The sequence below is a fragment of the Flavobacterium alkalisoli genome (assembly GCF_008000935.1).
Taxonomy (GTDB): domain Bacteria; phylum Bacteroidota; class Bacteroidia; order Flavobacteriales; family Flavobacteriaceae; genus Flavobacterium; species Flavobacterium alkalisoli.
The window spans coordinates 1325595-1440937 of sequence record NZ_CP042831.1 but is presented as its reverse complement, the minus strand read 5'-3'; the positions used below and the strand labels follow the sequence as shown (position 1 = coordinate 1440937).

Below are 115343 nucleotides of genomic sequence, written 5' to 3'. Positions count from 1 at the left end.
TAGGATACAAAGACATGATCTTTGTTGATGCTACGGCGCGTAACGACTGGTCTTCTACACTACCTGCACAATACAACTCATTCTTCTACCCATCGGTTAACACGAGCTTTGTATTATCGGAAATGTTTAACATGCCAAAAGCAATTGATTACTTAAAATACAGATTCTCTTATGCTCAGGTAGGTAACGACACAGATCCTTATAAAACACAAAAATATTATGGCAATAGTGATTTCCCAAGCTCGGCAATAGCACCTACAAGATTACATAACGATCATTTCAAGCCGGAAATTACTACAAGTTTCGAAACAGGTTTTGAGCTATTTATGCTTAACAAGCGCCTAACCCTTGACGCTACTGTTTATGAAAGTAACACTAAAAACCAGATTATTAACGTACCCCTTGATTACAGCACCGGATTTAACAGTGCAGTACTTAATGCAGGTAAGGTTAGAAACCGTGGTATAGAAATTATTTTAGGAGGCAAGATAGTTGACAATCCTAAATTTAAATGGCAGTCTACACTTAACTGGTCTCAAAACTGGAACAAGGTACTTTCGTTAGCAGAAGGTATTCAGGATCAGCAGGTAATTGGCGAAGGTGGAACAGCTTCTATAATTGCAAGAGTTGGTGGTACTACCACAGCAATCTACGGTTACGGATTTGTAAGATCTCCAGACGGGCAGATTGTTTATGACAATGCAGGTTTACCGGCTTACCCGGAAGAGATTCAGTACATAGGTGATGCAAGCCCTGAGTGGAAAGCAGGTTTAACTAACGTGTTTACTGTAGGTAACTTTACAGCCAGCGTTACTGTAGACGGTCAGTATGGTGGTATTATCTACTCACAAACACACCACAAATCTATGGAGCAGGGTAAACTAACCTCAACTTACTACGGAAGGGAAGATGGCTTCATAGTAGGTGAAGGTGTTGTACAAAATGCAGACGGAAGCTACTCTCCTAACACAACTCAGGCATTAACGCCAGACTGGTATGCACGTTACTACAGAAGAGCTAACATTGAGTCTAACTCATTTGATGCTTCATGGTTAAAATTAAGAGAAGTGAGCCTTGCTTACAACTTCCCTAAATCACTTATCAAAAACACCGGACTTAGTTCAGTACAGTTATCAGTATTCGGTAGAGACTTAGCAACTATTTCAGATTTTCCAATCTACGATCCTGAAACGGCAGCATTAAACGGAAGCTCATTATTACCGGGTATAGAAATGGGACAAATGCCATCTCCGGCTACATATGGCTTTAACTTAAAAGTGAATTTTTAATTTGATATGAAAATGAAAAAGATACAAATTTTAGCAGCAGGCCTTTCCTTACTTTTAATGAGTACTGCCTGTACAAGCGACTTTGAAGACGTAAACGAGAACCCTAACCTTATTGCAGAAATAAGCCCGGGCACTCTTTTAAACCCTATTATATACGGAATGTCAAGCCATTATGCGCTTCGCAGTTCTGATGTTACATTCAACCTGATGCAGGTAACAGTTCCTTTCCCTAGTGTTTCGGGAGGATTACACCGCTATGATGTTAGCCCTAACATAGGGAACTCTTCGTGGAGTAACTCATACAAATGGCTGGCTAACATAAGAGAAATGCGCATCGCAGCTGAAAAGACTGAAGATGAAAACTACATGGCTATTGCACTTACATTAAATGCATGGGTATACTCTAACCTTACCGACGTATTTGGACCTGTGCCAATGACTGAGGCTGTAAGAGCTGAAGAAGGTATCCTTTATCCTAAATATGATACGCAGGAGATGATTTATGAAACCATCCTTGCCGATCTTGAGGCTGCTAACGAGATGTACAACCTTGAGGAAGACATGGCTTATGCTCCGGATATCCTTTTCAACAACGATATCCTTAAATGGAAAAAGTTTACTAACTCACTACGTATGAGATTACTTTTAAGAATCTCTAACCGTACAGAGACTAATGCTTTCCAACAGCTTACAGCAATGATTAATAACCCTGAGCAATACCCTGTTTTTGAAACTAATGCAGAGTCGGCTATACTACAGGTTACAGGAGTTGGTGCAAACGTATCACCTTGGGGAAGACCACAGGATTTCAGACTTAACGTTAAGATGGCTTCTTTCTTTATTGACAACCTTAATAATTTTGAAGACCCAAGAAGACCGCTTATCGCTACAACAGGTACCGATCTTGACAATAACAACATTGGTTATATAGGTATACCTAGTGGCTATGCAGGAGCTGATTCTCAGTTTGAGTACAATGCCTCTACCCTACAGATAACTCCGGTTACTAACCCAATGCAGATTTTTATCCTTCCTTACTCTGAAGTAGAGTTTATAAAGGCTGAAATGGCACAAAGAGGTTATACAAGTGATGCACAGCTACACTATGAGAAAGGTGTAAAAGCAGCGATAGAACAACTTAAAGGAACAATGCCGGCAACTTATTTTGATAATGTTGCGGTACAGTACGATGGTACTTTAGAGCAGATAATGCTTCAAAAATACTACTCACTATACTTTGTAGATTATCAACAGTGGTTTGAATACAGAAGAACAGGCTTACCTCAGCTTCCTACAACATCGGCTATGCTTAACAATGCAGTAATGCCATCAAGATTTACATACCCAACCGATCAGCAACTGTACAACCTGTCTAACTATCAGGATGCAGTACAAATGATTGGTGACGACGATATCAACACCAAAGTTTGGTGGGATAATTAATAGATTCTAGCTAAAAAATGAAAAAACACATTGTTACTACAGGTATGCTGCTTTTTGCAGCATACCTATCTGCTCAAACCGTAAAAGGCGTAGTATATGAAGATGCTAACGGAAATGGGAAGAAAGACAAAAAAGAAGCAGGCATAGCAAACGTAGCCATAACTAACGGCCGCGATGTGGTGCTTACAAATAAAAACGGAGAGTATCAACTGGCCTTAAGTAATGACGATATTGTTTCGGTTATAAAACCTGCAGGATATAATGTCCCTGTAAATGCAGACAATCTGCCTCAGTTCTTTTATATCCATAAACCGGAAGGTTCTCCAAAAACAGAATTTGCAGGAGTTCAGCCAACAGGAAAATTACCTAAATCGGTAGATTTTGGCCTTACTAAAGCGCAGGAAAAGGAAACTTTTACAGCTCTTATTTTTGGCGACCCTCAGCCTTACAACCTTGAAGAGGTAGATTATTATGCAAGAGGTGTGGTAGCCGAAGTGATAAACTCTAAAAATGTTTCGTTCGGTTTAAGTATGGGAGACCTTGTAGGTAACGACCTTAGCCTTTTTAACCCTTATATACAGGCAACAAAAAAAGCAGGATTACCCTGGTACAACCTGTTAGGAAACCATGACCTTAACTTTGATGTTGAAAAGGATGAAATGGCTGATGAAACTTATGAAGCTCATTTTGGACCTGCCAACTATGCTTTTAACTATGGTAAAGTACACTTTATAGTACTGGATAATGTTATGTATCCGGACCCAAGGGATTCTAAAGGTTATTGGGGTGGCTTTAGAGAAGACCAGTTTCAGTTTATTGAGAACGACCTGAAACTTGTACCTAAAGACCATCTTATTGTATTAGCTTTCCATATCCCGATAAGCGAGCCGGATGCTCTTGATGACTCTTTCCGTGATGAAGACCGTAACAGGCTTTTCAAAGCATTAAAAGATTTCCCATATACCCTATCGCTTTCTGCCCATACCCATTTACAGCGTCAGGACTTTTTCAATAAAGGTGAAGGCGGATGGTTACAGGAAAAACCACACCACCATTATAATGTGGGTACAACATCGGGCGACTGGTATTCGGGCAAACTGGACGAAAAAGGCATTCCAATCTCTGTTATGAGGGATGGTACACCAAAAGGATATGCTTTTATTCACTTTAACGGAAACCAGTACACTATTGATTACAAAGCTGCCGGAAAACCTAAAGAGCACCAAATGGAGGTTTTTGCCCCTAAAGTAGTGGCAAAAGGTAAAAGAACCAAAGCGGGTGTTTTTGTAAACTTCTTTATGGGAAGTAAAAATGACAAGCTGGAATACCGTGTGGATGGCGGAGAGTGGAAACATATGGAGTACACCGAAACAGCCGACCCAAGTTATGTAGAGCTTGTTTATGAATGGGACCTTGCCGAAGAGCTTATGCCGGGACGACGTTCATCTGATCCGGTTGCGAGTACACACGTTTGGAGAGGAAACATTCCTGCTAACCTTGAGGCAGGAGAACATAAAATTGAAATTAAGGCCACCGATATGTTTGGCCAGATACATACAGCCGTAAAAAGCTACAGAATTGAAATGCCAAAATAATTATGAAACATCTTAAAGCATATTTAGCTATTACCCTTGCAGCAGGTATGATTGCCTGTAAAAGCGACAAGAAAACCGAAGAAGCTACTGAAACCGAAACTGCAAAAATTGAAGTTCAGGGACATAGGGGCGACCGTGGAAATTTCCCGGAAAACACTATTCCTGCTTTTTTAAGCGCAGTAAAAAAAGGTGCTGATGTACTGGAACTTGATGTGGTAATATCTAAAGACGGTAAAGTTGTGGTTTCTCACGAACCATTTATGTCATCTGTATATGTTACAACTCCTAAGGGCGATTCTATCACTAAGGAAAACGAGCGCAGTTATAACCTGCACCTGATGATGTATGACAGTATCAAAAAATTTGATACCGGTTCTAAAGGCAATAAAAACTTTCCGGAGCAGCAAAAGATGAATACTTATAAGCCATTGCTTTCCGAAATGATAGATACTGTGGAAAGCTATATTAAGGCTAACAATCTAAAACCTGTACGCTACAATATCGAAATAAAATCGGATGCAAAGGAATATGGCAACAGCCAACCACAACCTTCTGATTTTGTTGATATGGTAATGCAGGTTGTTAACGAGAAAGGTATAGCGGAAAGAATAAACATTCAGTCGTTTGACCCAACTCCGTTAAACATATTAAGAAAAAAGTATCCTCAAATAACCATTGCTTTTCTTACCGGAGAGCCGGGCATAGACAAAAACCTGTCGCAGCTGGATTTTGTCCCTGAAATTTACAGCCCGCATTATAATCTGGTAAACAAAGCTTTTACCGATTCTATAAAAGGAAAAAACATGCGCCTTATCCCATGGACAGTTAATAACCCTGAAGATATAGATCGTATGATTGAGCTTAAAGTAAACGGTATTATTACCGATTATCCGGAAAGAGTACTTAACAAGTTATAAAAATCGTTTCGTTGTGTTTAATTCAAAAAAACCCTCAAAGGCAGCCGCCGGAGAGGGTTTTTTCATTTTTATCGCTTAGTTGATTATGGCAGGTTAGCCACTATTTCTTCTACAGTTGCTCTTTCCCTGTAATTAGGGTTAAAGTGTTTGTAAACTATCTTCCCTCCTTTGTCAATAATAAATGTGGCTGGCACCGGCAATACAGCCTCACCTGTTGCGTTAGTTTGCGCTACAGATGCGTCAAGTTTTTCTTTAATCATTTCCTGATAGGTTTCGGTAACCTTAAAGTCAACATCAAAAGCCTTCATTATGCTGCCGTCAACATCAGAGATGGTCATAAAGTCCGTTTTGGTTTCTTCCTTGGTTTTGGCAACATTATCATAAGTTTCAGGAGTAATAATTACAAGCTTAGCCCCTTTAGCCTCAATTTCTTTTGCTTTTTGGGCAAACTCACCTAAATGCCTTACACATACAGGACACCAGTATGCCCTGTAAAACAACACCACTACAGGTTGATCTTTATACAAATCCTGCAACGCTATATTTTTCTTATCGGCAGTTGTCATGTTTATCTGCGGAGCCATATCTCCCACATTAAGCCCTTTTGGCAAATCGGAAGTATCCATACCAAAATCGGCATAAGCAATAGTATCTTTTACTTCTGCTGTCTGTTCGGTTGCCATCGGCTCATCAGTAGCTGCCTCTTTATTCTCTTTTTTACAGGCCACAACTGCACTAAGCAGCATAAAGCCGGCTAAAACTTTTTTCATTTGTATTGTTTTAAGATTGTACAATTGGTAAACTTAATCATTTTAATACTGTACGGCATGTTTTTAACACTATCAAAATAGTATATCAAAAACACAGTAAATCAAAAATCAACAAATGTTTTAGTTTTCATAAAACACATGGCGTCCCGCCCGAAAATCCTTAATTTTATAGCTTTTTACAATCACCCTATGAACGAACTTCACTTTGAAACCAGTCCGTATTTATTGCAGCACGCAAACAACCCCATTCACTGGAAAGCATGGAACGAACATGCACTGGCAAAAGCAAAGGATGAAAACAAGCTTATAATACTAAGCGTTGGATATTCTGCCTGCCACTGGTGTCATGTTATGGAACACGAAAGTTTTGAAGATAAGGAAGTGGCAAAGGTGATGAACGATCATTTTGTTTCCATAAAAGTAGATCGTGAAGAAAGGCCCGATGTAGATGCCATTTACATGAAAGCTGTGCAGATTATGACCGGCCAGGGTGGCTGGCCTATGAATGTAGTACTTTTACCCGATGGCAGGCCTGTTTGGGGAGGTACCTACTTTAGAAAAGAAAACTGGATTGCCTCTTTAGAACAATTACACCAACTTTACACCAATGACCCTGACAGGGTAACCGAATATGCCGGAAAATTACTAGAAGGGCTCAATGTAATAGGATTGGTGAATGTAAACGATAGCGGCTCCTTGCCCGAGCCTAACAACATTCGCCCGTTGGTTGAAAAATGGTCTAAAAGTTTCGATTGGGATTTTGGAGGTTATGCAAGGGCACCAAAATTCATGATGCCTAATAACTATCTATTCCTACAGCGTTATGGGTATCAGGCAAAATCGCAAGACCTGTTAGAATTTACCGACCTTACCCTTACAAGAATGGCTTACGGAGGTTTGTTTGACACGGTAGACGGAGGTTTTTCAAGATATTCGGTAGACATAAAATGGCATGTTCCCCATTTTGAAAAAATGCTGTATGACAACGGGCAACTGATGACTTTGTATGCTGAGGCCTACAAACGAACCAAAAACCCGCTATACAAAGAAGTAATAGAAAAAACCCATCACTTTATTAAAAAGGAACTTACCGATGCTAACGGTGCATTTTACAGTGCTCTTGACGCTGACAGCCCGGATATATTAGGCCATAAAGAAGAAGGTGCATTTTATGTTTGGGAAAAAGATGAATTAAAAGACATTTTGCGAGAAGACTTTGATGCTTTTGCCAAAGTATTTAACATAAACGAATTTGGTTTTTGGGAAAACGGAAAGTTTGTACTTATACAAATCGAGTCGGCAGAGAAACTGGCTCAGGAGCTTAACCTCTCAATAGAAGAATTCAGAGAAAAGAAGAAATCTTGGGAACAGCTGTTATATTCCGAAAGGGAGAAAAGGGTAAAACCCGGGCTGGATGACAAAACTCTTACCTCATGGAATGCCATTATGCTAAAGGGTTATGCCGATGCTTACAAAGCACTGGGCAAAGAGGAATATCTTGATGCCGCACGCAAAAATGCATTGTTTATTGCCGAACACCTTTGGCATGCCGACGGGCATTTGTGGCGCACCTATAAGGAAGGCAAAGCCAAGATAAAAGGATTCCTTGAAGACTATGCCCACACAGCACAGGCCTTTATTACTTATTATGAAGCTACATTGGATGAAAAATGGCTGCTTTATGCCAAACAGATTACTGATTACACACTGGAAAATTTCTATGACGAACAAAAGCAGTTTTTTGCCTACACCTCATTTAAGGAAGAAAAACTGGTAGCCCCACATTATGAAACCGAAGACAATGTAATACCAGCATCAAACTCGGTTATGGCAAATGTGCTTTATAAACTGAGCTTACTGTTTGACAATGGCTATTATGAAAAAGTTGCCCTACAGATGTTATATCATATAATACCTAATATGGACTACCCTTCTGCATTTTCAAACTGGCTTAATTTATGGATGGACTTATCTGCAGATAATAAAGAACTCGCAGTTTGCGGATCTGATGCCGTACAGGATATAAAAAATATAAACAGCGAATACCTGCCACATGTAATAACAGCAGGTTGTTTTGCCTCAAGCGAGATTCCTTTCCTCAAAAATCGCTTTGATAAAGAAAAGTCTCTGTTTTATATTTGTAAAAACAAAACCTGCGACCTGCCGCAAACATCAGCAAACGAAACATTAAATAACTTAAAATTATAATTTACTATGAAGGATTTTGAAGGATATTTTGACTGGTTTATAAATGTAGTATTACTTTATACACCTAAAGTCCTCGCAGCAATTGGTATTCTAATAGCTGGTATAGTTGGCATTAAACTTATAAAATTGTTGATTACCAGAATAATGAAAAAAAGAGAAATGGACCCTACTGCGGTTAAATTTCTTTTAGACATCCTTACGTGGGTGTTAAATATTATGCTCTTTGTAATTGTTATAGGCCAACTTGGGGTAGAGACATCTTCTTTTGTTGCAATACTGGGTGCTGCAGGTTTAGCTATAGGTTTATCATTGCAGGGATCACTTTCTAATTTTGCAGGCGGATTACTGATAATTATATTTAAACCTTTTAGAGCAGGAGATTATATCGAAGCACAAGGCGAAGGAGGGACCGTTAATGAAATACAGATTTTTGCAACAAAACTTACTACACCAAGCAACCAGGTAATTTATATTCCTAACGGGGCACTTTCTAATGGTAATATCCGAAACTTCTCTAAAGAACTTACCCGTCGTGGCGAAATAATAGTTGGTGCCGGCTACGGCAGTAACATGAAACATGTAAAAGACGTGTTAGCAAAAATAGTTGCCGATGAACCAAAGATATTAGACGAACCTGCTCCAATAATAAGGATTAAAGGATTAGCTGATAATTCCGTGAATTTTCAGTTATTAGTATGGGCAACCAACGATAATTACTGGCAAATGCTTTCTGACGTACAGGAAAATGTTAAAATACAATTTGATGCAGAAGGTATTGAAATACCTTTCCCTCAGCGAGATATAGTTATCAGAAATCTTGATAAAAAAAATCTGCCTTCTTAGATAATATATCGCAAATTATAACGTTAAAAAAACGCAGTATTAATAAAACGGCACATTGTTTGCCGTTTTATCTATTCTTAGAAAACAATATTGCATACTTTTGAACGCAATAAAAAAACTATTAAAATGAAATTAACTAAATTACTTGTAATCCCCGTATTATTTGCCACTGCTGCATTATCGGCGCAGCAGACTACTTACAACTACAGCGATGGACAGATTGGCGCTATTTACAGCAAAAAAGCTGCGAGCCAGCCTGCACAGGGCTCTCAATATTATAATGAGAAGTTTTTACCTGCAAAAGTTGATGATGCAAACGAAGTAAGCATGGTAAGATATAATGCTTATAGTGATGAAATTGAAGTTCAGGTTAACGATGAAATATTAGTTCTTCAACCTAAAGACAATCAAACCATAAAACTTTCAGGAGATAAAGGTATTTACAAATACGTTCAGTTTACAAACAAAGAGAATGTAAGCTCACAACGTTACCTTATACCGGTAAGTGAAAATGCAAAAGTAAATATCTACAAAAAGGAAAACATTTACCTACAGCCAGAAGAGCATCCTACTTCCGGATACGGTAGTTACAAAGCTCCTATGTACAAGAAAAAGGATCTTGAATACTACATTCAGCTAAACAATGGTGATATTGTTTATATGTCTACTAAAAAGAAAGATGTAGCAACTATTATTCCTGGTAAAGAAAAAGAAATCAAAGCCTTTATCAAAGAAAACAAAATAGATACTGAGGAAGACGAAGACCTAAAAACACTAGGGGCTTACCTAAACAGTCTGTTATAAAATAATTATTTGTTAACAATAAAGTCTTTCAAATAGAAAGGCTCGAAATAAGCGACATCAACAATGTCGCTTTTTTTGTACTTATCATTTGCTATAGCACACATTTGTTTAGCTGAAGGAAATAATATATCATCATGATAAACAAATTTATCATCGCTTAAGACCTCTTTACATTTAGCAGCTCCGTCACCTATTAAATGTAGTCTACCCTCCAGCTCACTAAAAGATTCAGGAGTTATTATCTCGGCTTTGGTTTCCCTTAGTTTGGAATAGTCACTACCAAAAACAGCAGTATAGGCTTCCATTCTTCGGGCATCAATTAAAGGCAGTATGTACTCCCCTTCAGCTACAACACTATTTCTTGCAAGTACTTCCATGGTATCAATGGCAATCAAGGGAATATTGAGAGCATAGCAAAGCCCTTTAGCAGCCGAAACTCCTATACGAAGCCCTGTATAAGAACCTGGCCCTTTACTAACGGCTATAGCATGCAAATCGTTTAGGCTACACCCTGCTTCTTCAATACACTCTCCAATAAAGATATGCAGCTTTTCTGCATGTAGATAACCATCAGCTGCTATTTCTCTTACAGCTGTTATTTCACCATTAAGTGAAAGCGCTACCGAACAATTTCTGGTAGCTGTTTCAATATTAAGTATCAAAGCCATTAACTTATCCTGATATTATTTTTTAGGTTTTGATTTTACTTTGTCTCCCGGGTTAAGTTCTTTAGACACCAATGTATAAGGCCCAGTAATAACTTCCTCTCCTTTTTTAAGACCTTTTACCACCTCTATATTAGTATCATCCTGTATACCTGTTGTAATAGGCCTTAAAACTGCTTTACCTCCTTCATTCACAAATACACATTCAAAACGCTCATCCAGCTTTCCTGTTTTTTGTTCCTTCTCTTTACGCTCCAACTCTTCAAGAACATCTTTTTTAGCAGAAGTTGTATCTGTTTTAATTACCACCGCACTAATAGGCACTGCCATTATATTTTCTTTGCGTTCAGTAATAATTTCAACTGTAGCAGTCATTCCCGGCCTAAATGGCGAGTAGTTAGACGGCTTACCTTTAGTCATATCTTCATACGACTCTTTAAGTATCCTTACCTTAACTTTGAAATTAGTAACCTGATCGGCCGTAAGCTCACTGCTTGCCGAATTTGATATACTTGTCACTACACCTTTAAATTCTCTTTTAAGGTAAGCATCAACTTCTATTTTGGCCTCGTCACCTATTTCAACTTTTACAATATCATTTTCATTAACATCAACCTCTACCTCCATATTGTTAAGGTTGGCCACCCTTAAAATTTCGGTACCGGCCATTTGCTGTGTACCCACAACTCGCTCTCCCAGTTCGGCGTCCAGCTTAGAGATTGTACCGTCAACCGGAGAATAAATGGTTGTCCTGTTAAGGTTATCACGCGCCTCACTTACAGTAGCACCTGCACTCTGTACATTAAAATAGGCCGATTGCTTGCTGGCAACAGCTACCTCATAAGCAGAAACAATCTTATCCCACTCCGACTTAGAGATTACACCTTTATTAAATAGTGCCTGATTCCTGTCGTAGTTTGCTTTAGCTTCCTTAAGCTGTGCTTCTGCCTGGCTCAACCCAGCCTTAGCTGTAGAAAGTGCCGCAGCGCTTCTGCTAACTCCGGACTCATATAAGTCAGGATTAATCCTTACCAGCAAGTCACCTTTTTTAATAGGTTGACCCTCTTTTATAGGAAGCTCAATAATTTCTCCCGATACTTCCGATGATATTTTAACTTCTATTTCAGGTTGTACTTTTCCGGTAGCCGAAACTGTTTCGGTAAGTGTTATCTGGCTTACTTTTTCGGTTTCAACCTCTTTACCTTCATCGTTATTACCTATCGTACCCGATTTTTTAAGCACAACAAGCAGCCCGACAATAAAAACAATTCCTCCTAATAAATAATATAGCGTTTTTTTAGACATAGTTTTAGTTTTGAGTAATTGGTATCCCGAAATAGAAATCTAATATTTTAATTTTAAAGATATAATCATATTTAGCCCTAAGCACTTCGCTTTGTGCATTAACCGAAAGTGTTTGTGCCTGGTTTAGGTCGAAAATATTTATAAGTCCTACCTCATAACGCTCCTTGGCATATTCTAAGGCCTGTGATCTTGCCTCTGCCGCTGAAACAGCCGCTTCATAAGCTTTTTGTGCCCCCTGTACATCAGTATAGGCAGTATATACATTACGCTGAAGGTCCAGTTCCTGTCTTTCGTAAGCTATTTTAGATCTCTCTAATGCTATTTTAGATTTTCTTAAATTGTTTCTCGTAGCAAACCCATTAAATATAGGGATGTTTAACTGAAATCCGAAAGAGTGACCTTTGTTATCCCAAAACTGATTCCAAAATGGCGGAGGCGTAATACTTACCACCTGACCGTTTTCAAAAGAAGAATAATCGGCATAGGTTACCCTGGTGTTCAAATTATAAAAACCGGTAAGTGTAGGCTGGTAAGCGGCTCTTGCAATTTTCACATCCTGTTCAGCGATTTCAAGATTAGCTTTAGCGATTTTTATCTCTGTACGAAGGTCTCTTGCCTTGTTATAAACCTCCATTGGAGTATTAAGCATCACCTCGGGCTCGCCCAAATCATATTCCTCATCGGCAATATCAAATTTCCAGAACTCCTCAAGCTGTAGTAACTGCGCAAGGCTTAGCTTGGAAATCAACAACTGGTTTTCCGACTGAATAACCTTTTGCCTGTCGGCAGCTACGGTTGCCTGAATATCTAAAAGATCACCTCTTGGCACCATGCCACCATCAACCAGGTCTTCAGTACGCTCTGCCTGATCAAGGTCTACCTGCAGCTGTTCCTTTTGCACTTTAAGGTTCTCTTTATTAAAAAGCACCTCTAAAAAAGCATTAGCAACATTAAGTGACACATCTTCCTGCATTTTAACCAACTGGTACTGGCTCGCTACAAGAGCCATTTTTTGCCTGCGGTATTGCTTTTGATTTTGAAGCCCTTTATACAAATCTACCCCCGCACTCAATCCTGCATTGGTAAACTGCGTAGTTTGCTGCTCTAAGATTCCGGTAATACTTTGTGTTAAACCTATATTCCAAAAATGGCTTGCATTGGCATTTACGTTAGGTAAAAAATTCCCGTAAGCATCACTCTTATTCACTTCGGCAAGCTGGGCATCCAGCTCAGCCTCCCTGATGGATATGTTATGCTGAAGTGCATAATTTACACACTCTTCTAAAGTCCACTTTTTCTCCTGAGCTTTAGAAGTTAAGGCTGAAAACAATAGGATTAATAATAAGGCTGTTCTAAAGTTGGTTTTCATCGGCGTAAATAATACGGGTTTTACAAAGGTATTTATTTTCTGCAAAGAAAATAACCTTATTCACTATAGTTTTAGTCGATTAAGAACGTAAAAAGTTACAATTTTAGCATTAATTTTGCGCTAAAATTTTCAACAAACCATGAAAAAGTTGTTTGCCTTAAGCACATTGGTAATTATATTGTCGGGATGTTCCACCGCTAAGCGTATTGAAGCCTTAAAACCCGAACCCTCTACAAACACTCCTGCTGTTTACCAAACAACTACTTCGTTTGTAAACATGCCGGTAACCATATCGGTTAGCGATATAGAAAACCAGCTAAACAAATTCTTTACCGGACTTATTTATGAAGACAACAACATAAATGATGATGACATAACCCTTAAAATATGGAAAACCGCCCCTATTAAGTTTACCGAACAAAAAGGCAGACTACAATCTATCTTACCCATAAAAATAAGCGCAAAGGTAAAATACGGCACAACAGCACTGGGTGTATCACTTAAAGATGTAAGGGATTTTGACCTAAATGCCATTGTAACCCTCGACAGCAAAGTAGGCCTTAAGAACTGGAAACTATCAACAGTTACAACACTGGAAAGCCTTAAATGGCAGGAAAGCCCCACCACTACAATCGCAGGACAAAAAGTAGCCATTACCTATCTTATAAACCCTGCGGTAAAACTGTTTAAATCGAAAATAGAACAGATGCTGGATGATGCCATTGCCAATACTACCGATTTTAAACCACAGGTATTGGATGCGCTTCAAAAAATAAGCACTCCATTCCTATCTAACGAACAGTATGAAGCATGGTTTATGCTTACTCCCGTTGAGTTATATGTAACCGATGCCGTATTATCAAAAAAACAAATTACAATGGACATGGGGCTTAAATGTACCATGCAAACCATAATAGGTCAAAAACCCGTAAGCACTTTTAAAAAGGATAATGTAGTACTAAAGGCAGTAAGCAAAATGCCGGATAAGATTAATGTAGTGGTTGCCGGTATATCTACCTATGAGAATGCCTCAAAAATAATGACCAAGAACTTTCAGGGACAGGAATTTGGTTCCGGCAGCAGAAAAGTCCTTGTAAATAAAGTTGACCTTTGGCATAAGGATGGCAAAATGATAATAGCCCTTAATATGTCGGGCAGTATTAACGGTACTGTTTACCTGTCAGGGTACCCTAGCTACAATGCCACTACAAAAGAAATTTATTTTGACAAGCTGGATTATGTACTCGACACAAAAAGCGTACTAATGAAAACCGCCAACTGGCTTGCAGAAGGTACAGTACTAAGAAAAATACAGGAAAACTGCCGTTATAGTATAACAGAAAATCTGGAAGAGGGTAAAAAGAGCCTTAGTCCTTACCTAAACAACTACTCCCCTATGACAGGAATATTTGTAAACGGCAACTTAAATGATTTTGAGTTCGACAAGATCGAACTCACCGACAATGCCATAATAGCCTTTATAAAAACTTCGGGTAAGATGGATATAAAAATAGACGGCCTTAAGTAGCCGTCTATTTTTATATTATTCTGTAGTATTTGTTGTTTTCTTTTTTCTTAACCGGTAAACCGCATAACCTACAAGACCAACCAACAGGTACGGAAAAATCATTAAGTATACAATTCCGTCATTCACTGCTTCCGGCTTAATTCCTCCGTCACTGCTCTCGAGCGATGCCCTGCACATAGCACACTGTGCATTTGCCTGCACTGACAGCAGCAGAGCAAAAAACACAATCCCGAAATTTATAACTCTCTTACTCATCAAACATCTTTTTAGTAGTTATAATAAGGCGATATCATAAGATACACTATAACTCCTGTAACAGCTACATAAAGCCATAACGGGTAAGTAATGCGCGCTAACTTTTTATGTCTGTAAAAACTCTTTGAAAGCGCCCTTACATAAGTAAGCAATACCAATGGTATTATTATTATGGAAAGCGCAATATGAAACAGTAATATGAACAGGTAAATGTATCTTGAAAAACCAACCTTATTCTGTTCTGAAAGTTCCAGCACACCATTATGGTTAAAGTCACCAAATACTGTAGAATCAGCCGTCATATGATAAGCCACATACATAGCCAGAAACAGGCATGAAAGGGTAATAGCAAACTTCATAAGATTTTCATGAAGTTTCAGCTTACCTCTTCTTACCGCCATAACCGCCGTAATTAAAACTACTGCCGTAAGCCCATTGATTCCCGCATATATAGGAGGTAAAAAATAAAGAGGCTCTACATCAAAACCTAAATCTTTAAGCTTAATCCCAAAAAGGATTGCTACAACCACCGGAATGGCAACAGACAGGACAATAATCCAAACCCTGTATTTCTTCTCAATGCTTTCTGATGTTACTGTCTCCATATTATTCTTCTAATAATTTTTCAATATCCTCTTTAATCTCTTTTACACCAGTTTCTGCAGTCCCGTCATAATACATTATAGGATTACCGTATTGGTCTTTCCTGCAACGGATATTACCTTCCTTATCCACAAGTGCAAAAAGCCCCGAATGTTCAAATCCACCCGGTGCATTCTTGTTTTGGCCTGCATAAACATTAAAACCTGTATTGGCCAGATTATAAATATAGTCTCTGTCTCCGGTTAAAAAATGCCAATTGTAATGTTTTACCCCTAATGCTTCGGCATGTTTTTTTAAAACCTCAGTAGTATCATATTCCGGATTAATAGTTATAGAAGCAATACCAAACTCTGGATTACCATAAAACTTATCCTGCAGTTTAAGCATATTCTGATTCATAACAGGACAAATGGTAGGGCAGGTAGAGAAGAAGAACTCAACAACATATACCTTGCCCTTATAATCCTTATCGGTAATCTTTTTGTTGTCCTGATCTGTAAGTTCAAAAGACGGCACCGGACCAACCTCAAACAAATCTGACCTTTTAAAACGGTTGCCTATTTCTTTTACGGCCCATATACCAAAAACCAGGACTATAAATGATATACCTATATATGAATATTTATTTTTCATTGTAATTAGATTTTTCTCTTCACTCCTTTACCCTCATTTCTCTTTAGGGCAAGCCTATATTCTCTTAAAAGGATTTTTACATCATCGGTCATTTCATTATGAAGCTCGGAAGCCGAAAAAGTATTGTATCCGTCTATCATATCCTTGCCTTTTCCTTTCTTACCTTCACCATTACGTCCCCTAAGGTCTCTTTTTTTATCTATGATATAAACATAAAATGAACCTAAATCGGCATCAAGGGGCTGAGCTGTTTGTAATGAGCTATGAAATGATGCTATCTGTTCCGGATCTGCAAACAAAAATTTCCATTTAGAAAGATCGCTCATAACCTTCAGGTCACTTATTACCTTTTCAACCTGCTCATCGCTGCCTTTAGGAACAAGCATTACCATTTGAAAATCATCAAACTCTTCGTACTTGTTTGCAATTTTCTGGTTAAGATTAAAAAGGCTTTCTTTTCTTTTAAGTATATCACTCCCCGGAAAGCCAACAATCGAAATTTTGTTTTCAAGTAAAACAGGCTCACCGCTTAATGATGTTCCCGCGGGAAGCTCATCCACATTTTTTACCAGTACAGATAAATAAAGTGAATTATGCTTAACCATTGAAAAATAAATGTAGGCAGTAATAGGAAGTATAAGCAGACTTATAAGGACAATCTTTTTTTTCATATCAGGAAGTTTCCGGGTACAAAATTAAAAAAAGGCGGTTGAAAAACCGCCTTTTTTATAGTTAATATGTGTATTAGAAGATCCATTTATATTGAGATCCCTTGAACACATCAAATACATAATTACCTTCTATAAGTAAGATGAACACTAAATAGATAATTAAAAATACCAGTGGGGCTACAATAGACCATCTTAGGTTCGCCTTCTCTCCTTCAAGGTGCATGAAGGCCCACATGATATAATAAGCTTTTGCTACAGTTAGTATTATAAATATCCAGTTCAATAAATGCATATTGAAAAGGTCTGTTTTATATAAGAAATCCGGTTTTGCAATACCTAATGCAACCTCTACAACAGTGATTACAGACAGTAAACCAAAAACAAACCAAATTCTTTTTGTATTAGATTCGTGAGTATGTGCCATGATAATTATACTTTTTTACTATTAAACAAGATAGAAGAATGTAAATACAAACACCCAAACTAAGTCTACAAAGTGCCAGTAAAGACCTACTTTCTCAACCATCTCATAACTTCTTCTCTTCTCATAAGTACCTAAAATAACATTAAGGAAGATAAGAACATTAATCATTACCCCAGAGAATACGTGGAAACCGTGGGAAACCTGTAATAAAGAAGAAGAAATCAGCAAAAAGTTTATGACCGTATTCGTTTCTTTCCAGGTTAGCACCTTCAACCACAATTTGAGCGTCTTTCATTCTTACTAAAGACTCCTCTCTTGAAAGTACAGTTTTATGTTTATCCTTAATCATTTCAGTTCTCACTAAAATTTCAGGATGAGCTTCAAAACCTTTAACAACTTCATCTAAACTAACAGATGGTAAATCAGACGACTCTTCAAACCAAATACCATTGCTTCTGGTATTGTTAACTCTGTCTGTTTCTAAATGAGCCGCAAAATCAGCAAGCTTAACTCTTTCATAGCTACCGTCTTCTACTTTAGTTACAAACTGAAGTATAGCACCACCTTTAGTCTCTATAGCTCCGTACTCACCTTTAATGAAGTTTTTCCACTCCCAAGCCTGAGAACCAAGGAATATAAAACCACCTACAATTGTAAGAAGCATGTAAACAGCAACTTTAGTCTTTTTCATTTGATGACCTGCATCAACTGCCAGCACCATAGTTACTGAAGAGAAAATTAGGATAAATGTCATGAATGCCACATAGTACATCGGCGCATCAACACCGTGCATAAAAGGGAAGTGATTAAACACTTCGTCGGCTATTGGCCATGTTTCAATAAATTTAAATCTTGAAAAACCGTACGCCGCAAGGAATCCTGAGAAAGTTAAAGCATCTGATACGATGAAAAACCACATCATCATCTTGCCATAACTCGCACCCATAGGCTCATTACCGCCGTCCCATGTCTTACCTGTAGTAGCTGTTGAAGTAACTGTCGCTGCCATAAAAGTTAGTTAATTATAAAAAGTTTCCAAATTTACATTTTTTTTCATTAATAGAAATATAAAAACAAAAACAAGTAAATCCACAAAATATCCAAAAAGTGCCAAAACATCGCACCTAACTCTATACCAAGGGTTTGAGAGGGATTGTATTTTTGTTTAAAATGATTATAAATTACCACTAAAAGCACAATAAGCCCCGCAAAAAGGTGAACTAAATGCACTATAGTAACTATATAAACAAAAGAGGTAGTCACCGTACTCTCACTTCCGGTAAAAAAATACCCGCTTTCTATTATTTCCTGAAAACCGTTAAACTGGCAAAAAACAAAGGCAACGCCCAGCGCCAGTGTAGCCAGCAATAACATCCCGGCAGTTTTATTATCACCTTTTTTTACAAAGGTTTTAGCAAAATGAAAAGTAAAGCTGCTTATCACTATAACAACAGTGCTTATTATAAACGCATCCGGAAGTTTAAATGTATTTAGCCAATCCGGCCTTGAAGCACTAACCACATAAGCACTGGTTAAACCGGCAAAAGTCATAAACATGCTTATCATTGCAAACCAAAGAAGCATTTTTTTAGACCTAGCATTTCTTAGCTCATGCTCCTGAAGTGACATTTTCTCTACCATAATCATTATCGGATAAATTTATCTAGTACATATATAACCTGTAAAAGCGAAATATATGATACACTAACCAACATTAGTTTTCGGGCAGCAGGCCCATCCATTTTATTATAAAGCTTAACAGCATAAACCAGCATCCATATACCTACCAGCAACACAACAACAGCAGACACATAACTTAATTTAAGCTCGCCTGTCAATCCTGTTACCGGAAGCAGCGAAGCCAGTATTAGCCAAATTGTATAAAGTATGGTATATAAAGCCGTCTTCTTATCTTTTTTACGGGTAGGCAACATAAAGAAACCTGCCTTTTTATAATCGTCATACAAAAACCAGCCAATAGCCCAAAAGTGAGGGAACTGCCAAAAGAACTGAATCATAAAAAGTGTACCCGCCTCAATTCCAAAATTATTTGTTGCAGCAACCCATCCTAACATGAACGGTATGGCACCGGGAAAAGCACCAACAAAAACTGCAAGCGGGGTTTTGGTTTTTAACGGAGTGTAAATACTGGTATAAAGAAAAATTGATATAGCTCCAAACATTGCTGTTTTTGGATTAATGCTATACAAAATAGCTATACCCGCAACCGTTAAGGCACAACCTACATAAAAAGCATTTTTTACTGAAATCTTTCCGGATGGAACAGGCCTGTTTTTAGTCCTGTCCATAAGGGAGTCCAGATCTTTTTCTATAATCTGGTTAAAAACATTAGAAGCGCCTACCATACAGTAACCACCTATACCAAGCAACATAAAAGTAACCCAACTAAACGGATACTCATCAGAAACACCTAATAAATATCCTGCCATAGAAGAAAAAACTACACTTATTGCGAGCCTCGCCTTAGTAATTGCTGTAAAGTCTGCAAATAAGGTCTTAACTGAAACTGTTTTTTCTGAAGCGTCCAAAGTAATTTTCATTGTTATCAAAAACTGGCGCAAAGATACTTGAAAAACCAATAAACATCAAAAAAAAAGTCCTGAGTATTAATAACTCAGGACTTTTAACTTATCAATTGAAAAATTTATACGCTAATTATGAAAAACAACTGATATATATGACCCCATATCTACCCAAGAAGCATAAGTTTGACATGGAGCATCGTTACATTGAGATATACATTGACTACATGGAGCATAATTATAATAACCATTACCATTAGTAAATGTATAACATACATTATTATCAGACACAAAAGCTCCACATGCACATTTTAAAGGATCATATCTAACATATTCCCATTGCGCCAGTCCATACATACCTGTAGCCTGTGCATTTGTATATGTAGTACCACCTAGCTGCCACATATTAGAAGGCGCACTATTAAAACTGTTTAAAGAAACTGAAGTACCAGCCAAAAGAGTTAAGGTAGTACTAACTTTAGTAGCACAACCTGGCATCTGACTTCCGGTAGCCTCAATATAAATACTCGCCGAAATACTTGTCATGTTCTGTATGTAGATTGGTTTTTGAGCATAACCTATTAAACTCAAAAGCAGAAGCAATGTTAAAAATATCTTTTTCATAAGTATTACCTAATTAAATTGTTTTTGACTTTCTTTTAAATAAATATCCATTGCATATTTCACAATATCTGCATCATTAGAACACAGTTTGTCTAATTCCGTTTGCGAAATACCAGTAGCATAAATAAGAGCGCGGGCTTCATCAATAAGTAAGCTTACGTTACGGTTTATTGACTCTTCTTTACTCAAAGAAAAATCATGTGGTAATTTTGCAGAAACCAAAATAGCTTCTCTAAATGCTTTTAATTCTAAAGATACATCTGCAGCATCTTCTGCATAAGCTACAGATTCTTCTTTTTCACAGGAAGTTAGCATAGCTGCCCCCCCCATTAAGACACCTGTCATTAAAAGTAACGACAGCTTTAAATGAATTTTCTTCATATTAATAATTTTTTAGTTAGATACTTAAATCTAACCAAAAAAAATTAACGTTAAAAAAAATCAAATTAATTAAACATTTACACAGCAAAATGTTAAAAAGAACAAAATACCTATTTTTTTTCATACCCAACGCAACCTTTTCATATAAACATGCATCTATATAGATATACGACTGAACAGTTTCTCACAGTCTGTATGAAAAGGAAAATTGGGAAAATTTGCTATGAAAAAAGAAGGCCTTCTATAACGGAAGGCTTTTTTTTATTTCTTAAACCGGAAAATACATAAGGTATTAAAACAAATAATCCCGCTTTAGCGGGATTATAATTATTCTTTATTTCTATTTAGTTGCCATATTACAAGAGTCCCTAAAAATGCACCCAATGTATTAGCAGCTATATCAGAAAAGTCAAAACTTCTTGTAAGAGTAAAAAACTTTTGAAATATTTCTATAAGCACTCCGTAAAAAACAGCACCAAGAAAAACGTAAAGCCTTAATTTCCTCTTATTGTTAAGATGCTTTAAAGAAATATTCCATAAAAGCACCAGCACAAAATAAAAAGTAAAATGAACTATCTTGTCTTTATAAGGTATCGGAAATCTTTCAAAACTACTAAAAGTATTAGCAGTAATAAGGCAGAATACTGCAATAAGCAACATCCACAAAACCGCACCCCAAAGAGCTTTATTATGCGCCAATTAACTCTTTATATTGTTCGCTATCCAGCAGTTCACTTACCTCGTCCATGTTAGCGATTTTTACTTTAATCATCCAACCGTCGCCATAAGCATCAGTATTTACTGTTTCAGGAGCCGTTTCAAGAGCTTCATTAAACTCAACAATTTCACCTGATAAAGGTAAAAACAGGTCAGATACTGTTTTAACAGCTTCAACTGTACCAAAAACTTCATCTTTATCAAGAGTCTGGTCTAGGGTCTCAACTTCTACATAAACAATATCACCAAGTTCTTTTTGAGCAAAATCTGTAATACCTACAGTAGCTACGTCACCTTCTATTTTAACCCACTCGTGGTCTTTTGTGTACTTTAAATTTGCCGGAATATTCATGTTCGTTTATATTTTTAGCAAATGTATGCCTTATAAAAATAATTATAAAATGTTTTTTTATTAATTTCCAAAATTATACCTAAGCGTAAATCCTGAACGTATGTTTGTTAACGGATAAGCTGTAGATATTACCGCCTTAGAGAATGAATGGTCATAATAGAATATTGCCGTAAGGTTTTTGCTGAAAGAATAATCGGCAGTAAACTTAAACGACCATATATTTTGCCCACCACCAAGCTGATTGTTATCATAATCAAGATAACGCACTATCGTCTCATTCTTTCTTAAAGTAAAGTCTCCCTTAAGGTTTATATCACTCTTAATAACATTCGTAGGATTATCTGCAAGGCTCGAAGTTATGGTTACATCCTTAATACGGTAACCTAAACCTAAGGTATATTCATTACCCCTAACCTCTGTAAGCAAACTGTTATCAAAACTCATGTTAAGCGTACGGTCTTTTTTAATCTCGGCAAGTATTTTAATAGAGTTTTTCATCTCCATATCAATACGGATAAGAGGATTAAACTGCTCACTAAGGTTAACATTAGATATAATAATCTGGTTAGCAAAATCACCATTAGCATCAACAGGCGTATTTGCATAATCTAAATTAGTACGGTAAGAGTTAATATTATACCTGGCAATATAGCCATGCTGTAATGAGAAACGCTTAAACCTTTCTTTAAAATATTTATAACGCATTAACCCTGTATATTTAACAATCCAGTTTGGCAGCGGAACATCCCTAAACGGACTGGTTTTAATATCTGCCGCATCTTTACCTGAATAAGCTGAAAGGAACGACGGCAATAATACTGCCTGAGTATTTTTACCAAAGCCTACAGGATAACCGGCATTAGCCGCACTGTAATCACTTCCGGCGTTAATGTCTTCACCCGGCACATTATATCTTGGAATACCTGCTGAACCATAAAAATCTTCAGCAAGCCTGTTGGCTATTATAAGCCTGTTTTCACGCATTTGGTCAAATGCTTCCGATCCGTTTACATCACTCCTGCTAAATGCCGTTTTAATAAGGATAGTAGTCATCTGCATATTACCCATATTATATGGCGATTCAGGTGTGTATACAGGACTTCCGCTAGTTTGATCTACAAAATACTGTTCAGAACTGTTTCTTGAATAAGATCGGTCGGCATTAAGGTCTATATTCAAATCAGGGAAAAGACTGATAGCAGCTGTCATTCTAAGCACCTCTGTTCTTGTCCTGGTAAAGTTTTGGTTATAATCCCTATAAGTGGTAAGGTTACCATCTGCACCCATTTGAGCAGCAATATTACCCTGCCCTCCAAATATATAATCAATACCCGGCTTACTTGTTCCAAAGAAACCAATACCCTGCGTATAACCCGGTAACAATGTACCTTCATTTTGCCTATAGTCAACACCAATATTTTTCACACTTGTCACAACACCTATAAGCCCGTTTACAAACATATTACCATCACTGGCAGGTTTCTCGTTACTGGTGATTTTCTGACCCGGTTTTGGCGCCTGAGGCTTAGCATTCTTGGCAGGCTTTTTCTTGGTTAAACCTATATACTTATAAAAATCATCCATAGCAAAAACGGTGTTCAGCTTATGCTCACTGGAGTTTTGAATGGTATTACCTAAGTCATACGTTATATTCTCATCAGGAGGAGTATAATAACGTAATGCATCGTTAGAACGCTGCCAGTTGAAATTAGACGTATAGGTATAAGTCGACTTAATAAAAGAAAACGTTGGTATCTTATTAATAGGAATATCGTAGTTCATGGTTAACTGCTGCATATGGGTATTAGCAGTACCCGGATCCCAGAAACCATCCCAAACAGTTAGCTCATCTATAGGCGCGCCATCTTCATCAAGATAGTTTCTTACAATATTACTTGTTGCTGCTCTATAATTAAATTTAAGTCCTTTAGAAAGAATATAATTAAAACCATACTGATAGTCAAAGAAATAGTTTCTTCTGTACAACGGATTAATAGGAATACCTTCAACATCCACGTTCCTGAACTCCTGCCTGTTAAACTGCCTTAATATGTTAGTACTGAAAGATATGTTTGACGGAACATAATTAAAATTGAAATCCTGTAATATTTTCCAATATCTGCTTTTGCTCATCATCTTGTTTTTAGCAAAAGGCTCAACAGGTTTAGCGCTGAAAGAATAATTATAGTCTGCCGAAGTTCTCACCCTTTGATCAAGCATGTTTTCAATCTCATAATCATGATGATCTATCTGGTTATAAGAATAAGATAATGTTATATTTTCAGGATCATAAATATGCGGTTTCTGTTCCGGAGACCTTTCTTTTTTAACCCCTATAAAGTTAATACTCTTAGTTTTTGTATAGTCAATAGCCCTGTTTCGTATATTGTCTTTTTCCTCCTGTGTCTCTGCCAGATCAATCATCTGATCCAACTTAACATCCTGCTGGTATGGGTCGTACTCCGGAGTAATAATTTCTTCTCCCACACCGTAGTTAAATGGCAGGTTAATACCCCATTTTTTAGGTAAAAGCTTACCAACATTAACATTGGTTACAATGTTATACTGTTTGGCATCTTCCCTGCTACGCTCGTTTGGCCCCTGTTCTATCGAACCAAAACCTACAGTACTTACCCTACCCGTTGCAGAAAGTGTTGCAAAATCAGCAAAGTTGGTATCCATATTTGCCAAACCGGCCATACCTCCTTTACTATCCATATCCGAAAGGCGAAGCTCATTAAACCAAACTTCTCCTCTCAATTTTCTTGCTCCCGGCTCTCCAACATCATATCCGTTTTTAATACCCACCATTAAAGTCCTTACCAAACCAAAGTTAGGGTTACCTTTAATCCTTACGGTCATCCTGTCTCCCAACGATGCATCCAGTGTACTAACATCTGCATAGCTTGCCCCTTCATCGTCAATTGGTAATGCTCCCTGATAGGCTAAAATCTTCACCTGTGTTAATATCTCCAAAGGCAGGTTTATCTCATTTTGCTCCAGCCATACATCTTCCGGCAAAACTGCTCCTAAAGCTGTCAAATCTAAGACAGTCTCAATCTGGTAATAGTTATCGGTAAAGTCATTACCGAACCTAATGAAAGCCTTCATTTCGCCATTTTGCACAGCTCCCGACTCAGGATTAGCACCATCAAGAGTAAGTGGCTCCGCATGAAGGAACATTCTTATTTTTTTGAACTGACGCATATCCACGTTCACGTTCTTGAATACTGCACGCGAATCACCAGGCTCTAAACCGTCATCGGTTCCTGCCCCCTGATTGGAATATACTCTTAAAGACAGTGCCTGCTCATTTTGATTGATAACAGCATTATTAGTATAAAGCTGCTCCCTTATTACACCCGGAGGCGACACATAAGGAATTGGTGTACGCTGCCCGTTTTCCTGAACACTTAACGAAACTACGTCAAAACCTGTACCCGGATCGGCAGGGTTACCATCAGGATCGGTAGTCTTATCAAATTGTCCAGTATATCTTCTCCACTCTCCCCTAACAAGGTCAAGAGCACCAAAACGAAGTGTTATTTCTCTTTTAAACCCAGTAACAAACATCCTCATAAAACGGATGGAACGTGTACTCGATATACCTCCTACAGCATATTCCTCATCTGTATCATCAGGAACCAAAACAGGTATTTTATATTGTAGCCACCTACCAGTTGCTGTAGTTTCTGCATTTGTACCATTATTACCCGGCACATCAACCGTAAATGGCCTTGCATCTACCACATAGCCCTGACCTGGCTGAACGTTAGGCTCAATAGGAATTCTATACCTGTAATAAGCATCAATGGTATTCATTGTATTATCCCTGTTGATATCCTCGGTATCAGGCATTGTTGTAGAACCTCTGGTATTGTTTGTTACATCTACCGGAGAGTTTCCTTCAACCCCATTGTAATTTTTATATCTGTTAATAACGTCGCCGTCAGCATCAAGGAAAAACTGGTAATTATCAGCTGCAGGGTCGGCATATCCTCCATACCCCTGTGCAGCATATTTTGCAGCTTCTTCCGCATCCGTTAAACCATCCAGACCCACATCCTGTAAAGCCCTGTTAGCCGTATCGGTATCAAACGCATAAATAAGCGATTGCGACACCGGCACCTTACTCCAGTTAGATGTAAAAGTAGGTTGAGTACTACCCACACCCGGAAGTCCGTTTTCGTATTGCTTTCTGTTATCTTTTAATATATCTTCAGATATTTCCCCTAAGTTAATCTCAAGGAAACCTGTATTATCCGGATCAGCAAAATCTCCGTCATGCCCTGAATAAGGATCCATTATCCAAAACTGAATATATTCTACGTTATTCTGCTCAAAGTTGGTAGAGGTTATCGCCCTCATAATACCTGCCCAGTTATCTTCTGCCTGCAGTTCGGTAAAACTGTCTGTTGCAGCAGCTGCAGGGTTGTAGTTATAAGGCCCCCTTTCCTGAGGAAAGTAACTTAAGTCTAACGTATTTACTACCGTAGTTTGTCCCGGAGCTACATCGGTCACCGGATAAAGCTCATTATAATAAACACGTCTTGTTCTGTTAGAAGACAAATCGTCATCATTGATACTTGTCGGACGCTGATTAGTAAAGAAGGTAGGATCTATGGTATACCATGCCAGCTTACCTCTTTGATAACCATAAGACAGATCGTCTACAGGAGGCGCATTACCCGGAAATACCGTAAGAGGAGCACTTGAAAGCGACCACGCCTGCGGCGAACGCATATCTATAGTAGTTTGCGACCCTTCAAAATCGTCTACATAAGTTGTAGGCTCACTATTAAACTGGTCTGCCTTTGATGCTCCCGGCTGAAGGTAAGCGATTTCTGCCCTTACCGATAAATTAGACGGCACATCAGTATCTACGTTAGGAAGTTTATTTACCAAACGGGTAAAGAAAGGCACCTCTGTAGAATAAGTAGTATTTAAACCGAAAATAGTATTGTTAACAGACTCCTGTCCGTAATTTGATTTTGTAGTAAATGGCCTTTCTGCCATATTTAACATCGAAGCACCAACAAGGAACTTATCGGTAAACTTGTGCTCAAGATAGAAACCTGCAAAACGACGTGTTTGCTGACCAAAAACAGCATTGTTTTCTAATGACACTTCTATCTGTTGGTTTGAGTTAAGCAGCGAAGGATCTAAGATATCTACCCTACCCAACTGATAGTTTACGGTATAATCTACACCTTCAACAAGTACCCTACCACCTGCAGTTACAACTACAGATCCCTGAGGAACATTAAATGCCCCTAAAGGAATACCCCCACCACCGCTGGATTTGAATTTACCCCTTAATTGGAATTTATTCTTTTCGGCTTCCTGTAATGCATCAGCCTGAGTACTGTTATACATTCTTCGGAATACATATTTCTGCTGGTTGGCATTAAAAGAAGAAGTTCCTCCTGTCTCACTATAATTCTCGGTATTTTCAAGCCTTAATTTTTCAAAAAGGTGCCTACCGAAAGGCTCAACCGTAGTAAATATAAGTCGCCCGTTTTGCGGATCTATGGTAATACCGGGGTAAAAGTCAAAGAAACCGTCACCACCCGGTTGCGGGTCGTTAGCATAACTAAGCCTGTCTAAATTAAACACTCTTAAAAGCGGTGTTTCCGCTACTTCCTCATCAACAGGAAACGGATCAATCACGTTGCCTCCTGCATCAGTTGCAGGGGTGATGTAGTTTAATGGAGAAGGGTCGGTATAAAGGATATTAAACCTGAAATCTTCCTGAGTTAACTGATAACCACCCGGAATCTGATAAATGTTTTTCATCATCAAATCCCATGTTGGCTCGTTTACATTTACCAAACTACTCTTAAGTAGTTTTAATATAAGACTCTTTGTACTTACAGCAGGCTGCTCGCCAGGATTACCTGATTCTGTAACTGTAGTGGCATCTGCACTGTCTGTTGCAAATTCACCTACCTGATACACATCACTACCTACCGTATACTGGAAAGCAACAGCAAGTACTTCGTCATTATTAAGTTTTTGATTAAGGGAAATGTAACCTAACTGCGGATGAAAAGTAAACTCGTTTGAAGTAAGTTTTCTTGCATTTTCCAATTTAGCATAGTCACGCCCCTCGTTTGCATTAAGTCCGTTTGTAAAACTATTGTTGCTTAAAGTAACAATCTCGCGAATATTAGGATCTAAATACAAACTACCATTACCTACCAATGCAGGGTCTAAACCGTTGTTTCCGTTATCCGGATAAGAGTTAACCGGTTGAAGGAAGAATTGCCCGGGATTAACCACATCTGCAAAACCTACAGCCTGATCTGTAATATCAGATCCGTCATAAGTACTTGTTAGTTGTGACTCACCTAAATCCTGTATCGCAATTAAGTTTCTTGAGTTATTTTCCTGAGCATTTATCCTGTTTTGCCTGTTTGTAACCCAAACTTCCACACGGGTAATCTGAACACGGCTTGTAATTAAAGGATACTGTTCTAACGATCTGTCATAGTTATTTCTAAACCACTGAGAAAGGAAGAAGTGCTTATCGCTATCATATTCTAAAGCGAAGAAATTAAAATCCTGTATAAGGTCACCTCCCTGTGCTGTTATCGTTTTTGTTTGTGATTTCTGTTCAGAATAGATACCTGTTATACTGGTTTTTCCAAACTGGAACATAGCCTTAACACCAAAAAGACTTTGCGCACCCCTAACCAATGAGTTGGATAGCGGGAAGCTAACATTACCTACTTCTATTTTCTGGATAATATCATCCTCATCAGGCGTATACTCTAATTTAATAAGGTTTTGAAAAGCAAAAGTAGATTCGGTATCATAGTTAGCCGTAACACCAAGCCTTGTACCTACTTTACCCTGAAGGCTCATGCTTATACGCTGATCAAAATCAAAAGTAAAGGTTTTGCGGTTACGCGGAGACAGAGACGGGTTATCCTGTTTGGTATATCTTACACCCAAATCAAGCTCTACCGAACCCTGCGGTTTAATATCTATGGTATTACCACCAAAAACAGTTTCAAAAAACTTGGAGTTTACATAATATCTTGGCAAGAGGTCCTTCTGCTCCTCCTCGGTACCTTTACCGTCAAGCGCCTTAGACTTTTGCTGATAATACTCACGCATGGATTCGCGAAGTACAAGTTCATTATACTCTTCCGGTGTAAGTATTATAGGGTAAGTAATATTAAACCCTTCAAAATCTTCTGTGTATATGTATCTGTCGGTTACAGGATCATAGGTATAGGCCTCTACTATACTCTTAGGATTATCAAGCTCTACCCTCCCGGTACTATAACCGGTAAGCGTATCCTGCTTTTCGTTATCTTCTTCATCTTCCTGAGCCTGCGCGGTAACGCTGAAAAATAAAAACAATACCGAAACAGCCAGTTTTAACTTTATATAAAAATCTTTAGAGTATTCTGTTTTCAAGGACTATAAGTTTTTTAATGCTTGTTTGATAATTGTTTCAACAGTCACACCCGGATTCTCCCTAACAATTTTCTCTACAACTTTTTCTGCGGCCTTTTTATTAAATCCTAAGACCTCTAACGCAGATAACGCTTCATCTTTGTTTGTATTGTAGCCCGAAACTGAAACTTCCTCCAAATCATACACTTTTAACACTTTGTCCTTAAGATCAAGTATTACCCTTTGGGCTGTTTTTACACCAATACCTTTTATAGACTGTATGGTGACAACATCGCCCGAAGCAATGGCCTGTATTATTTGTTTTGGCTCCAATGATGAAAGCATAGTACGTGCCGTACCTGCCCCTACCCCTGAAACAGAAATAAGAAACTTAAACAACTCCCTTTCGGCTTTTTCCATAAAACCGAAAAGCGTATGTGCATCCTCCTTTATCTGTAAAAAAGTATAAAGTTTAATATTTTCCGAATCGGGCAAAAGAGAAAAGGTGTGCAGGGAAATATTAACCTGATACCCAACCCCGTTGCAGTCTATAACTACCTCGGTTGGTGTCTTTTCTACAAGTCTTCCCTGAAGATGTGCTATCATAACAATTTTTTATCCGTTTCCAAAAATAATAAATTTCTCTAACGATTAGCTATATATTAATTTTTTGCCATTTTTAAACGTTTTTCCTTTTCCTGGGCATCAACAACCGCAACCGCAGCCATATTAACCATCTCCTCTACGCTGGCACCTAACTGAAATACGTGAACTGGCTTATTCATTCCAAGCATAATTGGCCCGATAGAAACAACCTTATTAAGTTCTTTTAACAACTTGTATGTAATATTAGCTGCATCCAAGTTAGGGAAAATTAATGTATTTACTTTTTTTCCCGCAATTTTAGAAAACGGGAACTTATCTTTAAGCATTTCAGGATTTAGAGCAAAATCTGCCTGAATTTCTCCGTCAACTATCAAATCCGGGTAATCCTCGTGAAGGATATCTACTGCCTGCCTTACTTTTACAGCTTCGGGATCTGGCGACGATCCAAAATTTGAGAACGACACCATTGCCAGTACCGGCTCCATACCAAACATTCTTACTGTTCTTGCTGTCATAATTGCAATCTTAGCAAGCTCTTCAGCCGTTGGATTAGGATTTATAGCCGTATCGGAAAGGAAAATAGGCCCTCTTTTGGTAAGCATCATATTTGTTGTAGCAATCTTGGTTACACTTGGCGCCTTACCTATAAGCTGCATAATTGGCTTAACCGTTGCAGGATAACTTCTTGAATATCCTGTAACCATTGCATCGGCGTCTCCCTCGTTAACCATCATGGCTGCAAAGTAGTTACGCTCCCTCATCCATTTTTGGGCATCCAGTAAGCTAACACCTCTCCTGCGTCTTGTTTCCCAAAACACATTAGCATAACGATCCCTTCTTTCTTCCTCATCATCAGTTTTAGGATCTATTATAGTTACCTGAGCATCAAAACCAATTTCCTCCTTAAGCTCGTTGATAATCTCGCTGTTACCTAACAGGATAGGAATACCTATTTTTTCTTCCATCACTATCTGTGCTGCTTTAAGCACATCAAGATGGTCTGCCTCAGCAAATACAATTCGTTTCGGATCTGTTTTAGCCCTGTTGGTAAGTAATCTAACCATTTTGTTATCGTTACCCAACCTGTCTAAAAGTTCCTCAACGTACTTATCCCAATCGGAAATCGGATTTTCTGCAACACCCGACTCCATTGCTGCCTGAGCAACAGCAGGAGGTACTACCGCAATAAGTCTTGGATCAAATGGTTTAGGGATAATATAATCACGGCCAAAGTTAAGCTTGGTCTCACCATAAGCAATATTAACCTGCTCAGGCACCGGAGCTTTAGCAAGCTCTGCCAACGCCTTAACAGCAGCCATTTTCATAGCTTCGTTAATTTTTGTAGCCCTAACATCCATTGCTCCCCTAAAGATATAAGGGAAACCAAGTACGTTGTTTACCTGGTTAGGATGGTCTGACCTACCTGTCGCCATAATGATATCCTCACGGGTAGCAATAGCAAGGTCATAATCTATTTCCGGTATCGGATTTGCCATAGCAAAAACTATAGGATCATTATTCATTGTAAGAAGCATTTCCGGTGTAAGTACATTACCTACCGAAAGCCCTAAGAAAACATCGCTTCCTTTCACCGCTTCGGCTAAAGTAACAGGCTCAGCATCCTTAGCATATTTAAGCTGCATATCTAACAAATCGGTACGGCTTTTTACAAGCATACCATCTTTATCAAACATGGTGATATTTTCGGCCTTTACCCCTAAAAGCAGGTAAAGGTTAGCACATGCTAACGCCGCAGATCCGGCACCCGAAACCACTACCTTAACTTCTTCTATATTTTTTTCGGCAAGTTCCAGCGCGTTTAAAAGTGCAGCCGAAGATATTATGGCTGTACCGTGCTGGTCATCGTGCATTACAGGAATATTAAGTTCTTCTACTAGTCTTCTTTCAATTTCAAAAGACTCTGGAGCCTTAATATCCTCAAGATTTATACCTCCAAAAGTTGGGGCTATATTTTTTACCGTTTCTATAAACTTTTCTACATCTTTAGTACCAACCTCAATATCAAAAACATCTATATCGGCAAAAATCTTAAACAAAAGGCCTTTACCCTCCATTACCGGTTTTGAAGCCTCAGGACCTATATCCCCCAAGCCTAAAACGGCGGTACCGTTAGAAATTACGGCAACCAGGTTACCTTTTGCAGTATATTTATAAACGTTGTTTACATCTTTAGCTATTTCAAGACAAGGCTCTGCCACCCCAGGCGAATAAGCTAACGACAAATCTCTTTGTGTTGCATATTTTTTTGTAGGTACAACCTGTATTTTCCCCGGATGGGGTTTTGCGTGGTATAAAAGCGCTTCTCTTCGTTTACTATACTTGTTCATTCTATTTACTTTTATTACAGAACTTACAAAGGTAAACCTATGACCGAAATTGTGAAACTTTTAACGCTATTCTTTTCATTTAATTAATCTCCCTGCTAACAGATGAGCTTATAGCCGAAACCGCGCACGTTTACAATCTCTACCGACGTATCTTCCTGAAGTTTTTTCCTTAACTTAGTTATGTAAACATCCATATTTCGGGTATTAAAAAAATTATCATCGCCCCAAAGCCTCATAAGCGCAAGTTTTCTTTCTAATACCTGATTTTTGTTTTGTAATAGTAATTCCAAAAGCCTCGATTCTTTATAAGAAAGTTTTACTATTTGAGCCCGGCCACCTATAAGTTCCTGTCGCTTTGGATAAAAAACATACTCCCCTATCCTCAATTCATCCGTCGATGATTTTTCCTCTTTACTTCTTTTAAGCAATTCGGCAACCCTTAAAAAAAGTTCTTCCAGACTAAAGGGTTTTCTTAAATAATCATTACCGCCACTCGCATATCCTTGTGCTACATCCTTAATATCTGATTTTGCGGTAAGAAACATTAAGGGGATATTCTTACTGAATTCCCTTATTTGAGCTGCCAGTGTAAAGCCATCTTTATACGGCATCATAACATCCAGTATACATATTGAAAATTCCTGTTCATTAAAAAGACCCCAAGCCTCTTTACCATTAGAAGCAAGCAGTACTTCATAACCATTCTTTTCCAGGCTTTCTTTTATAACCTTACCTAAAAAAGGTTCATCTTCAGCTAACAGAATTTTATATTTCATACGGAATCCTTATTACAAACACACTTCCCTGAGGAAAATTATCCTGTACACTTACGCTCCCATTATGTGCCTTCACTACTTTTTTCACATAACTAAGCCCCAATCCATAACCCTTAACATTATGCACATTACCGGTTGGCATACGATAAAATTCATCAAAAATCTTCTTTTTATGTTCATCTGGTATACCAGGGCCGTTATCTCCCACTTTAATAACAACCTCTTTACCTTCAATACCACTATCAATTATAACTACCGGATTATTTTCTGTATTATATTTTACAGCGTTTTCAATTAAATTAAACAGTGCTGCTGTAAGATGCTTTTTGTTTGCTTTAAAAACAATATCATTATCAGTATATTCTAACTTAATCTTATCCCGATAATCAACAACTACTTCCTGTACAATACTATTTAGCGAGATAACATCTTCAATCGCTATCCCTTTCCTGTCTATTTTTGTACCAGTCAATATATCATCAGTAAGCCCGGCAAGCTTAATTGACTGATGTAAAATGATATCAATATAATTATCCCGTTCCTCTTTAGTCATTTCAAAATCTCTTAGAGCTTCGGCTGTTATAATTACAGATGTAAGCGGAGAATGTATTTCATGAGTCATATTGCTTATAAAATCATCTTTAAGTTCGCTTAGCTTTTGTTGACTAAGTAATATTCTGGCCGTATACCAAAAACAAAACAGAGTAATAATAATAAGTAACAATGAACTTATAATAATCCATTTTAATTGCTTTAGCAGATAAAGTTCTGCATTATCAAAACAAGCTTTTATTTGTCTTTCTTCCGGGTTCTTTATCCCTATATTATGCATATCCGTACAAAAATCAAACCCGTCGGCCTCTTCTTCCGTTAAAACAAACGGCAAGTCAATTCCTTTTCTTTGCAATGCAAGTTTATATTCCTGCTCAATAACCTTATTATCTATCTGCTCATCCTCTTTAAGCCTGGAAAGCCTTTCACCAATCCCCTGAGTAAAAAACCACACTATTCCTTTTTTTAACCCGTTTCTTACCACTCCTTCCATTGCAACAACAAACTTTTCTTTAACCTCAGGTGTCATAGCATCAACCCTTTCGTCAAAATCCTGAATGTTCATGCTAATCTCATTTTGCCCATTCGCTCCTACAGGCTGCAACTCCTTAACAGTAAACATGGGCATATTCTTGTTCTCATCCCAATTGCAGGTAATGTCAACATAAGATGTATCCATTAACCACTCCCTAAACTCTTTTACTATATTTTCATTCCTTACCACAAGAGCACTATCAATAGCTTCGCGGAAAGCTTTCTCGGTTTCCTCTCTAAAAGCAGATTGTGCAACAGTAAAATTGCTATAACTATAATACAGTTGAAGCAGAGTGATTCCTGCCACACAAACTGACATTAATATAAAAATGAAGCGTATATTTTTTTTCATAGGATACTCAAAAATAGAATTTAAAAACAGGTTCACCCATTTTTATTAACGCTAATTAACGCTAATTAACCCCCTTTCACCTCATTGCCTTATACAGCCCTATACATTTGTAATATAAAACCAACTACATTATGAAAACAAAAAAACTATTGCTAAGTATTATAATTTTTACCCTTTGTTCCCTACAATGCAATGCACAGGATGAGCCCGGTATAAAAATGACATCTCCCAAAGTTAAAACTGATAAAGCAGTTTTAGATTTAATGTCCTGGCAAAAAATAGGTTATGAAAACGTAGAGTTTACAGGAAAGGATTTAAAAGGGAAAGATTATTATCTGGTATCTAAAGAAATATGGGATGGTGAGATTAAAAAAACGGATACTTTAATAAACACTACCTCTCACATGCTTTTTAAAAAGGCAGAAGACACACTAAAGATAACTGTAATGACAGGAAAAGAATCTGAAAAAAAACTGCGTACCCAGTTTGATTTTGGAAGATTCAGTTTAGAAAACACTTATGAGAGCCTTTCTACAGATGATTACAGCATGCGTACTTACGGAAGACTTGTAGCTATCGAGCCAAACAAACCTTTTTATGCTTTTGCATATATATTACCTTATGAAAAAGACAACGGTAAATATTACTGTGCTGTAGAGGGCAGCGGTAAGGACATTGAAAGTTGGGGGAAATTATTCAACATTAAACATTACATACTTTTTGAAATGTGCTTTTTTGACGGACCTAAAGATGAAGATTCTAAAACTCAAAACTTCACGATTATAACCAACTAGATACAATTTAATATTTTGAGTAGTTAATCAGGGCTTAAGGAAATTTATATTTCTTTTAAGCCCTTCTAATTTTGTACGCTTAACAGCCGAGTTCTTGAACACAGCCCTAAAAGTATCTTCGGTAATTTCGTCCCAGTCTTTTTTAGTAAGGGAAAGTAAATCAGGATGCGGGTTAAACAAGGGCTCCCTGTGCGGCTTGGAAAAACGGTTCCACGGACAAACATCCTGACAAACATCGCATCCAAAAGCCCAGTCGTCAAACTTGCCTCTCATTTCGGTAGGAATGTTATCCTTAAGCTCTATGGTAAAATAAGAAATACATTTACTGCCATCTATCACATAAGGCTCTATAATTGCCTGAGTAGGGCATGCATCTATACAGGCAGTACAGCTCCCGCAATGGTCGGTAGTCACACCGTCATATTCCAGGTCCAAATCAATAATCAGTTCAGCTATAAAAAAGAAAGAGCCTACCTGTTTACTAAGCAGGTTACTGTTTTTACCAATCCACCCTAAACCGCTTTTTGCAGCCCAGGCCTTATCTAGCACCGGAGCAGAATCCACAAAAGCCCTACCTCCCACTTCACCAATTTCCTGCTGAATGGAATGAAGCAGTTCTTTCAGCTTCTCTTTAATCACAAAGTGATAATCCTGTCCGTAAGCATATTTGGAAATCTTATAACTGCCTTCGGTTTGTTTTTCTTCCGGATAATAATTCAACAGTAACGAAACTACACTCTTCGCATCATCAACCAGTAATGTTGGGTCAAGACGCTTATCAAAATAGTTTTCCATGTACTGCATCTGCCCATGCCTGCCTTCCTTAAGCCATTTCTCTAAACGCGGCGCCTCTTCCTCAAGAAAACCAGCCTTAGATATACCGCAAGACAAAAAGCCGAGGCGTTTGGCTTCGGCTTTTATAAAGTCGGAATATCGTTTTCTATTGTCCAAAAGCTTTTATTTATTAATAAAGACAAAGTTACAAAAGGCAGACACTCTCTAAACAATAAAAAAACCGCAAAAAGCGGTTTTTTATTACTTCTTAATATTATCTACGTTGATATAAAAATACTGAATACTGTCTTTATATCTCTTCATACTTTTCTTTATGTATTTATCCCTGAACTTTGCATACTTAGCAAAATAATAAAACATATAGTACTTTTTAGAAGGGTCTAACTTAAGGTTTTCACCTCCTTTGATAGTTTCAAAAACCTTATTTACATCTCCATCAAAGGTTACATCATACATACTAAGTGTATCTTTAACCTGCGATTTCATTTCATAAAAATTTTCCATGTAATAAGGAAATTCCATATAACAGGTAGCCGCTTTTAGCCGTTGCATCTCTTTATTTAAAACAATGGTATTAGGCTGCCCTATTTCCAGATATTTAGCCTGTAAATCATCTTTAATAAAATAAAGGTCTTTTTCAGGCACTCCTATTTTTTTAGCATAAGACACGATTTCTTCTTTTGTATAAGAATCAGCAATCTGTTTATAGGAAAAAAGCATTATAGCTCCTAAACCCAAAAAAGAAGGAATTAAAAATCTTTTCATTAAAATTATATTGGTTGGTTAATTACTAAAATAATCCTCCCTGAGTAGCTCTCACCCTGCCCAAATGTTTATAGGCTTTCTCAGTCACTTCCCTTCCTCTCGGAGTTCTTATAATAAATCCTTCCTGAATAAGGAACGGTTCATATACTTCCTCAATAGTCTCACCACTTTCTGATACAGCTGTTGCAAGAGTAGATAAACCTACCGGCCCTCCTTTAAACTTATCTATAATAGTAGTAAGTATCCTGTTATCCATTTCATCAAGCCCATGGGCATCCACATTAAGCGCTTTAAGCGAATATCTGGAAATCTCTATATCTATCTTACCATTACCCTTAATTTGAGCAAAATCGCGCACCCTGCGAAGTAATGCATTAGCTATACGTGGAGTTCCGCGACTACGCCCGGCAATCTCAATGGCAGCTTCCATAGTGATAGGCATTTTAAGTATGGCCGAACTACGCTGTACGATTGTAGTAAGTAATTCTGTAGTATAATACTGCAGCCTGCTTGAAATACCAAAACGGGCACGCATAGGCGCGGTTAGCAGACCAGAACGCGTTGTTGCACCCACAAGCGTAAAAGGATTAAGGTTTATTTGCACAGAGCGGGCATTTGGACCCGACTCAATCATGATATCAATCTTAAAATCCTCCATAGCCGAATACAGGTATTCTTCCACTATAGGGCTAAGCCTGTGAATCTCGTCAATAAAAAGTATATCCCTTTCATCAAGATTGGTTAATAAACCTGCAAGATCACCGGGTTTATCCAAAACCGGCCCCGAAGTAATTTTAATCCCAACTCCTAATTCGTTTGCCAGTATGTTTGCCAAAGTGGTTTTACCCAGTCCGGGAGGGCCATGAAACAAAGTATGGTCAAGCGCCTCATCTCGATAATTGGCAGCTTCCACAAACACCTTAAGATTTTCCAGTACCTGGTCCTGACCGGTAAAATCATCAAAAGAGAGCGGCCTTAATTTTTTTTCAAGGTCGAGCTCATCGGCATTGTAATTTTTATTTGTAGGATCTAAATTCTCGTTCATACGGCAAATATAAATTTAAAATCTGAAGTTACATTTGGTATCCTTCAGATAACACATCATGCCAGTCAGTATTATTATCTATAAAATGGGCAACATAAGAGCAGGCAGGCACAACTACAAGGTTGTTTTTCCTGCAATACTCAAGACTCTTTTCAACCAAAATGGCAGCAAGACCTTTACCCCTTAAAGGGACAGGAACCTCGGTATGATTAAGAAAGATTTTCTTACCGTCAATATAATATTCCAGGAAGGCAATTTCACCATCTTCAACCTGCAGTTCAAACTGATTCATATTCCTGTTATCGGTAAACCTGTATTCATCTCTTTCCATAAGCCTGTTTTTATTTTATATAAAAATACGCATTTAAAAACAAAAAGCCTCTCGGTTAGGAGAGGCTTTTCTATCAATAAGAACCAATATTAATGGTGTAATTGTTCTTCGTTTGGTTTCATTGGTACAGTTTGCGGAACGAAATCTTCGTCGTGACCCGGTTTGCTGTAGTCATATGGCCATCTGTAAACTTCAGGAATTTCACCCGGCCAGTTACCGTGAATGTGCTCAACTGGTGTAGTCCACTCAAGAGTGTTAGATTTCCAAGGGTTTTGCGGAGCTTTTTTACCTCTAAAGATACTGTAGAAGAAGTTCCATAAGAATACTAACTGGAATGCAGCACCAATAATAGCGAACATTGTAATTAGTACGTTAACGTCTGCAAGGTCATCAAATAAAGGGAATGCAGAGTTAGTATAGTAACGTCTTGGAAGACCAGCCATACCAATAAAGTGCATTGGGAAGAATACTCCGTAAGCACATACTGCAGTTACCCAGAAGTGAATATAACCAAGATTCTTGTTTAGCATTCTACCAAACATTTTAGGGAACCAGTGGTAAATACCGGCAAACATACCGTATAAAGCAGAGATACCCATTACTAAGTGGAAGTGAGCCACTACGAAGTAAGTATCGTGAACGTTAATATCCAGGGTACTGTCACCAAGGATGATACCTGTAAGACCACCAGTGATGAAAGTAGATACAAGACCTATTGAGAATAGCATTGCAGGGTTCATCTGCAGGTTACCTCTCCATAGTGTTGTAATATAGTTGAACGCCTTAACCGCCGAAGGAATCGCGATAAGTAATGTTGTAAAGGTAAATACCGAACCTAAGAACGGGTTCATACCTGATACGAACATGTGGTGACCCCAAACGATAGTTGAAAGGAATGCAATTGCAAGTATTGAAGCAATCATCGCACGGTAACCAAAGATTGGCTTACGTGAGTTTGTTGCAATAATTTCTGAAGTGATACCTAATGCCGGTAGTAATACGATGTATACCTCAGGGTGACCTAAGAACCAGAATAGGTGTTCAAATAATACCGGAGAACCTCCCTGATAGTGTAGCACATCACCTGCAATGAAAATATCTGAAAGGAAGAATGAAGTACCAAAGCTTCTGTCAAATATTAAAAGTAATGCAGCAGATAATAATACAGGGAAAGATACGATACCGATTACAGCTGTAATAAAGAAAGCCCAAATTGTAAGAGGTAGTCTTGTCATAGACATACCTTTTGTTCTAAGGTTAATTACAGTTACTACATAGTTAAGAGATCCCATTAGTGAAGAAGCAATGAATATTGCCATAGACACTAACCAAAGTGTCATACCTGCACCAGAACCACCAATAGCCTGAGGTAATGCACTTAAAGGAGGGTATATTGTCCAACCTGCTGAAGCCGGTCCTGCCTCTACAAACAGAGAAATAACCATGATTACAGAAGAAAGGAAGAATAGCCAGTAAGATATCATGTTCATGAAACCTGAAGCCATATCTCTTGCACCAATCTGTAACGGAATAAGAAGGTTACTGAAAGTACCACTTAAACCTGCTGTTAGTACAAAGAATACCATTATGGTACCGTGAATTGTAACAAGTGCCAGGTAAATATCGTTACGCATAACTCCATCAGGAGCAAATTTATCTCCAAGAAGTACTTTAAAAATTGTGAACGACTCCTCCGGCCATGCAATCTGCATACGGAATAATATTGACATCATAATACCTATAATACCCATAATCACACCGGTAAGAAGGTACTGCTTAGCGATCATCTTATGATCAATACTAAAGATATACTTCGTGATGAAGGTATCTTTGTGGTGATGATCATGTGCATCATGATGTTCTTCGTGACCGTGTATTTCGTGTCCTACTGCTGACATATTTCTTTAATTTGAATATATTAAAAAAGAATTGTTTTTTTATTAATGTACTGCTGCTACTGCTGCAGTATCTACTACTACAGTTTCAGGCTGCTCTTCTGTTGCAGGAGCTGGCGTTTCCGCCGGAGCTTCGCTAGCCTGAGATTCTTTTACAGCTGCACCTAGTGTTTTTTGTCCACCTAACCATTTATTAAAGTCGGCTTCGTCTTCAACAACAATTTTCATCTGCATGTTGTAGTGAGATGCACCACAAATTTTATTACAAAGCAGTAAATAATCAAATGTATAAGGAGCTAAAGCCTCTTTTCCGTCGGCAACTAAAGCTGCACTTTTCTCAGATCTGATTCTGTTGATATTAGCAACTTTATCCATAATCATAGGATCAAGACGCATTTCTTCAGTTGTAATTGTAGGAACAAAAGAGAACTGAGTTACCATACCCGGAACAACGTTCATCTGAGCCCTGAAGTGAGGCATATAAGCAGAGTGAAGAACGTCCTGAGAACGGAACTTAAATATTACCTGCTTACCTTTAGGAAGGTGAAGTTCTGAAGCCTGAATATCATCCTGAGCATTTGGATCGCCCATATCAACACCTAAAGTATTAACACCTTCAATATATCTTACGTTAGCTTTACCAAGTACACCGTCTTCTCCGGAATATCTTACTTCCCAGTTAAACTGTTTAGCGTAAACCTCCACAATTAGTGTATCGTCTTTATCTTCATCAACAAACATGATGTTTGTCCATGCATATAATCCGTAAAGGATAAGACCTGCAAGTACGATTACCGGAATAATAGTCCATATAAACTCCAACTTATCATTATCAGCATAGTAAAAAGCAACTTTACCCTCTTTACCTCTGTATTTAAATGCGAAGTAATGTAAAAGGAACTGAGTTATAGTTTGAACCACAAAAATCAGTACCATTGATATAGTCATCAGATTATCATACTGAGGACCGTGTTCAGAAGCAGGAGTACCTAAAGCTAAGTGACCCCATTTTGCTAAACCGATTATAGTGAATACATAGATGAAACCTAAAAAGGCAAACATCAGGTAACCATTAACATTATTATCTCTGTCGTTAGCAACTTCAGAGTTATCGCTACCTGAAGCAGCTCCAACCTGAGTTAAATCGAATATTTTAGTTAATTGCCATATTGCAATGCCTAATAAAACTAAAACTATAATTATCAATAAACTTGTCATTTGTTTATTCTTTAAATATTAATAATGAAAATGCTTACTTTCTTCAATTAGCGGGTTACGTTTAGCTAATAGAGGTGCTTTTGCAATTGAACTGAACACAACAAAGATAAACAATCCCATAAAGAACAGTATTGCACCTATTTCACCAGCTCCAATAAACCACTGGTCGCCAACAGTTGCAGGCATAATCATATTGAAGAAGTCAATATAGTGTCCGCAAAGGATAATTATACCAGCCATAACCACAATCCATGAAAGGCGTTTGAAATCTGTATTGATAAGGATTAATACCGGGAATACAAAGTTCATAACTACCATTCCGAAGAAAGGAAGGTTATAATCGTTAATTCTAGTAATAAAGTAAGTAATCTCTTCCGGTATATCAGCATACCATATTAGCATGAACTGAGAGAACCATAAGTAAGTCCAGAATACACTGAAACCAAACATAAATTTAGCTAAATCGTGTATGTGGCTGGTGTTAACATACTCCAGGTAACCTTTAGACTTAAGGTATAATGTTACCATAGCGATAACAGTTACTGCACTTACAACAAAACTTGCAAATACATACCATCCGAATAGTGTACTGAACCAGTGAGGATCTACAGACATAATCCAGTCCCAAGACATGATAGACTCACTTACAATGAAGAATACAAGGAAAGCGGCAGAAGCTTTGAAGTTTTTCTTGTAGTAAGAATTGTCGTTAGCCTCATCCTGAGCAAGAGAGTTCTTTCTAGCATACTGGCGGTAAAGTATCCAACCACCCATGAAGATAACCGCTCTTATAAGGAAGAATGTACCGTTAAGGTATCCTGATTTACCCTGAATAAGGTGATCGTGAGCAACAACTTCATCATCCATCCAAATGAATAAATGGTGAGTACCCATAACTCCTAATACAAGTAAAACAAATACTATAATTGCGCCCGGTATAAGGTAAGCAGAGATACCCTCCATTACCCTAAACACCACAGGAGACCATCCTGCAGATGCAGCATTTTGAATTGCGTAGAAAGCTAAAGCTCCTAATGCTATAAGCATAAAGAATAAAGCTGCTACATAAACTGCTGCCCAAGGCTTGTTTTGTAACTGATGAAGAACATGCTCTAAGTGTGCATGGTGCTCATCATTGTGAGCATCTGCTCCATGAGCATCAGCAGCGTGGCCGTGAGCATCATGTGAAGCTTCTGCATGAGCAGCTTCAGAGTGATCAGCTGTTTGAACATGAGCATCTTTTGCCTCGTGGTGATCAGCAGCTTCCGCATGAGCGTCACCATGATGACCGTGTTGATCGGCTAATATAGCCTCAACATCATTAATATCTTTTGGTGCAGTGAAAAAACTATAACCAATCCCAAGAACACCTACGATCATTAGGATAAAAGAAAAAGTTTTTAGTCTACTTGAAAATGTGTACATATTTTATGCTTTCAGTGTTCTACAATTATAATTCACTCCTAAGTTTCATTACATAATGTGCAACCTGCCAACGCTCTTTTTGAGTAAGCTGATTAGCATGAGAACCCATGTTGTTTTTACCATAAGTCTCTACGTGGAAAACACTTCCTTCTGTAATGTCTCTTTCTTTATAATTAGGTATACCAAGGAATTTTTCCCTTTTGGCAAGATTACCTTTACCATCACCTTTGTCGCCGTGACAAATAGCACAGTAAATAGTGTAAAGTTCAGCACCTTTACCCATATCAACTTCTGTACTGTCTAGAGGAGATTTCAGGTTTGCTTTTGCAAGTTCATAACCTTCCTCGGTATTTTCATACTCATATGGAGAAAATCCTCTTGGGATAGAACCTTCTGCAGGTAACTGTCCTTCTTTTCCGTTACGGAAAGCAGAAGACTCTGAGTAGGTTTCATAAGGAACCGCCTCATACATATTTGGAAAATACTGATAGTTTGGTCGTGATTTATCAAAGCAGGAAGTAGCTACTGCCGATACACATACCAAAAATGCTATTTTATATATTGCTTTCATATCTCTCTCTTAGTGCTTTTCAATTACTTTTACTTCCACAGCTCCTGTGTTCTCAAAGAATGAAACCATCTGATCAACATCACCGTGAACAGAAACTTCCATTAAGAAATGGTCATCTGTAGTTCTTACATCCGGATTTTCTGCTTCTTTAAATGGCCATAATTTACTTCTCATATAAAAAGTGATAACCATTAAGTGAGCTGCAAAAAATACAGTCATCTCGAACATTACCGGAACGAAAGCCGGCATGTTTTGAATGAAACTGAAACTTGGCTTACCACCAATATCCTGAGGCCAGTCAACAATCATTATGTAACGCAGCATTGCAGTTGCAATAGATAAACCAACCAAACCATATAAGAAAGAGCAGATAGCTATTCTTGTAGGCGCAAGGCCCATAGCCTTATCTAGCCCGTGCACAGGGAATGGTGTATAAATTTCTTCAATATGATGATGAGCAGCGCGTGTTTGTTTTACAGCATCCATCAGGATATCATCATCATTGTATAGTACATGTATAACTTTATTACTCATGATCGTAATGATTAATGTGAATGATTGTTGTGTCCTTCTTCTCTTAGTCTCTTATATTTATCACTTGAAGTCTTCATGATAGATTTAACCTCTGCCTGTGCAATTACAGGGAAGCTTCTTGAATAAAGTAAGAATAATACAAAGAAGAAACCAATTGTACCTATGAAGAAACCTGCATCTACAAATGTAGGCTGGAACATAGTCCAAGATGATGGTAGGTAATCTCTGTGAAGTGATGTAACGATAATTACGAAACGCTCAAACCACATACCTATGTTTACTACGATAGAGATGATAAACGATGCCATGATACTTGTTCTGATTTTCTTGAACCACATAACCTGCGGAGAAACCACGTTACAAGTCATCATCAGAAAGTATGACCACCAGTAAGGACCTGTAGCCCTGTTAAGGAAAGCATACTGCTCATATTCAACACCTGAATACCATGCAATAAATAACTCAGTTATATAAGCGACACCTACGATTGAACCTGTAATCATGATAATGATGTTCATTAGCTCAATGTGCTGTATCGTAATGTAAGCTTCAAGGTTAGATACCTTCCTCATAATGATAAGTAGTGTGTTTACCATTGCAAATCCTGAGAAGATCGCACCGGCAACAAAGTATGGAGGAAGAATTGTAGTGTGCCATCCCGGTATAACCGAAGTAGCAAAGTCAAATGATACGATAGTGTGTACTGAAAGTACAAGAGGAGTTGCTAAACCGGCAAGTACAAGAGAAACCTCTTCAAAACGCTGCCAGTCTTTTGCTCTACCACTCCATCCGAAACTCACGATAGAGTAAACTCTTTTTGTAAACGGAGTTACTGCCCTGTCGCGAAGCATTGCAAAGTCAGGTAATAAACCTGTCCACCAGAAAACAAGTGATACAGAAAGATAAGTAGAAATTGCAAATACGTCCCAAAGTAGAGGTGAGTTAAAGTTAACCCAAAGTGAACCAAACTGGTTTGGCACCGGCATTACCCAATATGCTAACCAAGGACGACCCATGTGGAATACAGGGAACATAGCCGCCTGAATTACCGAGAAGATGGTCATCGCCTCAGCAGAACGGTTAATTGCCATTCTCCACTTTTGGCGGAATAATAATAATACTGCAGAAATAAGTGTTCCGGCGTGACCGATACCTACCCACCAAACGAAGTTGGTAATATCCCAGGCCCAGCCTACTGTTTTATTTGAACCCCATGTACCGATACCAGTTCCAACTGTGTAAGCCACACAAGCTACACCCCAAAGGAAAGCGGCTAGTGCAATAGAGAAAGCTATCCACCACTGCTTGTTGGCCCTGCCTTCCACTGGTGCTGCAACATCAACTGTTACATCGTGAAAATTTTTATCACCTATAACTAAAGGTTTTCTAATGGGTGCTTCGTAATGAGACGACATAATCCTTTATATTGTTTCTTATTAATACTATTTGATATTAGGTATTTCTTACTTTAACCTGGAAGAATACGTTTGGCTGAGTACCTACATGCTCTAGTAAGTGGTACATTCTGTCGTCTTCTTTCAGTTTAGTAACTGTATCCTCTGAGTTATTGATATCTCCAAATACAAGCGCTCCGCTTCCACAAGCTTCAGAACAAGCTGTATAGAACTCATCCTTAGCAACAGGACGACCTTCTCTCTTAGCGTTAAGAATAGTAGCCTGAGTCATTTGTATACAAAGAGAACATTTCTCCATAACACCTCTAGAACGAACGTTAACATCAGGGTTAAGAACCATACGTCCTAAATCGTCATTCATATGGTAATCGAATTCACTGTTCTTGTTGTATAAGAACCAGTTGAAACGACGTACTTTATAAGGACAGTTGTTAGCACAGTAACGAGTACCCACACAACGGTTGTAAGCCATGTGGTTTTGACCCTGACGACCGTGTGATGTAGCCGCTACCGGACATACAGTTTCACATGGAGCATGGTTACAGTGCTGACAGAATACCGGCTGGAATGCTACCTGAGGGTTTTCTGCAGGATCTTCCATTGCACCGAAAGTTTCGATTGAGTTCATTAAGCCTGAAGTACTTTCTTTAAGCTCAACGTCACCTGCAAATGTATCTTCAGACGAATAATATCTATCGATACGTAACCAGTGCATATCACGGCTTCTTCTAACCTCTGACTTACCTACAACCGGTACGTTGTTCTCTGCGTGACATGCAATAACACATGCACCACAACCTGTACAGGCATTTAGGTCGATAGAAAGGTTAAAGTGGTGACCTACGGTACGGTCAAAAGATTCCCAAAGGTCTACTGATGTAGCAGCAACCTCTTTGTGATCTAATGAAACCTGAGGTTGTTCATTCCACTCAGAAGCGTTTTTAGTATTGAATATTTCAAGGGTAGTCTCCTTAATGATATCTCCTCTACCCATTAATGTTTTTTGTAACTGAAGACAAGCAAACTCGTGGTCTCCGTTTCCTTTAGATATTTTAGCACCCTGTAAAGAGTTGAAGTTAGCATACAGTTTATAGGCGTTAACACCTACCTGCATTTCTTTCTTCATTGCAGCCTCACGGCCATAACCTAAAGCAACACCAATTGTACCTATTGCCTGACCAGGCTGTATAATTACCGGTACATTTTCAAGTTTAACTCCGTTTACTTCGATAGTTGCATAGCTACCGTTAAGACCACCGTTAGCCACATTGTAGTTTTCAAGGCCAAGTTTAGCAGCATCAGCTTTAGCAACTGTTACATAGTTATCCCAAGACACCCTTGTAATTGGATCTGGAAACTCCTGTAACCATGGGTTATTTGCCTGCTGGCCATCACCCATACCTGTTTTAGTATAAAGAACAAGCTCAAAATCACCTGCAGTTTTAGCTTTAGAAAGCTCAGAAGCAGCACCACCAAAGTCAGCACCTGCAGCAGTAACAGACGGAGCTGTTTCAGAAACAGAGATACCATCATGAACTAACTGATTCCAAGACTTACCGCTAAACCAAGCAGAAGAAGAAGCTTTTAGATAATCGTAGTAAGATTGTGAATTACCGCTCCATGCTAATAAAGCATCCTGAAGCTGTCTCGTTTTAAATAACGGACGTATAGTAGGCTGCATAATACTGTAAGTACCTTTTGTGATAACTACATCACCCCATGACTCAAGGTAGTGAGGTGCAGCAGCAGCTATAGTTGCTTTTGAAGCTGTTTCATCCTCTTTCATAGAGAATGCAACAGAAAGTTTTACCTTTTTAAGAGCCTCAGCAAAGTCAGCTCCGTTTGGTAAAGTATAAACAGGGTTAACACCACTCATGATAAGTGTACTAACGTTTCCTGCTTTCATATCGTTAACAAGTTGAGCAACATCTTTAGCGTTACCTTTTCTTGTATAACGTGCTTCAGCCGGTTTGAATGCCTCACTCTGTAGTGCAGCATTGATAGCTAAAACAACAAGTTGTGCGTTTACATCGTCAATACCTGTAACGACAACACCTTTAGAACCTGCAGCTTTTAACTGTTGAGCAGCTTTCTTAACTTCGGCAGCATACTTTTCGTTAATTGCAGGAGCACTTACAGAAGAACCTGTAACTGCATTATATAAATGAACTAATGCATATTTCTGTTGAGTAACAGTTAGAGGAATACGCTTATCAGCATTAGAACCTGATAAAGTTAAGTTAGCCTCTATCTGGATATGCTTAGACATTTTACCCTGTTTAGGGATACGTTTGTTTGCGTAACCAGCATCATAACCACCACCTTGCCAGTCTCCAAGGAAATCAGCACCAACAGCAACAATTACATCAGCTTGTGAAAAATCGTAGTTTGCTAAAGCTCTTTCTCCATATACTGCCTCATAAGCATCAAGTGCTTCTGAAGACGATACGGCATCATAAACAACATGTTTGAAGTTAGGATACTTAGCACCAAACTCAGCGATAAGCTTATCTGTAGACGGGCTCGCCATAGTATTAGTTAATAACACTACCTGACCACCGTTTGCAGCCTCAGCTAATCCGGCTTTAACACGAGTATCAACTTCTTCCCATGATGCAGGTTTGCTTGCAATCATCGGTTGTTTTAAACGCATGCTGTCATAAAGTGAAAGCACAGATCCGTAAACCCTTGCATTTGCACTTATACCAGAACCAGGCATTCTGTTGTTCTCAACCTTAATTGGTCTACCTTCACGGGTTTTGATTAATATGTTTGCAAAATCAAAACCATCCGCTATTGTAGTTGCATAGTAATCTGCAACTCCCGGGATGATTTCCTCCGGTTGAACCACATAAGGAATCGACTTAATAACCGGTCCTTCACATGCTGCAAGTGAAGCTGCAGCAGTACTAAACCCGACATATTTCAAAAAGTCACGACGGCTTGTTGAAGAAGAAGACATTGCCTCTTCGTTACCAAGAAATTCATCAGTAGGAATCTCCTCAACAAACTCATTGTTTCTTAGCGTCTCAACAATAGAACTGTTTTCGTTCAGTTCTTCAACACTTTGCCAGTATTTTTTGTTTGATGCCATGTTGTATATAGATATTAGCTTCTTAAAAATTGATTAATAGTGACATTTACCACACTCTGTACCTCCCATGTTGGCAGCTGTAAGTTTCTGCACACCATATTTCTTAGCAAGTTCGTCGTGGATTTTTTTGTAGTAGTCGTTACCCTCTACTTTTACATTTGTCTCTCTGTGACAGTTAATACACCATCCCATTGTTAATGGAGCATGTTGCTTCATAACCTCAAATGTCTCAACAGGACCGTGACATTTCTGACATTCAACACCAGCTACAGAAACGTGCTGAGAGTGGTTGAAGTAAACAAAGTCTGGAAGGTTGTGAATTCTAACCCATTTAACCGGTTTAGTTTTACCTGTGTATTGTTGTGCAGATTTATCCCATCCAACAGCATCATATAGCTTTTGGATTTCTCCATTGTAGAATTCTTTAGAATACTCAACATAAGTAGAATCTTTACTACCTGTAAACTCAGAGATGTTTTTATGACAGTTCATACAAACATTAAGAGAAGGTATACCTGAAGTTTTACTTACTCTTGCAGAAGAGTGACAGTATTTACAGTCGATACCGTTTTCACCTGCGTGTATTTTGTGAGAGAAGTGTATTGGCTGGATTGGCTCGTACCCCTGATCTACACCTACCTGCATTAGGTAACCGTAAAGGAAGTAACCGCCTGTTAAGATTAATAATATAGTAGTAACAAGAACCAGGAACTGATTTCTTGCATAAGCCTGCCATAATGATATTGTTGAATCCTGCTTTGCAACTTCAACACCGTTTGCAGCAGCAACTCTTCTTAAAGTCCTGTTTACAAGCACAAGCATTACAACAAGAACAATAAGAACCAGTACAAGTGCACCAAGAATCAAATTATTAGACGCACCACTTTCCTGAACAACAACCTGACCTCCAACAGGAGTCTCCGGAGCAGGAGCAGGAGCAGACGTATACGCCATGATATCATCTATATCCTGATTTGAAAGCTGAGGAAATGCAGTCATTGTAACATTGTTGTTATCAGCAAAAAGCTTAACAGCAACAGGATCACCTGACTTGATTAACTCACTACTATTATGAACCCATTTGTAAAGCCACTCACGATCGTGTTTATCAGCAACTCCTCTTAAAGCAGGACCTGTTGATTTACCGTCAAGTTTGTGACATGAAGCACAAAGGGAATTAAATAGTTCTTTACCTTTTACAGGGTCTCCGGCACCGGCCGAAGCAGCTGTCTCAGCTTCAGTACCGGCAGCAGCAGTGTCCTGAGCATAAGAAGCGATTGAGAATGAAAGCGATAAAGCTAAACAGAAAATTAAAATTCTCGAAAACGAAGTATGGTTACCCACTTTTTTCATATTAAAAAATGATTATCGACTTAAATTGGTATAGTTTTTTCAGGTATATTTGAACGTAACAGTATACTTTTTTAAAAACTCCCACAAAAATACGACTTATGACTTATTCTCAAACCTTAAATAAATCTTAAAGCATAATTTATAACAATTCTAAATAAATATATTTCAACGCCATATTCTAATTAATCGTAATTTTGCACTCAAACCCTATTCATTATGAGAATTTTAAAAATAAAACACATAAAATTGCTTGCAGTTTTTCTTACTTTTTATTCGCTTGAAACTGTGGCACAACAGCAGGAAAATAACATTTCTCAAGACCCGAAATTTGAACAATTATTAAGCGAAAAAAGAAAACTTAACTCCAATACAGATATTAACGACCGATACAAGATTCAGATCTTTTACGGAGAGAACGATAAAGCCAGAAAAACGCTTGCTGAGTTTAAAAAAGAATTTGAAAATATAGACGGGACAATAATATTTGAGAGCCCTACATACAAGGTTTGGGTAGGCAGTTTTAAAACCCGGATAGAAGGTGAAAAGAACCTTATAGCGATAAAAGAAAAATACCCTTACGCCTTATTGATTAAGCCAACGAAATAAGTTAAAATATACCCAATAAAAAAGCCCCGCATCGCGGGGCTTTTTGTTAATTATTCTTAATTCTTATTTAAGCGTCTTTTTAACTTCCACTTCCTGGAATGCCTCAATAACATCATAAACCTGAATGTCGTTGTAGTTTTTAATCTGCATACCACAGTCATAACCTTTAGACACCTCTTTAACGTCGTCTTTGAAACGTTTAAGTGTAGAAAGCTCACCCGTGTAGATTACAACACCATCCCTGATAAGACGTATCTTAGAGCTACGGAATATCTTACCATCTGTAACCATACATCCGGCAATAGTACCCACTTTAGAGATCTTAAATGTTTCACGTATCTCAGCAGTACCGGTAACTTCTTCTTTAAGCTCAGGAGAAAGCATACCTTCCATCGCATCCTTAACATCATCAATAGCATCATAGATGATAGAGTAGTTTCTGATATCGATTTCCTCTTTTTCTGCAAGCTGCTTAGCACCTCCCATAGGACGCACGTTGAATCCGATAATAATAGCATCTGAAGCAGAAGCAAGTAATACGTCAGATTCTGTAATCGCACCTACACCTTTATGTATGATATTGATTTGAATTTCTTCTGTTGAAAGTTTAGAGAATGAATCTGAAAGCGCCTCAACCGAACCATCCACGTCACCTTTAAGGATAATGTTAAGTTCTTTAAACTGTCCAAGTGCAATCCTTCTTCCAATCTCGGCAAGAGTAATATGTCTTTGTGTACGAACAGCCTGCTCACGAAGTAACTGGGTACGCTTAGCAGCAATTTGCTTAGCTTCTTTCTCATCTTCAAACACGTTAAACTTATCACCTGCTGTTGGCGCACCATCAAGACCCAATATAGATATTGGTGTAGATGGCCCTGCCTCTTTAATATTATTACCACGCTCATCCTGCATAGCTTTCACTTTACCGTGATGCTTACCAGCAAGAACATAATCTCCTACTTTTAATGTACCTCCCTGTACAAGAACTGTTGACACATAACCCCTACCTTTATCAAGGAAGGCTTCTACAACAGTACCTACAGCAGGCTTATTAGGATTAGCTTTAAGATCTAATATCTCAGCCTCTAATAATACTTTTTCTAATAGTTCTTTTACACCTAAACCTGTTTTTGCAGAGATATCGTGTGATTGTATTTTACCACCCCAATCTTCTACAAGTAGATTCATACCTGCAAGTCTTTCCTTAATTTTCTCCGGATTTGCAGTTGGCTTATCCACTTTGTTTATAGCAAATATAATTGGCACACCAGCAGCCTGTGCGTGGTTAATTGCCTCTTTAGTTTGCGGCATGATGTCGTCATCGGCAGCAATCACAATAATTGCGATATCGGTAACCTGAGCACCACGTGCACGCATCGCGGTAAACGCCTCGTGACCCGGTGTATCAAGGAATGCGATTTTCTGACCGCTTTCAAGAGTTACCCCATAAGCACCAATATGCTGTGTTATACCACCCGACTCACCTGCAATAACATTTTCTTTACGAATGTAGTCAAGTAACGATGTTTTACCGTGGTCTACGTGACCCATTACCGTTACAATAGGAGCTCTGAATTCAAGATCCTCATCTTTATCTTCAACAACCTCTTTTGCTTCTTCAATATCGGTAGTAATAAACTCTACTTCATAACCAAATTCATCAGCAACAATAGAAAGCGTTTCTGCATCAAGACGCTGGTTCATGGTAACCATGATACCTAAAGACATACATACAGAGATTACCTTAGTAATAGGCACATCCATCATTGTAGCAATTTCCCCTACGGTAACAAACTCGGTTACCTTAAGCACTTTGCTTCCTTCTTCTAACTGTCTTTGCTCATCATCTGTACGTTGACGGTGCGTTTCACGCTTGTCTCTTCTATATTTTGCAGCTTTAGATTTGCTTCCTTTACCCTGAAGTTTCTCAAGGGTTTCTCTGATTTGGTTTTTAACCTCTTCTTCAGTAGGCTCAACCTTATTAACAATAGCCTGACGTTTGTTTTTGTTGAAATCTTTGTTTCCAAATTTAGGTCCGCCCTGGCCTCCTGGTCGGTTACCGCCTTGCCCTTGGTTCTGTCCGCCCTGGTTTTGTCCACCCTGACCCTGACCTTGCCCCTGAGGCTTAGTAGTAATCCTTTTTCTCTTGTTTTTGTTATTGTTGTTACCCTGACCTTGGTTTTGTCCGCCTGGCTTGTTATCTTTCTTAGGCTCCTCTTTTTTCTTTTTAGGCTTATTAAACTGAGAAAGGTCAATAGTTTGCCCTGTAAAAGTAGCACCCGAAAGTTTTTGGTACTGAGTTTTGATTTTATCATCACCCTGAGGGGCAGGAGCATCTGTTTTTGGAGCTTCTGCCTTAGGAGCCTGAGGTTCCGGCTTTTTCTCTACTTTAGGAGCTTCCTGTTTTTTCTCAGCTTCCGGCTGTTTAGGAGCCTCCGGAGCTTTTTTCTCTTCGGCTTTTTCTTCCTTAACTTCCGCTTTAGGAGTTTCGGCAGGTTTCTCTTCCTTAGCTACCGGAGCTTCGGCAGCTTTAGCAGGTGCTTCTTCCTGTTTTGGAGCCTGAGGAGTGTCTGAAGGTTCTTCCTGAGCTTTTTTAGGATTAAGGTCTATTTTCCCTACTGCAACCGGGCCTGATAATGATGCTTTTGCACGCACTACCTCCTGTCTTTGTTTCTCTTCTTCCTGTTTGCGCTTTTCTTCCAGTTCACGCTCTCTCTCCAGCCTTAAAGCCTCCTTCTCCTTCTTTTTCTCTTCACTCACCTCAAGAGAAGCCTCTTTCTTGCTCTGATCAGCAGAAAACTGTCTTTTAAGCGCCGAATATTCCTCGTTGGATATCTTGGCATTAGGACTAGCATCAATAGCTTGCCCCATGTCCTTAAGAAACTCAACAGCCCTGTCCAGCGAAATGTTTAATTCCCTTAAAACTTTATTTATTCTTATTACTCTATCTTCAGACATATAATCTTTTTAATATTATCTTTCCTGGTTGTATTTGTTGTTATACAATAGTATTAATCTTCAAACTCTTCTTTCAATATTCTTATCACTTCAAGAACTGTTTCTTCTTCCAGGTCAGTCCTTCTTACAAGGTCTTTCACATCCTGGTTAAGTACGCTTCTTGCAGTATCAAGTCCTATTTTAGCGAACTCTTCAATAATCCATCCTTCAATTTCATCTGAGAATTCTGTTAATTCAACATCCTCATCTTCAAGATTACCTTCACGTATAACATCAAGCTCATATCCTGTAAGCAACCCGGCAAGCTTAATGTTATGACCACCTCGGCCAATAGCCTTAGACACCTCTTCTAGCTTTAAGAACACCTCTGCAGATTTTTTATCCTCATCAATTTTGATTGAAGAAACCTTAGCAGGGCTAAGTGCTCTTGTTATATAAAGCTGTGTATTAGTCGTATAGTTAATTACATCTATATTTTCGTTACCAAGCTCGCGAACGATTCCGTGAATTCTTGAACCTTTCATACCCACACAGGCACCTACAGGGTCAATTCTGTCATCATAAGAATCTACAGCCACTTTCGCTTTCTCGCCCGGTATCCTTACTACTTTCTTAACAGTAATAAGTCCGTCAAAAACTTCCGGAATTTCCTGTTCAAATAATTTCTCAAGGAATTTCTCTGATGTTCTTGACATAATGATTTGCGGCTTATTTCCTTTAAGCTCAACATTTTCAATTATACCGCGAACGTTATCTCCTTTTCTGAAGAAGTCAGACGGGATTTGTTTTTCTTTAGGCAGAACGATTTCGTTACCCTCATCATCCACCAAAATTACAGCTTTTGGTCGAACATGGTGCACTTCTGCCGTATAAATATCCCCTATAAGGTCTTTAAACTGCTTATAAAGGTTAGTATTATCGTGTTCGTGTATCTTAGAAATAAGGTTTTGACGTAATGCAAGTATAGCCCTGCGGCCTAACTGGATTAGCTTAACCTCTTCAGAAACATCTTCACCAACTTCAAAGTCAGGCTCGATTTTTCTTGCTTCAGAAAGGGAAATCTCCTGGTTAGGGTCTTCTACCTCACCATCGGCTACCACCACACGGTTCCTCCATATTTCCATATCCCCCTTATCAGGGTTAATGATGATATCAAAGTTATCGTCAGAACCATATTTTTTCTTTAGTGCATTCCTAAATACATCTTCCAGGATCGCCATTAGGGTAACACGATCTATCAGCTTATCATCTTTAAACTCTGAAAACGAATCGATTAATGCAATATTTTCCATGCCAACTCTCTTATTTTTTTAAAATTTTATTACAACAACTGCTTCTTTTATGTCTCCATAAGGAATTTCCGCTTTTTTCTCAACGGTTTCTTTCCCTTTACCTACTTTTTTAGGTTCTCTTGCCTTCCATTCCAGCACAATATGCTCATCGTTGGCTTCGGTTAATTTTGCCTCGATTTCTTCCTGTGCGGTCTTCACTTTAAGCGTCCTTCCAAGATTTTTTCTATACTGTCTGATATTTTTTAACGGACTGGTTGCACCGGCCGAAGCTACCTCAAGTGAAAAATCCTGTTCTTCCCTGTCAAGGTTGTGCTCTACCGCCCTGCTAACATCAATACAGTCCTGCAGGTTTACACCATTATCACCATCCAGTATAACACTTATTTTGTTAGAATCGCTTATGGAAAGATCTATAAGAAACAGTGAAGGGCGCTCTTCCAGCGCTATGTTCACCAGTTCAGCAACTTTCTCTTTAAATGTCATATTCGTATAAAAAGAGGGGACTCCTGTCCCCTCATTATTTAGTTTTTTAATAAATAACTGTGCAAATATACTAATTTTTTTATATATTGAAAATCATTGGATAATGTAAATTTATTCAGTACCTTTATTGTATTAATTTTCCAACCAAATTTTAGTTAATAATTTACACATATGAAAAGAATTTTAGTTCCTACCGACTTCTCTGATCACGCCGAGTATGCCCTAAAGGTTGCCGCACAAATTGCACGTAAAAACAATGGCGAGATATACCTTTTACACATGCTTGAAATGCCGTCTCACATTAGTAACGACGGTATTGGAGAAAGTAACGCAGTAGGCAGCAGCAGCGATATTCCTGAAGTTATGTTCTTTATGGAAAAAACACGCGAGCGTTTTCAGGAAGTGGTAAACGAGCCATACCTGCAGGGAATAAACATAGTTGAAGCTATACAGTTTGAAAAAGCTTTTGACGGTATTATATCTCACAGCAAAAAACACAACATCGACCTTGTTGTAATGGGTTCTCACGGAGCTAGCGGTTTCAGGGAAATGTTTATCGGATCAAATACAGAAAAAGTTGTTCGTACATCAGACATCCCGGTACTGGTTATTAAAAAAGAAGAAGGTGAATTCAATCCGCAAAACTTCGTATTTGCATCTGACTTCTCAAGCGAAATCAAAAAACCATTTAAAGATGTAGTAGCTTTTGCAAATGCCTTTGACGCTAACCTGCACCTGGTATTTGTAAATACTCCAAACGACTTTAAGTCTACTCATGCCGCAGAAAAACTGATTCACGACTTTACAGCTGATGCAAACATCAAGAACGGATATACTACACATATCTATAATGATATTAATGTAGAAAAAGGAATTCTCCACTTCTCAAACAAAGTGAATGCTGACCTTATAGGTATGTGCACACACGGAAGACAGGGACTTGCTCACTTTTTTAACGGAAGTATTAGCGAAGATTTAGTAAATCACGCGGTAAGACCGGTTGTTACCTTTAAAATATAACACCAAAGATTATATACCAAAAAGCCACCTCCAAAGGGTGGCTTTTTAATTTTATATAAATAACACAACTTAAATATAACAATAAAAAAAGCCTCTCAGAATCTGAGAGGCTTTTTTGTTGGTCTACTAGGACTCGAACCTAGAATGACTGAACCAAAATCAGTAGTGTTACCATTACACCATAGACCAATGTTTGGTGCTTGATTGCGGGTGCAAATGTAGCACATAAATTCATTTTTGCAAATTTTTATTTCAAAAAATATGAAAAAAAATTTTTCTGCGTTAGTACCAGTAGAAAGACGCTTTCACAAACAAACTGATAACCAACATTAAACACCTTATGGACGATTTTTACTTTAAAAAACGGAATTTAATTCTAGGCTGGATTTCTTTTGCAATTGCACTTACGGTTTACGCTTTAACCGTAGAACCCACAATGAGTTTTTGGGATTGCGGTGAATATATATCCACTTCAGCCAAATTACAGGTAGGCCATCCGCCGGGAGCACCTTTCTTCCAGATTACAGGTGCCTTTTTTGCCATGTTTGCTTCCTCAAAAGAAAATATAGCACTTATGGTAAATATGGTTTCGGCAGTTTCGGCTGCATTTGCTATACTTTTTATGTTTTGGTCAACCACCCTGTTGCTTAAAAATATTGTTTCATCGTTCACAACCATTACAAAAGGCAACACCATAATGATTTTAGGCAGTGCCTTTACAGGCAGCATGGCATTGACTTTCTCTGATACTTTTTGGTTTAACGCTACCGAAGCCGAAGTATATGCCATGGCATCACTGTTTATATCATTATTAATGTGGGCAGGACTACGCTGGGGAGAAGAAATGCACACTCCCAGAGGAAACAGATGGCTGTTAATTATCTGTTTTCTTATAGGAATATCTTTCGGGGTTCACTTCCTGGCTTTGTTAACCATTCCGTCAATAGGCCTTATCTACTATTTTAAGAATTATAAAAAGGTTACCATAAGGAATTTTATAATCGCTAATATAGCCATAGTAGGCATACTGTTTTTTGTTTTCAAATTCCTTATGCCATATACCATGGCTTTATTTGGTAAAACTGAAATCTTTGTGGTAAACACATTTGGATTACCGTTTAACTCCGGAACCATACTAATGGCAATAATAGTAGTATCCTTATTTTATTTAGGTTTACGCTATACAAGGCAAAAAGGCTTTGCACTATACAATACAGCTATACTGGGTGTCCTGTTCATGTTTATAGGGTTTTCAAGCTGGATAATGCTATCGGTCCGATCAAACGCAGGTGTGGTTATTAATGAATTACCTCCTACAGATGCTGCCGAACTTTTAGCATACTATAATCGTGAGAATTATGGGGAGCAAAAAGTATTTTATGGTCCGCTATACACCGAGGCTTATGCGGGTCTTGACCCAGAAACACCTTTTAAGGATGGAAAGCCAAATTATGAACGCGACTATAAAACCGGAAAATACGTTGTGGTAAACAATTATAAAAACGCAGTCCACAACACCAATAGCGCACACGATGCCATATTACCCCGCATGACAAGCGATAAGCACGCTGCAAACTACATGGCTTATACCGCCCCTCCTAAATTCAGGATCAACCCTAACTACGACTTTACTCAGGATCTGCCTAAATATGGCATTAACCCAAATACGGTTACAGAAGTTGAAGCCATGGAGGCCATAGCACAGATAAAAAATCAGCTTAGTGATGTTATAACACAATTTAGGACCGCTTATAACAGCGGCGACATAGGCAATAAGGGGTATGATGAATTCCTAAAAGCCTATAAAGATTATCTAATAGTAGAAAAACCATCTTTTAGCCAAAACATGCAGTTTATGGTTGAGTATCAGTTTGGCTATATGTTTTGGCGCTACCTTATGTGGAATTTTGCAGGCAAACAAAGCGACATACAGGGAGAAGGCGATTTTATTAACGGAAACTGGCTTAGCGGATTCACAAACATAGACGAAGCAAGACTGGGACCACAAAGCCATCTTACCAGTGATATGCTAAACAACAAGGGTCGCAATGTATATTACTTTATACCTTTTATATTAGGGATACTGGGATTTGTGTTCCATGCCCGTAAAGACCCTAAAAGCTTTTATGTTCTTTTGGTACTTTTTGTATTCATGAGTTTTGCACTTAAGGTATTTCTAAATGAAAAACCATATGAAGTAAGGGAAAGGGACTATGTAATGGTTGGTGCATTTTATGTTTTTGCAATATGGATTGCCATGGGCGTTTATTCCATTTACAATATTTTGCAAAAACAAATGAGTCAGAAAATCACAGCTCCTTTAGTATTAGGCATTGCACTTTTAAGCACCCCGGTACTTATGGCAGCCGAAAACTGGGACGACCACGACCGTTCCGGCAGGGACACCGCACTGGTTATGGCAAAAGCCTATCTGGACTCCTGCGACCCTAATGCCATATTGTTTACATCGGCAGATAATGACACTTTCCCATTATGGTATGCTCAGGAAATTGAGGAGTTCCGTACCGATATAAAAGTAGCATGCACTACTTACTTACCTGCGGACTGGTACATAGACCAAATGAAGCAAAAGACATATAAAGCAGACCCCCTGCCAATATCACTTGAGCACAAGCAGTATGTAGACGGCACCCGTGATTTTGTTTTATACGTACCAAGAACTGAAGAGCGTATAGACATTAATGATTTCATGGATTTTATAACCTCTGATGACGAACGTACTCAGGTAGAGCTAACCAACGGACACATGTCTAACTACTACCCTACAAACAAAATACGCATTCCTGTAGACAGGGAAGCCGTTATTAAGAACAAGGTAGTGTCACCAGATCTTTATGACTCCATTGTTCCTTATATAGATATCGACCTGCCTAAAGAAGCTATATTTAAGCATCACATTGTAATGCTGGACATTATAAGAAACAACAACTGGGAGCGACCTGTTTATTTTTCAGGAGGAAGCCTTAAGGATGAGGATTATTTATGGCTAAAGGACTACCTGCAGCTTGACGGAATGACTTACAAGCTTATCCCTGTTAAAACACAAGTTCTAAAAGACAAACCTATAGATATAGGCCACATTGATGCAGAGAAAATGTTTGACACGGTTATGCGATGGGATTGGGGCAGCAGTGATAAAAAAATATATCATGACCCTGAAACGAGAAGAAACAGTGTTACCTACAGAAAAAACCTTGCCCGACTAACCGACACCTTATTAGAACAGGGCAAAACAGGCAAGGCCAAAGTAATAATAGACCTTGCAGTAACTAAACTACCTGTAAAAGATTATGGCTACTATTACATGTCAGAACCTTTTGCCGAAGGTTATTATAAGGTTGGCGAAAAAGAAAAAGCCAGAGAGTTGCTCTCTATACTAATAGAAAAACAGCAGGAACAGATAACCTTTTACAACTCGGTTGATGCTCCGGGAGATATAGAAGGGTATTACAACCTACTCCAAATGGCAAAAGAAAACGGAGACACCGAATTTTACGAAAAACAACTACCCGCCTTTGACCGCTATTATAAGATGATGGCGCGGTTTATACAGGATAACGGATAGCACAAAAGTTTTAAAGGCGGCAATTGCAATAATTGTCGCCTTTTTACTTTATAATAATCATTAAAATGAAATTGCTTACATTACCTTTAAATAAAAAATAGTTTCTTTGCATATATAAATTTCGGAATCCTCATAACCGCATGATGACATTTAACTTTAAAAAATGGAATACCATTTTGGGCTGGACGGTTTTTACCATTGCCCTTGTTGTTTATTCATTAACCGTAGAGCCTACCCTTAGTTTTTGGGATTGCGGCGAATACATACCAACAGCAGCAAAACTTGAAGTAGGCCACCCTCCCGGAGCACCTTTGTTCCAAATGGTAGGTGCCTTTTTTGCAATGTTTGCAACAGCACCAGATAAGATTGCCCTAATGGTAAACATGGTATCGGTGGTATCAAGTGCGTTTACAATATTGTTTATGTTCTGGTCACTAACTATGTTACTAAGAACACTGCTTGAGAGATTTTCTGAATTTAACAACAATAATGCTCTTATGGTATTAGGTAGTGCCGCCGTAGGTTCACTTGCCTTTACTTTTACTGATAGTTTTTGGTTTAACGCTACCGAAGCCGAGGTTTATGCAATGGCTTCTCTGTTCATATCGTTACTGTTATGGCTGGGACTACGCTGGGAACAGGACATGAACACACCTAGAGGAAACAAATGGCTACTTATTATTTCATTAGTAGTTGGTTTATCTTTTGGTGTTCACTTTATGGCACTCCTTACCATCCCTGCCATTGGATTTATATACTACTTTAAAAACTATGAAAAGATTACGGTTAAGAGCTTCATTATAGCAAACATAGTTATTGTTGCCATACTTTTATTCATATTCAAGCTATTATTACCATATACCCTTGCCCTATTTGGTAAGACAGAAATCTTTATGGTAAACAAAATGGGACTTCCGTTTAACTCGGGTACCATTTTCATGGCATTGCTAATTGTAGCCCTTTTCTATTTCGGACTTAACTATACACGTAAAAACAATTATGCACTGGCAAACACATTAGTACTTTGTGTACTTTTTATATTTATAGGCTTCTCTACCTGGATGATGCTTCCTATACGTGCGAACGCTAACGTTGTTATTAACGAGAACAGGCCTTCGGATGCTGCCGAGGTACTTGCTTACTACAACCGTGAGCAGTATGGTGAACAAAAACTATTTTACGGCCCAATGTTCTCTGACACTTATGCAGGCCTTGATAAGGAAAACCCTTATGAAGACGAAAAGCCTAACTACCAGAGAGATTACAAAAAAGGCGAGTATGTAATTGTAAACAATTATAAAAACGCCAAACAAAACACTGACGATAACCACAAAGGTTTTATGCCAAGGATGTGGAGTACAGATCATGCGGTTAACTACATGAACTTTACAAGGCCTTTGGATTTCAGGATAGACCCTAATTACGATTTCTCTCAGGACCTTGTACAATATGGACTTCCTTTAGACCAAATGAGCGATGAGGAAGTAGGAAAAGCTATGGCACAGGTTCGTGATGAACTTCAAAACGTAATAACCCAATTCAAGACCGGTTACCAACAAGGAAAAATGGATCTTGAAGATTACGACCGATTCCTTAAAAACTACAGTCAGTACCTTATCATAGACAAACCATCATTTGCCGATAATATGAAGTTCATGTTTGAATACCAGTTTGGGTACATGTATTTCAGATATTTTATGTGGAACTTCTCAGGAAGGCAAAACGATATTCAGGGAAGATATGACAGTTATGATGGTAACTGGATGAGCGGGATTAAGGTTGTTGACGAATGGCATTTGGGTTCTCAGGAAAACCTTCCGAGTGACCAGCTTAACAATAAAGCCAGAAACTTCTACTATCTGCTACCACTTATACTAGGACTTATAGGATTGGCATATCATGCATCAAAAGACCTTAAGAGCTTCTATGTATTATTAATCCTGTTCCTGTTTACAGGTTTAGCACTTAAAATATACCTTAATGAAAGGCCATTTGAACCAAGGGAAAGAGATTATGCCCTTGTAGGTTCTTTCTATGTATTTGCAATGTGGATAGGCTTTGGGGTATATGCTATTTACGACAGTATTAAAAAATTACTGGCACCTAAAATTGCAGGACCGGTTGTTCTTGCCGTTACCATGCTTGCAGGACCCGTATTACTGGCTTCTCAAAACTGGGATGACCACGACCGTTCAGACCGCTACACTGCACTTGCGATGGCAAAAGCGTACCTTGAATCGTGCGACCAGAATGCCATACTGTTTACCATAGGTGATAACGACACCTTCCCGTTATGGTATGCTCAGGAGGTTGAAGGTATAAGAACAGATATAAGAATTGTAAACACAAGCCTTTTCATGACCGACTGGTACATTGACCAAATGAAGGCTAAGGCATACGAATCAGAACCACTACCAATTTCCTTTACACACGATCAGTACGTACAGGGAACAAGAGATTATATGTTCTTAGACAGAAGAACCGATAAGCGTTTAGACATAAACGACTTTATGGACTTTATCGCTTCAGATGACCCTAGAACAAAAGTGGAGCTTAGAAACGGGCACATGATAAACTACTTCCCTACTAACAAGATAAGGCTTAATGTAGACCGTGAGTCGGTTATCAAGAATAAGATAGTAGCTCCTGAGCTGTATGATTCTATAGTTCCGTACATCGATATCGACATTAAAGGAGACGCTTTATACAAAAACCGCCTGTTAATGCTGGACCTTGTAAACAATAATAACTGGGAACGCCCTATCTATTTTACAGGAGGAAGCTTTGGCGATGACGATTACCTTTGGATGAAAGAATACCTACAGCTTGACGGTATGGTATTTAAACTTATACCTGTAAAGACACCTATACCAAAAGAAGGAAGCTTACTGGATATGGGTAATATTGACACCGATAAGATGTATGATATTGTTATGAGCTGGGATTGGGGTAACAGCGAAAGCCCTAAGATTTACCATGATCCGGAAACGCGTAAAAACAGTATTACTTACCGTACAAACCTGGCACGCCTTATGGAAAAACTAATGACAGAAGGCAAAAATGAAAAAGCGAAGAATATTGCCGATCTTGCCATGACTAAAATGCCGGTAGAATACTTTAACTACTATACGCTTTTAGAGCCATATGCAACAGCTTACTACAAACTGGGCGAAAAGGAAAAAGCACAGGATCTGCTTAAAAAGCTTATCGCTAAATATCAGGAGAACCTTACTTTCTATAAAGGGCTAAACGCAAGTGAGCAAAACCATATAGTAGTAGATATTATTACTGATATTGAGCGCTACCGTAGCCTGTTACTGATAATGAAAGATGAGGGTGACTTAAATCTTTACAACAAGGAAAAACCTGTATTCAACAAGTACAACAATATGTTTGAAAGGTTTGACCGTGACAACGAGGAATAAATAAATATATATTCTTAACTTTAAGCAGCTTTACATTGTGAAGCTGCTTTTTTTATACAGCTATGAAAACATATTGGGTAAAAACTGGAAGCATAATAAAAAGGTTCTTTAAAGGCTATGTTTGGGATGTGCCAAACAGCAGCAACACCATATATCTCACTTTTGATGACGGCCCTACCCCGGAGATTACCGAATGGGTTTTAGGAATACTAAAACAACACGATATTAAAGCCACTTTCTTTTGTATTGGTAATAACATAGAAAAGTACCCTGATATATTTAAAAAGGTAGTTGAACAGGGCCATAGCATTGCCAACCACACCTTTAATCATGTTAACGGCTGGAATACACAAAACGATGCTTACTTAGAAAACACAGATGCCTGTGAAAAATCAATTGAGAGGCACACAGGAACAGTTTACACACAAAAGCTATTCAGGCCACCTTACGGAAAGATTAAAAGCACTCAGGCAGCAGAAGTGCGAAAAAGAGGATATAAGATTATTATGTGGGATGTTTTAAGTGCAGATTTTGATAAAAAGATTACCCCGCAAAAATGCCTGGCAAACGTTACCAAAAATACAAGGGAAGGCAGCGTGATAATATTTCACGACAGTGTAAAGGCATTTCCTAATCTAGAATATGCCCTGCCTAAAGCAATAGATTACCTAAAAGGGAAGGGATTTAACTTTGCAGCCCTGGACTAGGAGTGTTCCTGCACAAGTCCTATTATAGTATTAGCGTCAAGCTCGCCTGATTGCCTCCACACCATTTGCCCTTCTTTATAAATCATTAGCGTTGGGAGCCCTTTGATTCGTAAGGCATCAGCCAGTTCCTGGTTTTTATCCACATCAATTTTTATAACCTTAGCCCTGTCGCCAAGCGCCGCAGCCACATCTCTAATTACAGGATGCATAGATACAGACGGCTCGTTCCATTCTGTATAAAAATCAATAAGTACAGGTACCTGGGAGTTTATAAGTTCTCCAAATTTTGACATAAAAAAAATTTTAAACCGACTTTAAAAACCTTTATTTCCAGTTATACTTATACAAATATAGCATTTTTACCCAATCACGCTACGTTTGAGGCTTTTTTTAGTTCTATAACGGTAATTTCAGGCCATATCCCTACGCGGCCGGGATAAGCATGAAAACCAAACCCCCTGTTAACGTACACATAGCGACCAAGATTTTCGTATAATCCTGCCCACTGTTTGTAACGGTATTGTATAGGGCTCCATTTAAAATAACCCGGTATTTCTATACCAAACTGAGAACCGTGAGTATGTCCGCTCAGGGTAAGGTGGTAGTTGCTTTTATGTGTTTTTACCTCATGCTCCCAGTGAGACGGATCGTGGCTCATAAGTATCTTAAAGTCATTATCCTTTACACCTTCTGAAGCTTTTGCCAAATCACCCGCCTGTTTAAAACCGACACCCCAGTTTTCAACTCCTATCAGGGCGATTTCATCATTACCTTTTTTAAGCTTCACGTTTTCGTTAAGCAACAGTTTAAAATCAATTTGCCTGTGAAGGTCTTTAATAGCCTCAAAGTTTTCGTTCTTATCCTTTTGCGAAGGCCAGGTTACATACTCACCATAGTCGTGATTACCCAATACCGAGTATTTACCAAATGCAGGTGCTTCAATTTTTCTAAAAGCCTCAATCCACGGATTCATTTCCCAGGCATGTGTATTTACTATATCTCCCGTAAAAAGTACAATATCTGATTTCTGTTCATTAATCATGTTTATGGCATGCTCAATTTCATGATGATTATCAAGGCTACCACTATGCACATCAGATATCTGGGTTATGGTAAGTCCGTCAAAACTATCAGGGAGATCAGGAAAGTAAATTGTTTGCTTATGTAATTTATAATTGTATTTCCCTTTTGTCATACCATACAGTAAAGACAAAAAAGGAATGGCAGCCACCCCAAGGGCAATCTGGCTTACAAACTTTCTTCTGGTAGTAAGGAAAGACTCATCGGTAGTACCGACAAACTCCTTAAGAAAACCACCTATAATCCTTATAATATCTTCCCCAAACATAAATACCATCAGCAGCATTTTAGGAATGTAAGTAATAAGAAAAAGACCTATGGTAAAAAGGGTATGTTTTGTTTGCCCTACACTGCGGTCAAATTGTGTAGCAAAAGAATAAAACATATAAACTACTATAAGTAGCGACAGTATTTGATAGGCTATTAGCACCCATCTTATTTTAGTTAGCGTTTTTACAGCCTGAAAAGCATACAGCTCTACAATAAGCACAAAAACAGCAAATAGTATCCAGCGTAACATTTAAATATTTTTACAAAGTAGCGAATAAAGGTATTTTAAAAATGTATACCAATCTTCAAATTTAACAAAGTTTACTATGGGCAGGTGCAAAAAGCACTCCATAAAGAGATTAACGATACTTTGCCTTTTATGTAACACAAAACCCTTTTATATTATTCTTATTCTGCACCAGTTTGTTTATTTTTACGGCAAATTGATTTTCACATGTCACAACAAAAACGACTTTTCCTACTCGATGCTTATGCATTAATATTCCGTGGTTACTATGCTTTCATCAAAAACCCGAGGATAAATTCCAAAGGAATGGACACCTCGGCCATTATGGGTTTCATGAACTCTTTACTTGATGTTATTAAGCGTGAAAAGCCCGACCATCTTGCAGTAGCATTTGACAAGGAAGGAAGTGCTGTGCGTACCGAAATGTTTACGGCCTATAAAGCCAACAGGGATGAAACACCCGAAGCCATAAAACTTGCCATACCCTATATTCATGAAATACTTAAGGCGATGCACATTCCTATTGTGGAACTCGCAGGATGTGAGGCCGATGACCTTATAGGAACGATTGCAAAACAGGCAGAAAAACAGGGCTATCAGGTTTTTATGGTAACCCCTGACAAGGACTTTGCACAGTTGGTTAGTGAAAATATTTTTATGTACCGTCCTGCCCGTATGGGTAACGGTATAGAGATATGGGGCGTGCCCGAAGTATTGGAGCGTTTTGAAATTGAAAGGCCTGAACAGGTTATCGACTTTTTAGGGATGATGGGTGATGCGGTAGATAACATACCGGGACTGCCGGGAGTAGGTGAAAAAACAGCCAAAAAACTGCTTAAGGATTATGGCTCTATGGAAAACCTGCTTGCCAACACGCACGAGCTGAAAGGAAAAATGAAAGAGAAGATCGAAGAGAATGCCGAACAGGGTATCCTTTCTAAAAAACTGGCAACCATTATTATAGATTGTGATGTAACATTTGACGAGAAAGACTATGAACTTTCTAAACCGGATACCGAAAAGGTAGAAGCCATTTTTAACGACCTTGAATTTAGAAGAATGGCTGAGCAGTTCCACAAACTGTTTGCCGACGGAGAGGAGTACAGCGAAGTTGCATCTAACACAACTGCGCCTACTAAAAAAGTAGCCAAAGGTAACGACTCACAGTTCTCTCTTTTTGGAGGCGGTGAGGAAGACAGTGAAGGTGACACAGCTACAACAAGCAGTTTTTACAACACCCTTGAAAACACCAATCATTTTTATCAGGTAATAGAAGGCAGTCTTCCGGTTAGCCTGCTAATACGTGATATGCTAAAGCAGCCCAGCATTTGCTTTGATACCGAAACCACAGGTGTTGATACACTTACTGCCGAGCTGGTTGGTATGTCGTTTGCATGGGAAACAGGAAAAGCATTTTATGTTCCTTTTCCTGCAAACAGGGATGAAGCACAGGAACTGGTAAATAAATTCATTCCGTTTTTTGAAGACGAGAACATAGAGAAAGTAGGCCAGAACTTAAAGTATGATATTCAGATACTTTCCAACTACGGTATTACAGTTAAAGGAAAGATATTTGATACCATGATTGCCCATTACCTTATCAATCCGGATATGAGGCATGGTATGGATGTGCTGGCTGAAACCTACCTTAAATATTCGCCTAAATCCATTGAGGAGCTTATAGGCAAAAAAGGAAAGAACCAAAAGTCGATGCGTGACGTGGAGCTGGAGCTTATTAAGGAATATGCTGCCGAAGATGCCGACATTACCCTTCAGCTTAAGGAGGTATTTGCACCACAGCTGGAAGCTACTGCCACACGCAAACTTTTTGACGAGATAGAAATACCATTAATGCCCGTACTTGCGGCTATGGAACATGAAGGCATTAATTTAGACACCAATTATCTGAAACAGCTTTCGGTTGAGCTTACCAATGATGCCAAAACACTGGAGCAGCGCATTTATGAAACTGCCGGAGAATCGTTTAACCTGGCATCACCAAAACAATTGGGAGAAATACTGTTTGACAAGCTTAAGATAGGCGGAGCCAAACAAAAGAAAACCAAAACGGGTCAGTATGCAACAGGCGAGGAAGTACTTTCTTACCTGTCGCAGGAACACCCTATTGTTCAGGACATATTAGACTGGAGGCAGCTTGTAAAACTGCAAAACACCTATGTAGATGCATTGCCATTACAGGTACAGCCTAAAACAGGCCGTGTACATACCGATTATATGCAAACGGTAGCTGCAACAGGACGTTTGAGTTCCAACAACCCTAACCTGCAAAACATCCCTATCCGTACGGAAAGGGGAAGACAGATACGTAAGGCATTTATTGCCCGCGATGAAAACTACAAACTGGTTTCTGCCGATTACTCGCAAATAGAGCTTCGCATTATCGCAGCACTTAGCGGTGACCCTGAAATGGTAAAATCATTCCAGAACAAAGAGGATATTCACGCTGCTACCGCTGCAAAAGTATTTAATGTTGCTCTTGCAGAAGTAACCCGCGAACAGCGTAGCCATGCCAAGACCGTAAACTTTGGTATTATCTATGGGGTTTCGGCCTTTGGTTTAAGTAACCAGACATCGCTAAGCCGTTCGGAATCGAAAGAGCTTATTGATGCCTATTACCTAACCTACCCTACCCTTAGAAACTATATTAACGAGCAGATAGAGTTTGCCCGTGAAAATGGCTATGTACAAACCATATCAGGGCGACGTCGTTATCTGAAAGACATCAATTCACAAAATGCAGTTGTTCGCGGTGCAGCAGAACGAAATGCCGTTAACGCACCTATACAGGGTAGCGCAGCCGATATCATTAAGATTGCAATGATAAACATCCACAAAAGGCTTACGGAAGAGAACTGGAAGAGTAAGATGCTGCTACAGGTACACGATGAGCTTGTGTTTGATGTTCATACAAGCGAACTGGAGAAAATAAAGCCGATGATTAAGCATGAAATGGAAAACGCCTTTATCCTGAATGTTCCGCTTGAAGTAGAAATAGGCGAAGGAAACAACTGGCTTGAAGCACATTAAATGTAACGTTTTTACGTTTTATACGTCAAACAGGAAAACCAACAACTATGAAAAAGACTGCTTTATTTTTATTTTTTATTGTGGCAGGCGCGCAATGCTTTGCCCAGACAGAACCCAAATTTGAAAAGATAGACGGACTGCTTAACCACTTTTATTCTAACGACAGGTTTATGGGATCTGTATCCATAAGGGAAAAGAATGACGTGGTTTTTGAAAGTGCTTACGGCTATGCCGATGTGGCAAATGGCATTAAGGCCACCACCCACACCAAATACAAAATAGGGTCTATAACAAAAATGTTTACGGCAGCTATCGTTTTCCAGCTGATTGAAGACAAAAAGCTTACCCTTGACACAAAACTTTCACAGTTTTATCCTGATGTAAAAAATGCAGACAGTATAAGCATAGGCCAATTGCTTAATCATAAAAGCGGCATATACAATTATACCGATGCACCGGAGTTTATGGAGTACACTACTTCTCCCCAAACCAAAGCAGAATTGCTAAAAAGGATAATGAGTTATGAGCCTGCATTTAAACCGGGTGAAAAAGCCGAGTACAGCAACTCCAACTATATACTTCTTGGTTTTATAATAGAAGACATTACAAAGAAAACCTACAAAGCCAATGTAAACGACAGGATAGTAAACCCTTTAAAACTAAAGGACACTTATTACTTTTCTAAAACCAACCCTAAAAGAAATGAGGCTTACTCTTACCATTTTGAGGATGGAAAATGGATACAGTCGGACGAATGGGACAGCTCAATAGCTTATGCTGCCGGAGCATTGCTTTCTACCCCTAACGACCTTACCAAATTCATAAAGGCTCTTTTTGACGGCAAAATAATTAAACCGGAATCGCTTGAGCAGATGAAAAAAATGGACATGGGGTATGGCAAAGGTATGTTTATATTTCCGTTTGGAGAGCGTCATTTTTACGGACATAATGGCGGTATAGAATCGTTTTCATCGGTATTGGGTTATTACCCTAAAGAGCAGATGGCGATATCCATTATAAAAAACGGCAACAATTATGACCTTGATGAAATAATGGTAGGCGTGCTTAGTTGCTACTATAAGATACCTTATCCGCTTCCTAACCTAAAAACAGCTGCGGTTTCAGCAGATATATTAAAAGGATATGTGGGTGTATTTGCCTCTAAAGACATTCCTTTAAAAATGACCTTCACCTATACAGAGGAAGGACTTATGGCACAGGCTACAGGACAAAGTGAGTTTCCGTTAACACCGGTAGCCGACAATGAATTTGTATTTAACCCTGCCAGCATCAACATCGTGTTTAAGGATAAAAACAGTTTTGTTTTAAAACAGGGAGGTATGGAATTTAACTTTACCAGAGAGTAAATCAAAACCTAATAAAAATAAAAAAGCCTCCCTATTCAGGAGGCTTTTTTATTTTATAATTTTCGGGTAGATTCCCTTTGTCTTAGTTCTGTTTTAATAATGCGGGTTTCATAATCCGGTTCTTCACCTTCTTTAGCTTCAAGCCGGTTAATAAGCATTTCGGCAGCAGCCTCGCCTATTTCAGGTCCGTGCTGGCTAACTGTAGATAAACTCGGCGTAAGCCTTCTTGACCATACCCCATCTGCAAAACCGATGATAGAAAGCTCCTCAGGAATTTTAAATCCTTTTTTAATGGCGGTTTTCATTGCCATAACAGAAGCATGCTCATCCAATGCAAAAACTCCGTCTATTTTATTATTATCAAATAAAGGCTGAAGCTTCGCATCAAAATCTTCCGTATTATCAGTATGCAGCATAATTGCTTCATTTACCTTATACCCATTATCATTAAGTGCTTTTACATATCCCTCTGTCCTTAATTTACCAACACTAAGGTTATCTATGGTAGAAACAAGGGCTATATTTTTACATTTAGATTTTATAAGATGGTTCATGGCATACACTGCAGAGTCAAAGTCGTCCACAATAACCTTATCGCAGGCAACATCATCAGAAATCCTGTCGAACATAACAATAGGCAGGTCATCGGCCATAGCTTCCTTAAAATGCTTAAACTCCCCTTCTTTTTGGGTTTCTTCAGAAATGGAAAGTATAAAACCGTCTATAGTACCGTTACTAAGCATATCCATAGCATGGATTTCCTTTTCTAACGACTCGTTAGAGATACAGGTAATTACATTATACCCTTTTTCGTTTGCTGCCTTTTCTATACCGCTAAAAACCTTAGCAAAAAACGGATTAAGAATATTAGGTATAATGACCCCAATGGTTTTAGACCTTTTATTCTTAAGGTTTACAGCCATATTATTAGGCTTATAGTTTTTAAGCTTGGCAAATTCCTGCACCCTTATTTTTGTAGGCTCACTAATTTCAGGGCTGTTACTCAAAGCCTTAGACACTGTAGATACAGAGACGTTAAGTTCTTTTGCAATCTGTTTTAATGTAGCTTTTGGTTTCATATTTTGCGGATAAATTCTTACTGTAAAGAAACGAAAAAAATTGAATTGATAAGCGTTGTTTTTGCAATAAAAAGAGTAAAACCAACTCAAAAATCACAAAAAACATCATTTTTACTACAAATTCTTCATTATGAAGACTTCTCTCATAAACGCCACCCCCTCCCCCCTAACTCATTGAATTAAAAACAAGTAAGACCTTACAACTGCGATAGAATGAATCAAAAACATAGTTTTTAATTATTAAAACTGTTAAAAAAATACAAAAATTACAAACTACTAAAAACCAACCCAAACTATTTGGCGTAAGTAAAGAGACAAATCATACATGAGCATAAAATCCTAGACCAGTAAAAGCAATTATTATTAACCTCAAAATCTTTAATTATGAAAAAAGTAAAAGTTGAGGAAGTAAAATCTAACCTGACCAACAGGCGAAGCTTCCTTAAAATCAGCGGGCTTGCCATTGCAGGAACAGGTCTTGTACTGGCCGGATGCAACAACGACGATGACGGCGGAATGGCACCACCGGTAGACAACCAGCTTCCCGGAGTAAGAAACGGTGTATTTGACCTTGGCGGTGGAGACGCAGGTATTCTTACTTATGCTTATGCTTTAGAACAGCTTGAAGCCGATTTTTATACAAGAGTAGTAAACGGAAATAATTTTGGTAGTGTTTTCAGTAGTGAAGAGCAAACCGTTTTAACCGATTTATACAATCATGAAGTTATACACCGTGAGTTTTTCAGGGCAGCTTTAACAGGAGCCTTAAATGACCCTGATCGATTACTTCCGGATCTTAACTTTGACTATGGTGACCTTAACTTTAGCAATAGGCTACAGGTACTTAATACAGCCAAAACACTTGAAGATACAGGTGTAGCCGCTTACAACGGTGCCGGTAGATATATCACTACTCCTGATTATCTTGTTATAGCAGGTAAAATTGTTTCGGTAGAAGCAAGGCACGCTTCGGCAATACGAAGCCTTTTAAATCCGGGATCTGCAGATTTTGCAGGCGACGACGTAATAGACGCTAACGGTCTTGACCTGGCACAAATGCCTTCTCAAATACTTGCAGCTGTAGGCAGCCTGGGTGTTGTACAAACTCCTTTTACAGCACAGTTCTTACCTTAATTATTAACATTAAAACTCAGGATTATGAATATTATAAAATTTATAGAGTCGTTTACTGATGATAATCTTTTAAACAGTAAAGGTTCACGAAGAGATAGTTTCAGCCAGTTTAAAACATTAGGAAAAAACATGGCAACAGCCGCACTTCCTTTTGGTATAGCATCACTTGTACTGGCACCTACAAAAGCCAATGCAGCAGCAACCGCTTTTATGACTACACAGGACACTCCAACAACAGCTTTACAGCTGGCACTAATACTGGAATACCTTGAAGACGAATTTTACCAAATGGCACTGGACACAAACGGACTGATTCCGGCAGCAGACCAGGCTATAATAGCTCAAATATCGCAGCATGAGTCGGCACACGTTGCATTCCTTGCATCTGCACTTGGTGATATGGCTCCAATGAAACCTGACTTTGATTTTACCGTAGGCGGAGCTTTTGATACATTTGGCGACTATCCTACTTTCTTAGCACTTTCTCAGGCTTTTGAAGATACAGGGGTTCGTGCTTATAAAGGGCAGGCTGGTAATTTAATGTCTAACGGAGATTTGCTTACCGCAGGTTTACAGATACATTCTGTAGAAGCGCGACATGCATCACAGATAAGAAGACTAAGAGGGCAAAAAGGATGGATTGTAGGTAGTGATCGCGGCGGATTACCGGAAGCAGCTCAGGCCGTTTATGACGGAGAGGAAAATGCAATACAGGCCGGTTTCAATACGGCATCGGTAATGGCTACAAACGGACCGGCAATTCCGGCAGCAGCAGGACCTGAATCGTTTGACGAAATACTTACAGGACAACAGGCAACTGATATTGCCTCATTATTCTTTGCTCAATAATATATAAATAAGAATATAGAGTTTAAGTAATTTAGAGTGGTAACAGCCGCAGGAAACATATCCTGCGGCTGTTTTTTATTTTTTAGCTATATGATCCCAAGGCCTTCCGGAAGCACCAAAACTGTTTAATGCATTCATGGCAATTTTCATGGATATAGGCTCATATTCACATAATGCTTTTTCCAGAAAACGTATTTCACCACCTCCCATATTAGGAGCATCAGGTATAAATACACTCATATATTTATCATCGCCTTCATCTGTAATAAATGCAAGAAGATAGAAATCACCATCGCGCAACAAAATTGCTTTCCATGTATCTTTCACGGCAGCCTGGTTTTCATCGATAAGTCGGTATTTAAGTACCTGCAGGCTGGGTACTATCAAAAAAAGCTGCTGCTCCATTTTCTTTCCCCATTGCTGCACAAACCCAAACTGTATGAGCATTCCTGCCAGATAGCAAAAGAAGAGAATTATAAAAACACATACTACCGTGAGTGTTGCAGCGCCAAAAATGGAATGTATACCTAAAACACTGCTGACTTTTTTACCCAATGGTCCGATAATTTCTACCGCATGGCCTACAAGTATTATAATAAGTATTACCGGGATTACTAAAAACAGTCCTCCCAAAATTACTGCTCTGGTTGGTTTTTTAATTATTGACATAGCCTGACGAATTAAGTTAGTGATTAAATCTGCTTTTGTATGCACTAACTAATTTACGGACTTTTTTGATTGGCTAATTAATAATACCCTGCTTATTAACGTGTTTAAAAAACAAACTGGAAGAAATAGGACATAAAAAAGCCTCTGATTGCTCAGAGGCTTTTGTGCGGGTGATAGAAGTAGAACCTACCATACAATGACGTTTTACAAAATACAAGTTGTACTCCTAAAGCACTGTTTTATAAGTCACGATAGGATAAATACATGTAATTACATGCAACAACATTCAACCACGAACAACCTTTTTAGGGGAAAAATTGGGGGAATGTTGACACAAATCCTACAAGAAAAATCGGAACTTGTAAGTAGAATTTTAACCCTTTAAATATAGCTATGGCGACAGGAAATTATAGAGTAAAAACGGACAAAGACTGGAACAGTATTTATTACAGATTTAAACAAGGTAAACAGTTTGATTTTGAATTATCAACAGGTATTGAAACCCCAAAAGGCAGATGGAGTTCATCAAAACAGGAGATATTATCTACCGCAGAAATGGATTACAAAGCAGCAAACATAAAATTAAAAGAATTTAATACTTATATTCTCAAAGAGTTTCAATCTTCAAAATTAGATTCCCAAATCATAACCAGTAGATGGCTGAAGGAAAAGATAAGCTCCTTTTTTAACAGGGAAACTTATAACCCTGAAATAGACAATAAGGTATTTTTTGCTCACTACATAACTAAGTTCATAGAAGAAGCAAGGAATAAGAAAAACAAAAGAGGGACAACTATTTCATCACGTACAATACAACATTACAGAACAACACTCATAAAAATACAGGAGTTTGAGTCGTATGAGGGCAAAAAACTAAAACTCACAGATATTGACATAAAGTTTCATGGCAAATTCGTACTCTTCTTAGAGGAACAACAGCATCTAAATCCTAATACTATTGGTGGATATATAGACAATATTAAACTCTTTTGCCGAACTGCCGACCAAAAAGATTACAATGTATCTAAAGATTATAAGCTCTCTGATTTTTACTCTCCAACCAATGAAACTAATGATGTTTATTTAACCGAAGAAGAAATAGATAAAATCTACAATCATAAGTTCGAACAGGATTATCTAACTAACGCAAGGGACTGGCTTATAATTGGTGTTTGGACAGGTTTACGGGTTTCTGACCTTCTAAAATTAAGACTCGAAGACATTAAAGACGGGTTAATATACAACGTAAACAAAAAGACTGATTATCCTGCTATTATTCCTGTTCATCACCATGTAGAAGAGATATTAAATAGACTCTCAGGCTTACCAAGAAAGATAAGTGAACAGAAGTTTAACAAGTACATCAAAGAGGCCTGTAAACTGGCAGGAATAACAGAAAAGGTTGAGGGAGCAAAAATAGTACCTGTTGAAGTGGTTGGGATAAATGAAAAAATAACAAAAATCCATAGAAAGAAAAAAGGTATTTATCCTAAGCATGAACTTGTTTCATCACATACATGTAGAAGGTCTTTTGCTACAAATCATTATGGCAAATTGGACACTCTCACTATAATGAAGATTACTGGGCATGTTACAGAATCACAATTTTTAGCATATATAAAAATCACTCCAAAAGAACATGCAGAAAAATTAAGGGCACATTGGGTGAATCAGAGAAAAGCGGCATAAAGCAAGTAATTATTATTTGAAAAGAGAGGGGGGGAGGAGAAAAACTTCTCCCCTAACCCTACACCAATTTCACTGGTCGGTACTTAGATATCTACATAACTTTTATAAAAAACGTTATAACTATTATTTATACTGTTACTGTCTTTTTTTTGTAGGAGATTAAACATAAAAAATCGCCTGTATTAATGTGGAGAATAATGTAATAACACTATAATACTATAGGAGTTTCAGAATCTGGTTTAACATTTGGTGCAATAACTTTTATAATCATTGGCATTGGAAAGTCAACGCCAGTCAGTAGTGCTTCACCTGAACTCAATATAGGTAAAAAAGCCAATGAGCTTTTGTTAGCATCCGAGCAGGCAAACTCTATAGCTTCACGGTCTTGTTGATTAATCAATCGGTGAACAATAAAAGTCCCCATCTGACTTAATACACCTCTTGGTATATCTCTTGGCATTTGTGTGGAAATAACAAGAAAGAGTCCATACTTCCTACACTCTTTTGCTATTCTTTCAAAAGCATTGAGTTCCACTTCTATTGAATATTCATCTTTAATTTTTTTGTTTAGAAAGAGATGGGCTTCATCAAGAAATAATAAAAGACTCTTTTTTCCTTGTTCCCCGGCAGATAGCTTAAAATTTTTGGCAATAGCCATTTCTAATAATAATCTTCCAATGGCATTTACCAGTATCTCTCTTAGATTATTTTCAGTAGACACATGTTCTACTGAGAGAATAAGTATGTCTATCTCGCTATTTGGGCTTAGAAAATCCTGTATTTCAGAAGTTAATTCTGAAATTCCGGTTGGAAGGTTAAAACCAAAAACTGAAGAGAAGTTTTTATTTCGTATTACTGTCCCTATCCTTGATAAGAGGGAGTGACAGTTTGCTAAGTCTCTTTCGTTATATCCTCCGTAAGAAGTTAAGGGTACTCCTGTTGTTGAGGGAAATTCATATACGCACTCTAAAAGTATTTGACGTATTAATTCGTTAATATCAAAATAACAGTCTTCCCTATTTACTTCAGGGAAAACATTATATGCTTCAGAAAACGCATTCCTTCTTCTATGCCTTTTATCAATACATACTGCGCTACCACTATCGACAAAGCTCAATATTTCTGCTATACAGGGTTCTGTATGACGTTGAGATGTATCTGTAGCTATAACCTCTCTCAATCTTAAGTTTCTGATAGCATCTTGAAATTTTGGTAACTGAGTTTGTCCTGCTGGACGAAACATTGCCATTAAGTCAGATTCTTTTAGATTTTTATAGCTGAGATACACTTGGTTTTGAACATCATTAAATGATAGATGTTTCACCTTATTGTTGCCTTCGCTTAATTTCTTAAACTCACCTGTAGCGTCAATTAATATTGCTTTGCCATGATTACTTTGAACTTCTTCAATTAATTTAGCAACTGTCCAACTTTTACCCCCTCCAGTTGTACCTACTATTGCACAATGCCTTCCAAAAAGAGATTGTGATGAGATATTAATTACATGCGAAGTATCCCTTGGCAAGGTAGCCAAAGGAATATATACTGATGAAACCTTTGCTTTATTGCCAAAATCTTTCATCAGAAAGTTTAAAAACTCATTTGAACAAAGAAATACTTTAGCACTAACAGGCGGTAATTCATTAAGTCCTTTTTTTGCTTTCAATATATAATTATCAAAACAAAGTAATATCTCTATTTTGCCCTTTGGATGGAAAGATTGTTTTTCAAATTTATTTTCAGTCAATTCCAATCTCTCATTTTCTGGGAGTGCAATTTCAGTAATCTTTCCTAAGAAGCCGTTTCCTGCCCCTTCAATAATAACATATTCGCCTGTTAAAGCATGAAAACTATTATCAGCACTATAAAATTTCTTTAGCAACAAAGATGAGGGGAAAGTTACTTGTGTTACAGTTGGTGACACTGAAGTAACAAAACCAACAAATAGACCGTCAGAAAAAGGATTAGACTCTTTAAGCATCATTATCTGTATTAAGTTTCCTTAAGTTTTCATTTAGCTCAGTCAAAAGGTCGAACCTTTTATGTGCATGATTTTCAGGGTATGCGCTAACAAAATCATCAAAAGAATCTACAATTAAGGATACTCTGCTTTGTAGAGATGCTATATTGTAAAGTTCTTTTTGAGAATCCTTATCATAGTTAATTAAAAATGGATAGGTAAAAGTTAAAAGGTTTAACGAGGGATTTTGCTTGAGAGATTCTAATATTACTGATGATATATGCTTGTCATAGAAACTAAAACCAATAGTTATTAGCAAAGTGTTTTCAGTTCTTAATGCTTGTTGAAAGCGAGCCATCATTTCAAAATATGGTTGCTCATATGAATGTTCAAATTTACTGTCTTGAGGGAAAATCATAACACGATTTTGTACTGGGATTGAATTTTCATCAGACTGAATAATTCTTCCTGATTTGTTTTCCCAATTTAAAGAGCCATGCATCTTAAACAGATAGAATAATCTTGATATTATATTATCTCTCTTATCTTGTCTATTATGCCTTGTTTCAATTATATCATAATCATAGTATTTTCCATTAAACTCTCTTGGATTTGAAAAGGTGAAGCCATCCATAATCGTGAGCATTTCTTCTCGTGCTGCCTGTTCAAATAATGTGTCGTAATTTGATGTAAACAATTTAACTCTTGGAAACTTTTGAGGCCTTAAAGTTATTTTTCTTAAAAATTCTCTATGTGATGCAGTTGCAGGTAATTCTAAACTACATTTATCTGCGATAAAACTTTTTACGGTATCAATTTCAGTATTTAATGTTCCCTTTTCAACTATGTTTTTCATACCAGCTAAAGAAAGTAGAGCCTCTAAATCATGTATTGCTGAATCATGTCCTGTTTCTGTAATTAATTTAGCCAAACAATCCTTATGTTCCGTATCGAGCAATGACCAAAGACCTGCCATTGTTAATCCCTTATTATGAACACCAACATTCACTGAGGAGCCTGCTCCTGTAAGAAAGACTACGTTTTCAATTTCGCCATATTTATTCTGAAGAAGATTTATGTAAAAATCTCTTTTTGCTTTATTTGCTAAAAAAAATATAGAAACCGATTCACCATCTTTTTCAACAAATCCATCTTTACTACTATATTCCTTGATTTCACCACCACGATTTATTATTGCTGAAGTATAAATTTCATAGTTAGGAGAACCGCCTTCATTGCAATACTCAACTGTTATTGTGAGTTTCTTATTTTTGATTATATCAGGCATATAAATATTTTGTTAATTAAGCTAATATATTGAAAATATGACACACAAAATAGATTTCTAACGCAAACAATTCGCACTTTTACTTTCTTTAACTGCGCCATAGCTATTTCAAAAAAACAGTAAATCGCTTTCACTCCCGACCTGTACTATATCAAGTACGGACAGGCCGGCTGCATAAACATATAGACTAAAAGATGTCTATATTACTCACCGAAGCACGTTATTCACAGAGTACAAAATTGACTTATTGAGACATGGAATGAAGAATTTGTTAATATTGCATAATCAACAACTTATTAAGAATGATTTACACGAGAGAAAAACTCAATAATGTAAAGTTTAGCGAGGACAGGGTTTTACATCAACAGTATGTGCAAAAACTATTGACTGAAGCTCAAAATGGGACAGAATTAACATTAGCTGAAGAAAGTTATTTATGTAGCGTAGTTAAACTTTTAAGAGAAGAGGGTAGTAATAAACGAGCTTATAATATAAAGGAATTAAACTATTGCAAGAATTATTGCTTTACCAATACTTATCTGATGTATTTTTTAGATGTTAATGGACATAAAAAGGTTGTAGATGCGTTTGGCGAGATACCATTACATAAAAAGAAAGTAGATGTTGAATATTTACATAAAGAATATCAAGAATGGCTAAAATTTATAGAAAACAAGCAAAATCAAGACAATTTATTAGGCTATATATCTAAAGAAACTGGACAACAATTAAAAGAATTACGAAAATATTGTCAAAGAACCTTTGCTGGCAGCAGATATCATGAGGCGTTAAAAAAATCGCTTGTGTTGCATGGAAAATACATCTATCTGGTTGTAAAAGAATATTATCAGGAACAATCATTTACTGAACAAAGTATAAGTATAAATAATGAATCAATTGTGATAAATGGATATACATATGTTCATACAGTTTTTAGACATTATTCACAAGCAATCAAACAACATCAAACCAAAAGTTATCATTTAGACATGATGATTGATTATAAAAACTTACCAACAGTTTTGTATGAACTACTAAGATGTTATAACGAAAACATACCCCCTACCAGCTTTAATAAACAATATATCTTCTTTCGATTCAATGAAACAGATTATGCCATATGGTTTAAGCGATTAACGAGGTATGTAAAAGGTAACTTGAAGGAAGATTATTTACGCTTAGAAACCTTTTACCCTATAATGGAAAATAGAGATAAGGTTAAAATTGCAAAGATGACTTTAACTAATACTAACTGCGGTTACAGCTATTATATCTAATTGTTACATGGAATTATTTGAAGAAATTACGAGACAATCTATTGACCCTGCACTGTATAATGAAAATATTTATAATTACTACAATAATAGTGCAAGAGAAGATATAGGAAGGATAAGAACAATTCTTAATAAATGGTTTGCGGAATTACCCGATGAAGAAAAACGAGAACTAAAAGAAAGGTTTAAAAAAGACTTTGATTCTGCTTTTCACGAGCTCTCCTTATATACGTTATTTAAAAAACTTGGTTACAATGTAACTATACATCCAAATATTGAGGAGACATCTAAAAGACCTGATTTTCTTATAACAAAACATGATTTTGAAGCTTATGTTGAAGCCAAAGTAGTAAAGGATAAATCACATAAACAAGAAGCTTTAGAAAGAAAAGCGAATCAATTTTACGATTCACTATCCAAAGTAAAAATTAAAAATTTTTTCTTAGGCATTGATAAACTTTCTTTTAAAAGCAATATACAGCCGAGTACAAAAAAACTACTAAAGCAAATTGAAATAGAAAGTTTAAATTTTGACCCTGAAATTGTTACTACAATAATTACCAATAAAGGATATAAATATATTCCGAAAATAGAATATGAGGACAAAGATATACACATCATATTAAAATTATTACCAGTAATACCTGAAAAGCGAAATGAATTTATTGAACACCCAATAGGTGTGCTACCAATTGAGACATGGTGGGGAGGAAGTGAAGAATCCCTAAGAGACGCAATCTCTGAAAAAGCTAAAAGATATGGTAAATTGGAAAAGCCTTATATAATTGCTGTAAATGCTCTTACCGAAAAAGTGACTTCTACTACTGATGTTAATCAGGCGGTTTTAGGTTCGGCAGCTTATACGTGGTCTACCAATCCAAAAAACAGAGATGAGAAATATGAACGGCTTAGAGATGGTGTATTTTTGGACAAAAACGGAGCCAGGCTTACTAATTTAACAGCGCTATTAATAATGAAAATTTATCCTCACAATATCCCTGTTGCTCCATATTGGTTATTTGAACATCCTTTTAGTAAAAATAAGGCACCATTAAACAAATTAGGCTTACTTTATGACAGTATGATTGATGGGAAGTTTATTGGTAGGCAATATAATAATCTGGGCGAGATTTATGATATTTCAACTGACTGGCTAAATACTAAATAAGTCCCGTGGGTGTACCCCCAATGCATTTGCTATTTTAACCAAAGTCTTTATAGTAGTATTGATTTTAGCCAGTTCTATCCTTTGTATTTGTATTTTAGGAATTTCACAATAATCAGCTAAATCCTGCTGAGAAAACTCTCTTTGTTCTCTCAATTGTCTGATTCGGATACCCAAATCACTCAGGAATTTGTCCTCTGAAATCTCCATATTTCAAAGGTGTAAACATTAAAAAACAGTTTGGATACTTTTATGTACTCAAAATATTTCTATATTTGAAAAATCAACAAATTACACCTTATGAAACATTTATTACTTTTTATTTTAGCTTTGTTAATCGTCAGCTGTTCAGGCTCAGACGATAATAGCTCTGCAAGCCATACTTCAATAATTAATCCTCCTGCATGGATTCAGGGGCAGTGGGTATTAGAAAACAATGCAGATTATGGTTTTAAATTCACTTCAGATGACCTATGTTTAAAATCTATTGGAATATTCACGTGTAACAAAGAAACTATTGAATTGTATGAGGATACAAACGTTATTACTAATGTAGACGAGAATATAAGTGATAATGAATATTCTGTAGAAATAACTATAGGCAGTAACACTACTGCTTATGAATTTCATAAAATTTCAGATTCACAAATACAATGTTACACTCCTATACAGGCAATATACACTAAACAATAATGAAAATTTTACTGATTCTTTTTTCATGTGTCATGATAATTGTGTCCTGCCAAAATTCTCACACAAACCCTAATAACGTTACGATAATCAGGGACACAATCTTTATTACTGATACAGTTCAAAAAGAAGTTGAAAAACCAGCAGGAGGCCTAAATATGACTCCAATTGTTCCTGAACGAGATACAGTTAAGGCTATGGTATTAAAAAAAGAAGCACTACAACTTTTAATCAATAAGGGAAATTTGCTTAATGCCCAATACAAAATAGAGGAGTCTATAATGTATAACAATAAAGATGTTGACTCATGGTATATTTATGGCAATATAAGCCAAGAAATGAATAAGTACGAAGATGCTTTATTTGCGTACAAACATGCTATAGAATTAGACCCAACTCATATTGATGCCATAATGAAATGTGCAATTGTTGCAGGTAAAACTGGAGACGAGTTTTCAGCTTGTGTATATTTACATCAGGCTTGTAATTTAGGCGACCAAAAAGCCTGTGAAGGAGTAAGGAAATTTTGTAATGATTAAAGCTGTATGTTTTTTATCTAAAAGAATGATTAAAAATCATTATTCATTATATCAGGAAATAAAACCAACGGCTTATTTGATATTAAAAAACAAGTATACTTAGTATATTTAAACTATATTAAATTATTTCTGCTATGAAAAAAATCATCTTCGTTGATAATCCGAATGAATGCTTAGAAGAAATTAAACAGCTTATTAGAATAGTATATGAAGGGTTCATGGCATTATCTCATGATTATGGATATCATATTAATAATGTTTTTGGAGATGCTGCAAAAGGGAAGGTCGAAATTTATGAATTAAGGGACAGTATAAACTACCGAATAAGGAGCGCTAATCTCCATTTCTATTTATTACTTATACAAAAAGCTGAAATTGAAAGAAGATTTACGGCAATGTTGGAAAAAGACCCAACGTGTTTTGATGGCTTTTGGGGAAGTAATCCGTATTTTGAAAATGCTGCGGATGAAATAATGGCAATATACGACAGTATTATTTTTCACTTGTCTTCTTGTTTCGATTATTTAGCGATGTTAACCCAATATGTATTTGGAAAAAACCCTCAAACTAAGCTTCAATGGATTACATTAGTTAAGCATTGCTATAATCCGAACGGTGAGTTTTCAGGCAGGAAATTTGTTGCAAATATTAAAAAGGTTGACGCAGACTTTGTTAGCAAGTTTAATGATTACAGAGCAGAGCTAATCCATAGGAAAAAATCTACTTCCTTTGCAAATGTTTCTTTAAAAATAAAATCCGGAAGAGGAAAAGTAATTACTCAATTTGAATGCTCCGAAAAAATAAAATCTAATCTTAAAAAAATAATTAGCCAGGATTTAGATTACTGTGTAACTTTTGCCTCTTTTAAACTGATAAAAGAAACTCTTTTAGACATTTCATTGGTTTTAAATGGAATGTATGACGAGTTTAGAGAAAATTACAAACCCCACACTCCCATTATAAAGCAAGGAGGTTTTCAAATAGTCTCTATGAATCCAGATACAGGATTTGCTGAATCGCCAGCTCTCAGTAATTGGGAAAAATTTATGGAGTACAAGAAATTTCAACAAATAACATTGTAGTGAAAACCCACCAGTAGAAAGGTGGGTTTGTCGTACCTGCTATAATTGACATTCACTCCCTAAGCAGCCATTTTTAAATTAGATTCTGGAACTTCCATCATCTGGTTAAATTTATCCGATACTTTTGAAAGTATTTCTTTCTGAATAGTATCCAGTCCATATTTAATAATGAGAGATTTAAATTTCTTTTTCCTGTCATTTACAACCTTATTAGTACGGTCTCTACGAAGTATATTCCAGTAATTGGGATTGGTATACTCGTTTAGTCTATTCATGTCTTCTAATGTCATATTTATGCTTCTATAATCATCTATTATGTTTAGCTTTTGTAATTCTCCCCACATAAACGAATAAAGTCTTCTAATAACATCTTCTTTTTGCAGGTCTTCAAGTGAAAATATGCCGAGCTTCTGAAGCTTTCTTTTTTGTATTATCTTGACTTCAAGACGGAGAATATTACTTTTAAATCCGTAATGTTTAGACTTGTTGTAAACCTTTATGTAGTAGTCAGTCCTTTGGTATTCTTTGTAATCTCCTCTACCACGAAAAGGTGAATCTTTGCTATGACCATGAGAATCATACATTAGCAGATTAAATTTTAAAAATTGCTTTGGGTCTTTTGATATACAAATATTTAAGCCAAATTCAAGGTTAGTTAAGGAAGTTTTTTTATTAATTCCCAGAACTTTAATTAAATGACCTACACTTTCTCTTGCTGAGTAAAAACTGAGGTCATTATAATTTTGTTTCTCCCCACCTTTTAAAAGATTTTGCAGGATATGAATACTACCGTCGACATAAGCCCCTTTACAAGTCAATACAACATCCATATTGAAATATTTACCCTTTAGTGGACATCTTTCTTCCTCTCCCGTGAAAAGGTTCAGGGATGTACTTAAATCGACGATACGTGTATGATTAATATGATTCTCTAAAGACTCCCTTTCAAGAACCTTAAATTTAACATAGTCTAACATGATATAATTATATTTCTGGCATAGCGATACCTGCATGACTATAGCCATATAAAGGATTATTAAAATTATAGTATAGGGGAAAAGGGGAACAACCGTTATGACACAGGAAATCAACAACTTACTTTAATGGTATATCAAAACAATACAAAGAATTACCTAAGCTGACATTCTTAAAAAATCATCTATACTCTGTTTTGAATACAAAACCCTTCCTTTAATCTTGTTTGGCACTAAAATATGCTGTGTTTTCCAGTTTTGGAGGGTTGACAAAGACACATTAAGTAGTTTACAAGTTTCTGCTCTCGTGTAAAATAGCTTTATTTCTGGTTTAGATTCATTGCAAGGTGGACATTGCCTCCTTTCTAACACATTTATCAAGTCATAAATTTCTGCTCTTACTTCTGCCCTGAGTTCTTCTTTCGTTAAATGAAGCATCGTTACCGTTTGTGCCATAATATATAGTCAATAATTACCCACCCCTACGGATAGTATAGTTAGGGGAAGATTGGTTTTAAAAAAAATTTGGTACTAACAACTTTGGTGATGCATCAGAAAGTTGGGGAATGAAAAGAAAATATTTAAATTTTCGATTGCAAAGATACGAAAAATCAAGGGATTAGACAATAGACAGGCTGTAAGTGTTAAAATCTGAAAAAATAGTTAATCTATTATTTATGAAACACTTAAAACTAATCCAAAAAGAAAATCACATCTGTTTTTAACTATGTTTTAACTAAATATTTAACACAATCAAAGACCTATATATAAAAAAGCTTTCATATCTTAACGGGCATTTAGACTTAGAAACAAACAATAGGATACAACCACGTTCAGATATAGCCAGAAAAATAAAATAGGGTATTTTTCAGGGGAAAACATTCCAATAAAAAAAGCCTATCCACTATATTTCAAGTAAATAGGCTTATCTATTTGTGCGGGTGATAGGACTCGAACCTACACACCGTGAGGCACCAGATCCTAAGTCTGGCGTGTCTACCAATTTCACCACACCCGCAGGCTGATAATAAAACTAATAGTGTGTTTCATTATTACGGCTGCAAATATACGCATAGTTTTTAAACTTCAAAGTAAATTTGAACGACTTCTTGAAATAAATTTTCTGAAAATAATGAGATAGAAAACTGGAAAGGGACAGAAATAAAAAAGCCTCTGAAAATCAGAGGCTTTTTGTGCGGGTGATAGGACTCGAACCTACACACCGTGAGGCACCAGATCCTAAGTCTGGCGTGTCTACCAATTTCACCACACCCGCAGGCCGATAATAAAACTAATAGTTTGTTTCATTAAGAGGGTGCAAATATACGACTAGTTTCAAACAATCAAAGAAAAAATGAAAAATTTTTTAAATTTATTTTTTTGTATTTTTGGACATCAATTCTATATCATTAATTTTAAGATGGATAACATAAAAAGCTATGTCGGACAGCATAAAGACCGATTTATTAACGAACTGATAGAATTATTAAAAATACCGTCGGTTAGTGCCGACAGCGCCTACTCTCAGGATGTTGTAAACACTGCCGAAGCCGTAAAAGAAAGTTTAGAGAAAGCGGGCTGCGACAAAGTTGAGCTTTGCGAAACTCCGGGTTACCCAATTGTTTACGGCGAAAAGATTATAGATCCAAACCTTCCAACAGTATTAGTATACGGGCATTATGATGTTCAGCCACCAGATCCGGTTGATCTTTGGACATCACCTCCTTTTGAGCCTGTTGTAAAAACTACTGAGCTTCACCCTGAAGGTGCAATTTTTGCACGCGGGGCATGTGATGATAAAGGGCAAATGTACATGCACGTTAAGGCACTTGAGTACATGACTCAAAACAACAACCTGCCGTGTAACGTAAAATTCATGATTGAAGGCGAGGAAGAAGTTGGTTCACCAAGCCTAAGCTGGTTTGTGGAGCGCAATCAGGAAAAACTTAAAAATGACGTGATATTAATTTCGGATACCGGAATGATATCTAACACACAGCCATCAATTACTACAGGATTAAGAGGTCTTAGCTATGTAGAGGTAGAAGTTACAGGACCTAACCGCGACCTGCATTCAGGATTATATGGTGGTGCGGTAGCTAACCCTATCAACATATTAGCTAAAATGATTGCTCAGCTTCACGACGAAAACAACCATATTACCATTCCCGGTTTTTATGATAAAGTAGAAGAGCTATCACGCGAAGAGAGGGATGAAATGGCAAAAGCACCATTCTCTCTTGAAGCTTACAAAAGAGCCCTTGACATTGACGATGTATATGGCGAAGCAACCTACACAACAAACGAAAGAAACTCTATACGCCCTACACTTGATGTAAACGGTATTTGGGGTGGATATACAGGAGAAGGTGCAAAAACGGTTATTGCAAGCAAAGCTTACGCAAAAATATCTATGCGTTTAGTACCGGACCAGGACTGGAAAGAAATAACAGAACTGTTCACCAAACATTTTGAGAGCCTTGCTCCAAAGGGTGTAAAGGTAAAAGTTACTCCTCATCATGGTGGTCAGGCTTATGTTACCCCTATAGACAGTATAGGGTATCAGGCCGCTGCTGCCGCTTACGAGGAAAGTTTTAACGTTAAGCCAATTCCGGTTCGTTCAGGAGGAAGTATTCCTATCGTAGCTCTTTTTGAAAAAGAACTTAAGAGCAAAACGATAATGATGGGCTTTGGTCTAGACAGTGATGCTATCCACTCCCCTAACGAACATTTCGGCATATTCAATTATCTTAAAGGTATTGAGACAATTCCTTTATTTTACAAGCATTTTACAGAGATGAGCAAATAACCTCATCTTTCCTAATAAAAAAATCTGCTCAAAAGGCAGATTTTTTTTATTTCATTCCAACCCTTTTTTTCACACCTGCATCTTTATAAATAAGATCTCAACGCCACACCTTATTTTTATGAGAAATATTTTTATTACAACCTTAGTTATTTTATCTTCGGCAGTTGGTGCTCAGGAAAAAAGCAACAACAAACCGGAAAACTGGATTAAGGTTGAAAAAGACGGCTTTACAGGCTATATAGACGAGTTTGGACAGGAAATAGTTCCTGCAATATATGATGATATTACAGATTTTGGCATTTACTGCCCGGATACAGCAGTTGTAGAAAAGGATGGTTTTATAGGACTTATAAGCCTTATTGATGGCAATCAGGTTTGTAAACCTCAATATGAATCGATGAATACGTCTGACAAAAATCCTAACGGATGGATAATGGTCGAAAAAGATGGTTTTTATGGATTTATAGACTGCAACGGACAGGAAGTCGTAAAACCGATATACAGCAACATAGAAATAGCAACAGAAAACGGAACAGAACAGTAACAACTGATACATGACCGAACAGCAATTGATACAAGGCTGCAAAAAACAGGACAGGCTCACACAGAATCATGTCTACAAAACCTATGGCTCTAAGGTAATGGGTATTTGTAAACGTTACATGAAAGACCATGAGCGTGCCGAAGAAATGGTTATGAACACTTTTCTTACTGTTTTTCAAAAAATAAGCCAGTACAATAACCAGGGAAGTTTTGAAGGCTGGATTTTAAGGATAGCTGTTAACTGCTGCCTTATGGAGTTACGAAAAAAGACGAATTTTAAAAATGAAGTGAGTACGGATGATGTATCCATACCGGTATTAAATAATGACAGTGACCTTTGGCGTGATGATGTTGAAAAAATGCTGAACTACCTGCCTGAAGGAGCAAGAATAGTATTTAACCTGTATGCTATAGAAGGCTATAAGCATGCTGAAATTGCTGAACAGCTTGGAATAAGCGAAGGAACATCAAAATCGCAGCTTAGCTATGCAAAAGAGAAATTAAAAAAAACTTTTTTTAGCTCACTAACCCCAAAAGCAGTAAACTATGAAAGATAACGAACTGTTTAAACATTTTAAGGATCGGAGCGATTCGTTTAACGAACCGCCGGGGGATCAGTTGTGGTCTAGAATAGAAGAACAACTTAACATTACCCCTAACCCTGCTATGGTTAGAAAAGGGGTTATGTATAAAGCACTTATTGCAACAGGAGTTATAGCCATTGCCGGCAGTATAGTTATTTTTAATTATTTAGAAAAAGAAAATATTGAACCTGCAGTTATTAAAACTGAACAACCTCAACAAATAATAAATGAGCCAGTGGTTACAGATCCGGCTCCTGAAGAAAAACAGATAGTTGCTGACATACCGGAAGAGAAACCGGTTATAAAGGAAGAGCCTAAGAAACCTGAGCCTAAAAAAGAACCGGTTGCAGTTGCTGCCGTAAAGAAAGAACCGGCGCCTGCTAAAAAAGAGGCTCCTGTTGCCCAAAAAACAACTTTGCCGACAACAGCATTAAAAGGTGAAGAACTAAAAAGTAAAGAATCTGAAACAATAGAATTTACCATTAAAAAGGAACATGACAGCCTGCAAACAGACCATATAAACTTTAACAGGGTTTTCAGTCCGGAGAAGCTTACCAAACAACCGGAGTTTCCCGGTGGCACACAGGCATTTTATGTTCAGATAAGCAGGAAATTTGTAGTTAAACAGGCAATACCTGAAGGCGATTATAAAGTAAATATTTCGTTTGTAATAGAAAAAGACGGTACACTTTCTAACATTAAGGCGATAGACGATCCAGGTTACGGATTTAGCGAACAGGTTATAAAAGCATTTAGTTCGCTTACACAAAAATGGACTCCGGGGCAAATAGACGGAAGACCTGTTAGAACAAGTTATAATTTACCGTTTAGCATAAACATTAAAAAAGGTTAAGCTCAAACATAAACAAACCACCTTACCTATTAGTATTTTTTTTATCATGTGTGAAAAAACGCCGTAAAGGCGTTTTTTTTTGCTTTGCTCCCAACCTTTAGCACAAAAAAATTATCTATATAGTATAAGCCACACCGTGCCTTAATACTAACTAACTCACTAATCCACCCTTGTTTGGGTGGATTTTTTATTTAAAAAAGTTGCACATATTAAATTTTATTCTACATTTGTAGAAACAATTCTAAAATTGTAGAACATGCAACTTACAAAAACAGAAGAACAGGTAATGGAACTTTTATGGAAACTGGAAAAAGCTTTCATGAAAGACCTTATGGATTTGTTTCCTGAACCCAAACCTGCTCCCACTACTCTTGCCACACTTTTAAAGAGAATGACCGAAAAAGGCTTTGTAGGCTATAAGGAGTTTGGCAAATCAAGGGAATACTACCCCTTGGTAGAAAAGTCGGATTACTTTTCTAAACAGGTGAACGGGATAATAAAAAACTTCTTCAATAATTCTGCCTCTCAGTTTGCTTCTTTTTTCACCAAGGAAACTAACATGAGTACAAAGGAGCTGGAAGAACTAAGAGCCATTATAGACAAGGAGATACAAAAGAAAAAATAACAATCATCATTATAAAATTTATGACACTTAAAAATAATCCTTTATTAAACGTATTAAACAAAAAAACAATAATAGCAATTGCATGCACAGGCATACTGTATCCTGTTAATATAACAGCCGCAAAACAGCCTTTTTCAAAATTTAAGGAAGTAAAATTATATCAGGACCAGGAAGAAAAAATATATCCGGTAAAAAAACTTGATATAAAGCCACAATACGTTGGTGGCGAGGAAAAGTTTTATGATTACTTCAGAAACAATCTTAATATTCCTGAAGTTGATAAAGATGTAAAAATAATAACCGAGATGTCTTTTGTTATCGAAAAAGACGGCACTATGAGCAACTTTAAAATAGAAAAAGGAGGGGAATATGGTGTAGGTGAAGAAGCCATAAGGGTGTTAAAAGAAATGCCTTCTGAGTGGATTCCGGGTCAAAAAAACGGTAAGGCTGTCAGAAGTCTCTTCAAACTTCCAATAACCTTAAGAGTAAAAAAATCTTAAAACAAAGTAATGAGCGAATTTCTTATAAAATCGGCAATAAGCATGGCAGTACTCCTACTGGTGTACAGGCTGCTTTTGGAAAAAGAAAAAATGCATCGTTTTAACAGGTTCTACCTGTTATTTAGCCTGCTGTTTTCATTAGCTATTCCATTTTTAAGTTATAGTCCGCAAACAACAAACAGCATTGCAACAACAGTTAGCCAAATGCCTACTATACTGTTACAGGAAGTTACCTTGGGTGAAAAAATGCAAACCTTCGGACTTTTGCAATGGATTATAGATGTTTACAGCTTAATTACAGCAATCCTCCTTATACGATTTGCAAGAAACCTTCTCTCATTCGCTAAAAAAATTAAAAACAACAAAAAAATAAGTTATAAGACTGCAATACTAGTACTGCTTCCTTATAAAACCTTACCACACACCTTCCTTAATTACATCTTTGTAAGCGGGGATGACCATACTAAAAATGCTATTGAAAAAGATCTTTACACGCACGAGTTAGCACACGTAAACCAAAAGCATACTATGGACATCCTGCTTGCAGAGGTATTAAAAACCATTTTTTGGTTTAACCCTGTAGTTTACTTCTATAAAAAGGCCATACAACTCAACCATGAGTTTCTGGCCGATGAAGCAGTAATAACTACAAATCATAATACAACAGGCTACCAAAGCCTGTTACTTAAACTAGCATCCGGAGATTCTGTTGCACTGGCCAGCAACATAAACTTTTCTATAACTAAAAAACGATTTGTTATGATGACTAAAACCACACCTAAATTACAGGCACTGGGTAAACAATTACTGATAGTCCCACTTATGGCAGGACTGTTTTTAATTTCCTGTGCAGACAACGAAACAAACAAGAACAACGAAACTGAATCGAATGCTGCAGCAAATAGCGAAGTTGAGAGCAACGATGTAGAAGTAAGCAACAGTGAACCTGTTACTAATGAAGCAGACAGCAAAGAAGCAGTTAGCGAGAAAAAGGACGCAGAAAAAATTCCACCATCGGTTAAAAAGACGGAAGTTGTAAAAGTAGCTGAAGAAAAAGAAATCCCATCGAAGTCTGCCTCAGACTCAGATGTTATACGCAATGTTGCCGGGCTAACAAAACAACCGGAATACCCCGGAGGCATGCAGGCTTTTTATAATTATATAACTGAAAACTTTATCATTCCTGACATAAAAGAAGACAAAACTTTAAAGGTATTTGTTTCGTTTATTGTTGAGAAAGACGGGTCTATGAGTAATATTAAAATATTGAGAGACCCCGGTTACGGTTTAGGAGAAGAAGCATTAAGAGTATTAAAATCTATACCGAAAAAATGGACTCCGGGTGAAATGAATGGTGAATTAGTAAGGACTAATTATACCATACCGGTTACCATCAATGTAAAATCATAAAAAAGGGGCTAAACCATGAGCGAATTCCTTATAAAATCGGTAATAAGTATGACAGTGCTATTACTGGTATATAAATTATTTCTTGAAAGGGAGAAAATGCACCGCTTTAACAGGTTTTACTTATTGTTTAGCCTATTTTTTTCTCTGTCAATACCATTTATAAATATTCCGATATATGTTGAAGTTGAAGTGGCACAAGCGCCAGCACAGGTTATACAAAAGGTAACAGATACTTTCACGGTTACACCAGTGGCAATATCGCCTACAGAAATTATAACCAGTGAACCAAAAGTTGATTACCTGCCTTATGCTATATGGGGTATATACGCTTTGGTAACATTAATCCTGACAGTACGATTTGCTTTAAATATTGCACAGTTTTATAAGAGAAAAAGACAAAATGAAAAAGTTCCTTATAACGGAGCTACCATTATTTTACTGGAAGAGGACATACTGCCTCACACCTTTTTAAACAACATCTTTCTTAATAAGAAAGAATACAAAAGCCAAAGTATAGAACCGGAACTCTACAATCATGAACTTACGCATGTAAAGCAGCGCCACACCTTAGATATACTTTTTATCGAATTGCTTAAAACCGTATTCTGGTTTAACCCGCTGCTTTATTTTTATAAAAAAGCCATACAGCTTAACCATGAGTTCCTTGCAGACGAAAAGGTAGTTGAAATCAACAATGTAACCTATTATCAACAATTATTACTAAACAAGGCTTCCTTAAAAACTGCAACTATATCGCTGGCTAGCAACCTTAATTTTTCTATAACTAAAAAGCGATTTGTTATGATGACTAAAACCACACCTAAAATTAAAACACTTACACTTAAACTGGCATCTGCATTAACCGTTGCCGGAATAATATATTTTTTAAGCACAGAAAATGTAGCTTATGCCGATACGCAAAAAAACGAAACACTCACAACAACTGATTCTATTACTCCAGACAATAGGAGAGACGAATATTTTAAGGGAGTACGAATAATAATTCAGGACAGCCTTAGAAAAGTTTTTATAAATGTTCCTTATGAAAAACTCTCTTTAGAACAAAAACGATACTATTTCCCAACCGTACCAAAGAAAAAGGGAGAAGCCGATGGAGTAAGTGAAGAAGATTATAAATTTTCATTAGATCAGGAGGACGGCCATTTTTACATTGACAACACTAAGACAAGCAGGGAGGAATTCCTTAAGCATAAAAGGGAGGAATTTGCCTCCAACGGATTTAAAGCTCATGGAGGAACAGTTGTTGACGGTAAGCCTAAAATGACTTTTATGCTGTTTTTCTACACTTATCCCTACTACAATAAACATGTAAAACATATAAATGATCATTATCCTGATAAAACATGTAAAATCACAATTAGTGAAAAACCTGTTGACAGAGATGGATACAAAATTGAAAAAACCGGAAATGAGATAGGTAAGAGTGACAAAGAAGTAATGGACATGAGAGTGGAAAAAATGATGAGTTCGGCTAATTACAATTTTGAAGAGGAAAATGCAAAAAGTGCCCATAGCAGAGTTGCAGAGTTTCCCGGAGGCTATGAAGCATTTGAACAATATATCCAGAAAAATATTGATTTGGAAAGTGTTATGAAAGACAAACAAATACTTATAGGGTACACCATAAATACAGACGGTTCGATTTCCAATGTAGAAGTTTATGGCAATTGGGATAACAAGGAAATGATAACCAAAATAAAAAAGGTGTTTCAGGCTTCCCCTAAATGGATCCCTCAACAAAAAGATGGAAAGCCTGTAAAAACAAGTACCAGCTACAGCTATTTAAAAAAATAATAAACTAACAACCACACCATCTTACTATATTACCAAAATCCGCCACGAAGGGCGGATTTTTTATTTCTTAAAACAAAACAAACCAACAGGTTACAACATTTATAGTAAAAAACACGTTACCTTTGTATCATCATCAATCAAAAAATCAAATCATCATGCTAAAGCGTTTTTTTATCATCTGCTCGGGGGCAGATAAAAACCTTATCTATTCCTGTTCTAACGGCGAACAAAATAAATATGCCGGTATAGGGGCAACGGTTTTCTTTACAGCTGTAATGGCATTTATAGCTGCAAGCTATGCCCTTTATACCGTTTTTGATAATATTTATACTTCCATATTTTTCGGACTTATCTGGGGACTGCTCATTTTCAACCTTGACAGGTTTATTGTTTCCACCATAAGGAAAAGGGACAAATTCGGGCAGGAACTGTTACAGGCTACTCCACGAATTATCCTGGCGCTGATTATTGCGGTGGTAATATCAAAACCGCTGGAAATAAAAATCTTCCAAAAGGAAATTGACACCGTATTGCTTAAGGAAAAGAACGAACTGGCTATGGCTAATAAAAAGCAGGTGGCCAATTACTACCAATCGGATCTAGAAAAGAACAAAGCAGCCATAGACAGCCTGAAATCGGAAATTACCAAAAAAGAGAAAGAGGTAAACGACCTGTACAGCACTTATATTACAGAAGCAGAAGGCACCAGCGGCACCATGAAACTGGGCAAAGGCCCTGTTTATAAGGAAAAACGTGAAAAGCACGATGCCGCATTGTCACAATTGGATACCTTAAGAAAAACCAATCAGGAAAAAATTACCGCAAAAGAGAAGGAAGCTGCCACACTTTTAGCCAGTCAGGATAAAAAAATAACGGAGTCGCAGCCTATAATAGATAATTTTGACGGACTGATGGCGCGTATAAATGCGCTTAACAAGTTACCGTTGCTTCCGTCACTGTTTATTATGTTGCTGTTTTTAGCCATAGAAACAGCCCCTATAATCGCCAAATTACTCTCCCCTAAGGGTGAGTATGATTTTAAACTGGAAGACAGCGAGACAGCCTTAAAAACGAATTTAGCACAAAACATCTATCAGCGCGAACTGATGCGCACTACCGATGCCGGTATTTATGATGATGTATATGCCGAAATAAGACAGGACAGGGAACTGTACAATTATAAAAAGAAAAAGGCTATTGAACTGCTGGAAATGCAGGCCGACAGCTTTAGTGAAAAACAAAAGAGTGTTATGTAAATAAAAAAGAGCCAATTGGCTCTTTTTTATTTACATCAATCCGAGTTGTCATTTCGACTCAAGCATAGCGAAGTGGAGAAATCTCAAATATCAAATCTATCTATCACCTCCGTCTATACGGATTGACATCCATGAGGCTTCCATAAGCAAGGTATCTCCAAAAAAGGCCTTGCCCGATTGTTTTATTATCTTTTCACTCATCCGCAGGTTACTTATCTCATAACGTACTTTCTCACCATATTTTACCTCATCAAAAAACTGAACCGACTCTATATGGGCTAAAGCAAATATTCCGTTTGTTATTCCCAGCAATCGCACTCCAGCACCACCGCACTGCGCCATAGATTCTAAAATTACAGTTCCGGGAACAATTCCTGTTTCAGGGTTACTGCCTTTTAAAAGCACATTATTATGATTAAACGTTGTAATACCAATAATTTCTTCCTGAGTTGCCGAGATTATTTCATCAACAAACAAAAAAGGATAACGGTGCGGAATAAGCTGTTCTATATTGGTCGTGCTTTTCATAAGGTAATAAGGTTAAGCAAGTATAACTCTTTAATTGCTTACTTATTACTTTTTAAGAAGTTTTTCTAAGTGATAAAACTTTAATACATTTATAAACCACACAAACACCTGTATATGAAATCAATACTTTTATTATTACTGATTCTAACCGCTAATTTCTGTATGGCTCAGGAAGTAGCTTTTGATCCTTCAGGTCATGCCGAGACAAGTTTGAAATATCCTGATAAAACCTCAGATGAAGTTTACAACAGGCTGGAAAATTTTATTGACAAGTTTTATGGCTTTAAAAATAAGGAAGCTGTAATGGTCGATTCGGTTAATAAAACTTTTGAAATAAATAGCATTATGTATAACGCTTTATGTAGAAAACATTTTCCAGAGCGACAACCTAATGTTTGCTCAAGTTATGAAATGGTAATAAAAGTAATTGACAAAACCTTAAAAATCACAATTCAGCATAAGGAATTTTTAGATTGGAACGTACCTTATTATATTGATTTTAAAGATTTATACAACAATACAGAGAGCAATCCATTAATCCATGAAAATGAATATGTTTTTTTTAACAGACAGTTTAATGGGTTATTAAAATCCATTGATATTGCTATTAAAACAAACACACTTATCGACTTAGCCGGGACTAATGTAGAATATGAATTATATAATAAAAATCTATTAAAGTTAAATAAAAAAGGCATCGCCACAACCTCTATATCACACACAGGGGATATAGCTGCTTTGCACGACATAAGCATGAACTTTATTAATAAATATTTTGTAAAACCAAGCTTTGAAGAAGACACTATATCAAATACAATTACACTTCACTCCAAAATATACGATGTATTTAACCGAAAAAGATACTTTCTGAGTTCTAAACCAGTAATAATAAATACTTCCTATATTATTAAATTGAAATTTAACAAAAATCGAATTGATTTTGTTATTGAACATACGGGCTTTGAGGATGATGACTGGAAACCTTTGAGCATTCCTTATGAAAAGTTCATAAACAATAATTCTATTTTAAACGCATCCGATGAGGATAAAAGACACTTCAATAAAAACTATAATGCTTTTTTAAGTGCTTTTATATACTATCTGGAAAAAGGAGAAATGCACTTATAAAAACCTCTTGAAAGTAATTACATTTTATAATATCGGCCACAGGGAGACATCTCTAAGCACAACAAATTTGAGATTCTTCTCACCACTGCACTACGTTCTAAATGACAGTAGGGAAGTGTCATTTTATTGCTGGGCAGCTATTTCAGCCTGAAGTTTTTTGGTAAGGCTTTTAAAAACCAAATCATAGGAATGGTCTATCAGTTCCAATAGCAGCTTTTGAGGCACACCACTGTTTACCGTAACGGTATTCCAATGCACTTTACTCATATGGTATCCGGGTTTTATGCCTTCATATTCAGCACGCAATTCCTGGCTTCTGCCGGGATCGCACTTAAGGTTTATAGAAGGAGTGTTGGCTTCCCAACCCGCTAATGACGAAAGTGCAAACATTTTACCTCCCACCTTAAACACCAACGTATCTTCATCAAACGGAAAATGTTCGGTTACGCCTTTCTTAGCTAAGCAATAATCGTAATAAGACTGGATATTCATATTTTTATAGTTGCTGAGTTATTTAGTTCTTCCCTACTTCTCCCAAATGGGTAAACTTAAACCCTTTTTCATATTTAAGTCCGTAGCCAAACAGCCTGTCCATACTGGAATGCGCAAACCAGATTATCCCTGTTAACTGCACTAGCTGATTGTTGAAATACAATCCGGCAAGGTAAATAAGTATCGCCACTCCCCTATGATGAAAAAAATTATAGGCCCATGCCCCTGCTTTATTACCAAACAGGTAACCCAGCATAGAAAAATCGGGCACTAATATTAAAACTAAAAACCACCACCATGCATAATCCAACAAGCTAAAGAAATAGATTCCCAACAGGAACAAAGCGGCTTCTTCCAGTTTTATAAGTGTTTTCATTTTAGTTTGTATAATACAGGTTTACTAGGGCTGGCATCATTTTCAAAAGAGGCTATCTGCAAATTCAGTAAATAACTGCCATCTGTAACCTCATCGTTTACATAAATCATTTCGGTAATGGTCGCATCATGCCTTGCATCGGCATTAAGATTATTTACATCCTTGACATTCCAAAAGGCTTTGTGGGCTAACAGTTTCCCTTCATCTTTTTCCTTGTCCACACTTGGCAGGTCAATAAGCAAATGCTTAATACGGCATTCGCGTATATAAGTTGCTGCCGCTTCCTCTAAATAGGGCGGATTTGTATTACTATAGTTCTTTGACTTCTTTACCACATCATTCGGCAGGGATCGTAAAACAATAGCTTCGGGCAATTTGCCTTCTAAAGCTTCTTCAACCTGTCTCTTTGTTATAACAAGGTCTTCCCCCTGCACTTGAGGCCGAATTGAAACTACTTCTGCCAAAAAGAAGAATTGTTTCAGAGCCTGGTTTATACTATAGAAATCTTTAGTGATATGCCCCAGGCATTCGGTATGAGTACCATGCCCATGTGGATTAAAGAAAATATTATTAAAATTTGTAGACGACCCTTCGCTTACCTTACCTACCCAGTCACCCATTTTTACAGGTTCTATTACCGGTTTATCTATATACCAGGCAATAGGATTATTATCCGTATTGGTTAGCGGAATAGAAATATCTATAGGTTTTGAAAGGTCAATTTCAAATGTAGTATTGTTATGCTGTATTGTAGCTTTCATTAAAATTGTTTGTTTTTAAGCTTCTTCCAAATTTATAAAAAACAGGTCACTCGCCAGTCCGTCGGCAAGAAACTTTCCTTTTTTGGTGGTTTTCAAGATACCATCTTCAAACGACAGTAGTTCACTGCTAATAAAATTAGCTGCTTCCTGCAGCATGTAGTTTTTATAAAGTATCCCGAACTCATTTTCTACCCTTTCGGCAGAAACACCCCAAATGGTGCGAAGTCCGGTCATTACATATTCATTATACCTGTCGGAAATTGTTAGCTTTTCTTTTTGAGAAGGTAATTCGCCATCCTCAATTGCTTTTAGATATAGTGCATTATTGGCTATGTTCCAGCTACGGGAAATACCGTCATAACTATGCGCCGACGGACCTATACCCAAATACTTTTTACCTAACCAATAGGCTGTATTATTTCGTGAAAAGTAGCCTTCCTTACCAAAATTAGAAAGTTCATAATGTACAAAACCATTTTCCTGAAGTTTATCCACAAGCAGTATAAAATGTTCCTGAGCCGCTTCGTCGCTGGGCTGTGCTATAATCCCTTTTTGCACAAAACTATGCAGGGCTGTTTTAGGTTCTACCGTAAGGGCATAACTTGAAATATGTGGCACACCAAACGATAATGCCTTTTCTACATTATGCAGCCAACGTTCGTTTGTCATTCCCGGCACTCCGTATATAAGATCTATAGAAATATTATCAAAATGCTTTACCGCTTCGGTAAGACATTCTACAGACTGCTGGGCATTGTGCGCGCGGTTCATCATCTTTAAGTCATCCTCAAAGAAAGACTGTATCCCAATGCTTAATCTGTTAATCGGACTATTAGAAAGTCGGTTAATCCTGTCTATCGATAAATCATCCGGATTGGCCTCCAGGGTTATTTCGGGATTGGCTGATATATGATAATTTTTACAAACCGTATCAATAAGAAAATTAATCTCTTCATTGTTCAGCACCGAAGGAGTTCCCCCTCCAAAATAAATGGTTTCTACCGTTTCGCTGGCAAACTCATTTTTTCTCTGGCTAATTTCTTTAGCAAGGGCATTTACCATTTCGTCTTTCTTTTTCATGGAAGTGGAAAAATGGAAATCGCAGTAATGGCATGCCTGCCTGCAAAAGGGGATATGAATATAAATACCTGCCATGAACTAAAGTTACAAATTATTTAACCCTGTTTTGGTTTTGCTTTACAAAAGCATCCCAGCCTGTATAGCTCTTGCCTACCACAGTTTTACCCGAGTTAAAGAAATGGCATACCGCTGCCGCAAGTCCATCGGTACTATCCAGGTTTTTAGGAATTTCCTTTAAGCCTAAAAGTTGCTGTAGCATTTTTGCCACCTGTTCCTTACTGGCGTTACCATTACCGGTAATAGCCATTTTTATTTTTTTAGGCTCATATTCAGTTATCGGTATTTGCCTTGATAATCCGGCTGCCATTGCTACCCCCTGTGCCCTGCCCAGTTTAAGCATAGACTGTACGTTTTTACCAAAAAACGGTGCCTCAATGGCTATTTCGTCGGGAAGGTGAGTATCTATAAGTTCTATAGTCCTTTCAAAGATAATACGCAGTTTTACATAGTGATCGTCATACTTACTTAACTGAAGTTCGTTAAGCTGTAAAAACTCCATTTTCTTATTAATAACCTTAATAAGTCCAAACCCCATAATGGTAGTTCCCGGGTCTATCCCTAATATAATGCGCTCGTTTGCCAATTTAATTTGTTTAATTTGCAGCCATGTTATCTCTCTCACGCAAAGCTAAACAATTCCTTACAGTACTCGTTAAACTTTTAATAGTTGGGGGTGCTTTTTATTTTATATACGGCAGACTTGCAGGAGATGAAAGCCCAGACTGGCTAAGATTCAGAGAGATATTCAATAATAACAGTGCCTATCTGCATGCGTTTATAATTTTAGTCCTTACCTTTTTAAACCGCTTTCTGGAAATCATAAAATGGCAAAATCTTGTTTCCTCATTTAAGGCAATACCCCTTTTACAATCAACAGCGCAGGTACTTTCGGCTATGACAGCAGCCCTCTTTACACCAAACGGCATAGGCGAATATGCCGCCAAAGCACTTTATTTTGAAAAAGCCCAAGCTAAAAACACAATCTTCCTTAATCTTGTTTGCAATGGCATTCAGCTTATAATTGCCGTTATGGCGGGACTGATGGGCCTTGCCGCATTCAATGCTTATTATCCTGTAATACGCGGTAGTTATCTGCTAATTTTATTAGCAATTCTCTTTATAATTATCGTACTGCTTTTTACTGCACGTAATTTTACAGTTAGGGGATACTCAGTACAAAAGATAATCGACAAGGTTAATGCACTACCTAAGCCTATACATCGAAAAAACACTTTGTTGGCTTTCGGGAGATACTTTTGCCTTATCCACCAGCATTACTTTTTGTTTTTACTGTTTGGCGTACACCAGCCCTACCCTGATATGATTGCTGCCATTACCGCCGTATATTTTTTAGGGTCGTCGTTACCTACCTTCCAGTTATTTGATTTTGCCGTACGGGGAAGCGTTGCCGTATTATTTTTTGGGCTAATGGGTGTAAATGAATGGATAGTGGTATTTGCTGCAACCCTGCAATGGCTGCTTAATATTGTTATCCCGGTAAGTATAGGAAGTTATTTTGTTTTCCGCTTTAATCGATAGGACTATTCGACATTAATAATGACAGGAAGTATAAACTGGCTTTTTACCGGTATGCCTTCTTTTTGTGCCGGTTCCACAGCAGGAAAATCAGCAAGCCTGCTTCTTAAAAGGCTGTCAATTTTAGATTTGTTATAAGCAACACTGTCATTAGGAAACTGCGGCTCAAAAGTAAGTGAGGCATCAGGATAAATGGTAACCTTTATTTCTATGGTGTCTATCTCAGGGTATAATAATGAAAGTGTATCCCTGTCTAACCGCTCCTGAACCAGCCTGGCCATAGACGAAAAAAAGCATTCTTTACGCTGCTCACTATCCATAACGCTGTCACATTCCCCTATGGAAGGGTACGAACTAACAGTCTGCATGTCTATCTGAGCACGGCGTTGTTGCAGCAATTCTTCCTCATCAGGAACCCGTTTCTCAAAATACTGACAGGAACCCAAAAGTAAAAGTGATAATACAACAGCTGCTTTTCTCATTATTGTGGTAATCGTTTTGGCATATCAGCCAAAAATAAGGAAATTTTCAGGAAGGAAAGTAAAACGTTTTCCTTATAAAGTTAAATCACATGTTAAATCCACCTATCCTGCAATAAATTCCCTTTATTTTCGTTATATTAGACACATAGAACTTCAACAAAAAAAGGACTTCCGAAAAAATTACAGTATTCTGATAATATAGTCTTCCTTTCACACTTATATAATTTTTACGATTTGAATAGTGAATAAAAGTTGCAGCTATTCATATTATGTCAAGATTAAAATTTAAAACCGCAGCAAAATCTGCTTTTTTCCCCACAGTCAGATTAAGAGTAGACAATTACTTTAAAGAATCGGATATCTCGCCAAACGCTAACGGAAACATGTGGCTTAAGATTACTTTTTTCCTGGGAACCTTTCTGCTTCTGTACTCTTTTATAATAACAGGTTTATTCAATAACTGGGTATTACTTTCATTAACTGTACTTCTTGGTATGTTTAGCGCATTTATAGGATTTAATATCTGTCACGACGCCATACATGACTCCCTGTCATCAAACAAAAATGTAAATAAGGGTTTTAGTTTTTTGTTTAATCTGGTAGGTGCAAACCCATATATGTGGAGCATTATGCACAATGTAGTACACCATACCTTTACCAACATACCCGGGCCATGACGAAGATCTTATAGTAGCACCGGGACTTATACGCATCTCGCAGGAAGAACCCGTAAACAAAATACAGCGTTTTCAGCATATATATGCCTTCCCGTTATACAGCCTGGCATCACTGTCATGGGTATTTAGAAAAGACTACAAAAAATTCTTTCAGTCAAAAATTGGTGAAATCCGGATTAAACACCCCAAAATAGAATATTTCAATCTTTTCTTTTTCAAGGGATTATACTATTTCCTGTTCATCATACTTCCCCTGTTACTGCTTAAGCTTACCTGGTGGCAGTTTCTTATTGGGTTTATGGCACTGCATATTACAAAAGGCTTAACTATGGGGCTTGTTTTTCAGTTAGCCCATGTTGTGGAAGGAACCGATTTCCCAAAACCTAATGAAGAAGGAAATATTGAAGACAACTGGGCAGAGCATCAGCTAAGAACAACCGCTAACTTTGCATCAGGCAACAGTATTGCCGCATTCTTTTTAGGCGGACTGAACCAACAGATAGAGCATCATTTATTCCCAAGGGTTTGCCATGTTCACTATAAAAAAATAGGAGCCATTGTAAAGGAAACGGCCCATGAATTTGATTTGCCTTACATAGAAAACCCCACTTTTTTTGACGCTTTAAAATCCCACTATGCTATGCTTAAAAAGCTTGGTAAACAAGCATATAGAAACAAAAATAAAACTATCTCTTTGTAATAGGAGTCTTTTATTGTTGTACCTTGTTTAACTAATAATAAGCTCTATGAAAAAATCTGAAAAAAAAGAACAATTGGCGAAGATGATAACGGAGTTCTTTAAGATAACAGATACTGTTGCTTTAACTGAAATACGCAATAAAATTTTTACCGAAATATTAAGGCTGCCCATGTCTTCAGGCGACAAGAACAATACCGAAGAGGCAATGTACCTTTGGAACTATAACAGCGATGCCTATATAAAAAACATAAAAAGCACTTCGGCCAAAGGAACGGTCATGGCGGACTTTACTGCAATGATGAAAATTATAGACATCTCTCTATTGGGCAATTAACAACTATTCAAACTCTAAAGACTTTATATTTTGAAAATTTTCATAAAATATATGGTGAGCCTTCGTTGCAAAATGATTGTAAAAGCAGAGCTTGATAAGCTGGGTATTACTTACGGAGCTGTAGAACTAGGTGAAATAGAAATAAAAGAACCAATATCTGTACAGCAAACCTCATCCTTAAAAACAGCACTGCTTTTGACAGGACTTGAACTGATGGACGACAAAAAATCTATATTAATTGAAAAGATAAAAAATATAATTATAGAGCTCGTTTACACAGATAATGAAATACTCAAAACAAAAAAATCAGAATATATAAGCACTAAACTTAATTACGACTACACTTATCTGGCTAATATATTTTCTGAAGCAACCGGTATTACTATAGAACACTATGTTATAAACCACAAGATAGAAAGGGTAAAAGAACTGCTTATTTATGATGAACTAAGTCTTACACAAATTTCTTACTTATTAAATTACAGCAGTGTGGCACATCTCTCTGCCCAGTTTAAAAAAATAACGGGATTAACACCTACCTTCTACAAAAACCTGAAAGAGAAAAAAAGGAAAGAATTGCAATACCTATGAATTGTATAAATCATATAAATATTTATACAACAACGTATTAAAAAAAACCACAACCTTTACTATAATCAAAAAGGAAAATATAAATACAGATGAGACTATAAATTAAATCGCTTAAAACAAAAACTAACCTAAGCTACTTAAGCATCATGACAGTCATGGTGCTTTTTTTATACCTAAAAAACATATTATGAACAGCATTGATAAAATTACGACCGAGATTACAAATCTTACAGATATCATAAAAAATACATTCCCATGGATGTATGAAAATTTGAGTGAGACCCCAATCTTTTTTTCTTACGAAGAAACAAAACACATAATTAGTGATTATTCCGGTTACAGGGATTCACTAAAATCTCAATTTACTGAAATGGTAAAAATATATGAATTACGAAAACATGAGAATAATGTAATACAAATAAAAAGTATTGCAACAACTCTAATTATAAAAAAGCAACCTTTGTTAGGAAGCAATTATGCTTCGTTAATATAATAACAATGGAAAATTCCAGAGAGAATTCGCAAGCAGTTAAGACAAGTTGGAAAGAACAAAAGGCAAAACTTAAACTAAAGTTTCCAAGCCTTACTGATTCTGACTTACATTTTGAAGAAGGTAAAAAAGATATAATGCTTAGAAGAGTGGAAACAAAACTTGGAAAAAGCAAAGAAGAATTTTCACAAATTCTTACCAGCCTATAGTAATTAAGCAGTGCTTAATTGTTTGGATGATGCTGAATTTCAGCTACAAGATGTCGATGATAGGAGATAGTATATGCTATCTCCTATCTGTTTTATAGTACTTAAATATATTACAAAAGCCTTTCGTTCCCGAAAGGCTTTTTTTATAAATTGATTGGTTATTTCTTAAGGCCAACTGCAATCGTAGCCTTTTTTTCTAGCATATTTAATAGCATCGGTATCATACGACTCGTAGTCTACCCCTAGGTCATATACCTTAAATTTACCACAGGTATCTTTGTATTTCATTTTTTTAGCTTTCTTGGCTTTAGATCCTGTTACATAATCAAGGGCTTTCTCTTCGGTTTTTTCACCTGCCCAAAGTGCCTGTACGGGGCCAACAGCAAACCAATAGCCTGCACTGTTTTGCCAGGTTACCGCATAAGCAGTGCCCGAAGGGCCTTCTTCTGTCATGTTCACTTTTTCACTCTTTGTAAAGGCAAAGCTTATAAAGATAACTGCCATGAGTATCGCGGCTGCAAAAAAAGATTTTTGTGTTTTCATAATGTATAGATTTAGTTTTTAATAAAATGTGTTTATATATTTCGTACTGTTTATTAACCAACTAAAAAGCTATATATTAAGCTTTTACTTTTTCAAAGATATATTTATAGGTTAAAGAATACAATACCTATAAATGGGTATTTTTTGAAAGGACCCGGAAAACATTACACTCTAATTTTCAGGTTTTTATTTTTATATTGCAGTTATAAAACCACACTAAACATGAAAAAACTTTACTTTTTATTTTCATTTGCCATGCTTTCGTTCTTGGCAAATGCACAAGAGCCTTTTATTACTACATGGGAGGTACAAGGCACATCTGATAATGACTTAACAATATGGGTCCCTGTAGCCTTCAATGAGGATAATAATTTCACTATAGACTATGGAGACGGAACGGTTTTTACAAACATTGAAAGCACTGATTATTATACTTACAGCAGTCCTGGAATATATACTGTTACAATGTCAGGAGATTTTCATGGACTTGATTTTTCAATGATATCAAACTACTTACTTAGCGGAAAGATAAAATCTATAGAACAATGGGGCGATATTGAATGGCTTGACATGGAAGAAGCATTCACATATTGCAGTAATTTAACCATAAATGCTACAGACGCTCCTAATCTAAGTCAGGTAACAAATATGACACGAATGTTTAGAGGATGCTATTCATTAAACCAATCTATCAACAATTGGGACGTTTCTAATATAACAAATATGGAAGGTATGTTCGCGGAAGCAACTTCTTTTAATCAACCATTGGATAGTTGGGATGTATCAAATGTTATTAGTATGCAAGGTATGTTTTGGTCTGCCAGTTCATTTAATCAACCATTAGACAATTGGAATGTATCTAATGTTACTGATATGAGCCACATGTTCCGACTTACATCCTTTAATCAACCTTTAAGCAGTTGGGATGTATCTAATGTTACTGACATGAGCTATATGTTCATAGACAACACTTCTTTCAATCAACCTTTGAGCAATTGGGATGTATCTAATGTTATAGACATGAGTTATATGTTTTATGGAGCATTAGCTTTTAATGAATCTTTAAACGATTGGATGCCTTCATCTGTAACAAACATGAATAACATGTTTACTGAAGCTACCGCATTTAATCAACCTATAAATAACTGGGACGTATCAAACGTTATGAATATGAGTAAAATGTTTTTTAAAGCATCAGCTTTTAATCAACCTGTTAACGACTGGGATGTATCAAATGCCACTAACATGAACGGTATGTTTTGGTCTGCTACAGCATTTAATCAGCCATTAGACAATTGGAATGTATTAAATGTTTTAGATATGTATAGTATGTTTTTTCAAGCTGATTCATTTAACCAAGATCTTTCAAACTGGCACTTTAATTCTAATATAATTTTATTCGGTTTCGTTGCAGACAGTAATCTTGATTCCCAAAATTACGACGCTCTACTATTAAGATTTGCACAGTTAGGTCTTGAAAATAAATCTTTAGGCGCCACAGGTTTAAAATATTGTGATTCTGCAGTAAGAGATTATTTAATTAATCAGTTAAACTGGAATATTTCTGGAGACAGTTATAATTTTTATTGTCAAAACAATAGCATTTCGGGAAATATAATTTTTGACGAAAATAATAATGGTTGCGATATAGATGACCCTAAAGCGAATAACTTTTTAGTAACTGCAAATGATGGTAATTTCACCTACTCAACTATCAGCTCAAACGGAGAATACAATCTAAGTGTTATGGAAGGTAATTACACAATACAGTTACTTAATCTCCCTGATTACTATACCGCAACACCGGCAACAGCAACGATAGAAATTACCGGGTTTGGCAATGAAGAAGAACTAAACTTTTGCCTTACTGCCAATCAAACCATTTCTGATCTAAACGTTACTCTTTTACCTTTAAGTGAGGCAAGGCCAGGGTTTGAATCCCAATACCGCCTTGTAGTTCAAAATATGGGAACACAAACCATAGCAGATGCAACTGCTACTTTTGGCTATAATGAAAATATACAAGAATTTTTAACGGCAAGCCTGCCTTCTTCTTCAACAACTGCTAATGAACTAACCTTTAATGTTGGCAACATTATGCCTTTTGAGAGCAAATCGGCAGACATTACCATGCAAACATTTGCACCACCTACTGTGAATGGCAATGAAGTAATAAACTTTCTAGCTTCGGTTACTCCGGACTCAAATGATTATACACCTAACGACAACACTTTTACTTACGACCAAACCGTAGTAAACTCTTTCGACCCTAACGACAAGACCGTATTGCAGGGTAGTGAAATATATATGGAGCAGACCGATGAATACCTGGATTATATAATACGATTCCAAAACACAGGGACTGCGAGCGCCATAACGGTGAGAATAGAGGATATTCTGCACGAAAATCTTGATTGGACTACTCTTACACCTATAAGCGCCAGCCATGACTATACTGTAACGATTACAGACGAAAACAAGGTTGAGTTTATTTTCAACAATATAAACCTGCCTCACGAAGAAGCCAATGAACCGGGAAGCCACGGTTTTATAGCTTACAAAATAAAGCCGGTACAGGACATACAAATTGGCGATATGATTACAGGAACGGCAGGCATATATTTTGATTATAACCTGCCTATCATTACCAACTCGGCTGACACTGAAGTGGTGGAATTATTAGGCGTAAATGATTTTGCAGTTAAAACCATCGCTGTTTACCCTAATCCTGCAAAAAACATTATAAACATAAAGCCTCAGGGAGAAGTATTAATTGAAGCTATAAAAATATACAACCTGCAGGGCAGGGAAATAATTTCCCTAAACGGAACACACCAAACGGTAGATATACAAAATCTTAGCAACGGAGTTTATTTCCTTAGCATAGAAACCGATAAAGGCCTGTCCAGACACAAGCTTATTAAAAACTAAAGTAAAAAAGCCTCCCGATTGGGAGGCTTTTTTATTATTTCTCAGACTTATTGAGGACTTCCGTTACAGATGCAACAAAATTGACTGTTGTCCCTTTATTACTTTCAAAAATAAAATCCTTTAAGCTTTTACTTTCATATTTGGTAAAGTCGCCCACAATAACAAGCTTCATCCTGTAATTAGAAAACTTTTGCAATATCTCTCCGGCAAGTCGGTTTTTCAAATCAAAAAAGGCGGGAGTAATATTCTCTTCATAAAGTATTGCCTTATCAAATCCCTGATAATACAGATTACCAACTAAGTCTATACCGTCTTCAGCAGTAGTTATAACAACACCAGGAGAAACTATCTCGGCTACGGTTAAATTATTTATATGATGTGTTTTTATTTTCATTGAGACAGGAGAATTGGAAAACCAAAGGTATTAAAATCAAAAAAGCCCTCCAATTTAATGGAAAGCCTTTCATTCGGTTTAACTACTAAACCAGCCCGTTAGGGCAAACAACACAACTAATCTTAAATGCTTTGAGGCGAAAAAAGCCCCGCAATTGCGAGGCTACTTCTCCTTTACTGGCGGTCTGGACGGGTCCTTACTATCCAAACTTATATCATTATAATTCAAAACCTTAGCTTTCCAAAAAAAATTTAGGACACATACAAGCATAAAAAACACTTAAATACCCTTCTCAGTTACTCCTCTTTTATGGGTTAAACATTATTAAAAAAATAAAAGACAGGGCAAATTGCTCAACCCCATCTTTTAACCACACCTTACCTTAGTAAGACTGTAAAAATAGACATTTAAAACTGAAGAATAGTTAATTTCTATCTGAAGAATAATCTATCAGTTTTATAACTATTAATTTGATTTCTCATACACTGTAAAACTGACATTATCACCTTGTTGAAATACCCTAATTTTGGTATCTGAAACAAATACTATACTATCAGTCATTACTAACTCAACATCTTCAGGGAATGTGCGAGTTAAAATTAATCCCTCCATATTCCAAATACCATTCTCTTCATCAAGAGAACAATCTCCCGGGTAGTAGTTCTTATAATTGACAGTTTTATCTGAACTGAAAGTATATGTGTTATAACAGTTTGTATTTATGGGACTAACTGTCTCATTATTTCCAACTACATCACCATAAGCTACTACTTCCCAACTTCCAATCATCTTTTCCTCATTGGAATTTAAAGTAGTGGAATTATTATCATCACTACTACAATTAAAACTTAGTAATGCTACTCCTATTAGCATTGTAAGGCGTGAAATTTTTCTCTTCATTATGAATATTTATTTTTAATTATTTATTTATTTTATCTTCCTTATAACCATCCTTTATCCACAATACTAATCTTACTACAGCCCAAAAAATAAAGAACCCAAAAAAACATATGAATAAAGAGGCCGATTCTAAAGTTTTATATTTTACCCATCCTTCAACATTAAACCATACTATAAAAGAGATAAATGGAATTAAAACACTTATAATTACTAAGAGTCTCAAATTTCCTTTACCCATCTGCTTTAATCTTTCAATAAATCTATCCATACCATTATTTCATTAATTTTTTAATAAAGAATAAAGCTCCAATCAAAGCACAAACTCCAAAACCTATATAACCCCAGTTTAAATACTTTTTCCTGTTATAAATTTTGGCTTCTCTTTGCATATCATCATATGACATTGAATTAGGATTCCAATTCATTTCCTGAGAAGCTTCTGTAAATTCTTTAGGGACTGAGGCTGCATTACCTACCCTATTGGATAAACCTGTTATATCTTTTAAGCTATCCTCAAGCTTCAAAGATTCTGGGTTATTTAAAAGTCTATCCAGTATCTCAGAATGTTTATTCTCATTTATAGCATTTCCTTTTACTTGTGATTGGGTATCAACATCTATTTTACTCTGGGTGAAAGCAATACTGTATGTCAGTATAAAAATTAAAGTAAGGTTTTTCATAATAACTGAAATTTTGATTCAACAACAAATATAGTGAGTTATCAATATTGATAACCCTTTATTTATCAAATATGACAACTTTTGAATTATATAGAATTCAGCAGTTGGACAAACAGGATTTTCAAAATAGAATAGGTAATAGGATAAGGCAACTTAGAGAAGCTCAAAAAATTTCTCAGGTTGAACTTGCCCACCTATGTAATTTTGAAAAATCTAATATGAATAGAATTGAAGCAGGTAATACCAGTACAAATACCTTCACACTTTATAAAATCTGCCTTGCACTGGGTATAAGTATGAAAGAATTTTTCTCTTTTGAAATATAACTTTTGGCTATTTATTAGTTCTTACTTTAAATACTTGAAAATCAATAGCACTATTTTCAATACATCTTAATAACATGGGGGCACACCATATTTATGCTAAAATCAATGTGCTTTTGGCTATATATATTATATCTTGAGAATTTGTCTATTTCTAAAAGAAGTACAAAAAACCCTATTTGACAACACATTTACGAATACACAAATAAAAACTACTACCATAATAGGGAAATAGTTATGGGGTGATTTATTATAATATATCATTATCACTAAAGCTATAATACCCTTCCTTTGAAATAATCAAATGGTCTAATAGAACTAAATCTAAAAGCTTACAAGCCTCTTTTAGTTTTGTGGTTAACTGCTTATCAACATCACTAGGTTCCAGATTACCACTTGGGTGATTATGTATCAATACAATCCCGGATGCACTACACTTCAAAGCAACAGCCAATATAATTCTTAGGTCTACCACTGTCCCAGATATACCACCCTTTGACATTTCATAAATCCCTAATACAATATTAGCCCTATTCAGCAAGACAACTTTTACTTCTTCCTGAAATTCTATAATATTTAAATCCCAATTACTAAGTACCAAATTATACACAGACTGGCTACTCGTAATTTTTATCTTTTCCATATTCTTACTGGAATAGGAAACTTTTATTTCAGCTACTTTCATAAAAAATAAAATCCGTCCAAAAATCCTGAGTATATACTATATATTCAGAAAAAGTGGACGGATTGAAAATATTAGATTTAAGTTTGTAATTCACTAAACTGTTCATTCATGGAAAATGCATTCACATTTGCATGAACATTTTCATAGCTTTGAGGAACTTTCTTTTCTTCCGGAAGGTAAACATATCTATGAGATAAAGTTATAATCTCTCCGGTCTCCCTAACAGTAAATTCATAAGGCTCACATTCAACTTTAGAAACTGAACCAGGCAATTCATTTCCTATAAGGCTTCTACAAGTATCCTCATCAAATGTAGAAGTTATATAAGCCTTTTTAGATGTAGCATAAAATTGACCTGAGACTTGGCTCAGTACCATCTCTATACCTCCTGATAGTTCCAGAGAAAAGAATTCTCTTCCATCCTCTGAGTGTCTTTTAATGTAGTTTACAATTCGTACCATTTTACTTAAAGTTTTTGAGTTAATAGATACATTATGGAATTAGCCAAGAGATAAGTTTCAACTATCACCTTGAACTTATGACTTAGTAATAAAACACATAATGACAGGTATAGTGCCTGCCTGAATAAGTGTGGGTATTTAGTGCGTGGAGGGTTGGTAGAAAATTAGGCATAAAACATATTAAGATTTATACCTTCAGCTACAACTTCAAAGGGAAATATTAATTATAACATAAGTTAAATGCTCTGCTAGCTGAGACAAAAAAATAGGATGTATAAATATTTCTTTTAAATAAAAAAACAATTGTCTAGTTAAATAGACTTACATTTTTAAATTCAAAAGTTTTTATACTCTGCCAAAAAAAAGTTCCTATATAAAAAAGGGTACGGGGGTGTTTCTTTTTTGGAAACTAAGGGGGGCTTGTTTTGTAAGGAGGTTTGCTCATGCATAATTTTTAAAAAAACTTTACGTGTTTTACACATATATAAATACGTATTTTAACGTATCCTCATTTTTTAAAAAAAACTTATTTTTATAAAAATTTTTAACTTATTTTTTAATACATTATAAAAATAATTTTAGTATGTACAAAAATCTATACATTATTGGCAATGGTTTTGATTTGCATCATCATATTAAATCATCATATACTGATTTTAAAGAATACCTTTGCGATAGTAATCCCCCTTTATTTGAGATAGCTCAAAATTATTTATTTACTGACGATAAAATGTGGAATAATTTTGAAAGCTCATTGGCTTTATTAAATACGGAGGAAATTGTAGATGATTGTAGCAACTATTTAAATGAACCTGGATCAGATAGTTGGAGAGATTCGGACAATCACGCTTATCAATATGAAGTTGAACAAATTATTAAATCTTTAACAATTACTTTAAAAGAGGAGTTTCTAAAATGGATCCTTAAAATTGAAATTGATGATGACGTTAACAACTACAAGATCAACATTGATAAAAGTTCAAAATTTTTAAATTTCAATTACACTCAGTTATTACAGAAAGCATACAACATCCCTGATACACAAATTAATCACATACACAATAAAGCTATTGATGAAGACTCTAATCTTATCTTAGGTCATGGTAGAAATCCAAATGAAATTGACTCCTTAAATAAAGACTTAACTGAAGAAAGTTTTGAATTCAGAGTACATGAAGGAAACCAAATACTCGACAAATATTTTAGTGAGAATTACAAGGATACGGCCACAGTACTTTATGAAAACCAAAAGTTCTTTCATGACCTAGATGAAATCACAAAGATATATGTATTCGGACATTCAATGTCAGATATTGATTTACCATATTTTCAAGAAATAGTAAAATATACTAACTCAGAAAATATAAATTGGGAGGTTAGCTATTATAAAGACCATGACGTAGAAGACCACAACCTTTTTTTAAACAATTTAGGAATAGATCATTCAAAAATTTTTCATTTCAAGCTTACAGATATTCAACTTAATTCAAACCAAATTCTTTTATTTGACTAATAATGAACAAAGGAATAATCGTTACATTAATTGTTATAACTAGTATATTAGCAATTATATACTTGACTATATTAAATAGTACGTCTATATGGAGCGCTCTTGCCATAGGACTTCTAATTAATATTGTCTCAGGGCCAATCTATTTTGCAATAGTTGAAGGATTATATAATCTGAAAAATTTTAAATTATTTTGGAAATCATATATTAAATATAGAAAAAGTGACGTTCGTTTTTCAATTTCATATATTTTTAGGATTCCCGTAAAAGATAAATACCTGTTAGTTAAAAATAGAAAATATAATTATTATCAACCTGTTGGGGGAGCATACAAAACATTGCCGGGTGTTGAAGTTGTCTTTAAAAAATTAGGTATTGTTACAGATAATAAATTTGAAACTTCTCATGGAATTGCAAAAAATGATTTAAGATTTAGAGTGAAAGGCAAACGCGTATTAGATGTAATTAAATGGTTCAACTCTAAAGAAAACAGAGAGATTTCTCAATGGAGGGAATTTTGTGAAGAGCTCTTAACCACAGACATTATACAAAACAAACATGCCTTCAGATACATTGATTATGAATATGTTACCACTTTAATAACACCAATGCAAAAGGCAAAAAAGTTAGATTGCCAAGAAATTTTAATATATGAAATATTTGACTTGGTCCCCAATAATGATCAAATAATAGAATTAGAAAGACTTCTCGAAATAGGTGACACTAATGAAATTAAATTTGCAGATTCTACATTAATAAGCAGACTAGGATTTGACGAAAGAAGTAAAGAAGTTATTTATGATATCGCACCACATACTAAATGGGCACATTTTGAAAAATATAGTGAAGAATAACTATGAAAGACTATGTGTTAATTTTAGCTAGTGGTGGAATTGATTCAACAGCATGTATACAATTTTATAAAAACTTAGATTTTAATATAGAGACTTTATTTATTGATTATGGGCAGGTATCAAAATATCAAGAACTAAAAGCAGTCAAACTAATCACAGATTTTTACAATATAAAATTAAGAGTTATAAAAATCAATATAACGAAAAAAGAAATTGGTGAAATTACAGGACGTAATGCATTTTTTATTTTCACGGCATTAATGAGTTTCTATAATGACAGAGGTTTAATTGCTTTAGGTATACATTATGGAACTTCTTATTACGATTGCTCAACAGATTTTGTAAACAACGTTCAAAAAATAATTGATAAATACTCAGGTGAAACTATTAAAATAAGTGCACCATTTATAAAGTTTAATAAAAAGGAAATATATGAGTATTGCAGTTTAGAGAAAGTCCCTATCCATTTATGCTATAGCTGCGAACTTGGTAAAAAACAACCCTGCGGACAATGTTTAACTTGTAAAGATTTAGAATTAATATATGCTAGCACGAACAAGTAGTCTTATACACCCTCTGGGAATTGAAATTGAAACCCCATTATTAGTTCCTTCGTTTTCTAGTAAAGGTTTTGGACTAAAAAAAATGAAAGGTAGGAAACATGATATTTCTGAAGCAGCAATACTTCTAAAATTTTCAAAAGAATTTTTAACCGAGAGTTTACTTGTAAGCGGTTATGATTTATATTATAAACATATTCCCTACAATGAAGAAAACTTTGTAACTGAAGTTATTTTTATTGATAGTGGAGGATATGAAACAGGTAATTCTTATGACTTGTCAGCTACAACTAAGTTCAACTATGATTTAAAGGCTTGGAATATTGATCAATTAAAACAAGTAATATCAAAATGGCCAGAGCATAAAGCTGGAATAATTGTTAGTTATGATAAAGGCAACCATAGAATCTCTCTAGAAGATCAAATTAATTGTGCAAAGGATTTATTCAAAGATTATCCTCTTATGATGACTGACTTTTTAATAAAACCTGAAACTATAACGCAAGAATATGTACAAATAGAGAATATTTTAAAAAACATTCATCATTTAGAGGGATTTAATTTCATAGGAGTCACAGAGAGAGAGCTTGGGAATTCAATTTTAAATAGAATGAAAAACATTAGTAAGATACGTATAGCCCTAGATGAAATAGGTAATAAGGCTCCAATACATGTTTTCGGTAGCTTAGACCCTATTACATCAATATTATATTTTTTAGCTGGAGCAGAAGTATTTGACGGATTAACTTGGCTAAAATACTCATATTATAATAATTCAGCAATTTATACTTCAAATTATGGAGTGATTGGAGGAGGTGGTTTAGGAATCGCTACGAGAGATGAAAGCTTAAAAACTCGTTCTATTAGTAGAAATACTTATTACTTAGAAATGCTAAAATATAGCATGAAAGCTTTTGTTAAAGACCATAACTTTAATATTTTTGACGATATTGGAGGAAAAGGTTTTGGGGAATTAATTGAAAAAAGTTACACTACATTTAAATCAAATCTATGAATTATGGGAGGATCTGGCGGTAGCTTTTATTTTGGGAGTGATTTTAATCCAGAAGATGTTAGCAAAAAAATTAGAGAAGAGGAGGAAAAAACAAAAAATGAATCCTTTGAAATTGAAGTTTCAGGACTTCTCAAAAACATTTTAGCGTCTGCAAATTCTCGTGATGCAGATTTAATTCAAAAACATTTAAGAACAGTAGAATCTGCAATTCATTTTGACTTGGACGGTCTAATAACTCTACGTTATGGAGGATCTATTTCAAAACATACATTTGTAGACGGATTAAGTGACGTAGATTCTTTAGCAATTATAAATAACTCCGAGTTAAACAATTCATCTCCTGAAGAGGTAAAGGATTTTTTCTATCAGAACTTACAAAGGAAACTTCCGAATTCAAAAATTGAAGTTGGAAATTTAG

The 115343-nt window shown here is 36.8% G+C and carries 106 protein-coding genes, 3 tRNA genes and 1 pseudogene (2 of these 110 cut by a window edge); 48 read left to right on the top strand and 62 right to left on the bottom strand.

Going from position 1 to position 115343, the window contains the following annotated elements; all coding sequences use genetic code 11:
* The 4 genes in view from FUA48_RS06365 to FUA48_RS06350 are tightly spaced (at most 17 nt apart) and all read left to right on the top strand, a layout consistent with a single transcriptional unit that may run on beyond the window.
* Window positions 1–1289: the 3' portion of a SusC/RagA family TonB-linked outer membrane protein gene (locus FUA48_RS06365; RefSeq protein ID WP_147582765.1), read on the top strand. Its footprint begins 2155 nt before the window's first position; only the last 1289 of its 3444 coding nucleotides appear in the window; its start codon lies off the left edge, out of view; the stop codon is at window positions 1287–1289.
* A gap of 12 nt (window positions 1290–1301) precedes the next feature.
* On the top strand, window positions 1302–2732 hold the full coding sequence (locus tag FUA48_RS06360) for a SusD/RagB family nutrient-binding outer membrane lipoprotein (RefSeq protein WP_147582764.1): 1431 nt from the start codon (window positions 1302–1304) through the stop codon (window positions 2730–2732).
* A gap of 17 nt (window positions 2733–2749) precedes the next feature.
* Entirely contained in the window at window positions 2750–4327 is a 1578-nt protein-coding gene (locus tag FUA48_RS06355; RefSeq protein WP_147582763.1) for a calcineurin-like phosphoesterase C-terminal domain-containing protein, read from the top strand.
* A gap of 2 nt (window positions 4328–4329) precedes the next feature.
* Entirely contained in the window at window positions 4330–5244 is a 915-nt protein-coding gene (locus FUA48_RS06350) for a glycerophosphodiester phosphodiesterase family protein (RefSeq protein ID WP_147582762.1), read from the top strand.
* 83 nt (window positions 5245–5327) lie between these two features.
* On the opposite strand, the gene FUA48_RS06345 is transcribed toward FUA48_RS06350, so the two are convergent.
* Window positions 5328–6014, bottom strand: coding sequence for a peroxiredoxin-like family protein (locus tag FUA48_RS06345; protein WP_147582761.1), 687 nt, complete (start codon window positions 6012–6014; stop codon window positions 5328–5330).
* Between the two features lie 189 nt (window positions 6015–6203).
* Between FUA48_RS06345 and FUA48_RS06340 the strand changes: the two genes are divergently transcribed.
* The 3 genes from FUA48_RS06340 (at window position 6204) to FUA48_RS06330 (ending at window position 9869) form a co-directional block, all read left to right on the top strand.
* Window positions 6204–8222: a thioredoxin domain-containing protein gene (locus tag FUA48_RS06340; protein WP_147582760.1), complete on the top strand. Its 2019-nt coding sequence runs from the start codon at window positions 6204–6206 to the stop codon at window positions 8220–8222.
* 6 nt (window positions 8223–8228) lie between these two features.
* On the top strand, window positions 8229–9065 hold the full coding sequence (locus tag FUA48_RS06335) for a mechanosensitive ion channel family protein (protein ID WP_147582759.1): 837 nt from the start codon (window positions 8229–8231) through the stop codon (window positions 9063–9065).
* 126 nt (window positions 9066–9191) lie between these two features.
* Window positions 9192–9869: a hypothetical protein gene (locus FUA48_RS06330; protein ID WP_147582758.1), complete on the top strand. Its 678-nt coding sequence runs from the start codon at window positions 9192–9194 to the stop codon at window positions 9867–9869.
* 5 nt (window positions 9870–9874) lie between these two features.
* Here the strand turns inward: FUA48_RS06330 and tsaB are convergent, their stop codons facing one another.
* The 3 genes from tsaB to FUA48_RS06315 are packed head-to-tail and all read right to left on the bottom strand — an operon-like array spanning window position 9875 to window position 13208.
* Window positions 9875–10537: a tRNA (adenosine(37)-N6)-threonylcarbamoyltransferase complex dimerization subunit type 1 TsaB gene (gene tsaB, locus FUA48_RS06325; RefSeq protein ID WP_147582757.1), complete on the bottom strand. Its 663-nt coding sequence runs from the start codon at window positions 10535–10537 to the stop codon at window positions 9875–9877.
* Between the two features lie 15 nt (window positions 10538–10552).
* Window positions 10553–11839, bottom strand: a complete 1287-nt coding sequence (locus tag FUA48_RS06320; protein WP_147582756.1) for an efflux RND transporter periplasmic adaptor subunit — start codon at window positions 11837–11839, stop codon at window positions 10553–10555.
* 4 nt (window positions 11840–11843) lie between these two features.
* A complete protein-coding gene (locus tag FUA48_RS06315; RefSeq protein WP_147582755.1) occupies window positions 11844–13208 on the bottom strand; it encodes a TolC family protein in 1365 nt (454 codons plus the stop codon).
* 139 nt (window positions 13209–13347) lie between these two features.
* On the opposite strand from FUA48_RS06315, the gene FUA48_RS06310 reads away from it, so the two are divergent.
* Entirely contained in the window at window positions 13348–14736 is a 1389-nt protein-coding gene (locus FUA48_RS06310) for a DUF4403 family protein (RefSeq protein ID WP_147582754.1), read from the top strand.
* Between the two features lie 15 nt (window positions 14737–14751).
* Here the strand turns inward: FUA48_RS06310 and FUA48_RS06305 are convergent, their stop codons facing one another.
* The 17 genes and pseudogenes from FUA48_RS06305 to FUA48_RS06225 all read right to left on the bottom strand — a co-directional run bounded on the left by FUA48_RS06305 (window position 14752) and on the right by FUA48_RS06225 (window position 34514).
* Window positions 14752–14991 carry a hypothetical protein gene (locus FUA48_RS06305; RefSeq protein WP_147582753.1) on the bottom strand — a complete coding sequence of 80 codons (240 nt, stop codon included), beginning with the start codon at window positions 14989–14991 and terminating at the stop codon, window positions 14752–14754.
* A gap of 11 nt (window positions 14992–15002) precedes the next feature.
* Window positions 15003–15596 (bottom strand): DUF420 domain-containing protein, encoded by a 594-nt coding sequence (locus FUA48_RS06300; RefSeq protein ID WP_147582752.1) that lies wholly within the window; start codon window positions 15594–15596, stop codon window positions 15003–15005.
* A gap of 1 nt (window position 15597) precedes the next feature.
* Entirely contained in the window at window positions 15598–16227 is a 630-nt protein-coding gene (locus FUA48_RS06295) for an SCO family protein (RefSeq protein ID WP_147582751.1), read from the bottom strand.
* A gap of 5 nt (window positions 16228–16232) precedes the next feature.
* Window positions 16233–16898, bottom strand: coding sequence for a hypothetical protein (locus tag FUA48_RS06290; RefSeq protein ID WP_147582750.1), 666 nt, complete (start codon window positions 16896–16898; stop codon window positions 16233–16235).
* 73 nt (window positions 16899–16971) lie between these two features.
* On the bottom strand, window positions 16972–17322 hold the full coding sequence (locus FUA48_RS06285) for a cytochrome C oxidase subunit IV family protein (RefSeq protein ID WP_147582749.1): 351 nt from the start codon (window positions 17320–17322) through the stop codon (window positions 16972–16974).
* 21 nt (window positions 17323–17343) lie between these two features.
* A pseudogene (locus FUA48_RS06280) lies at window positions 17344–18331 on the bottom strand (cytochrome c oxidase subunit 3).
* 47 nt (window positions 18332–18378) lie between these two features.
* A complete protein-coding gene (locus FUA48_RS06275; protein ID WP_240732551.1) occupies window positions 18379–18963 on the bottom strand; it encodes a cytochrome c oxidase subunit 3 in 585 nt (194 codons plus the stop codon).
* 5 nt (window positions 18964–18968) lie between these two features.
* Window positions 18969–19871 (bottom strand): heme o synthase, encoded by a 903-nt coding sequence (gene cyoE / locus FUA48_RS06270; RefSeq protein ID WP_205729448.1) that lies wholly within the window; start codon window positions 19869–19871, stop codon window positions 18969–18971.
* 123 nt (window positions 19872–19994) lie between these two features.
* Window positions 19995–20489 carry a hypothetical protein gene (locus FUA48_RS06265; RefSeq protein WP_147582747.1) on the bottom strand — a complete coding sequence of 165 codons (495 nt, stop codon included), beginning with the start codon at window positions 20487–20489 and terminating at the stop codon, window positions 19995–19997.
* A 9-nt stretch (window positions 20490–20498) separates the two neighbouring features.
* Window positions 20499–20870: a hypothetical protein gene (locus tag FUA48_RS06260; protein ID WP_147582746.1), complete on the bottom strand. Its 372-nt coding sequence runs from the start codon at window positions 20868–20870 to the stop codon at window positions 20499–20501.
* A 327-nt stretch (window positions 20871–21197) separates the two neighbouring features.
* The gene (locus FUA48_RS06255) at window positions 21198–21569 is read right to left on the bottom strand and encodes a VanZ family protein (protein WP_147582745.1); all 372 of its coding nucleotides are present in this window, start codon (window positions 21567–21569) and stop codon (window positions 21198–21200) included.
* Complete coding sequence (gene gcvH, locus FUA48_RS06250) at window positions 21559–21939, bottom strand: glycine cleavage system protein GcvH (protein ID WP_147582744.1); 381 nt, start codon at window positions 21937–21939, stop codon at window positions 21559–21561. Before gcvH ends, FUA48_RS06255 begins: the two co-directional genes overlap by 11 nt.
* Window positions 21940–21999: 60 nt before the next feature.
* The gene (sov, locus tag FUA48_RS06245; RefSeq protein WP_147582743.1) at window positions 22000–29367 is read right to left on the bottom strand and encodes a T9SS outer membrane translocon Sov/SprA; all 7368 of its coding nucleotides are present in this window, start codon (window positions 29365–29367) and stop codon (window positions 22000–22002) included.
* Window positions 29368–29370: 3 nt separating this feature from the next.
* Window positions 29371–29952: a Holliday junction branch migration protein RuvA gene (ruvA, locus tag FUA48_RS06240; RefSeq protein ID WP_147582742.1), complete on the bottom strand. Its 582-nt coding sequence runs from the start codon at window positions 29950–29952 to the stop codon at window positions 29371–29373.
* A 56-nt stretch (window positions 29953–30008) separates the two neighbouring features.
* Complete coding sequence (locus tag FUA48_RS06235) at window positions 30009–32300, bottom strand: NADP-dependent malic enzyme (RefSeq protein ID WP_147582741.1); 2292 nt, start codon at window positions 32298–32300, stop codon at window positions 30009–30011.
* 95 nt (window positions 32301–32395) lie between these two features.
* On the bottom strand, window positions 32396–33076 hold the full coding sequence (locus tag FUA48_RS06230) for a response regulator transcription factor (protein WP_147582740.1): 681 nt from the start codon (window positions 33074–33076) through the stop codon (window positions 32396–32398).
* Window positions 33066–34514, bottom strand: coding sequence for a sensor histidine kinase (locus tag FUA48_RS06225; RefSeq protein WP_147582739.1), 1449 nt, complete (start codon window positions 34512–34514; stop codon window positions 33066–33068). Before FUA48_RS06225 ends, FUA48_RS06230 begins: the two co-directional genes overlap by 11 nt.
* A gap of 131 nt (window positions 34515–34645) precedes the next feature.
* Between FUA48_RS06225 and FUA48_RS06220 the strand changes: the two genes are divergently transcribed.
* Window positions 34646–35308, top strand: coding sequence for a hypothetical protein (locus FUA48_RS06220; RefSeq protein ID WP_147582738.1), 663 nt, complete (start codon window positions 34646–34648; stop codon window positions 35306–35308).
* A gap of 27 nt (window positions 35309–35335) precedes the next feature.
* On the opposite strand, the gene queG is transcribed toward FUA48_RS06220, so the two are convergent.
* From queG to FUA48_RS06160, 12 genes are all read right to left on the bottom strand, one after another.
* Window positions 35336–36259 carry a tRNA epoxyqueuosine(34) reductase QueG gene (queG, locus tag FUA48_RS06215; protein ID WP_147582737.1) on the bottom strand — a complete coding sequence of 308 codons (924 nt, stop codon included), beginning with the start codon at window positions 36257–36259 and terminating at the stop codon, window positions 35336–35338.
* Between the two features lie 84 nt (window positions 36260–36343).
* Complete coding sequence (locus FUA48_RS06210) at window positions 36344–36868, bottom strand: hypothetical protein (RefSeq protein ID WP_147582736.1); 525 nt, start codon at window positions 36866–36868, stop codon at window positions 36344–36346.
* A 25-nt stretch (window positions 36869–36893) separates the two neighbouring features.
* A complete protein-coding gene (ruvB, locus tag FUA48_RS06205) occupies window positions 36894–37913 on the bottom strand; it encodes a Holliday junction branch migration DNA helicase RuvB (protein ID WP_129750806.1) in 1020 nt (339 codons plus the stop codon).
* A gap of 28 nt (window positions 37914–37941) precedes the next feature.
* Complete coding sequence (locus FUA48_RS06200) at window positions 37942–38244, bottom strand: GNAT family N-acetyltransferase (protein WP_147582735.1); 303 nt, start codon at window positions 38242–38244, stop codon at window positions 37942–37944.
* A gap of 89 nt (window positions 38245–38333) precedes the next feature.
* Complete coding sequence (locus FUA48_RS06195) at window positions 38334–40142, bottom strand: cytochrome c oxidase subunit I (protein ID WP_147582734.1); 1809 nt, start codon at window positions 40140–40142, stop codon at window positions 38334–38336.
* Between the two features lie 42 nt (window positions 40143–40184).
* Complete coding sequence (locus tag FUA48_RS06190) at window positions 40185–41357, bottom strand: cytochrome c oxidase subunit II (protein ID WP_147582733.1); 1173 nt, start codon at window positions 41355–41357, stop codon at window positions 40185–40187.
* An 18-nt stretch (window positions 41358–41375) separates the two neighbouring features.
* Window positions 41376–42782, bottom strand: coding sequence for a quinol:cytochrome C oxidoreductase (locus FUA48_RS06185; RefSeq protein ID WP_147582732.1), 1407 nt, complete (start codon window positions 42780–42782; stop codon window positions 41376–41378).
* Window positions 42783–42807: 25 nt separating this feature from the next.
* Entirely contained in the window at window positions 42808–43353 is a 546-nt protein-coding gene (locus tag FUA48_RS06180; protein WP_129750801.1) for a c-type cytochrome, read from the bottom strand.
* 9 nt (window positions 43354–43362) lie between these two features.
* Window positions 43363–43887 carry a DUF3341 domain-containing protein gene (locus tag FUA48_RS06175; protein ID WP_147582731.1) on the bottom strand — a complete coding sequence of 175 codons (525 nt, stop codon included), beginning with the start codon at window positions 43885–43887 and terminating at the stop codon, window positions 43363–43365.
* Window positions 43888–43898: 11 nt separating this feature from the next.
* A complete protein-coding gene (gene nrfD, locus FUA48_RS06170; protein ID WP_129750799.1) occupies window positions 43899–45302 on the bottom strand; it encodes an NrfD/PsrC family molybdoenzyme membrane anchor subunit in 1404 nt (467 codons plus the stop codon).
* Window positions 45303–45339: 37 nt separating this feature from the next.
* The gene (locus tag FUA48_RS06165; RefSeq protein ID WP_147582730.1) at window positions 45340–48396 is read right to left on the bottom strand and encodes a TAT-variant-translocated molybdopterin oxidoreductase; all 3057 of its coding nucleotides are present in this window, start codon (window positions 48394–48396) and stop codon (window positions 45340–45342) included.
* A gap of 33 nt (window positions 48397–48429) precedes the next feature.
* Window positions 48430–49749 (bottom strand): c-type cytochrome, encoded by a 1320-nt coding sequence (locus FUA48_RS06160; RefSeq protein WP_147582729.1) that lies wholly within the window; start codon window positions 49747–49749, stop codon window positions 48430–48432.
* Window positions 49750–49965: 216 nt separating this feature from the next.
* On the opposite strand from FUA48_RS06160, the gene FUA48_RS06155 reads away from it, so the two are divergent.
* Entirely contained in the window at window positions 49966–50355 is a 390-nt protein-coding gene (locus FUA48_RS06155; protein ID WP_168196944.1) for an SPOR domain-containing protein, read from the top strand.
* A gap of 63 nt (window positions 50356–50418) precedes the next feature.
* Here the strand turns inward: FUA48_RS06155 and infB are convergent, their stop codons facing one another.
* The 3 genes from infB to rimP are packed head-to-tail and all read right to left on the bottom strand — an operon-like array spanning window position 50419 to window position 55088.
* On the bottom strand, window positions 50419–53313 hold the full coding sequence (gene infB / locus FUA48_RS06150) for a translation initiation factor IF-2 (protein ID WP_147582728.1): 2895 nt from the start codon (window positions 53311–53313) through the stop codon (window positions 50419–50421).
* Between the two features lie 53 nt (window positions 53314–53366).
* A complete protein-coding gene (nusA, locus tag FUA48_RS06145) occupies window positions 53367–54605 on the bottom strand; it encodes a transcription termination factor NusA (protein WP_129750794.1) in 1239 nt (412 codons plus the stop codon).
* Window positions 54606–54623: 18 nt separating this feature from the next.
* The gene (rimP, locus tag FUA48_RS06140; protein ID WP_147582727.1) at window positions 54624–55088 is read right to left on the bottom strand and encodes a ribosome assembly cofactor RimP; all 465 of its coding nucleotides are present in this window, start codon (window positions 55086–55088) and stop codon (window positions 54624–54626) included.
* A gap of 171 nt (window positions 55089–55259) precedes the next feature.
* On the opposite strand from rimP, the gene FUA48_RS06135 reads away from it, so the two are divergent.
* Window positions 55260–56108, top strand: a complete 849-nt coding sequence (locus tag FUA48_RS06135) for a universal stress protein (RefSeq protein WP_147582726.1) — start codon at window positions 55260–55262, stop codon at window positions 56106–56108.
* A gap of 118 nt (window positions 56109–56226) precedes the next feature.
* Here the strand turns inward: FUA48_RS06135 and FUA48_RS06130 are convergent.
* Window positions 56227–56297: transfer RNA gene (locus FUA48_RS06130), tRNA-Gln, on the bottom strand.
* A gap of 151 nt (window positions 56298–56448) precedes the next feature.
* On the opposite strand from FUA48_RS06130, the gene FUA48_RS06125 reads away from it, so the two are divergent.
* The 3 genes from FUA48_RS06125 to FUA48_RS06115 all read left to right on the top strand — a co-directional run bounded on the left by FUA48_RS06125 (window position 56449) and on the right by FUA48_RS06115 (window position 63826).
* The gene (locus FUA48_RS06125) at window positions 56449–59694 is read left to right on the top strand and encodes a DUF2723 domain-containing protein (protein ID WP_147582725.1); all 3246 of its coding nucleotides are present in this window, start codon (window positions 56449–56451) and stop codon (window positions 59692–59694) included.
* Between the two features lie 140 nt (window positions 59695–59834).
* A complete protein-coding gene (locus FUA48_RS06120; RefSeq protein ID WP_147582724.1) occupies window positions 59835–63119 on the top strand; it encodes a glycosyltransferase family 117 protein in 3285 nt (1094 codons plus the stop codon).
* Between the two features lie 62 nt (window positions 63120–63181).
* A complete protein-coding gene (locus tag FUA48_RS06115) occupies window positions 63182–63826 on the top strand; it encodes a polysaccharide deacetylase family protein (protein WP_147582723.1) in 645 nt (214 codons plus the stop codon).
* On the opposite strand, the gene FUA48_RS06110 is transcribed toward FUA48_RS06115, so the two are convergent.
* Together FUA48_RS06110 and FUA48_RS06105 are read right to left on the bottom strand one after the other, a co-directional pair.
* Window positions 63823–64119, bottom strand: a complete 297-nt coding sequence (locus tag FUA48_RS06110) for a thioredoxin family protein (RefSeq protein WP_129750788.1) — start codon at window positions 64117–64119, stop codon at window positions 63823–63825. The genes FUA48_RS06115 and FUA48_RS06110 overlap by 4 nt on opposite strands.
* 74 nt (window positions 64120–64193) lie before the next feature.
* Window positions 64194–65426, bottom strand: coding sequence for a metallophosphoesterase (locus tag FUA48_RS06105; RefSeq protein ID WP_147582722.1), 1233 nt, complete (start codon window positions 65424–65426; stop codon window positions 64194–64196).
* Window positions 65427–65630: 204 nt separating this feature from the next.
* On the opposite strand from FUA48_RS06105, the gene polA reads away from it, so the two are divergent.
* Together polA and FUA48_RS06095 are read left to right on the top strand one after the other, a co-directional pair.
* The gene (gene polA, locus FUA48_RS06100; protein ID WP_147582721.1) at window positions 65631–68471 is read left to right on the top strand and encodes a DNA polymerase I; all 2841 of its coding nucleotides are present in this window, start codon (window positions 65631–65633) and stop codon (window positions 68469–68471) included.
* A gap of 47 nt (window positions 68472–68518) precedes the next feature.
* Window positions 68519–69838: a serine hydrolase domain-containing protein gene (locus tag FUA48_RS06095; RefSeq protein ID WP_147582720.1), complete on the top strand. Its 1320-nt coding sequence runs from the start codon at window positions 68519–68521 to the stop codon at window positions 69836–69838.
* 53 nt (window positions 69839–69891) lie between these two features.
* Here the strand turns inward: FUA48_RS06095 and FUA48_RS06090 are convergent, their stop codons facing one another.
* Window positions 69892–70917, bottom strand: coding sequence for a LacI family DNA-binding transcriptional regulator (locus FUA48_RS06090; RefSeq protein WP_147582719.1), 1026 nt, complete (start codon window positions 70915–70917; stop codon window positions 69892–69894).
* A 381-nt stretch (window positions 70918–71298) separates the two neighbouring features.
* Between FUA48_RS06090 and FUA48_RS06085 the strand changes: the two genes are divergently transcribed.
* Both FUA48_RS06085 and FUA48_RS06080 read left to right on the top strand, forming a co-directional pair.
* Window positions 71299–72051: a ferritin-like domain-containing protein gene (locus FUA48_RS06085; RefSeq protein ID WP_147582718.1), complete on the top strand. Its 753-nt coding sequence runs from the start codon at window positions 71299–71301 to the stop codon at window positions 72049–72051.
* A 24-nt stretch (window positions 72052–72075) separates the two neighbouring features.
* On the top strand, window positions 72076–72900 hold the full coding sequence (locus FUA48_RS06080) for a ferritin-like domain-containing protein (protein ID WP_147582717.1): 825 nt from the start codon (window positions 72076–72078) through the stop codon (window positions 72898–72900).
* Window positions 72901–72975: 75 nt separating this feature from the next.
* Here the strand turns inward: FUA48_RS06080 and FUA48_RS06075 are convergent, their stop codons facing one another.
* Window positions 72976–73569, bottom strand: coding sequence for a DUF502 domain-containing protein (locus FUA48_RS06075; protein ID WP_147582716.1), 594 nt, complete (start codon window positions 73567–73569; stop codon window positions 72976–72978).
* Between the two features lie 393 nt (window positions 73570–73962).
* On the opposite strand from FUA48_RS06075, the gene FUA48_RS06070 reads away from it, so the two are divergent.
* Window positions 73963–75258: a tyrosine-type recombinase/integrase gene (locus FUA48_RS06070; protein ID WP_147582715.1), complete on the top strand. Its 1296-nt coding sequence runs from the start codon at window positions 73963–73965 to the stop codon at window positions 75256–75258.
* A gap of 208 nt (window positions 75259–75466) precedes the next feature.
* Here the strand turns inward: FUA48_RS06070 and FUA48_RS06065 are convergent, their stop codons facing one another.
* Together FUA48_RS06065 and FUA48_RS06060 are read right to left on the bottom strand one after the other, a co-directional pair.
* On the bottom strand, window positions 75467–77242 hold the full coding sequence (locus tag FUA48_RS06065) for an ATP-binding protein (protein WP_147582714.1): 1776 nt from the start codon (window positions 77240–77242) through the stop codon (window positions 75467–75469).
* A complete protein-coding gene (locus FUA48_RS06060) occupies window positions 77232–78506 on the bottom strand; it encodes an SIR2 family protein (RefSeq protein ID WP_147582713.1) in 1275 nt (424 codons plus the stop codon). Before FUA48_RS06060 ends, FUA48_RS06065 begins: the two co-directional genes overlap by 11 nt.
* Window positions 78507–78808: 302 nt before the next feature.
* Between FUA48_RS06060 and FUA48_RS06055 the strand changes: the two genes are divergently transcribed.
* Window positions 78809–79783, top strand: coding sequence for a hypothetical protein (locus FUA48_RS06055; protein ID WP_147582712.1), 975 nt, complete (start codon window positions 78809–78811; stop codon window positions 79781–79783).
* A 7-nt stretch (window positions 79784–79790) separates the two neighbouring features.
* Window positions 79791–80948, top strand: coding sequence for a hypothetical protein (locus FUA48_RS06050; protein WP_147582711.1), 1158 nt, complete (start codon window positions 79791–79793; stop codon window positions 80946–80948).
* Here the strand turns inward: FUA48_RS06050 and FUA48_RS06045 are convergent.
* Entirely contained in the window at window positions 80934–81155 is a 222-nt protein-coding gene (locus FUA48_RS06045; RefSeq protein ID WP_147582710.1) for a helix-turn-helix domain-containing protein, read from the bottom strand. The genes FUA48_RS06050 and FUA48_RS06045 overlap by 15 nt on opposite strands.
* A 90-nt stretch (window positions 81156–81245) precedes the next feature.
* On the opposite strand from FUA48_RS06045, the gene FUA48_RS06040 reads away from it, so the two are divergent.
* The 3 genes from FUA48_RS06040 to FUA48_RS06030 all read left to right on the top strand — a co-directional run bounded on the left by FUA48_RS06040 (window position 81246) and on the right by FUA48_RS06030 (window position 83256).
* Complete coding sequence (locus FUA48_RS06040; protein ID WP_147582709.1) at window positions 81246–81638, top strand: hypothetical protein; 393 nt, start codon at window positions 81246–81248, stop codon at window positions 81636–81638.
* A complete protein-coding gene (locus tag FUA48_RS06035; RefSeq protein ID WP_147582708.1) occupies window positions 81638–82174 on the top strand; it encodes a tetratricopeptide repeat protein in 537 nt (178 codons plus the stop codon). The genes FUA48_RS06040 and FUA48_RS06035 overlap by 1 nt, the downstream gene beginning before the upstream one ends.
* A gap of 134 nt (window positions 82175–82308) precedes the next feature.
* Window positions 82309–83256, top strand: a complete 948-nt coding sequence (locus FUA48_RS06030) for a hypothetical protein (RefSeq protein WP_147582707.1) — start codon at window positions 82309–82311, stop codon at window positions 83254–83256.
* Window positions 83257–83315: 59 nt separating this feature from the next.
* Here FUA48_RS06030 and FUA48_RS06025 read toward each other — a convergent pair whose 3' ends face one another.
* From FUA48_RS06025 to FUA48_RS06010, 4 genes are all read right to left on the bottom strand, one after another.
* The gene (locus FUA48_RS06025) at window positions 83316–84233 is read right to left on the bottom strand and encodes a hypothetical protein (protein ID WP_147582706.1); all 918 of its coding nucleotides are present in this window, start codon (window positions 84231–84233) and stop codon (window positions 83316–83318) included.
* A gap of 156 nt (window positions 84234–84389) precedes the next feature.
* Window positions 84390–84668, bottom strand: coding sequence for a helix-turn-helix domain-containing protein (locus tag FUA48_RS18665; RefSeq protein ID WP_205729436.1), 279 nt, complete (start codon window positions 84666–84668; stop codon window positions 84390–84392).
* Window positions 84669–85166: 498 nt separating this feature from the next.
* Window positions 85167–85248, bottom strand: a tRNA-Leu gene (locus FUA48_RS06015).
* Between the two features lie 176 nt (window positions 85249–85424).
* Window positions 85425–85506: transfer RNA gene (locus FUA48_RS06010), tRNA-Leu, on the bottom strand.
* A gap of 144 nt (window positions 85507–85650) precedes the next feature.
* Between FUA48_RS06010 and FUA48_RS06005 the strand changes: the two genes are divergently transcribed.
* The 9 genes from FUA48_RS06005 (at window position 85651) to FUA48_RS05965 (ending at window position 94625) form a co-directional block, all read left to right on the top strand.
* Window positions 85651–87039, top strand: a complete 1389-nt coding sequence (locus FUA48_RS06005) for a dipeptidase (RefSeq protein WP_147582704.1) — start codon at window positions 85651–85653, stop codon at window positions 87037–87039.
* 118 nt (window positions 87040–87157) lie between these two features.
* Window positions 87158–87583, top strand: coding sequence for a WG repeat-containing protein (locus FUA48_RS06000; protein ID WP_147584959.1), 426 nt, complete (start codon window positions 87158–87160; stop codon window positions 87581–87583).
* 10 nt (window positions 87584–87593) lie between these two features.
* On the top strand, window positions 87594–88139 hold the full coding sequence (locus FUA48_RS05995) for an RNA polymerase sigma factor (RefSeq protein ID WP_147582703.1): 546 nt from the start codon (window positions 87594–87596) through the stop codon (window positions 88137–88139).
* Window positions 88129–89019, top strand: a complete 891-nt coding sequence (locus tag FUA48_RS05990) for an energy transducer TonB (RefSeq protein WP_147582702.1) — start codon at window positions 88129–88131, stop codon at window positions 89017–89019. The genes FUA48_RS05995 and FUA48_RS05990 overlap by 11 nt, the downstream gene beginning before the upstream one ends.
* A 256-nt stretch (window positions 89020–89275) precedes the next feature.
* Complete coding sequence (locus FUA48_RS05985; protein ID WP_147582701.1) at window positions 89276–89644, top strand: BlaI/MecI/CopY family transcriptional regulator; 369 nt, start codon at window positions 89276–89278, stop codon at window positions 89642–89644.
* A gap of 20 nt (window positions 89645–89664) precedes the next feature.
* The gene (locus tag FUA48_RS05980; protein WP_147582700.1) at window positions 89665–90144 is read left to right on the top strand and encodes an energy transducer TonB; all 480 of its coding nucleotides are present in this window, start codon (window positions 89665–89667) and stop codon (window positions 90142–90144) included.
* 9 nt (window positions 90145–90153) lie between these two features.
* Window positions 90154–91554, top strand: a complete 1401-nt coding sequence (locus FUA48_RS05975) for a M56 family metallopeptidase (protein ID WP_147582699.1) — start codon at window positions 90154–90156, stop codon at window positions 91552–91554.
* A gap of 15 nt (window positions 91555–91569) precedes the next feature.
* Complete coding sequence (locus FUA48_RS05970) at window positions 91570–93369, top strand: M56 family metallopeptidase (RefSeq protein ID WP_147582698.1); 1800 nt, start codon at window positions 91570–91572, stop codon at window positions 93367–93369.
* A gap of 155 nt (window positions 93370–93524) precedes the next feature.
* Window positions 93525–94625 carry a DUF4407 domain-containing protein gene (locus FUA48_RS05965; protein WP_147582697.1) on the top strand — a complete coding sequence of 367 codons (1101 nt, stop codon included), beginning with the start codon at window positions 93525–93527 and terminating at the stop codon, window positions 94623–94625.
* A 96-nt stretch (window positions 94626–94721) separates the two neighbouring features.
* Here FUA48_RS05965 and FUA48_RS05960 read toward each other — a convergent pair whose 3' ends face one another.
* Window positions 94722–95153: a 3-hydroxyacyl-ACP dehydratase FabZ family protein gene (locus FUA48_RS05960; RefSeq protein WP_147582696.1), complete on the bottom strand. Its 432-nt coding sequence runs from the start codon at window positions 95151–95153 to the stop codon at window positions 94722–94724.
* A 114-nt stretch (window positions 95154–95267) separates the two neighbouring features.
* Here FUA48_RS05960 and FUA48_RS05955 point away from each other — a divergent pair, with 114 nt between their 5' ends.
* Complete coding sequence (locus FUA48_RS05955; protein ID WP_147582695.1) at window positions 95268–96281, top strand: hypothetical protein; 1014 nt, start codon at window positions 95268–95270, stop codon at window positions 96279–96281.
* Window positions 96282–96404: 123 nt separating this feature from the next.
* Here the strand turns inward: FUA48_RS05955 and FUA48_RS05950 are convergent, their stop codons facing one another.
* From FUA48_RS05950 to ruvC, 5 genes are read right to left on the bottom strand one after another with little or no spacing between them, the layout of a single operon-like run.
* Window positions 96405–96773 (bottom strand): MmcQ/YjbR family DNA-binding protein, encoded by a 369-nt coding sequence (locus tag FUA48_RS05950; protein ID WP_147582694.1) that lies wholly within the window; start codon window positions 96771–96773, stop codon window positions 96405–96407.
* Between the two features lie 22 nt (window positions 96774–96795).
* Entirely contained in the window at window positions 96796–97149 is a 354-nt protein-coding gene (locus FUA48_RS05945; RefSeq protein ID WP_147582693.1) for a DUF4260 domain-containing protein, read from the bottom strand.
* Window positions 97146–97910 carry a cyclase family protein gene (locus FUA48_RS05940; RefSeq protein WP_147582692.1) on the bottom strand — a complete coding sequence of 255 codons (765 nt, stop codon included), beginning with the start codon at window positions 97908–97910 and terminating at the stop codon, window positions 97146–97148. Before FUA48_RS05940 ends, FUA48_RS05945 begins: the two co-directional genes overlap by 4 nt.
* Before the next feature lie 15 nt (window positions 97911–97925).
* Entirely contained in the window at window positions 97926–99065 is a 1140-nt protein-coding gene (gene hemW, locus FUA48_RS05935; RefSeq protein WP_147582691.1) for a radical SAM family heme chaperone HemW, read from the bottom strand.
* Window positions 99066–99081: 16 nt separating this feature from the next.
* Entirely contained in the window at window positions 99082–99633 is a 552-nt protein-coding gene (gene ruvC, locus FUA48_RS05930; protein ID WP_147582690.1) for a crossover junction endodeoxyribonuclease RuvC, read from the bottom strand.
* 23 nt (window positions 99634–99656) lie between these two features.
* Between ruvC and FUA48_RS05925 the strand changes: the two genes are divergently transcribed.
* Window positions 99657–100589, top strand: a complete 933-nt coding sequence (locus FUA48_RS05925; RefSeq protein WP_147582689.1) for a hypothetical protein — start codon at window positions 99657–99659, stop codon at window positions 100587–100589.
* 2 nt (window positions 100590–100591) lie between these two features.
* Here the strand turns inward: FUA48_RS05925 and FUA48_RS05920 are convergent, their stop codons facing one another.
* Complete coding sequence (locus FUA48_RS05920) at window positions 100592–101068, bottom strand: hypothetical protein (protein WP_147582688.1); 477 nt, start codon at window positions 101066–101068, stop codon at window positions 100592–100594.
* 269 nt (window positions 101069–101337) lie between these two features.
* On the opposite strand from FUA48_RS05920, the gene FUA48_RS18475 reads away from it, so the two are divergent.
* From FUA48_RS18475 to FUA48_RS05895, 6 genes are all read left to right on the top strand, one after another.
* Window positions 101338–101745 (top strand): fatty acid desaturase family protein, encoded by a 408-nt coding sequence (locus tag FUA48_RS18475; RefSeq protein WP_205729435.1) that lies wholly within the window; start codon window positions 101338–101340, stop codon window positions 101743–101745.
* Window positions 101717–102445, top strand: a complete 729-nt coding sequence (locus FUA48_RS05915) for a fatty acid desaturase family protein (RefSeq protein ID WP_205729447.1) — start codon at window positions 101717–101719, stop codon at window positions 102443–102445. Before FUA48_RS18475 ends, FUA48_RS05915 begins: the two co-directional genes overlap by 29 nt.
* A 46-nt stretch (window positions 102446–102491) precedes the next feature.
* Window positions 102492–102779 carry a hypothetical protein gene (locus FUA48_RS05910; RefSeq protein WP_147582687.1) on the top strand — a complete coding sequence of 96 codons (288 nt, stop codon included), beginning with the start codon at window positions 102492–102494 and terminating at the stop codon, window positions 102777–102779.
* A gap of 30 nt (window positions 102780–102809) precedes the next feature.
* Window positions 102810–103370 (top strand): helix-turn-helix domain-containing protein, encoded by a 561-nt coding sequence (locus FUA48_RS05905; RefSeq protein ID WP_147582686.1) that lies wholly within the window; start codon window positions 102810–102812, stop codon window positions 103368–103370.
* Between the two features lie 187 nt (window positions 103371–103557).
* Window positions 103558–103863 carry a hypothetical protein gene (locus tag FUA48_RS05900; protein WP_147582685.1) on the top strand — a complete coding sequence of 102 codons (306 nt, stop codon included), beginning with the start codon at window positions 103558–103560 and terminating at the stop codon, window positions 103861–103863.
* A 5-nt stretch (window positions 103864–103868) separates the two neighbouring features.
* Window positions 103869–104069, top strand: a complete 201-nt coding sequence (locus FUA48_RS05895) for a CsbD family protein (protein ID WP_147582684.1) — start codon at window positions 103869–103871, stop codon at window positions 104067–104069.
* Between the two features lie 165 nt (window positions 104070–104234).
* Here the strand turns inward: FUA48_RS05895 and FUA48_RS05890 are convergent, their stop codons facing one another.
* A complete protein-coding gene (locus tag FUA48_RS05890; RefSeq protein WP_147582683.1) occupies window positions 104235–104612 on the bottom strand; it encodes a hypothetical protein in 378 nt (125 codons plus the stop codon).
* Window positions 104613–104834: 222 nt separating this feature from the next.
* Between FUA48_RS05890 and FUA48_RS05885 the strand changes: the two genes are divergently transcribed.
* Entirely contained in the window at window positions 104835–107543 is a 2709-nt protein-coding gene (locus FUA48_RS05885; protein ID WP_147582682.1) for a BspA family leucine-rich repeat surface protein, read from the top strand.
* 34 nt (window positions 107544–107577) lie between these two features.
* Here FUA48_RS05885 and FUA48_RS05880 read toward each other — a convergent pair whose 3' ends face one another.
* The 4 genes from FUA48_RS05880 to FUA48_RS05865 form a co-directional block, all read right to left on the bottom strand.
* Window positions 107578–107937 (bottom strand): DUF4180 domain-containing protein, encoded by a 360-nt coding sequence (locus FUA48_RS05880; protein ID WP_147582681.1) that lies wholly within the window; start codon window positions 107935–107937, stop codon window positions 107578–107580.
* Between the two features lie 465 nt (window positions 107938–108402).
* Window positions 108403–108837, bottom strand: a complete 435-nt coding sequence (locus FUA48_RS05875; RefSeq protein WP_147582680.1) for a lipocalin family protein — start codon at window positions 108835–108837, stop codon at window positions 108403–108405.
* Between the two features lie 19 nt (window positions 108838–108856).
* Complete coding sequence (locus FUA48_RS05870; RefSeq protein WP_147582679.1) at window positions 108857–109105, bottom strand: hypothetical protein; 249 nt, start codon at window positions 109103–109105, stop codon at window positions 108857–108859.
* Between the two features lie 4 nt (window positions 109106–109109).
* Window positions 109110–109517 carry a hypothetical protein gene (locus FUA48_RS05865; RefSeq protein WP_147582678.1) on the bottom strand — a complete coding sequence of 136 codons (408 nt, stop codon included), beginning with the start codon at window positions 109515–109517 and terminating at the stop codon, window positions 109110–109112.
* A gap of 71 nt (window positions 109518–109588) precedes the next feature.
* Here FUA48_RS05865 and FUA48_RS05860 point away from each other — a divergent pair, with 71 nt between their 5' ends.
* A complete protein-coding gene (locus tag FUA48_RS05860; RefSeq protein ID WP_147582677.1) occupies window positions 109589–109843 on the top strand; it encodes a helix-turn-helix domain-containing protein in 255 nt (84 codons plus the stop codon).
* A gap of 247 nt (window positions 109844–110090) precedes the next feature.
* Here FUA48_RS05860 and FUA48_RS05855 read toward each other — a convergent pair whose 3' ends face one another.
* Together FUA48_RS05855 and FUA48_RS05850 are read right to left on the bottom strand one after the other, a co-directional pair.
* The gene (locus FUA48_RS05855) at window positions 110091–110525 is read right to left on the bottom strand and encodes a JAB domain-containing protein (RefSeq protein ID WP_147582676.1); all 435 of its coding nucleotides are present in this window, start codon (window positions 110523–110525) and stop codon (window positions 110091–110093) included.
* A 77-nt stretch (window positions 110526–110602) separates the two neighbouring features.
* Entirely contained in the window at window positions 110603–110986 is a 384-nt protein-coding gene (locus FUA48_RS05850; protein ID WP_147582675.1) for a hypothetical protein, read from the bottom strand.
* Between the two features lie 583 nt (window positions 110987–111569).
* On the opposite strand from FUA48_RS05850, the gene FUA48_RS05845 reads away from it, so the two are divergent.
* The 5 genes in view from FUA48_RS05845 to FUA48_RS05825 are tightly spaced (at most 3 nt apart) and all read left to right on the top strand, a layout consistent with a single transcriptional unit that may run on beyond the window.
* Window positions 111570–112499: a bacteriophage abortive infection AbiH family protein gene (locus tag FUA48_RS05845; RefSeq protein ID WP_147582674.1), complete on the top strand. Its 930-nt coding sequence runs from the start codon at window positions 111570–111572 to the stop codon at window positions 112497–112499.
* 2 nt (window positions 112500–112501) lie between these two features.
* The gene (locus tag FUA48_RS05840; RefSeq protein ID WP_147582673.1) at window positions 112502–113350 is read left to right on the top strand and encodes an SMODS-associated NUDIX domain-containing protein; all 849 of its coding nucleotides are present in this window, start codon (window positions 112502–112504) and stop codon (window positions 113348–113350) included.
* 2 nt (window positions 113351–113352) lie between these two features.
* Window positions 113353–113913, top strand: a complete 561-nt coding sequence (locus FUA48_RS05835) for a 7-cyano-7-deazaguanine synthase (RefSeq protein ID WP_147582672.1) — start codon at window positions 113353–113355, stop codon at window positions 113911–113913.
* Window positions 113894–114925 carry a hypothetical protein gene (locus tag FUA48_RS05830; protein ID WP_147582671.1) on the top strand — a complete coding sequence of 344 codons (1032 nt, stop codon included), beginning with the start codon at window positions 113894–113896 and terminating at the stop codon, window positions 114923–114925. Before FUA48_RS05835 ends, FUA48_RS05830 begins: the two co-directional genes overlap by 20 nt.
* Before the next feature lie 3 nt (window positions 114926–114928).
* Window positions 114929–115343, top strand: partial view of a CBASS oligonucleotide cyclase gene (locus FUA48_RS05825; RefSeq protein ID WP_147582670.1) — the 5' portion only. 521 nt of this gene lie beyond the right edge of the window; only the first 415 of its 936 coding nucleotides appear in the window; its start codon is at window positions 114929–114931; its stop codon lies beyond the right edge, outside the window.

Bases quoted from the DNA above. Each gene is read 5' to 3' on its own strand.
- nusA (WP_129750794.1), bottom strand. From the start codon at position 54,605: ATGGAAAATATTGCATTAATCGATTCGTTTTCAGAGTTTAAAGATGAT.
- infB (WP_147582728.1), bottom strand. From the start codon at position 53,313: ATGTCTGAAGATAGAGTAATAAGAATAAATAAAGTTTTAAGGGAATTA.
- FUA48_RS05865 (WP_147582678.1), bottom strand. From the start codon at position 109,517: ATGAAAAACCTTACTTTAATTTTTATACTGACATACAGTATTGCTTTC.
- FUA48_RS06030 (WP_147582707.1), top strand. From the start codon at position 82,309: ATGAAAAAAATCATCTTCGTTGATAATCCGAATGAATGCTTAGAAGAA.
- FUA48_RS06275 (WP_240732551.1), bottom strand. From the start codon at position 18,963: ATGGTAGAGAAAATGTCACTTCAGGAGCATGAGCTAAGAAATGCTAGG.
- FUA48_RS06350 (WP_147582762.1), top strand. From the start codon at position 4,330: ATGAAACATCTTAAAGCATATTTAGCTATTACCCTTGCAGCAGGTATG.
- FUA48_RS06025 (WP_147582706.1), bottom strand. From the start codon at position 84,233: ATGTTAGACTATGTTAAATTTAAGGTTCTTGAAAGGGAGTCTTTAGAG.
- FUA48_RS06230 (WP_147582740.1), bottom strand. From the start codon at position 33,076: ATGAAATATAAAATTCTGTTAGCTGAAGATGAACCTTTTTTAGGTAAG.
- FUA48_RS06235 (WP_147582741.1), bottom strand. From the start codon at position 32,300: ATGAACAAGTATAGTAAACGAAGAGAAGCGCTTTTATACCACGCAAAA.
- FUA48_RS06035 (WP_147582708.1), top strand. From the start codon at position 81,638: ATGAAAATTTTACTGATTCTTTTTTCATGTGTCATGATAATTGTGTCC.
- FUA48_RS06000 (WP_147584959.1), top strand. From the start codon at position 87,158: ATGAGAAATATTTTTATTACAACCTTAGTTATTTTATCTTCGGCAGTT.
- FUA48_RS05850 (WP_147582675.1), bottom strand. From the start codon at position 110,986: ATGGTACGAATTGTAAACTACATTAAAAGACACTCAGAGGATGGAAGA.
- FUA48_RS06315 (WP_147582755.1), bottom strand. From the start codon at position 13,208: ATGAAAACCAACTTTAGAACAGCCTTATTATTAATCCTATTGTTTTCA.
- FUA48_RS05960 (WP_147582696.1), bottom strand. From the start codon at position 95,153: ATGAAAAGCACGACCAATATAGAACAGCTTATTCCGCACCGTTATCCT.
- FUA48_RS05855 (WP_147582676.1), bottom strand. From the start codon at position 110,525: ATGAAAGTAGCTGAAATAAAAGTTTCCTATTCCAGTAAGAATATGGAA.
- FUA48_RS05920 (WP_147582688.1), bottom strand. From the start codon at position 101,068: ATGAGAAAAGCAGCTGTTGTATTATCACTTTTACTTTTGGGTTCCTGT.
- FUA48_RS06265 (WP_147582747.1), bottom strand. From the start codon at position 20,489: ATGAAAAAGATATTTTTAACATTGCTTCTGCTTTTGAGTTTAATAGGT.
- FUA48_RS06360 (WP_147582764.1), top strand. From the start codon at position 1,302: ATGAAAAAGATACAAATTTTAGCAGCAGGCCTTTCCTTACTTTTAATG.
- FUA48_RS06080 (WP_147582717.1), top strand. From the start codon at position 72,076: ATGAATATTATAAAATTTATAGAGTCGTTTACTGATGATAATCTTTTA.
- FUA48_RS06355 (WP_147582763.1), top strand. From the start codon at position 2,750: ATGAAAAAACACATTGTTACTACAGGTATGCTGCTTTTTGCAGCATAC.
- FUA48_RS05860 (WP_147582677.1), top strand. From the start codon at position 109,589: ATGACAACTTTTGAATTATATAGAATTCAGCAGTTGGACAAACAGGAT.
- FUA48_RS06200 (WP_147582735.1), bottom strand. From the start codon at position 38,244: ATGGAAAGAGATGAATACAGGTTTACCGATAACAGGAATATGAATCAG.
- ruvB (WP_129750806.1), bottom strand. From the start codon at position 37,913: ATGAACGAGAATTTAGATCCTACAAATAAAAATTACAATGCCGATGAG.
- FUA48_RS05995 (WP_147582703.1), top strand. From the start codon at position 87,594: ATGACCGAACAGCAATTGATACAAGGCTGCAAAAAACAGGACAGGCTC.
- FUA48_RS05955 (WP_147582695.1), top strand. From the start codon at position 95,268: ATGAAATCAATACTTTTATTATTACTGATTCTAACCGCTAATTTCTGT.
- FUA48_RS05910 (WP_147582687.1), top strand. From the start codon at position 102,492: ATGAAAAAATCTGAAAAAAAAGAACAATTGGCGAAGATGATAACGGAG.
- FUA48_RS06330 (WP_147582758.1), top strand. From the start codon at position 9,192: ATGAAATTAACTAAATTACTTGTAATCCCCGTATTATTTGCCACTGCT.
- FUA48_RS06340 (WP_147582760.1), top strand. From the start codon at position 6,204: ATGAACGAACTTCACTTTGAAACCAGTCCGTATTTATTGCAGCACGCA.
- FUA48_RS06180 (WP_129750801.1), bottom strand. From the start codon at position 43,353: ATGAAAGCAATATATAAAATAGCATTTTTGGTATGTGTATCGGCAGTA.
- FUA48_RS06095 (WP_147582720.1), top strand. From the start codon at position 68,519: ATGAAAAAGACTGCTTTATTTTTATTTTTTATTGTGGCAGGCGCGCAA.
- FUA48_RS06305 (WP_147582753.1), bottom strand. From the start codon at position 14,991: ATGAGTAAGAGAGTTATAAATTTCGGGATTGTGTTTTTTGCTCTGCTG.
- polA (WP_147582721.1), top strand. From the start codon at position 65,631: ATGTCACAACAAAAACGACTTTTCCTACTCGATGCTTATGCATTAATA.
- FUA48_RS06050 (WP_147582711.1), top strand. From the start codon at position 79,791: ATGGAATTATTTGAAGAAATTACGAGACAATCTATTGACCCTGCACTG.
- FUA48_RS05845 (WP_147582674.1), top strand. From the start codon at position 111,570: ATGTACAAAAATCTATACATTATTGGCAATGGTTTTGATTTGCATCAT.
- FUA48_RS05980 (WP_147582700.1), top strand. From the start codon at position 89,665: ATGACACTTAAAAATAATCCTTTATTAAACGTATTAAACAAAAAAACA.
- rimP (WP_147582727.1), bottom strand. From the start codon at position 55,088: ATGACATTTAAAGAGAAAGTTGCTGAACTGGTGAACATAGCGCTGGAA.
- FUA48_RS06310 (WP_147582754.1), top strand. From the start codon at position 13,348: ATGAAAAAGTTGTTTGCCTTAAGCACATTGGTAATTATATTGTCGGGA.
- FUA48_RS06175 (WP_147582731.1), bottom strand. From the start codon at position 43,887: ATGAGTAATAAAGTTATACATGTACTATACAATGATGATGATATCCTG.
- FUA48_RS06225 (WP_147582739.1), bottom strand. From the start codon at position 34,514: ATGAAAAAAAATATACGCTTCATTTTTATATTAATGTCAGTTTGTGTG.
- FUA48_RS05880 (WP_147582681.1), bottom strand. From the start codon at position 107,937: ATGAAAATAAAAACACATCATATAAATAATTTAACCGTAGCCGAGATA.
- FUA48_RS06125 (WP_147582725.1), top strand. From the start codon at position 56,449: ATGGACGATTTTTACTTTAAAAAACGGAATTTAATTCTAGGCTGGATT.
- FUA48_RS18475 (WP_205729435.1), top strand. From the start codon at position 101,338: ATGTCAAGATTAAAATTTAAAACCGCAGCAAAATCTGCTTTTTTCCCC.
- FUA48_RS06055 (WP_147582712.1), top strand. From the start codon at position 78,809: ATGATTTACACGAGAGAAAAACTCAATAATGTAAAGTTTAGCGAGGAC.
- FUA48_RS05965 (WP_147582697.1), top strand. From the start codon at position 93,525: ATGCTAAAGCGTTTTTTTATCATCTGCTCGGGGGCAGATAAAAACCTT.
- FUA48_RS05830 (WP_147582671.1), top strand. From the start codon at position 113,894: ATGCTAGCACGAACAAGTAGTCTTATACACCCTCTGGGAATTGAAATT.
- FUA48_RS06070 (WP_147582715.1), top strand. From the start codon at position 73,963: ATGGCGACAGGAAATTATAGAGTAAAAACGGACAAAGACTGGAACAGT.
- hemW (WP_147582691.1), bottom strand. From the start codon at position 99,065: ATGGCAGGTATTTATATTCATATCCCCTTTTGCAGGCAGGCATGCCAT.
- FUA48_RS05895 (WP_147582684.1), top strand. From the start codon at position 103,869: ATGGAAAATTCCAGAGAGAATTCGCAAGCAGTTAAGACAAGTTGGAAA.
- FUA48_RS06160 (WP_147582729.1), bottom strand. From the start codon at position 49,749: ATGAAAAAAGTGGGTAACCATACTTCGTTTTCGAGAATTTTAATTTTC.
- FUA48_RS06060 (WP_147582713.1), bottom strand. From the start codon at position 78,506: ATGCCTGATATAATCAAAAATAAGAAACTCACAATAACAGTTGAGTAT.
- FUA48_RS05885 (WP_147582682.1), top strand. From the start codon at position 104,835: ATGAAAAAACTTTACTTTTTATTTTCATTTGCCATGCTTTCGTTCTTG.
- FUA48_RS06155 (WP_168196944.1), top strand. From the start codon at position 49,966: ATGAGAATTTTAAAAATAAAACACATAAAATTGCTTGCAGTTTTTCTT.
- FUA48_RS18665 (WP_205729436.1), bottom strand. From the start codon at position 84,668: ATGCTTCATTTAACGAAAGAAGAACTCAGGGCAGAAGTAAGAGCAGAA.
- FUA48_RS05945 (WP_147582693.1), bottom strand. From the start codon at position 97,149: ATGAAAACACTTATAAAACTGGAAGAAGCCGCTTTGTTCCTGTTGGGA.
- FUA48_RS06090 (WP_147582719.1), bottom strand. From the start codon at position 70,917: ATGAAACCAAAAGCTACATTAAAACAGATTGCAAAAGAACTTAACGTC.
- FUA48_RS06135 (WP_147582726.1), top strand. From the start codon at position 55,260: ATGAAAAGAATTTTAGTTCCTACCGACTTCTCTGATCACGCCGAGTAT.
- FUA48_RS05875 (WP_147582680.1), bottom strand. From the start codon at position 108,837: ATGAAGAGAAAAATTTCACGCCTTACAATGCTAATAGGAGTAGCATTA.
- FUA48_RS05900 (WP_147582685.1), top strand. From the start codon at position 103,558: ATGAACAGCATTGATAAAATTACGACCGAGATTACAAATCTTACAGAT.
- FUA48_RS06075 (WP_147582716.1), bottom strand. From the start codon at position 73,569: ATGTCAATAATTAAAAAACCAACCAGAGCAGTAATTTTGGGAGGACTG.
- FUA48_RS06045 (WP_147582710.1), bottom strand. From the start codon at position 81,155: ATGGAGATTTCAGAGGACAAATTCCTGAGTGATTTGGGTATCCGAATC.
- FUA48_RS06105 (WP_147582722.1), bottom strand. From the start codon at position 65,426: ATGTTACGCTGGATACTATTTGCTGTTTTTGTGCTTATTGTAGAGCTG.
- FUA48_RS05835 (WP_147582672.1), top strand. From the start codon at position 113,353: ATGAAAGACTATGTGTTAATTTTAGCTAGTGGTGGAATTGATTCAACA.
- FUA48_RS06320 (WP_147582756.1), bottom strand. From the start codon at position 11,839: ATGTCTAAAAAAACGCTATATTATTTATTAGGAGGAATTGTTTTTATT.
- FUA48_RS05940 (WP_147582692.1), bottom strand. From the start codon at position 97,910: ATGAAAGCTACAATACAGCATAACAATACTACATTTGAAATTGACCTT.
- FUA48_RS05985 (WP_147582701.1), top strand. From the start codon at position 89,276: ATGCAACTTACAAAAACAGAAGAACAGGTAATGGAACTTTTATGGAAA.
- FUA48_RS05890 (WP_147582683.1), bottom strand. From the start codon at position 104,612: ATGAAAACACAAAAATCTTTTTTTGCAGCCGCGATACTCATGGCAGTT.
- FUA48_RS05950 (WP_147582694.1), bottom strand. From the start codon at position 96,773: ATGAATATCCAGTCTTATTACGATTATTGCTTAGCTAAGAAAGGCGTA.
- FUA48_RS05840 (WP_147582673.1), top strand. From the start codon at position 112,502: ATGAACAAAGGAATAATCGTTACATTAATTGTTATAACTAGTATATTA.
- FUA48_RS06260 (WP_147582746.1), bottom strand. From the start codon at position 20,870: ATGAAGAAAATTCATTTAAAGCTGTCGTTACTTTTAATGACAGGTGTC.
- FUA48_RS06285 (WP_147582749.1), bottom strand. From the start codon at position 17,322: ATGGCACATACTCACGAATCTAATACAAAAAGAATTTGGTTTGTTTTT.
- nrfD (WP_129750799.1), bottom strand. From the start codon at position 45,302: ATGTCGTCTCATTACGAAGCACCCATTAGAAAACCTTTAGTTATAGGT.
- FUA48_RS05870 (WP_147582679.1), bottom strand. From the start codon at position 109,105: ATGGATAGATTTATTGAAAGATTAAAGCAGATGGGTAAAGGAAATTTG.
- FUA48_RS05975 (WP_147582699.1), top strand. From the start codon at position 90,154: ATGAGCGAATTTCTTATAAAATCGGCAATAAGCATGGCAGTACTCCTA.
- FUA48_RS05925 (WP_147582689.1), top strand. From the start codon at position 99,657: ATGTTATCTCTCTCACGCAAAGCTAAACAATTCCTTACAGTACTCGTT.
- FUA48_RS06005 (WP_147582704.1), top strand. From the start codon at position 85,651: ATGGATAACATAAAAAGCTATGTCGGACAGCATAAAGACCGATTTATT.
- FUA48_RS06185 (WP_147582732.1), bottom strand. From the start codon at position 42,782: ATGTACACATTTTCAAGTAGACTAAAAACTTTTTCTTTTATCCTAATG.
- FUA48_RS06115 (WP_147582723.1), top strand. From the start codon at position 63,182: ATGAAAACATATTGGGTAAAAACTGGAAGCATAATAAAAAGGTTCTTT.
- FUA48_RS05970 (WP_147582698.1), top strand. From the start codon at position 91,570: ATGAGCGAATTCCTTATAAAATCGGTAATAAGTATGACAGTGCTATTA.
- FUA48_RS06345 (WP_147582761.1), bottom strand. From the start codon at position 6,014: ATGAAAAAAGTTTTAGCCGGCTTTATGCTGCTTAGTGCAGTTGTGGCC.
- gcvH (WP_147582744.1), bottom strand. From the start codon at position 21,939: ATGAATATTCCGGCAAATTTAAAGTACACAAAAGACCACGAGTGGGTT.
- FUA48_RS06040 (WP_147582709.1), top strand. From the start codon at position 81,246: ATGAAACATTTATTACTTTTTATTTTAGCTTTGTTAATCGTCAGCTGT.
- FUA48_RS05990 (WP_147582702.1), top strand. From the start codon at position 88,129: ATGAAAGATAACGAACTGTTTAAACATTTTAAGGATCGGAGCGATTCG.
- FUA48_RS06165 (WP_147582730.1), bottom strand. From the start codon at position 48,396: ATGGCATCAAACAAAAAATACTGGCAAAGTGTTGAAGAACTGAACGAA.
- FUA48_RS06120 (WP_147582724.1), top strand. From the start codon at position 59,835: ATGATGACATTTAACTTTAAAAAATGGAATACCATTTTGGGCTGGACG.
- tsaB (WP_147582757.1), bottom strand. From the start codon at position 10,537: ATGGCTTTGATACTTAATATTGAAACAGCTACCAGAAATTGTTCGGTA.
- FUA48_RS06300 (WP_147582752.1), bottom strand. From the start codon at position 15,596: ATGGAGACAGTAACATCAGAAAGCATTGAGAAGAAATACAGGGTTTGG.
- FUA48_RS06110 (WP_129750788.1), bottom strand. From the start codon at position 64,119: ATGTCAAAATTTGGAGAACTTATAAACTCCCAGGTACCTGTACTTATT.
- ruvA (WP_147582742.1), bottom strand. From the start codon at position 29,952: ATGATAGCACATCTTCAGGGAAGACTTGTAGAAAAGACACCAACCGAG.
- FUA48_RS06195 (WP_147582734.1), bottom strand. From the start codon at position 40,142: ATGTCAGCAGTAGGACACGAAATACACGGTCACGAAGAACATCATGAT.
- FUA48_RS06190 (WP_147582733.1), bottom strand. From the start codon at position 41,357: ATGACAAGTTTATTGATAATTATAGTTTTAGTTTTATTAGGCATTGCA.
- FUA48_RS06335 (WP_147582759.1), top strand. From the start codon at position 8,229: ATGAAGGATTTTGAAGGATATTTTGACTGGTTTATAAATGTAGTATTA.
- FUA48_RS06065 (WP_147582714.1), bottom strand. From the start codon at position 77,242: ATGATGCTTAAAGAGTCTAATCCTTTTTCTGACGGTCTATTTGTTGGT.
- FUA48_RS06295 (WP_147582751.1), bottom strand. From the start codon at position 16,227: ATGAAAAATAAATATTCATATATAGGTATATCATTTATAGTCCTGGTT.
- FUA48_RS06290 (WP_147582750.1), bottom strand. From the start codon at position 16,898: ATGAAAAAAAAGATTGTCCTTATAAGTCTGCTTATACTTCCTATTACT.
- FUA48_RS06210 (WP_147582736.1), bottom strand. From the start codon at position 36,868: ATGAAAAGATTTTTAATTCCTTCTTTTTTGGGTTTAGGAGCTATAATG.
- FUA48_RS06220 (WP_147582738.1), top strand. From the start codon at position 34,646: ATGAAAACAAAAAAACTATTGCTAAGTATTATAATTTTTACCCTTTGT.